Below are 113,357 nucleotides of genomic sequence, written 5' to 3' on the forward strand. Positions count from 1 at the left end.
ATGGCGGGAAGCTTCGTGCTGCCAACCCGGCGGACGAGACATTATCCGCGAGCGGTGAAAAAGAAGCCGAAACGCTATGCGTTCCGGCATGATTAAGTCTTAACTGACGAGCATTACGCCATTTATGGCGACCGTGTCAGACGCCGCACCTACCCGAACATCAATGCTTCGGCGTATCCAGTGCCTCGATCAACTCGGGGAAGAAATCCTGCAGCAGTTCTGGTGTCATCAGCTCGGGATAATTGATCAAATGCTCACGAATGCGCTCATTCACATCGGGCAGCAAACGCTGGGCGGCGTCTTGCGCGCTGAACTTCTTCTGCTTCATCAGGCGCAGCACGTCATCCGGCAGATTGTCTTCATCTTCGACTTCATCCACACCTTCGAGATCGTCCAGCTCATCCAGCAGATCCATCAAGGCTTCAATCTGTGGCGTGCGTGACTGGTATTCGGATGGCTGCTCGCTCTCCAGATAACGCAGCAGCGCGCGCACCGGTGAACCATCGGGTTCGGCAGGCGGTTCGTTGGCGAACCAGGTCAAGAGATCGTGCTGCGTGACCTGATGGACGTGATAACCGTTATCCACCAACTCATCGGCGAGGATATCGGCGGTATCGTGCTCAATCAGGCAAATGTGGGTGCGATTAGGTGTGAACTGCTCCAGCCACTGATAAATCTCTTCAATTACGCTGTCGTCGTAAATAAAGGTTTGGCTGAGATAGCTATCATCCTGCTGGTGAACACAGATGTGAATCTGGTCGGGATCGAAGTAAATCGCAATGTTGATGCCTTTCATGTGCGCTGTCCTGTGTGGTGCAAAATCTCACTATAGCCTCAGGCAGCGCAGTTGAACATGGTGGTGCCAGCAGCATGGGCTACTGGCGGTAAAAATTAACGTAAATCAGCACGATCCAACCCATAAGCGCTGTCCAGTGCGCCCGGCGTCATCTGCGACAGCACCATCAGGCGGTTCCAGGTGTTAATCACCGCGATGCAGAACGTCAGTTCGCTGGTCTCCACTTCAGAGAAGTGTGCGCGTACCTCGTTGTACAGCGCTTCGTCGATGCCGTGATCGCCCAGACGCGTCAGTGCTTCGGTCAGCGCCAGCGCCGCTTTCTCTTTGGCAGTGAACAGCGGCGATTCGCGCCAGATCGCCACGTGATGCAGACGCAGCTCGCGCTCGCCGTGCAGTTTGGCCTCTTTCACATGCATATCGACGCAGAACGCGCATTGGTTGAGCTGCGAGGCGCGCAGATCGACCAGATGCTTCAGTGAGGTTTCTAATGAAACATTACTGACGTTCATAGAGAGATCGGACATGGTTTTGACCAGTGTCGGAACGGTTTTGAAGTGGTTAACGCGTGCAGTCATGTTTTTATCCTCAGGTCAGTCGTTTTTCAATGCGAAGGTAATGCGGGCATCTTAAACTTCCATGTCTGAGTGAAAAGGGTCAAAAAACGTGAAAACAGATAGGACATGGCGTGGGATATAAAGAGATTTATGCGCGATATCGCCAGCAGATTCTTGCAGGGCAGCTGAAGCCGGGCGACCGCGTCCCGGCGATCCGTACGCTGGCGAGTGAGTTGCAAGTGGCGCGAAAAACGGTGGAAGCTGCTTATGAAATCCTGATCGGCGAAGGCTATTTTGTCAGTCAGGGCGCGAAAGGCACGCGTGTTAATCCCGAACTGATTCTGCCGGAAACAACCGGAAAAACGGCAGTGCCTGCGCCGTCAGTGAGCGCGTTAATCCAGCGCGAGAGCAAAGGCGAGCTGCGGCTTGGCATCCCGGCACTGGATGCGTTTCCACATAAAAAGTGGCTGCTGATTTCCGGCAAAGCAGCGCGAACCCTGCGTGCGGATGAGATGATTTTGCCGCCAATTATGGGTTATCAGCCGCTGCGTGAAGCCATCGCCAGCTATCTGAATATATCGCGTGGGCTCAACTGCCAGCCGGAACAGATCTTTATCACCAGTGGTTATCGCGCCAACCTGCGACTGATTCTGGCGGTGCTGGCGCAGCCGAGCGACAAAGTGATGTTTGAAGATCCCGGCTACTTCTTCGGACAAAAACTGCTGAAGCGCATCGCGCCGAATCTGCATTACGTGCCAGTCGATCGGCAAGGTATGGATGTGGATTATCTGCTGCGCTATCACGCCGATGCGCGTTTCGCCATCGTCACGCCCACGCATCACAGCCCACTGGCGGTAACCTTATCGCTGCCACGCAAGCATCAGCTGCTGGAGTGGGCGCAGAATAACGATAGCTGGATCATTGAAGATGATTACGACGGCGAGTTCCACTACACGCGCAAAGTGATTCCGGCGCTGAAAAGTCTCGATGTGCACGATCGAGTGATTTACACCGGCACCTTCAGCAAAACCATGATGCCGGCGATGCGCGTGGGTTATCTGGTGATGCCGAAAGAGACCATCGCGCGCTTTAGCGAGCTGGGCGAAATCCTCGAAACCGGCATGTCGCTGCTGCCGCAAAAGATTCTGGCGCAGTTCCTGAGCGAAGGGCATTTCTATCGCCACATTAAAAAGATGCGCACGCTTTATCAGCAGCGACGCCGCATGATGCTGGATGCCTTGCAGGCGTGTTTCCCGGATGTGTTTGATTTTGAACTGACCGATGGCGGCATGCACATTGTCGCATTCCTGCCACGCGGCACGCAGGACGCGGCGTTGGCGGCGATTTGGCAGCGGCATCAGCTGCGCGTCTTGCCGCTTTCCGGCTGGTATATGCAGACGCAGAAACGTTATGGCCTGGTGATTGGCTATACCAATATTCGATCGGTGGAGCAGGCGCGGGAGTTGTTGCAGAGAACGGTGCAGGAGACGCGAGCGTTATTGGGTTAAAGAAAAGGCGCGAGGGACAGCTCGCGCCTTGATACCGGCGCGTCCTTACATGCCGATATATTTTTTGCCTTGCTTCAGAACCACGTCGCAGGCTTTGGTTTTCAGCTTCTCACCCATCGGCGAGTTGCTCAGACTCTGCAAGTTCAGCTGCTGACCGTTGCCGGTGTTGAGCAAGCCTTGCAAACCCTGCTGATAATCGGTTTTCTGCTCTTGCGCGGTGGTGCTATTCAGGCCGAGTTTGCTCAATACCTGATCTTTCACCGACTTCACGTTGTTATCCACCACGTTGTGCTGCACGCAATACGACATCACGCCTGCAGCGTTGGTCATGCTGTTGGAACTCACCGCTTTATCGCCGCCGTTCAGCAGGCCGGTGAGCGATGAGAGCGACATGCCGCCGTTCTGCGTGGTGCTGGTGTTGCTGGTGCTGTTGTTCTGCTGCGACAGCTGCGATGCCGCGCTGCTCAGCTGATCCTGCCAACTTGCCGCGGATGCGCTCCCCGCAACCATGGCTGCCGCGATGCCCCATCCCCAAATCATGCCTTGTAATTTCATCTCAACCTCGTTGTCTTTTATGTTCTGACTGCGTCAGTTTTGGTTAAGAGAGGTTTGACTGCTGAAAGTTCCAGTTAAGCGGGCGGATTGGGGAAAATTGGGAACGTTCTGGGTTTTTGTTTTTGTAATTCGGTTAGTGGGATTGACGGTATAACAAGCAGTTATCTGCGAAACGCTGTTTTTTTCAACGCTTAGCGCACATCCCTAACGATTCCGGTTGCGCACTCTGCTCGTAACGGTATAATCCCCAACGTTTTCCGCATCCTCTTCAGTGCCGAAGTGGCGAAATCGGTAGACGCAGTTGATTCAAAATCAACCGTAGAGATACGTGCCGGTTCGAGTCCGGCCTTCGGCACCATTTAAAGATACGAGAACTTCCGTAACAGTCCGCAAGTTACTAAAATTAAAGCCGAAAGGCTTTTTTTTTGGTCCAAATCCGTCCGAGCACATCCGTTGCAATCCGGGGATCTGTGGGGGCATAATAAGGGGCACTTACTCTTCGATTGAAAATGTGCCCCCAAAATGAAGCTCAACGCCCGCCAGGTCGAAACCGCCAAGCCCAAAGACAAAACCTATAAAATCGCTGATGGCGGCGGGCTGTATCTCGAGATCACGCCTAAAGGCGCCAAATACTGGCGCATGAAATATCGCCGTCCCGCTGACAAAAAAGAAGACCGGCTTGCTTTTGGTGTTTGGCCTACAGTGAAGCTGGCCGATGCTAGGGCTAAGCGTGATGATGCAAAGAGGCTGTTAGGGCAGGGGATAGACCCCAAAGCTGAGCAAAAAGAGGCACAGGCGGAAATTTCTGGTGCTTACTCGTTTGAAACAGTCGCTCGCGAGTGGCATAACAGCAATAAGCGCTGGAGTGATGATCATCGCTCACGAGTTCTTCGCTATCTAGAACTTTATATATTCCCTCACATTGGAACCGCTGATATTCGTCAGCTGAAAACTAGTCATTTATTAGCGCCAATAAAAAAAATAGATGCATCTGGTAAGCATGACGTTGCTCAACGTCTACAGCAGCGCGTAACTGCAATCATGCGGTTTGCCGTTCAGAACGATTATATTGACTCTAATCCTGCTGTAGATATGGTCGGGGCATTATCCACAACTAAAGCACGTCACTATCCTGCTCTACCATTTAGCCGCTTCCCTGAGTTCCTAGAACGCCTCAGTGCTTATCGTGGGAGAATTATTACTCGCATCGCTGTTGAACTTTCATTACTTACCTTTGTGCGTTCAAGCGAACTTCGTTTTGCCCGATGGGATGAATTCGATTTTGAAAAGGCTAGCTGGCGTATTCCGGCTAAGCGTGAAGAAATTGAGGGCGTTCGATATTCACACCGCGGCATGAAGATGAAAGAAGAACATATCGTTCCGTTAAGCCGACAGGCATCAGCTATTCTTGATGAGCTTAAAAAACTGAGCGGTGACAACCCACGCTTGTTTCCTGGCGATCATGATCCTCAGAAGGTTATGAGCGAAAATACAATTAATACAGCTTTGCGTTCGATGGGCTATGACACCAAAACAGAGATTTGCGGGCATGGATTCAGAACAATGGCTCGCGGTGCTTTAGGTGAGTCAGGTTTATGGAGCGAGGATGCAATTGAACGCCAATTAAGCCATTCAGAAAGGAATAATGTTCGTGCAGCTTATATCCATACCTCGGAACACTTAGATGAAAGAAGAGTAATGATGCAATGGTGGGCCGATTATTTATATGAAAATGAAAGTCGATTCATTTCACCTTATGATTTTGCTAAAAGATTAAATCCATCTTATTAAATTTATGGCAGGCAAAATGCTTTGCCTGCCATAAATATTATATTCTGTTTCTGTTCTGAACTCGAGGCTGAATTCTTTGCTGAATGGTTTGATAAATATTAATGTTATCGGAGTGAGATAACTCCACAGTTAGTGCATATCTTTGGCTTTGGATAAAATCAGCCCAACCAGATTGGCACCTAACTACTAAGTAATATGTTTCTCCATATGATTGCATAGCTCTATCATATGTCACTGAGGCCGATTGAACGGTACAAAAATCCCTAGAATTAGGACCGGGAAGTAGGCCGCAATTATTTCTATTTGGCATTTCAGGTGACTGATTATCTTCATCTTTAACCTTAAAGAAATTAAAGACATCAAGGGCTGTTGCTCCTCTAATTAGTCTAAAATTCATTTCACATCCAAGATAATCTTTTCTTGTATGTCTAACTGGAGGGTCAAAAGCAAGGGTTACTTTTATTGTTTTCTTACCAGTAGTATTTTTAAATATATCTGTTATTGGTATTTCATAGACAGCAAAATAGTCTGGCTGCAATGCCTCCTCTGCATAGAGAACTACTCTATTATCTTCAGATGATATTAATTTTTTAATGTTTGCAATGCCTTTGCCGTAAATGTGGGTTTTGGTTTTATTTTCTAATAAATCAATTCTGTTTTGGTTATGCGAAGGATGATTACATGAGTTAACCAAAAGAGCTCGAAGCAAGTTAGCAGAACAACCGGGCAGTTGTTTTAACAGGATTGCTGCTTTATTAGCTACCATTGGAGCTGCTACTGAGGTTCCAGAGGACGTTTTAAGTAAGCTTGTTATGTGATTGTTATTTAAACTTATTATCCCTGCCTCTGGTATATTTCCGCCGTTCCTGACAGCGGGTATTGCTGAGTCGTATAAAGCGGTACCGCCATAATCAACAACATCAGGTTTGCACATCCCCATAACACCTGGACCAACACGAGTAAAAATGGAAGGCTCATCAAGTTTAGCTGTGGGTAAAACGCCAACGTAGGGGGCTAAGTTTCTTGGTATGCCTTCGCCGTGAGATAAGGAACCAACGGTTAACGCATTAACTGCACCTGCTGGCTCTAAAAAACGATTTTTCTCATCTAATAAAAAGTTTGGATAGTTATTGATAGAATCTTCTGGATTTCCTCCCCATGAATTACCATTTCCAGCTGATATGATGATTAAAATATCAAGTCTTCTAGCTAATTCATCAAGTATTGATGCCCATTGCCCATTTTTTTTTCCATCAAAGGGAGCTTTGGGATCTCCTAAAGAAATATTGAATATTCTGCAATTAAAGCGCTCGTGTAGACCGTTAATAGCATCAGTCATAAGCTTTGGAATGACAATTTCCTCTGGAAAATGACCTGTATTGTCGATTACTTTTGCATAACAGATTTTTGCATAACGAGTTAAGCTATTACCTTGACTAAGTTGATGTCTAAAGTCTCCAAATGCAGCCACTCCTGCTACAGAAGTTCCATGTCCCCATACATCCTCGCCATCATCATTAATAAGTGAAAAACCACCAACTAACGCACCATCTAAGAATGGATGATTATTAACGCCACTGTCGATAATTCCCACTATTGGCAAGTCATCATAAGCATCGTGAATTTCTGGTTTGTTTTCTATATCTAAATTTAGATATGTTCCAGTTGAGAGATCCGGTGACGGTGGTAGATCTACAGAATACACCTCAGGTATTTCCAAAATATCTCTTAAGCAAGATATTTTGCATTCTACTCTTAGTAATGATATAGAGGGGCCAACATACGAATCAAGATATTCCCCTTCACTCCTAACTACAAAATTTTTAATTGTTTCAAGCTTTGCTTCTCGGTCAACTCTTCCACCAAAGTCCCATAACTCTATATCAACAACATAAGATTCTTGTTCGTTAAAGTCATCAATAGAAGTAATTCCTTCTTCTCTGAGTCTTAATCCAATCCTATCTTTAGCACTGATTGTTTCGACAGAAATTAAGTTGCCAATGAAATTGTTATAGGATGGGTTTGCTTGATTGGGTGGGACCGGGCTGGAATAAGCATTTATTCTTTCTCTTAGCGATAAAAGTTCATCGCTAGAAGAAAATAGGACTAATGTTCTATCCTCGTCATGGGAAAGAACATGCAGGCCCAATCTTTCCCAATCTTCGTCTGCTGCTGAACCCATATACCTTACCTTCATAATCAATGAAGGATTTATGGATTCTGGTCGTCTTTTACTTCTTATGTAAGTGACGGTAGTATCGATCTGGTTTACTAATGATGTACCATGAGTAACTCTTTGCTGTGTCGTTCGGTGAGGAGCAGAACCAAAACCCTTTTTTTTTCTTCTTTCAAACTGCTCTGGGACCTTGATTAGACGTAAATGTTCATACTCAGCCATAAATTTCTCCTTGTAAATTATAGCATTTTTTCAACACCACCATTTCTGCGATACTCATCGTTTATCGCATCAACTAAATAATTTTCATGCAATATTCTTTGTTTTCTAATAATCATATACTTAATTGCTTGGTTTAATATTCTTTCTAAACTAGAAAAGCTCAAACCATTCAGAACATCGGCATATGAATTTGAATCAAAGTCATGATGAATGTTTTTAAGTCTGCTTTTTAAAAATTTTTTAATCATTCCTTTGTCAGGATGTTTAAACCATATGACTTCGTCAAAGCGCCTCCATACCGCCGGATCTATACTTTTATCAAGATTTGTTGCAGAAATCATGAACCCTTTTGGAGATAGTCTCTCTATAAATAGGAGTAAACTGTTTACTACACGTTTTAATTCATTGTGCTCATTTCCATCTTCTCTAGAACGAGCAATAGCATCAAACTCATCTAAAAAAAGAATGCACGGTTTATTATTAGCAAACTCAAAAATAGATCGAATATTTGTGGCGGTTTCACCTAGGTAAGATGAAATCAATTTATCCAATTTTACAACAAACATAGGGAGGCCAAGTGTAGATGAAAACACCTCAGCACTTAATGTTTTCCCACAACCTGGAGGCCCGCAAAAAAGAAGCTTTGTCCTTAGTGGTAAACCATTTTTCCGAATAGTTTCAGCATATCTATATTCTTCAATTAATCCTTTAAGAATTCTAACATTGTCAAACGAAAGGATAAGTTCTTTGTGGGCGTTACTAGGCTCGACTCTCTCCACAAAATCATTATTACCCTCGTACATCGGCGAGAATTTTTCCAGACCTTTTAGGGAGTGGTTCGGCTCTGTAGCACGACTATTCTCTAGTGTTCTTCTTAGGCTATTGGCTAGAACTTTGTTATTTTTTTTCTCTTCTTCGCTAATTATTCTCTCAGCAACTAAACGAAATTCATCATCGTTGCCATAACTAGCCAAAAGTTTTTTCATCAACTCGCCTCTGGCCATTTGTTCCCTCTCCAAAAAAATCTCAATTATCTTAATGAGCCTGAAACAGGCTTAGCTCAAGCACCTATGAATCTAAGTATACCATTTACATTGAGGCTTTAACGATACCCAGCCTACATGGTTGCATTGTCTCTTTTTATGGCAACTCCAATTCATTTACACCTGTTGCGCGCGCTCGTACCCCCGCCACGCCTGCCCGCTTTATGTAGCAGTTTTCATGCGGCTGCATGAGTCCCTTCAGGCCGTGCCACTGCTGGCCTGAATTGCATAAACTCAGCTGCATTTATTCATGCGTTTTCATGCAGCATAGGCATGCACTCATGCGAATCAGGCTTGCCAGAGAAAAGAGATGAAAAAAACCGGCACGATGGCCGGTCAGGTATTGCTGATAAAACTCAGCAGGGGGCGTTCTGGCGATTCGAAAGCCTGCTGGCTGATCCATAACGGTTTAGCGTCTGCCGTGGTGGCGGTGATTCTTTCTCAGGGATGTCTTCAGCTACCTTCTGAGGTTTCATGATGATGGTGTCCAGGCTCTCAAGCGTTGTGAACGTGCAGGAGCAGTCGATATTACGACACTGATACCACGTCTTTTTTAACGTACCTGTCTGATATTCGCTCGTACGCGTGTGTGCGGTCATGCTGCATTCAGGGCATTTCATTGCCATCACGTTTTATCCTTCTGTTTAACGCCAGTCACCGTACAGGCTGGAGTTAACGGTTTATAAAAGCCGTTATCGTTAGCTTTCTTCGAAGAGGGAGAGCCATTAGCGGCTCCGGTGAATGCATTGTGCCGTTGCTGGCACAGGCGAGCTATCGGATGGCGTTGTGTGATGGCCCAGACAAAATAACCTTCTTCTGGCTGGCGGCAAGGTGACATATTGGCTCCCTGTTCAACTTTTAAATTTATATATATCCTTCACCATTCTTCACCTTAATAAAAAAGAGAGTAAATACAGTATATTAAAGTGTGAATAATCAATATTTATCCCTTCACCCGGTGTTCACCATGCTTCACCTGCCTTTTATGCAGATAAACCTTTTTGAGTGTTTATTTCGATTGATTCAACAAGGATTAATCATTAAAAGCGACTTGCATAATTCATCTCGGCACTATTGGTCTATATTGCCCTATATTTACCTGCGCAAAAAACAGGCGGCTAATTTTTGCACATTTGTGCCAGCCGCAGCATCCTTTCGCCCTGTTGCTTTGGCAGTAGATATGCTGAGAATAAAGAGCTACCCGACTCCGGACGTATCTGTCCGTATCACCACGGACTCAATAAGAGGTAGCTCATGCACACCGTATTATCCGCAAACTCCTCCGCTCCTGCGGCCCCGGCTTTACCCGTGAACCCGGTGCTGAACGACCGCTTCCTGCGACTGCCGGAAGTCATGCACGTCTGCGGCCTGTCCCGCTCCACCATTTACGACCTTATCAGCCGCAACGCCTTCCCGCCGCAGGTGTCGCTTGGCGGCAAGAACGTGGCCTGGCTCGCCAGCGAAATCAGCGTCTGGATGAGCGATCGCATTGCAGCGCGTGGTCAGGAGCGTACCGTATGAGGTTTTTGAACCATGCCGGTAAATCACGCCACCCCTCTGTCGCGCATACAATGCCGCCTGTGCATGCGACTGGCGCCGGGAAGGGTAAACCGCTACAGCCGCAGCGCTTTTGCGCAACGAAGCCAGACTTCAGCCTGCAAAGCACAGGCATCCCGTCCTACGTTATCCGGACTGTTTCCCGTGGCGACATTTCTCCCGCCAGTTGCTGAGGTTGCCTGATGTCATTTTTAACTGCTACCTCCGGCTTGCGCGCCGGGGCCATTCCCTGGTACAGTAATTTCGCTGTCGCAAAATCGACAGCCGGGCGTAGGAACCCGCGTAATTCACAGGCGACACCAGACGCGCCATGCGTCTTTTTTTGTGTCCATGCCTCAGTGCACCCATTTCTCGGGCAACGGTTCTGTATCCGTTGCGCCGTCTGCGTAATGGTGGCCCGGGCGGGGCAGCCTTCGGGCTGGCCGGTATCCTGTGAAGCCGGTATTCCTACCCCCGTTCGGGCTACCACCCATGAGTGTAGGAACTCCGGTGGTGGCGTTAACCGCTATTCACAGGAGACTGTCATCATGGCTACGGTCCTTAATTCCCCATACCCTCAGTTTGTTTTCGTCTTTGCCGCCGTCCGCCGCTGCGAGCGTCAGCAGCATATTCATATGCTCCGCACCGTTGCCGCCGATGAGCGCGCCGCACGCCTTTCGCTGGCCCGCGACTACGTGCTGTCCTTTGCCGCCCGCCTGCCGGTTCGGGAGGTGCGCGCATGACTCACGCCACGATTTCTCACGCCGACCTGGTACGCCTTGAGCACCTGCGTAACGCCGGGCGCTTCGTCAGCGACATGACCGCCTTTCAGGAGTGTCACGAACTGCCGCAGCCCGCTCAGCGCGCGCAGCTGGCTTCGCTGGTCTTTCTCATCACCGAGCAGCTGGATGACGTGGTGACGCGCTGCCAGAACAACTGGATGAACGCGGAGGCTGAATCATGAAAGACCGCACCCTTTCGCCTGAACTGCGCGCCGCGCTTTCACGCCGCGCCGTCGCCTGCGCGTGGCTGACCGTCTGCCGTGAGCAGCAGCGCTACCCCGGCCTGACGCTGGCGCGCCTTGAGCACGTCATCGAAACCGAGCTGGAGGGCTTTTACCTGCGCCAGCATGGGCGGAAGCGCGGTCAGGAAATTGCCTGCGCGCTGCTGGATGACCTGCTGTCCTCCGGGCCGCTGAAGTCGGCCCCGCGCCTGAGCTTTCTCGGCCAGGTGATGATGGATGAACTCTGCGGGCGCATGACAGACGCGCCAGTGCTGCACTGAGGGAGAACAGAACGATGAAAATGACCGTATCAGAGGCGGCCACCGCAGCCCGGGGCCACTGGCCCCGCATACTCCCCGCGCTGGGCGTGAAGGTAATCAAAAACCGCCACATGCCGTGCCCGGTCTGTCAGGGAACGGACCGCTTTCGCTTCGACGATATAGACGGGCGCGGCACGTGGATTTGTAATCAGTGCGGAGCCGGTGACGGCATGGACCTGGTGAAAAAGGCGCTCAGCATTACGTTCATAGAGGCCGCCGCGCGCGTAAACGACCTGACCGGCAACCTGCCGCCGGTAGAGGTCGATATTATTACGGCTGCCGGTCCCGAAGCGGACGAGGCATCCCGCGCCGCAGCGTCTGCACTGGCGCAGCAATTGGTCAGCACGGCAAAGGAAACGGCGGGCAACGCCTACCTGTCCCGGAAGGGGCTGCCAGAGCAGGCGTGCCTTACGCTTTCGAAGGCGCATAAGGTGGCGTTAACGTCCTACCGCACCGGCGATTTAGTTGTGCCCCTGCACGACATGAGCGGCCAGCTGGTTAACGTGCAGCTTATCAACGCCAGCGGAGAGAAGCGCACGCTCAAGGGCGGCCAGGTGAAAGGCGCCTGCCACGTTCTCAGCAGCGCTAAGCCGGCAAAGCGCATCTGGCTTGCAGAGGGCTACGCAACCGGCCTGACGGTGCATAACCTGACCGGTGATGAGGTGTGGGTTGCGCTCTCATCGGGCAACCTCCTTTCTCTGGCTGGCCTTGCCCGTGAAAAGCACGCCACGCTGCAGCTGATGATTGCCGCCGACCGCGACCTTAACGGCAACGGTCAGGATAAGGCGAAGAAGGCCGCTGATGTCAGTAAGGCCGTCGTCGCGCTGCCGCCCGTGTTCGGCGACTGGAACGACGCCTTTGTGCAGCACGGCGACGTATCGACAAAGCAGGCGCTTGCTGAGGCCGCCGCGCCCGCCACCGCCAGCCCGTTTGACGTGATGAGTGAGGCGGAGTTTTCGGCGATGAGCGCCAGCGAAAAGGCGGAGCGCGTTGCTGAGCATTACCGCAACGCGCTGGCGGTGGATGCCAGCGGCGAAATTCTGTCACGCTACAGGGCGGGCGCGTGGAAAGTCATTTCGGGGAAGCAGTTTGAGCGCGACGTGGCGAAGCTGTTCCAGCGGCTGCGCGCGCCGTTCTCGGCGGGCAAGATTTCAGGCGTGGTGGACACGCTGAAGCTGATGCTGCCGCAGCAGTCCGACCCGGCGCGCCGCCTGATAGGTTTCCGCAACGGCGTGCTGGATACGCGCACCGGCAGCTTCAGCCCGCACAGCAAACGCTTCTGGCTGCGCACGGTCAGCGAGGTGGACTTTACCCCGCCGGTTAAGGGCGAGACGCTGGCAGCCCACGCGCCGCACTTCTGGCAGTGGCTGGACCGCGCCGCCGGACGCGACGCGGCAAAGCGCGATATTATTCTCGCCGCGCTGTTTATGGTGCTGGCGAACCGCTACGACTGGCAGCTGTTTCTGGAGGTGACGGGCCCCGGCGGCAGCGGTAAAAGTATCATGGCCGAAATCGCCACCATGCTGGCCGGAACGGACAACACCACCTCCGCGACCATCGAGACGCTGGAGTCTTCGCGCGAGCGCGCGGCGGTGATTGGCTTCTCGCTGATAATTCTGCCCGACCAGGAGAAGTGGAGCGGCGACGGTGCGGGCATTAAGGCGATTACCGGCGGCGACGCGGTATCCGTGGACCCGAAATACCGCGATGCCTACTCAACGCACATTCCGGCGGTGATTCTGGCGGTAAACAACAATCCGATGCGCTTTACCGACCGCAGCGGTGGCGTATCACGCCGCCGGGTTATCCTTCACTTCCCGGAAATCATCCCGGCAAACGAGCGCGACCCGCAGCTGAAGGAAAAAATCAGCGGCGAGCTGGCCGTTATCGTGCGCCAGCTGATGCAGCAGTTCAGCCAGCCGCAGGACGCAAGGGTGCTGCTTCAGTCGCAGCAGAACTCCGATGAGGCGATGCGCATCAAGCGCGACGCGGATCCGATGGTGGACTTCTGCGGCTACCTGTTCACCACGCCGGAGCCTAATTCGCTTTACATGGGGAACGCCAGCATCAGGCCGCTTCAGCCAAGGCGTTATCTTTACCATGCCTATCTGGCTTACATGGAGGCGAACGGCTACAGGAATCCACTCAGCATGAAGATGTTCAGTCTGTCGCTGGAAAGCATTATGCGCGAGTACGGGCACCATTATCTGAAGCGGCGCACGAAGCTGGGGATGCAGACCAATCTCGATCTGACGGAAGAAAGCAGCAGCGACTGGCTGCCTAAGTGTGATGCCACCTGAAATTTATAATATTTAGAACCGGCGAAAGCCGGTTTTTTTGCGCTAAAGGTGGCCGTTAGAATCTTACAGGCCGCCTGTGAAATTTATTCACTTCTTTATATGAGCGTTTTTTAATCAGATCCTACTAATAAGATTTAGGGCCGCATTGAGCGAAAACTGGACGTGGTGTTGCAGGAAGCAATTAGGTCTATGTTATTCAATAATCAGTATATTGGTGTTTATGAGCACTCAAAGTATCTGGCTGAGAGACAATCCAGTTGACTTATTATGTATCGATCACTAAAAATATAAACACATTACATAGTGACCGATACAAAAAGATTTGTGGTCGTAATCAAATTGAAGAGAGAATCATGGAAAGCACTGTCGCATCGCTGGTTATACCGCGCAATATTGAAGAAGTCTGGGAAATTATTGAAAAGTTTCACGCTCTGTCAGCATGGCATCCTGCCGTAGTCAGCAGTGAGTTCGAAGAGGGTTGCACAGAAGATGTGGTAGGAGCCATTCGCCGCGTAACCCTTGGAAACGGAGCCACAGGAACCGAAAAATTAATCCGTAAAGACAGCAAAGCATACCTGCTGACCTATTCCTTTGAAACAGCACCTCTGCCTGTTGAAAATTATCTCTCCACCATTCAGCTGCTGCCAACCTGCACTCCGGGACACACGCATGTTGTCTGGTCAGCCTCTTTTAACTGCAAACCGGACTTATGCAGCGAGATGCGCAGGGTGCTGGAAAATGATGTTTATCGGGCTGGAATTAAAGCCTTGCAGACCGCGTCGGTCTGACGTCGATAGGCTGACGTCTTTTATTTCAGAGATTCAGAGATGAAGTGGCAGCCAGCCGGCTGCCATTGTTGATTTACCAGTTCTGCTTAGTAGGGGACACGATGAGATCGTTAACGGTCACATTTCTGGGCTGGTTGAGTGCATAGACCACCGCATTTGCCACATCCTGCGGGCTGATAGCAATTTTTGTCAGCTCCTGCGCCACCTTACGCCCTTCCGGATCGCTCACTTTATCAGCCCATCCCGTGTTAATAACGCCAGGGCTGATGGTATTGACGCGGATGCCCTTATTCACGCCCAGATCTTTACGCATCGATTCCGTCATGGCGTGAACAAAGAATTTGGTCGAACTGTACACACCCGCGCCGGCGTCAACCTGGTGGCCTGCCACAGAAGCCATGTTCAGGATCTGGCCGTCACTTTTGCTGAGCATAACCGGGAGAACGGACGCAATAGCGTTCAGATAGCCCTTGATGTTGACGTCGACCATCTTGTTCCAGTCGTCCCACGCAATGTCACTCCAGGCTGAAAAGAGCATCAGCCCGGCGTTGTTAATCAGGATATCAACGGTACCGAAGGTATCGGTAGCATGCTTTACCAGCGCCTGTGTATCTTCAAGACGAGTCACATCCGTCACCAGACCGGAAGCATGGCCGCCGGCTGACTCAATATCCTTTACCAGCTTATTGAGGCCGGCCTGATCCAGTGCTGCGGCTACGATATTCACACCATGACGTGCAAGTTCCAGCGCGGTCGCGGCGCCAATGCCCGATGATGCACCAGTAATTACAGCGGTTTTGTTCTGCAGATGATTCATATTCTTATCCTTTGGGATGAGGTACAGGCGGCGGGCAGATCCCGCCGGTTGTATTTATCAGTAATTCGCTTCCGGCCAGTCGGTGTAACCTTTGGCGCCGCCGCCGTAGTAGGCTTCCTTAGGCGCGATGGTCAGCTCGGCGCTATAACGCAGACGCTTAACCAGATCCGGGTTGGAAATAAACAGGCGGCCAAAGGCAACGGCATCGATAATTCCTGCATTACGGCGGCTGATCGCCATTTCGAGGTCATAGTTGTTGTTACCGATGAACGGACCGCTGAACTGCGCGCTCAGCGCATCCATATCCACGTCGGCGGGTACGTCACGCGACGTTGCCGTGGCACCCTCAACGAAATGCAGGTATGCCAGATTAAAACGGTTAAGTTGCTGGATGAGATAGCCATACATCGCCATCACGTTGCTGTCCGGCGGCGTGTTGCCTGCGTCAGGCGTTACCGGTGACAGTCGGATACCTACGCGGTCATTGCCCCAGATGTTGACGATCGCTTCAGTGACTTCCAGCGTCAGGCGCGCGCGGTTTTCTATAGAGCCGCCGTAGGCGTCGGTACGATGATTGGTTGAGTCGCGCAGGAACTGATCGAGCAGATAGCTGTTTGCAGAGTGCACTTCCACGCCGTCAAAACCTGCGCGCAGGGCGTTTTCTGCGGCACGCTTATACTGCTCAATAATGCCCGCGATCTCGTCGGTTTCGAGCGCGCGTGGCGTCGATACCGGTACGAAGCCATTGACGGTATAGGTCTGGCCTTCGGCCTTGATTGCAGAGGGAGCGACAGGACGCTCGCCGTCAGGCTGCAGTTCAACGCTTGAAAAACGGCCCACGTGCCAGAGCTGACAGACGATTTTTCCGCCTTCTGCGTGAACGGCATCGGTGACTTTTTTCCAGCCGGCAACCTGATCCTCGCTCCAGATCCCCGGCGTAGCCGCATATCCACGGCCCTGAGCTGAGATATTGGTGGCTTCAGAAATAATCAGGCCGGCGCTGGCACGCTGGGCGTAGTAGGTTGCATGTAGCTCATCAGGTACGCCATCTTCGCCGTAACGGCTGCGGGTAACAGGCGCCATAACGATACGGTTGGCAAGCTGAAGGCTTCCCATTGCCACGGGGGAAAAGAGATCTGTACGGGTACTGTTATCAGTCATGGTTACTCCTAAATAGTTGACCGGTCGACTAGTAAATTGGTAGAAAAAAACGCGGCTACGCGAGCAGCCGCTTTGTTGCACTCATTGCTTTATCAAACGCTTGATCAGGCGTGTGAATTTTTGCCATCAGGGACGCGCCCAGCCAGAGCTGGTAAAGCTCTTCAGCAAGGGCCTCTGCGTCCACTTCGGACGGCAGTGAGCCATCACTCTGCCCCTGATGTATGCACGCCGTGATCCGAAGGATAATTTCACGGGTTCCGCTTGCCAGAACGCTTCGCATGCTGTCGTACTGATCGCAGACTTCTGCCCCGAGCTTAACGACCAGGCACTTGCTTTCAGGCAGATCGGCACCCTGTGTGACCTTCCAGAATGCAAAGTAGCGCAGCAGGCGCTCTCTGGCCGGTTCGCTGCCGCGCAGCTGCTCTTCAACCTGAATAAGGTAGTGGGTGAAGTAATTTTCCAGCAGGGCTTCAGCGAACTCTTCCTTGGACTGGAAGTAGTAATAGAACGAACCTTTAGGCACGCCAGCGGCTTTGACAATCTCAGCCAGGCCGACGGCGCTATAGCCTTTATGTGTAATAAGCGTCCGGGCAACATCAATGATGTGCTGACGCACGTTAGCCGCTTGTTTTTTCATAGTCCGGGTAGCATAACGATAAAACTGACCGGTCGTCTAGTTTCGCAGGTTGCATTTTGTGCGATCAGAATTTTTCACGTGGCAGCAATCGAGACGCAAACTGCCCGGTTGCGCTCAGGCTTTCCGGCGTGGCCCCGTCTTTGGCCTCGATAGACATACCCTCCAGAAGCGTATTCAGAACGGTAGCCAGTGCGGCGGTACCGGTATCAGACGGCAGTTGCTTCTCCGTGACAGCCCTGCGCAGACGCTTTTCAAACAGATCTTTTCCTTCCTGCCTGAGCACGCTGACCGCTTCAACGACGTCAGCGGACTCCTGAGAGACATTGATCGCCGCAAGCACCACCATGCAGCCGCAGGGTGCTGAAGGGGAAAGCAGAATGTCTGCCGCTTCACTGAAGAAGTTATCAATCGCCCGGGTAATATCGGGCTCTTCTTCAAGCCGCTCCCAGGTTGATTTCCAGTAGACCCTTTCGTAATAGCTCACGGCCTCCATGAAAAGTTTCGCCTTATTACCGAAGGCGGAGTACAGGCTCGGCGGATTAATTTCCATCGCAGCGCAGAGCTCGGCAACTGAGGCGGGCTCAAAGCCTTTACGCCAGAAGATATCCAGGGCCCTGATCAGGGCCCTGTCGCGATCAAAGCTGCGCGGCCGCCCTTTAGGCTTTTCACTGCTGACTTCTGAATTTTTCGTCTTCACGTCGGGCATAAAATCATTCTCTTGACACATTACATAGCGATCACTATACAATAATAACATTACATAGTGATTACTACATAAATACATGAGGCACATGTCAGATCTTGCGTTCTCGCTCAGCCACTATCTGCAGTCCGCCGGCGCGGCGGGGGTAGTGCTGTACTTCGTTATTTTTGTCGCCGTGACGCTGATTTTTTTTCCGGCTTCCCTGCTGACCGCGCTGTCAGGGTGGCTGTTTGGCGCGGCGGGCGGAACTGCGCTGGCTCTGCTGGCGGGTACCACCTCCGCACTGATCGCTTTCTGCATCAGCAAAAGCCAGTTATTTCCGGCAGCGTCGCGCGCCGCCAGCCGCCACCGCTACCTGAATAGCCTGCTTTCACTGTCGAAGAACAACGCCCTGCTGCTGATCCTGCTGCTGCGTCTGAGCTCCATTCTGCCCTTCGCGCCGCTGAACTACGCGCTGGGGATCAGCGGCGTATCGTTCAGAAAATATGCGACAGCGACGGTGGCTGGACTGATCCCCGGCACGTATGTTTATGCCGCTGCCGGAAGCGTTATTTCTGACTTACAGGTGCTTCTGCACGGCGGTTTCAGCGTCAGAGACGTTTTACAGCGCGCTGATGTGCTGACCGGCATGGCCGCCGTTGCGGCGGGACTGATGCTGCTGTTCGTCATAAACAAGATGTTCAAGCGAATTACGGGCATCCCTGCGGATACCCGCCACAACAAAACCGGAGACAGATGAAATGACCGACGTAACTTATGTTCAGGAATACAGCGCCATCGTGGAAGTGCTAAGCCAGTACAACGAAGGTGGAAAGCAGGCCAAAAGCGAAATAATGAAGCCCGCGTTCAGCGAGCAGGCCACCATCTTTGGCGTTGACGGTGATGCAAACCTCACCGGCGGTCCTATTCAGGGACTTTTCGACACCATCGATACCGCTTTCCGCCCATCCCCGGAAGCGAAGGCCGCCATCGTGCACGTTGATATCGCAGGCACCGCGGCAAGCGCGCGCGTCGATACCGATGATATTTCGGGCTTTCGCTTCACGGACTTTTTCAACCTGCTGAAGGTCAACGGGCGCTGGACCGTAGTGAGCAAAATTTACCATACCCACGCCGCTTCCTGACATCAGCCATTCCCCCTTCATCCGTCGCGTCTGACCGCCAGATGCGGCGAAACCCAGTGAGGAAAAACATGAGCCAGAATATCAAAACCGTCCCTGTTTCTGCCTATGAGGCCGTTCTCGACACGGCGCGTCGCTACGTTGACGGCCTGAAAAAAGGCTGCGCCGAAACGGTGGCAGAAGCGTTTCACAAGGACGCCGTCATGTACGGTTTTACTGACGGTGAGCTGCTGGGAGGGTCTGTCGACAACCTGTATAAATTCGTCCGTGAAAACGGCAGCGCGCCAGGGATTGAAACGCATCTGGATGTGCTGGCCATCACCCTGACCACGGCGGTGGTGCGCGTGGACATGGAAAAGGATGCTATCGGCGCCGACTATAACGACTACCTGACCCTCATTCGCATCGACGGTCGCTGGCAGGTGATTGCGAAAGTCTATCACCAGTTTACGGGCTGACTGGCGGCAGTTTTTTAGCAAAAAACAGGTCACGCAAAGGAGTTATCCATGAGTACAGTGTTTATTATCGGCGGCGCAGGCAAGGTGGGCCTGCGCCTGGCCAGAATTCTTACGGAGAAAGGGCACGCTGTTCATGCGCTGCACCGTCAGCCGGAGCAGGCGCAGTTAATTCGTCTGCAGGGAGCAAAGCCCGTCAGCGGGAGCCTGACGGAGCTGGATGCCGCCGCCCTGGCGACCATGATGAGAGGCTGCGATGTGGTGGTCTTCTCAGCCGGTGCCGGCGGCAAAGGTGGCCCGGAAATGACGAGCGCCATTGACGGAGAAGGGCTTAAGACGGCCGCAGAGGCAGCCGCGCTGGCTGGCATTTCGCGCTTCCTGCTGGTTTCGGCCTTTCCGGAGGCCTCAAGAAATGAATCCACCTCGGCGTCATTTGAAAACTATATGCGGGTGAAAAAGCAGGCAGAAGTCGTGCTGGCCGCAAGCTCGCTGGACTGGGTCATTCTGCGTCCCGGCCTGCTGCTGGATGACAAGGGTTCAGGATATGTCCGCGCCGGGCTGGCCATACCTTACGGGGAGGTCTCCCGGGATAACGTGGCGGCCACGCTGGCTGAAATTATCGCTCAGCCCCGCGTCAGCCGCGTCATCATTGAGCTGACCGACGGTGAGGTGCCGGTACGAAAGGCGGTTCAGCAGATGGCGGAACGCTGAGATGGGCAGGTCCGCTGATTCAGATCCGGATATGCGGCTGCTGCTGCTCGGCGCAACGGGGCTCGTGGGCAGTCATGTCCTGCAGCAGGCGATGTCCAGCCCGCACATCGGTACCGTCATTGCGCCGACGCGAAAACCTCTTGCATGGTGCGCCACAGCCCATCCCCGGCTTATTAATCCCCTGATCGACTTTGATGCCCCCGACGCTGACGCTGTGGAGTGGCGCGTTGACGCAGTTATCTGTGCGCTCGGCACCACCATTGCCAGAGCCGGCAGCCGGGAGGCATTCCGGCGGGTTGATTATGACTATCCTCTGAGGTTTGCCCGGCTGGCGCGTAATGGCGGCGCCTCTGCGTTCGCGCTGACCTCGGCGACCGGCGCAAATGCCCGCTCCCGATTCTTTTATAACCGGTTGAAGGGGGAGCTTGAACAGGCGCTGAGGCACGAAGGTTTTACCTCACTGACGCTGGTCCGCCCCGGCGTTATTGCCGGCGATCGGGCTGAATTCCGCCCGGGTGAAACGGCGCTGAAGCAGGTGCTCAGGCTCTTATCGCCGGTTCTGCCACGCAGCTGGCAGCTCAGCCCGGCTGAAGACATAGCCCGCCATCTCCTCAGAGCGGTGACTCCACCCAGGCCGGGCATTCACATTGTTTCTGCAGGTGAAATAAATTCTGCAGGATAATTTTCTGAAGATGAATGATAAGAAGGAACCGTAATGTCAGAAGTGAACTTTAATGCCGTGGTTAACGCCCGTGCGGACCGCGTATGGCAGACGCTCAGCCAGTTCGGACGCATCAGCGACTGGCATCCTGCTATCTGCAGCAGCGAAATCGAAGATAATCAGCCCGACGGGCGCCCGGGCTGCCGGCGCCGGCTGGTACTTGAAAATGGCGACGTCCTGCGCGAAGAGCTCCTCATGCTGGATGCAGGTAAGCGGGCCTTCTCGTATCGCTTTATTGAAGCGCCGCTGGCCGTTGATGACTATGTGGCTTCGGTCAGCCTTATTCCACTGAGCGATCGCGACGAAACGGTCATCGTATGGCAGGCAGTTTTTGAGTCCCGATCCCGTAGCGATGTGCAGGCAATGGAAGCGAGCGTGCTGGCGCTGATAAAGTCAGGCCACCTCAGCCTCGCTGCCTACCTTGAAAACCAGTAGCAGCACAATGGAGTCCGGAAATGAATGAACACATCGTGCCTGTCGAGCCGGCAAAAGCCTACAGGCTGATAAATCACGGGCCGGCGACGCTGGTCTCAGCGCGCTATAACGGAACGGACAACGTCATGGCGGCGTCATGGGTCTGCGCGCTGGATTACGATCCGGCGCGGCTGACCGTCGTGCTGGACAAAACCGCATACACACGAGAGCTGATTGAAAAAAGTCGTTCGTTTGTGATTCAGGTGCCGGTGGCAGCCCAGGCATCACTCGTGCATTTCCTCGGCTCACATTCGCTGGCCTGCGAAGCGGATAAGCTCACGCAGTCTGGCGTATCGCTGTTTGCGCTGCCCGGCGCGGATGTGCCGGGGGTTTCAGGATGTGCGGCGTGGCTGTATTGCGAACTCATTCCTGAAGAGCATAACCAGCAGACCTATGATTTATTCATCGGCGAGATCAAAGGGGCCTGGGCGGACAGTCGCGCTTTTAAGGACGGCCACTGGCAGTTTGAAAGGGGAGCCGCAGACTGGCGAAGCCTGCACTACATTGCGGGCGGACACTTTTACGCTACCGGAGAGGCTGTGGAGGTGCACGATGCGCCGCAGCTGACGCCAGGTGCGCCGCAGGGCTAAACCTCATGTGTGCGTCACCACGTCAGCATGAGGTTCCGGCTGTGGCCAGAGGCGTTTGCCGGCTTGCCAGCAGGATAATCTGCTCTGAAATCCGCCGGACGTCTTCGTCAAGGTTTTCAAGCGGGCGGTGAATAAGCCCCACGTCCCGGTAAAATACCTTATCTCCGAGGCCAATTGCCCTGACGGACGCCGGCCAGCGCCGCCAGGTGGCGGTCCGGGGCAACAGGGCAACGCCCATGCCGTTACTGACGAGCTTGAGGATGGCCTCAAGCTCGTCAACCTCACAGATTTCGTTGACCGAAAGACCCATTTCGCGAAGAAAACGGTCAACCTGGCGCCCGCCAAACGAGGAACGATCGTAGCGGATGAAGGGCTGGGCGCTCAGCAGCGCGGCTATGTCGTTACCGGCAACACCTTTTGGCACGATAAGATGGAAAGGTTCATGGGCCAGCGTGCTCCACTGCAGCCCCGCCGTCAGTGCAAAAGGGGGCTTCAGCACTGCGGCCATATCAATTTCGCCTGCGTCAACAAGGTTAATCAGGTCCATCGACAGGCCTGGTATAACGCGTATGCGGCAGCCGGCACTCTGTCTGCAGAACGTCGTCAGCGCATCCGGAAGCAGGGTTCGCTGTACCGAGGCAATGGCGCCTATCGTAATGGTTTTACCGGGGGTGTACCGGTTCAGTCGCTCACCCAGACCGTCATACAGCGAGAGAAGCTCCTGCGCCTGAGAGACCAGCTGCACGCCTTTCTGATTCAGGCGAGCGTTTCTTCCCGACCGGTCAAACAGCGGAAAGTTTAAATCGGCCTCCAGCCTTTGCATCTGGGCGCTGACGGCCGCCTGCGTCAGCCCGATTTTGTTGCCTGCCGCGGCAAAAGTCCCTTCCTTTGCCACCATCAGAAACGTTTTCAATTCACGGATCATCACGCCCACAACTCACAAATTTTATTTGTTATATATAAAGATATAAATTGATTTTAATCAAATTAAATTATTCATAAGCTCATTTGTGACGGTAATGTTAATGCATGCGAGCCTTTTGACTCTCAATCCGCATTTAACATTACGCCTCCCGAAACTATTCATCCTGCCGCAAACCGGCGGATACTCTTACTGAGGATGCATAAATGAGCCTTTCCCCCTTCCATCTGGCGATACCCGTATACGACCTGAAAGCAACACGTCATTTCTATGGCGAGGTCTTTGGCCTGAGTGAAGGCCGCTCAAGCGAGCAGTGGGTGGACTTTGACTTTTATGGTCATCAGCTGGTCATTCACGAACATCCTAAAACCGCCTCGCAGGAGAGCGTGCATTCCAACTCCGTCGATGGTCATGACGTACCTGTCCCGCACTTTGGCATCATCCTGAAGTGGGAGGAGTGGGAGGCCCTTGCCGAACGCCTCAGATCCTTTAACACTAAATTTGTCATCGAACCCTACATCCGCTTTAAGGGACAGGTTGGCGAGCAGGCCACCATGTTTTTATTCGATCCGTGTGGTAACGCCCTTGAGTTCAAGGCGTTCAAGGATATGAGTCAGCTTTTCGCGAAATAACTTTCCCGGCACGGCTCCAGGCCGTGCCACATCACACCTTCACCCGACTATTTTAGCGTGGCTTCTGTCTCATTCAGGCGGAGGTTGCTCCTGTTCAAACCGAGGGCGTAATGAAAAAAATAACACTGGTGTGGCAGATTGTTATTGGTCTTGCACTTGGAATCGTTGTGGGCTGGTATTTCAATACGCACCCCGAGTATCAGCAGTGGGTCAGCCAGGAAATCCTCAAGCCGCTTGGCGATATTTTTATCAAAATGATGAAAATGGTCGTGGTGCCGATTGTTTTCTGTTGCATGATTCTGGGCATAACCGGAAGTGGTGACAACAGGTCGTTCGGGCGAATGGGCGTGAAGGCGCTCGGCTATTTTTTTACCGTGACGGGAGTGGCTATCGTCTTTGGACTGGTGCTGGCTAACCTTATTTCCCCCGGCGAAGGCACCAGTATTCAGGGAATGACGCACGGCGACGGGCATATGAAGATGGAGCCGGCGCGCGGCGCTCTGGTTATTCTGCAGAATATCGTGCCTGATAACCTGTTTGTCGCGCTTTCTGAGGGCAAACTCCTGTCAGTTCTGTTCTTTGCCGTGTTGTTCGGCCTGGCACTTAATGGCCTTCCCCGGAACAAAACGGCACCTATCCTCGGCGTTCTCCAGAGCGTATCCGATGGCATGTTCAGGGTGGTGTCGATCGTCATGGCATACGCGCCGGTTGGCGTGTTCGGAATGATTGGTGCCACGGTGTCCACGTTTGGTTTTGCCTCCCTTTTGCCGCTGCTCAAGCTAATTGGCACCGTCTATCTGGGGCTGATTTTATTTGCCGTGATTGTGCTGGGCGAAATCTGTGCGCTGATCGGCGAAAACGTTTTTAAGCTGATAAAGCATTTTCGCCAGGAACTGGTGCTGGCATTTTCAAGCGCCGCTTCTGCAGCGGTGATGCCTCAGCTGATGTACAAGCTCGAGCGCTATGGCGTACCGGGGCGGATCGTCAGCTTCGTGGTGCCCGTGGGATATGCTTTTAACCTTGACGGCGCGTCGATATTTCTCGGTGTGGCAACCATATTTGTCGCTCAGCTTTACGGTATTGACCTGACGCTGATGCAGCAGGTCATTTTAGTGGTAACGATGGTGCTGACCTCGAAAGGGGCGGCCGGTGTACCGGGTTTCGCCATTCTGATCCTCTCCGCTACTCTGGCATCTGCGGGACTGCCGCTTGATGCCGTTGCCCTGATAGCCGGGATATTCCGTATCATCGACAGCGGTACTACGACCCTCAACGTGCTGGGGAACGTTGTTGCTCCACTGGTCATTAACAGATGGGAAAAAGAACCACGGGCCTTTGAAGGCTCTCAGCCGGACCTGAATAAACGCTGATACGAGAATTAATGGGGAACATTGTATGTTCCCTGTAACGCTACTTTACGTCTGCTTTGAGCGAAAAGCGGACGTAACGTCATCGTTCGGTATTAAGGTTGGTGAGCATATTCATTTCAGCAAGCAACCAGCGTTCAAAGCTTTCCAGCGCAGCCTCATTGATTCCCGTTTCCGTCGGTTTTACTAAACAAAATTTTTTGCTAACGCAGTTTGAGACTGGCCAGGGCGAAACAAGCATGCCGCAACTCAATTCATTCTCGACATACATACGTGGAACCAATGCTACCCCTTGTCCTGCGATGACGGCAGCGATGGCCATTTCATGAAGATCGTACCGCACACCCTGAGCCGGATTATCGAGGTGTATTCCACTTTCCCGGGCATAGCGATGCCATGCATCAGGATTCTGTCGACGGTGAATGCGCGGAAGTTCGTTTAGCTGTCGATTTACGTCATTATTTGTTAACAGTGCGGGATTGCAAACAGGTAGCAGATTTTCCTGAAACAGAAATCGCATACGCATGCCTGCCCATGCGGAATGTTCAAAATGAATGACCGCATCAAAGCCACTTCCTGGCAAAATGAACGGGTCCGTTCTCGCCGCAATATTTAACGTTATGTCCGGGAACAAAGAGTTAAAGCCGCTCAGGCGGGGAATAAGCCAACGGCTGGAAAAGGTCGGCAGGACGGCGATATCCAGACTCTTACTGCCCTCAGGCATTCCCATTATGTACTGCGTATCTCTTTCGAGCCGATCGAGCGTTTCACGCACGTGATGTGCATAGCGCGCGCCGACAGGGTTAAGCTTTACCCGGCTTCCCACACGGTCAAACAGTTTACAGTTCAGCAACGCTTCAAGACGCGCAATCTGACGGCTAATCGCCCCTTCGGTTAACGACAACTCCTCTGCGGCCCGGGCAAAATTACCGTGCCTTGCGGCGGCATCAAAAGCCTGCAAGGACGCACTACTGGGTATTTTTCTGCGCATAAAACCGGCTCCTTGCTCAGTGCTGACAACATGCTTTATTGACTTAATATCACTAATCCATGACATATTATCGTTTTTAAGCGACATAACCAGCCTGTAGCATGATGAAAAATCACTGAGCAATATATTTGCTGCGTTTAAAAGTCATGTAGAGAGGGACTGATGTTCTATACCGTGGAATGTTCGTATAACGCACCTGAAAGCGAGGCCGAATGGAATGCCTTTTACAGCCATCAAAAACTACCCGCATTGATATCTGTTGCTGGCTTCACTACCTCTCAACGCTTTCGCGCCGTCAAATCCGGATGCCCTGTTTATCTTGCCATTCATACGATTACTGATGCAGATATTCTCAGCAGCGAGGATTATCGTTTAAAAGGAGGCGGTAATTTCTCTCGTTGGCAGGTCTGCATTAAAGACTGGCATCGTAACCTTTATGAAGGAGAAGGCATTGCTCCAGCCATCTTTGCCGATGAAATTCTACTGTTGAGCGAAAAGCCGATAGATTTTTTAGAGACGGAATGGGGATATCGGGGTCTGGAAATGCACGTGGTGGGGCTGGATAAATTCCCTGGTTATCGCGTTGCATATGTCATACCTGTTGAGATGGCCTCGCTGTTTACAGATATGCCCGGTGTGTATCTCTACGAGCCACTGACACCGCAGTTGCAGTGTGCTGACAAAGGGATGCCATAACATCATGCCTAACCTGACTTTTTATATTTCTGAAAATCATTCTGACAAGTTTAAAAACCTTGGTGATTTTACCCATAAATGCAGCGCCCTCTGCTGTGACATCCTCGGTGCAGAACCCAAAAACGTTCATATCATTTTTGTCGATGTAAAGCCGGGATGTGGGCAACCGGTCTATGCCGAGCTCTTTTATCGTCTGACAACATTGCGATCCCCCGAGGTGATGAAGAACTTTATGCGTGAACTGGATTTTGCCACTCAACAGACCTCGGGTCTGATGACCCGTATTCGTTGTTTTGGCTCCCCAGCAGAACACCTATTCGCCCGCAACTGACCTCGAGGTAGTAATGAGCCATCCCCTTCCGTTCTGTCAGATTGGCGATTTTCATATAACTGCGCTGAGTGACGGCAATATGTTAGCCAGTCTGGATTTGCTCTCAGGCATCGAAAAAGCTGATGCGGACCTTCTTCAATGCCGTGCCGGAATCAGTGAGCCCGGCGATATCCATATAAACTGTTACCTTATCCGCGGTTTGGGTCGGATCATTTTGGTTGACGCTGGCACAGGCCCGCTGAACAACATGGCGGGACAACTCAACGCAAACCTTGCCGCAGCGGGTATCAGCCCTGACGACGTCGATACCGTTTTATTGACGCATTGCCACCCGGATCATATTGGAGGCCTGCTGGATTCTGAGAAACAGCCGGTTTTTAAACACGCTGAAATTATTCTTCATCCTCTCGAAGCGCAACACTGGCAGGATGATGAAAAACTCAACATAGCGAATGAGCGCGGGCAACGTAATTTTCGGCTGGTTCGGCAAACCTTAGACGCTTATGCCCGGAAGGTACGTTTTTTTAACGGCGACAAAATAGCAGAAGGCATTCTGCCGGTATGCTTACCGGGTCATACGCCTGGACATACCGGTTTTCGCATCGATGGCGATGATGAATGCTTATTAATATGGGGAGACATTGTCCATTATCCTCATATTCAATCAGCGCAGCCGGCTGTTTCTATTTTATTCGACACCGATCCCGCTCAGGCCGAGGAAACAAGAAAGAAAATTATGGAAAAAGCTGTCAGCGAAAAACTGATCATTGCCGGCATGCACTTAAGCCAGGCTGGGTTTGCCAGCGTACTCAGGGAGGGCAGTGGATACCGCATTTCCTACTCTGAAAAATGAATGGGCAAGCCTGACTAGTAGGTTGTTGTTGATTAGCACCGTTCAAGGTCATCAGTGTCCGTTTCTGGCACAAAACTGCTCATGGCAAAGACGTGGGACGGCTTTGAGCGAAAAGCGGAAGTTGCTTTTCGCTCATACATCAGCAAATGAAATGGTTTGAGCGAAAATATCGATAAAACAGAGCAGTCATTTGAGGAGGGAGTAACACGACTTTCAAATTACATGAAAAGCGCTCTGTGTAAACGAACAATATAATCGGCATCAGGGTTTGTGCTTTTATCACCCACACGCTCCTGTATTGCCTGAACTGCAATATCCCGGCGCACGGGTAATCGTACCTTTTCCGCTGCAGCCAGCGCAGATTTCATTTGCTCATATGTGAGGTCAGTACAGTAGCACGGAGCACCTGGCTGTTGCCGCCAGGACTCATCAAGGTTACCCGCATCAAAGGCATCAAATCCCGTATCATTGACAAAATCCTTGATCACCATCTTGTGCTCTTCGATATTCCCTGCCACCGGAATTGCAATACGCACTGGCGATCCTGCTGTTGAACCTTTCCTGGCGAGAGAATCTGAACCTATGGCATTCCATGCCTTGATAAGGGGACGGTTCAGGAGATGTGCCACCCACTGACTTTCAACCTCACCATCTGAGAAAGTGTCAATGATGCCATCACGATGTGGATAGTAGTTGGAGGTATCAGCAACGATAACATCCTGAGGCAGATTGCGTATCAGAGGCGCGATACCCTCAAGCTTCGCCATAGGTATGGACAGGATGACTACCTGCGCGTCCTGCACGGCACTGGCCGTATCAGATGCTTCAGCGCCCGTTTCAAGCACGTCGGGGTCTATCGTTTCTGGTCCGCGTGAATTTGCGACTTTTACGAAATGACCGGCAACTGCAAGACTGCGGGCAAGCGTTTTACCGATATGACCGGTTCCCAGGACAGCAATCCGGTACTTTTCTCTATGTGTCATAAGCTATCCTCTTCAACTCAGGCTGTTACTGCACGGTTGCGTTTGACTATCACATCATGTGTTAGATGATCGCCTGCAGACATGAATTCCCTGATCAACGCATCTCTGTTCAGTGGTGCGCGAGCTTTATCCGCTGCCTGAAGGGCCGCTCTAAGTTCTGCGGCGTTAAGCTCAGTGCAGTAGGCTGGAGTACCGGGCTGTTGCCGCCATGATTCGCTAAGCATACCGGCGTCAAATGCATCGAAACCACTCTGACTGACCAACTCCATCACAACAGACTTTGCTGCGGAGTCGTCGCCCGCAACAGGAATAGCAATACGGGACGGAGAACCTGCATCCTGCCCTTTCTCTTTAAGCGTCTCGGCCAGAACAGCATTCCAGGCTTTGATGAGATGGCGCTGAACTGTTTCACTGGCGTACACGCTTTCAGGCTTACCTTCACGGATCTCAATAATGTCCCCGTCACGGAAAGGATAATAATTAGACGTATCAATGACGATCACGCTTTCAGGGACGTCGCGCATTAACTCAGCAAGTTCGGTATGCTTATCAAAGGGTATAGAGAGGATGATGACGTCCACTTCTCGTACGGCCTCCTGGCGATCAACCGCCAGTGCACCCACTTTTCGCGCCAGCTCAGCAATGCTTTCCGGTCCTCTCGAGTTCGCCAGTTTGACTTCATGGCCCTGCACAGAGAGCTTGTTTGCCAGCGTCGCACCAATATTTCCGGCGCCAATAATGCCTATTTTCATAGCAGTACCTTTTGTATGAGTGGAGGATGATCAGTTATCAGCGGGATGGGCAAAGCCATTCAGGGTATCCCGTAACTCCTCGAGCTTTTCATCCGATAGCTGACAGGCTGATTTGATTCTTTCGGTTACGAGCCACAGCTCACTTTGCAAAGCGAGCCCATCAACTGTAAGGGTAATGAGAACTCGTCTTTCGTCTGCGCGGTCACGTGTGCGTATTATGCGTCCGGCAGCCTCAAGGCGTTTGAGAACGGGCGTGATGGTGCCGGTATCCATGCCAAGCTTATTCCCGATATCCCCCACGGTGCGCGGGGTGCCATTAAACAACTCCAGCATGACCAGATACTGTGGGAAGGTAAGTCCCAGCGGGTCCAGGAACGGCTTATGTAACCGGTTCATTCGGCTCGCCGCACCATATAACGCAAAAGAAAGTTGTGTCCCTATTTCTTGCCGTGACTGCTTGTTCATATGCTAACTCATTATCTAGCTGTTGATTGTCTAGTGCACTAGATAAAAGCATATAGTAAACTTTTCGTTGGCTAAAGAGTGATGAATAAGTAATTCGTGCGGTATGACGATAACAACCAATCATATCGAAACATTTACCGACGGAAGAATACAGGCATCCGGGCGATAAAAGGAGGTCCGCTTCTGACACAGGGCTGCTGTTGCAGCCCTCACAAATTAAACTTCAATAGACTCAGCTATCTCCAGAGCATCATCCACTTCAATACCGAGATAACGGACTGTACTTTCGAGGTTTTTGTGACCTAACAGTAGCTGGATCACTCGAAGATTCTTCGTTTTTTTATAGATCAGATATGGCTTGGTTCTTCGCATAGAATGCGTACTGTACAGAGTCTCGTCGAGACCCAGCTTATCAATCCATCCATGAAAAATACGGTTATATTGCCTGGTTGAGATATGTCTTGAAGAACCGACGCGGGACTGGAACAGATAGTCGCTACTACGTAGATGAGCCATTTTGATCCACGCTGCCACAGCCTCTCTGGTTCCCTTAGTCAGTTCAAACTGAACGGGGCTTCCCGTTTTTTGCTGCAGCACTGTCGCTCTGCCCGAAACAGAGTGCCCATAGGCCACATCAGAAACTTTTAGCTTAACCAGATCACAGCCCCGAAGTTTACTGTCCAGAGCCATGTTAAACAGAGCTAAATCGCGTACTTTTCCTTCCAGCTCAAGTCTGATACGGATTCCCCAGATATGAGAGATCTGAAGAGGCCGTTTCTGGCCAATAATACGGCCCTTGTTCCAGGGGGATGTTGTCATGCTCAATCTCCATAGGGTTAGGAGATGTGATTATGGTTGTCCCATATGAGCGAGGAGCGGACATTCCGTTTGCAACAGGGGTCAAGAGCGCATCGGAATGAAAGGGCCAATCAGATTCTTACCAATCAGAAGCGACGAAGATCTTTAATGGCTAATTCCTCAAATGACCTGCTAAAAAATTGTATTTATGGGTTGATTACTTACTGGCGTATAAGCATGCGTACCTGCTTGCCGCGATAGTTAACATAACCTTGAAACTGGAAACCAAAACGCTCAGCCAGATAATTTGAACGTTTATTTTCTTCGTCAATGATACAACATACTGGGGATGAAAATGTCTGGTCGGCCCATAGTAAAACTGCGGCCAGTGCTTCAGACGCATAACCTTTGCCACGAACCTCAGGAACCAACGTCCATCCAGCTTCAGGGTATTTTAACTCAGGTGTGATATCACGATGAGCATCCTGGAAACCAAACGAACCAGCATAACGACCTGTTGTTTTCTCAAACACTGCCCAATAGCCATACCCTAACGCATGCCAGTGCCCGATATAACGTAATAAGCGGGTCCAAACCATTTCTGCTGTTGGATTTTCACCGCCATTGATTTTAGCCATTTCAGGAGTGCTCCAGCACGCCATAAGCGTTGGAAACTCATCGAGCGTAAATTGTTTTAAAATCAGTCGTTCTGTTTCAAGTCGAGGCGCTTGCTGAACAGTCATCACTTCTCCTAGTTTTAGCATACTTGATGCGGCTGTTTTACCACCATGCACGTTTCTTCTTTCACGGGCAATGAAACTTTACCAGGGTCCGCTTCTGGCACTAAGCGGACCTAAGACCGGGAACGGTCCGCTATGAGCGAAAAGCGGACATAAGCTTAATGTCAGAATGATATTTTCTAACTCGCGATTTTGAACGCTGTAAAAGCAAGAAGAAAAACTCCACTGGCGATGAATCAAATTCGGGGAAAATCCCGAGGGCATAAAACGTTAACGCGACGCTATGAATGCAGACAGTGACCGAAGATGATTGCTGCATGATTGACTCGGATAAGGCGACAGGTTTTTAAAAAAAAACTGCCGTTTAAAAATTTACTGCGATCACTGCCAGCTATACTGCATGTGGCGTTTTTTCTCTAATATTGATCACAAATGATTAACTGTTCTTTATAACGGCATATTTTCCTGCCCCCAGAAATATGACAGCAATGGCTGAGAAAAAGTAAAACAGGAGACCTTCAATCATCAATCCGCCCTGAGCGTCAAGATGCAGGGTCTCAGGGGCATCCCCCAGGTACCACGCAAAAACCATGTTAATCATTATGAAAAGTGCAGCCGCCCTCGTCATAATCCCAGCTAGGAGCAGCACTGGGGCAACCAGTTCGCCGACATAAACACCGTAGCCTAAGAATGCAGGCAGGCCGGATGCCGCCAGCATCTCACGGACCTCATCAATACCGTAAATCAGTTTGTGGGCACCATGAAAAATTAAAATTCCACCCAGCATTATTCTTAACAGCAGCTTACCGGTATCGGGTTGATCAAACTTTTTATATACAGAACACAGAAGATGCATTTTTGACTTCATTCACTAAAAGATTTTGTAGTTTCAGCTGACTGTCCATACATGAGCAGTCAGTTCCAATCTGCCTCAGCGGCTGTAAGAGTCCAGACATAGCATGACGCAGCTTCGCATTCGCCGGGCTTACGTAAGATCGTGCAGCGCTCTGCCGAGGGGAGAACGTATCGAAAACTCACTGAATTCAACCTCAAGCCCCTCTCTTTCAGGCGTGCAGGCCATCACTCCCACAAACCGCCTTTCTGTCCCCGGCCAGTGACAGAGCCTGAGCAAAGGCCAGGTCAGCCCGTCGGCAGAATACTGTATTCTCAGCGACTGGTTGTGCAGCGTGGCCCGCATCCAGAAAATTTCTGGAGTACCTGGAAATATTCCCGTTGACCAGTCTGACAATGTTCTTGTCACCACGCAGCCGATGGCGGGCTGACTGTCATTAAACTCTATGCCGGCTTTAACCCAATTCTGATCGTCATATTTCAGAAATATTCCAGCCTGATCGTACAGATGCCTGAAGTCAGCCTGCACTTTCACCTGCAACGTAAAGTCACCGTCAATACTGTACCCAAAAGCATGCCCGGTATGACGGCGAAACCCATAGTATGTCTGCTCCCAGAAGTCAGTATGAGGTTCAGTGGTCAGTTGCAGTCGTCCTTCCGCTAGGCAGCTGATGCGCGGCTGATTTATCCAGGCAGCGCCTGCTGATTCGATCGATTCAATCATATTCAGGGTCTGTCTCCATTGATGCTTCCTGTACCCGATTGTCACTGCTGCAGGATTATGCAGTATCCGGAAAATTCGCTTTAAACCTGCCGGGTCATGCCTCACCGGCTGCAGGCTTTATCGGTCTGCCACACTCACGACTGACAGGAATGTTGTAGAACCCGGTCACCAATGTCTCCTCGGAAAAGCGATCCCACCCCGATGAAGCAATAAAGATGTCATGCTCATCCCGCCGGGCGAAGGCGGTGCTGGAAGAAAAGCACCATAAACGTCCATCTGCATTTTCAGAAGCTGCAAAGCATTTCCTCTGAAAGGAAAGCACAGAAATATTCCGCTCTCTAAACTTCCCGGTTTCCGTTCTGTATAGTTACGTTCCGCTGGCAGATCGCCTGAAAATATGAGGTTAACCCATCATGCCAAGATACATAGGCGGGTGAGATGTCAGCCCGGCGTGCACGCTTTCCGTCACTTTGTCTGCCAGAAGCTCTGATTCTCCGGCTTCCAGCGCGGACAGGGTCATGCGGGCAATCTCATCAGGAGACGCTTTCTCACCGGGAACGCCACGCGCCATATCCGTATCTATGAAAGCAACGTGCAGCGAAAGGACGTCCGTTCCCTGCGCTTTCAGTTCCTGTCGCATTGCATTACTCAGTGCCCATGCAGCGGCCTTGGAAGCACTGTAGGTACCCGTAATACCGGGCAATGTTGCCCAGCTTAACGCTGAAATAACGTTGATGATCGCGCTGCTGTCGTGCCTGGCCAGAAGCGGAGCAAAGGCCTGAGCCATGCGGAGTGGACCGACCGCATTGGTTTCGAACTGATTGTGAAGTAACGTCAGTGAGTCAGGGGAAAGAACGGAACCCGCCCCTCCAATCCCAGCATTGTTAATCAGCAGGTTTACGTCACCTATCTCCTGCGCCAGCGCGCTGATTTGTTCCGGGCGTGTGACATCCAGGCTGACCGGCACAACACCGGGTTCGGTAATGCCTTTGCAATCACGCGCGGCAGCGTAGACCTTACTCGCGCCGGCCGCGAGTAAAGCGCGCACAAATGCAGCCCCCAGTCCTCTGTTTGAGCCGGTCACCAGAGCAACGGAATTTTGGATTTTCAATGCTGATTCCTCATGAGATAGACTTAAAATCAAAATTTTGACGTTACGTGAAGCATGGTGAAATGCTCGTAATGTCCCACACCATTTTTGACAATGGGATCCTGCGAGGTGAAATCAGCAATCTCTTCCTGATCCGCAATTCTGTAAATTGACACTCCATATCCGCCGTTGTCGTCAATGACCGGTCCGTGCGCGATGATGACGCCCTCATCGAGAAGGTCATTCTGGAAGGCGCCATGCTGCCCCATCCACCTTTTTTCGTCGTCCGACATCGTTGCCAGAAAGTCCGGGCGCGGTGGGATCCATTTACACAGGTATGTTTTCATTTCATCTCCAGAACGGGTCTAAAAAGTGATAATCGCTCGCTTTTTTAATTCTCAGGGCAGGTGTGCGATGGCAAGATGCTGAGCCGCTTTTGCAGATAGATTGTGCACCACATCAGCCGGACGCATCATGACCATGAAATCGGTAATTTTCCCGCTCTGATCGAACTCAATCAGGTCAACACCAAATAGGTGCTCCTCGTCTACTTGCGCACTGAACTCCAGGACAAAGCCGGAGTTGCTGCTGAAGTGACGCAGGTAAGTGAAGTCCTGCATGACGCTGAAAACGGCTTCGAGTATCGAGACCATGGGCTGACTGCCACGGTAGATGTCAGCAGAGGCCGGATTACGGAATACGACATTCTCTGCCAGCAGTCCTGGGAGGCTTTTCCAGTCGCGGTGTTCAGCAATGCGGTGCCATTCTTGGAGCCCCGCCAGAGCGGCTTCATGTGGCTTGCCGGTTATAGTGCCTTCATCGGGGCTGATATCAGGTCGGGCCATGGTGTGCTCCTCTGTGAGAGAAAATAGGGCATTTATTCAGTCAGAATGAGACCGGGTTGTTTTCACTTTGCAGTCTTTACGCTTTTGAGAATTGAACCTTCAAACATTTTTGGCGCATAGCTCTGCAGGAAGAGGATCATCCCGGTCATTTTGCCCACCGGATTACTGAACTTTGGCTCCTTCGTCTGGATAAGGCGCATAATGGTCGACACCACCGCATCGGGCGATTCTGCTTCGTCGATGCCTTTCTGCGTCACGGCCCGGACCCGGCTTCGATACGCGTCATAATCGGGGATATGATGACCATCCGGTGACACGGCATTCTCACCAAGGTTTGTTTTGAACCAAACAGGTTCAACCATGTTGACCTTGATATTGAACTGGTCGAGTTCAAAACGCAGGGACTTGAAGTAGCCCTCAACCGCGTGTTTTGAAGCCGTGTAATAGGAAAGGTTTGGGGGCCCGATCAGGCCAACAATCGAACTGACGGTGATAATCTGTCCGCGTTTCTGCCGGCGGAAGTGTGGCAGCAGGGCGTTAGTTACCCGGACGGTACCCCAGAAATTCGTTTCAAACTGTCTGCGCCCCACCTCGACCGGAGTCTCTTCGGCAATGCCGGTTACCATATAGCCCGCGTTATTGATGAGCACATCCAGTTGCTTCGTGTATGCAAAAAGTTCGCGGGTGAACGATTCAACAGAGTTCTCATCATCAAGGTCGAGGCGCAGAAGCTTAAAGGGCACCTTTTCCAAATACTTTTCCGGACTGCGGCTGGTGCCAATGACGGTGAACCCCTCCCGGTGAAGTTTGTTCGCCAGCATCAGGCCAAAACCTGATGAGGCACCGGTAATCAGAATCGTTTTTTTCATTGTGTTTACCCTGGTGTTTTTGTCTGGTGTCTGAGAACCATTCTGCACCGGGCATCTCGATGGCACACTAGCGAAACACGCCATGTTGAAAGCGAAATGCGCCAATATTGACAAAGTTAAACTGGCGCATTTCGCTATTGAGGTGGCATGATCGGCACCCTAGACTGTGTACATGAACAGAGAGAACACAGATTTGCCTAAACAACGAAATATTAACGTGCAGGACTATTCCATCTGGCCGGGCTGGCGCCTTCTTATGCAGGATGCGGGAATGCAGGCCTCTCCCGTACTGCGCCGCGCACAGCTGCCAGGCGATCTCTTTGCACGCCAAAACGTTCGTCTGAATCCTGAGGATTTCTTTAAGCTGTGGAAAGCCATTGAGGCCGAGGGCCTTTCCCGGTATCCGGACGTGCCTGTCGCACTGCAGATTGCAAAGGTAATGTCATCCGACTGGTTTGATCCGGAGCTGTTTGCCGCGCTGTGCAGCGCGAACATGATCGGTGCCCTGGAAAGGATGGCTAAGTACGTGCGTCTGATAGCCCCCATGATCATCAGGGCAGAACAGCATGCTACCCAGACTTCAGTCACTCTGGACTTCATCGATAAAACCCGACGACCACCGGAAGTTTTCCTGATTTTTAAACTGGTCTTTTTTACCCAGCTGATACGTCTGGCGACGCGCACGCACGTGATGCCTGTCAGCGTCAGCCTGCCGTGGACGTCGGATAAAATAAATATCGATGATCCGGCCTACGGCCAATTTTTTGGTACGCCGGTTACAGCCAGTGAAATAACGACAATTGTTTTCCTGAATGAAGACATGCAGCGCCCCTTCCTGACAGAAAATCATAAGATGTGGCAGTTTTTTGAGCCCTCCCTGCGCCAGAGGCTGGCTGATCTGGACAAGATGGCTAGCACGTCAGAAAGAGTGCACTCCATTTTGCTGGAAATGCTACCCGCAGGGGAGGCATCCATGCAATCCGTTAGCCAGAAACTGGCGGTCAGCACGCGCACACTGCAACGCAGGCTGCAGGATGAAGGAACGTCTTTTCAGCAGGTTCTTGATAACGTCCGGGAATCTCTGGCCGTTCACTATCTCCGGAATACCAACATGTCAGGTGCGGAAATATCATTCCTGCTGGGGTTTGAGGATGCCAACTCCTTTTCCCGCGCATTCCTGATGTGGACGGGGAAAACACCGCAGTCAGTGCGTGAGACTCCAGAGCAGTCAGCCGGAAATCGAGACTGAAAACATGATGCGTATTGCGCACAACGGACGGAAGATAACCATGTATCTGCCCGATGTTGTCACCCTGGAAGAGCCGCGGATTTTAATTATTTTTGCCTGCAGGGCAGGCATTCAGAGTTTTCTCCTCTGTCGGGCTTGAACTGCCTAAAAGTGGCTGTTCTAGTGCCACTTTATAATCAGAGCTGTGGTGAAGTTGCGGAATGAGTGAAGAAGCCTGGACTAACAGTGTGGCTCACTCAGCCAGAAAGCTGAAGCATCCCATCTTCACGGCGAAGACAGGCTTTTAGAAAGGAAGGCGGCCATCAACGGGGGAATACCAATTCTGTTCATTTTACTGATGTGAGCACAGATAATGAGCAGTCACCGTGCCTGTTTTTGCATTAATTTTTTCTTATCCTGGCGCTATGCCCGAAATCATTACTTATGAGTAATGAATATCTGAAGATTGGAAATCAGTCAAAATTACGCTCAATGTTTACCGGGAGAGAGAATCGAACGATTTAAGCTCGCTCAGCCCTGAAACGTAATATTGACAGCAAACTGATTACACTACTGTCGGTCGAATACAGATTTTAGCTATAGTGTCTTTCATCTGCATCCGTTATTGCTCTTATGATTCTGGCGGGATTTCCGGCGACAAGCACACCTTCAGGCACATCTTTAAGCACCACTGCACCCGCACCAATTACGCTACCCTTTCCTATTCTGACACCTGGCAGGATATTGACCCCGGCACCGATCCATACATCATCCCCGATCGTTACAGGAAGAGCGTATTCAAGCCCCTGATTTCTGCGTCTGGAATCAAGAGTATGACCGGCTGTGTAGATTCCCACGTTCGGAGCAATAAACACGTTGTTACCAATTCGAACTTTCGCCCCGTCAAGAATTGTAAAATTCACATTAGCGTAGAAATTGTCACCGATTTCGATGTTATACCCATAGTCACAGTAGAAAGGCCCTTCAATGACAAAGTTTTCCCCGAGCTTCCCAAGCAGACTGATTAGGATCTCCTCTCTTTTTTCCTTTTCCGTAAATGCCGTATGGTTGAAAGTATAAATTTTCAGCTTGGCATCATCTCGTTGCTTAAGTAAATCAACATCATAGTTTGCATCGTACAGCAATCCTGCTGCTGCTTTTTCAGCTTCTTTCATTTAAATATTCTCTTTGGATACCCGATCAAAAGGTAAAAATTAACGCGTTTTCAATTGTTGTCATACTTTGTTTCTGACGCCATATACGCTGCATGCATAGCGCCACAACTTGATATCCCGTAGACGTTCTCTCTGTAAACTAACATACCGCAATTAAACTAACGTCCGCTTTTGGCACAAAGCGGACATTCGGTTAAATAAACGCGGGAGAAGGCGAGATGCTGCAAGCTCAGGTAACAACTTTCTAGCTGTTACTGGGCAGCATTGCCGCCGGACGCAAACTGGAGAAACTCAGCATCATCCTCTCTGGGCTGTTTATATTTATAGCGAATCGCTTTGGCTAGTAATACTTTCTGGAAGTAACCGGTGCCTGAGGCAGCGGAAAAGCATAATTGCGTAAATCGCTACCATGCTGGCCGGACTGAATAAGGTGATGTTTGCATCGGTCATTACTCTGGGATCTTTGCAAGCACTGCGGTAATTGGCTAATCGCTGACAAGTTCGCACGTCCAATAGTCATAGCGCGCCATCGGCTATCCTGCACTTTCTTGAAATCATTCCGGCAAACAAGCACGATTCGCAGGTGAAGTAAAATCAGCGATGAGCTTACCATTGTTATAGTGCGCCAGCTTATGCAGCATTTCAGCCATCCACAGGGCGTAAGAGCTAAGAGCACTCAATAGTAGAATGCGAGCATCCGGCCACTTCAGCCTCTAAGCGCTATTTGTATCATTCCTATCGCGCTTACATGGAGGCCAACAGCCATAAGATTACGCATATCATAAATATGTTTGGCCTGCTTCTTAAGAGCATCATTCGGTAGCACGGGGCATCACTGACTAAAGCCTCGTAAAAAGTCAGTGGTGCAATCCAATCTCGATCTCAAGGGATAGAGCATGAGCGATTAGCTGATAAGGTGCGATGATCCCACAGCAACATGACGATATTTAACGGCGAAAGCCGGTTTTTTACGTCCAGACTTCACCTGATATGAATGATAATCGTCACCCTGCACCAATCATTCACAGTATAAGGTTATGTTTCTAATCATAAAAATCAATAAGTGAACAATGTGAAGGATAATTATTAAAATCTTTTTTTTAGGTGGAGAATGATTATGTGGATTTCAACCTATAGAACGAATCCGCCACATTAAGTAGGCTTTTACTTGAAACGGGCATTACAAAAATTTAGTGAAAGGATATTTATGAAGATTTTGCCAAAAAAATAGGGGGCACATAAGGGGGCATTAGCAGTGCTGGATTTTTATTTTTTATTTAAAATCAAGTAGTTGAATTGATTGTCGAGTCCGGCCTTCGCACAATCGATTGATGCAAAATTAAGTCGCTTACGAGCGGCTTTTTTTGTGTCTGAAATTCGGCTTATTTCCTCAGTCTCGCATAATCACTTCTGCCTTAAGATCCTGTTAAGAACTCTTCGTATAATAGCGACCATCAACGTAAACCAAGAGTTCACCATGAAAAACACCCTGATTTCCCTTTCGATTCTTTTCTCTGCCTTGACTGTAACTTCTGTACAGGCTGCCAACCCAGCCACCGGCTGCGCCGCCAAAAAACAGGATATCCAGCAAGAGCTGGCGATGGCGCGTGAGCATGGCAATCCAGCACGCATCGCGGGTTTGGAGAAAGCGTTGCGTGAAGCTAGCGAACATTGCACCGACAGCGGCTTACTCAAAGCGCGCCAGGAAAAAGTGGCTGAGAAGCAGCTGAAAGTGCAGGAGCGTGAGCAGGATTTACAAGAAGCGCAGGCCAAAGGCCGCAGCGACAAAATTGCGAAGCAGCAGCGTAAACTGGCCGACGCGCGTGAAGAGTTGAAACAAGCACAGGACGCATTGACGCAATAAACCGGGCGTCCCGCCCAGAAAATTCGCGCTTTGTCTCAAAATTACCCCGCAGAGATTTTTTTCATCCAACTGTCGGGATTGCATGGCAGAATGGCGCTCCGGTGAAATCAGTGGAGTGCAGAAGCGATGACAGTTGAAATTGAGCAGCGTATCTACGAGCTGGTGAGACGTTACGACGGCGTTTACCTGTTCAAGCAGAAAACGCTGACGCCGCAAATTGATATCGATAGCGATCTCAACTTCGAACGTGAAGAAGCGGCTGCGCTGATGGATGAGTTCTTCGGCGAGTTCAGCGTTGATCGCGGCGGATTTGTCATCGAAACCTACTATCCCGATGAGCCCTCGCTGGCGCAGATTCTCAATCCTTTCAATAAGCGTGAAGTGCCGGTGGTGCCCGATTTCACGCTGGGAATGTTGATTGAATCGGCGAAAGCGGGGCGCTGGCTGTACGAGTAACCGCAGGCTCAGCGCCGAGCCTGCTACCTTTCACCGCTTTACATGCACGCCAAAGCCGCTCTCTTCGGCTACACACTCCGCTTTTAGCGTCAGCGCAGGAATTTCATAGTCGCCGCCGTTTTGCTGACGGTAGGCAATTGGCGCAGTTTCTGCCAACGTATCCAGCCTTGTGGCCAGCGCATCGCACCAGCCAGAAAATCGTTCTGCTGCCGACTTTTGTACCCGATAGAAAACCAGCGGCGGCAGCACGCTAAAGCCGGGATAAAACAGCATGCCGTGCTGAATCGGGAACAGCAGATCGTTCATCGGGCCGTTAATGCCGCGCGGACTGTAATGCGATTCCCATCCGCCTGTCGTCACCACCAGCATCGCGCGTTTGCCGCTGAGATTGCCTTCGCCGTAGCGATCGCCCCAATGCTGTTCGTTGTGCTCGCCTACGCCGTAGGCAAAACCGTTGGCGTAAACGCGGTCAAACCAGCCTTTCATGATGGCGGGCATCGAAAACCACCACAGCGGAAACTGGAAAATCACCGTATCGGCCCAGCGCAATTTTTCCTGCTCGGCGGCGATATCCGCAGCCTGAAGCTGATGATCGTAGGCGAAGCGTGAATCCACAGTCGCATCGTAATGGTCGCCCACTAACGGGGCGCGTGTGTCATCAGCATCGAGCTGCGCTTTCCACTGCATCGCATAGAGATCAGAAACCTGCACCTGATGTCCGGCCTTTTTTAAATGCTGCACGGCAAAGTCTTTGAGTGAACCGCTCAACGAACGCGGTTCCGGATGGGCATACACAATCAGTACATTCATGGGCTTAATCCTGTGAGATGAAAACCACTGCAGATTAAGTCGATGCTGGATATAGTAGAAATAAATTGCTGATATCTCAGGTATAGACAGAGTGAATATCAACTCACTGGATTTGAATCTGCTGCAGACGCTCAACGTGCTGCTAACCGAACTCAATGTCACGCGCGCGGCGCAGCGTCTTCATCTTTCGCAGCCGTCCGTTAGCGCTCAGTTGGCGCGATTGCGAAGGCATTTTGACGATCCGCTGTTGTTGCCCGGACCGCGCGGCATGTTGCCCACAGCGCGCGCAGAAGCGTTGCGTGAGCCGCTGCGGTTGGCGCTTGAGGCGGTGGAGCAAGCAGTCGCGCCGCCCGATACCTTTAATCCGGCCAATGCCGAAGTCACCTGGCGCATCGCTGCCACCGATTACACCTCGTCGGCGTTGGTGCTGCCCGCCCTCAACCTGATGCGCGCTGCTGCACCGCAGAGTCGTATGGCGATTCTGGCGCTTAATCCGCCGCTGGTGGCGCAGCAGTTGGAAAAAGGTGAGCTGGATGTGGTGTTTCACACCGGCGATAACGCGCCGCCGACGTTGCATCAACGCAAACTGTTCAGCGAGCGCTATGTGCTGGCGGGGCGATGCGAACACCCGCAATTACAACGTCCGCCGACGCTGGATCAATTCTGCCAGCTGGAATTTGTCATGGTGTCGCCGGATGGCGGCGGCTTCAGCGCCGCCACCGATCATGCGCTGGCGAAGCTGGGACGTTCACGCCGCGTGGTGTTGTCGGTGCCGCACTTCTTGTTTATGCAGGAGACGCTGGCGAACAGCGATTTGGTCGCGGTGCTGCCTGAGCGGTTGGTGCGTCATACTTCACACCTTGCGGTTGTCGATTTGCCGCTGGAGGTGCCGGGCTTTGATATTTTGCTGCTGTGGCATGAACGCCTGCACCGCGACCCGGCTCAGCAGTGGCTGCGACAGCAGATTGTGGCGGCGCTGATCCTTTCTTAATCAACGTGAACAACCGCGAGTTTTTCCGGCATTTCAGGCGGCTCTATTCTGCTTAGCATTTCGTTAGCGACATTAAAATAATCGCATCCTGCCCAAATGGCCTTACTACCGATGATATAAACTCGGTTCTGCGCACGCGTTACTGCAACGTTTAACAAATTGGGTTTTGAAGATGCCCATTTTTCTCCGCCAGAATTATTAGCCGATAAACCAAGCACAATAATGACATTTTTCTCTTCTTTTCCCTGAAAGGTATGAACGGTGCCCACCCTATCATCAATCCAACGGTTGATATCATTGATGCCTTTTAGTTCCTGACTCAATAAGGATTTAAGTTGGTTTTTAATCTGTTTAAAAGGCGAAATAATATAGACGTCCGGCAGCGCACCATGATGTTCAAACCAGTCATTAATCATCATGAGGACTTTTTTTCCCTGTGCGGGAACGTAATGTTTTCCTTTCACTTCACCACAAACATCTAACCAGCCGCTCTCTCCCCAAAGATTATTGTCAGTTGGCCAACGCTTGTCCCGACCATGTAGCATTTTATTGTTGTAAGCAATCTTGTTGGCGATACTGAACATGGGCTCATCACAGCGTCGATGGACGCGCAGCGGACTACCGAGCCAGTTCTCATTAGATATTTGTGCTGAACCATAGGGGTTCACTCTATCTGCAAGATTTTGTACTGACTGAGTTGTTGGAGACCACTCACGCCAATCATCGGCAAAGGCGCGTTGAGCAAGAGCTTCAACGAAGGCAGGAGGAATTGTAAAAACGGGCTCAATCTGTAAGGGGTCTCCCACCACAACAGCACGTTTCGCGCGCCATAATGCTCCAGCCGCTTGTTGAGGTGTTGCCTGCCCAGCTTCATCAATAAATAACCATCCAATATCACCGGCACCTAAATGCATAAACTGACGATGAACGGATGCAAATGTAGAAGAAACTACCGGCACAATCATAAAAAGAAGTTGCCACAAAGCGAGGCAGGCTTTGGTTTCTTGTACACCACCATTTATGGCGTCGCTGACGGAGAATATAACTTTAAGTAAGTTGCACTCTTTATAAGCCTCTTTCAGCCATGATTGATGTAAATCCAGGGCGCATGCTGAAAGCTGACTACGGGCTGCATTTAATATTGCGCCATGGCCGAAAGAGGTACGCTGAATGTCCTCAGCTTCGATATTGATTTCATCTGCGGCAAAAATGGTGTCTTGATACTTAATCTGCAATGCTAAACAATGTTTATGTTTAGCATCCAATTCATCTTGGATTTGACTTAAACGTTGCTCCGCCAGTTGTAACGCGGCAATGGTAGAATTTAATCTGTTTTTTAATCCAGTAATAATGGCTTTAACCCGGAAAATTTTTCTGAATTTTAAGGTTAACCAATGCGGTTCACGCTCTGCACATCGCGTAATTCGGGCGTTGAGCATAAACCTTCGTAAACGTAGTTTTTGTATTTTTATCTGCTGTTGATGGTAATAATTGGAAAGATCGTTAAGATCTTCAAGTTGCTGAAGTTCCTGAATGATAGAATGATGTTTTTGTTGAGCGTCAATGAAAGCTTTTTTAGCTGCTGCGAAGCTCGCTATGTCTTTATTTTTTAGTGATTCAAATAGGTGTCTATATTCATCAGCTGGTGGTGAAGTCACAGCTTTCGTATGATTATGTGTAAACACTCGCTCTTTAAAGCGATCGCGATTCTTTTTCTTTCCCAAAGCTACAGCAATCAATCCCCAACAATCATCATCTGGGGCAAGCGGTTTGATAAGAAAAGTTTTTTCTGGCTGTTTTTCGCTATTTTTTAGAGGTCGTGAAAATGCCGCGAGTTTTCGCGCAGCTGATTTAAAATAATCATGATGTTGCCACTCATCTCCAAGGCTTTTTAGCTGAGGTAGTTCGCGTGAGATATTTTCGACAGCAGCATTATTGCTTGAAGCTACCACCATTTCATAGCCACAAAGTTCAGGGCGAAGACAGGGTATCTTGCGCGTGTTGCCATTGACGCTAATGCTGATTGAGCCAGAAAAAACATCCTCAACCCGATTATAATTCGCAAGAATGGCAGCGCGCTTAACGATATTGTTTGCAATGATATCACGAAGTAGAGTTGTTTTACCCGTACCTGGTGGACCATTAACTGAATAAAGTCCTTGATGAGTAAGTTCTTGCTCAAGAGTATTAATAGCAAACTGCTGCATTAAACTCATGTTGTGTTTTCTATCTGAAAGCCAGCGTCCAGCAGGAAGTTGGGCTAGTCGTAATTTCTCAATCAATAGCGTCCTTCCTGCCGGTAGAAGTAAATCTACGTTTTTCTTACGACTGCCGGTCAGATAGCGTCCTAATGGTGAGTCAATATCAAGTTTATTTCGCTTGATATCTTCTATTATCCGCTCAATATCACGTATGTAGAAGCTATTTAATATACTGATCTCATTTGAATTATCTGAAGCGGAAGTCAGCGGAAAATCAGAATCGTTTGATAATGCCAGTTCAGTCTCGTCACTAAGTTTTGAAAGTAAAGATGGATCTAGCTGAGCTGAAATATTGAGTTTATTGGGTTTTGTTTCACTTAATTTAATGAATAGTGCAGGCGTAGGGGTTTGAGGAGAAAAAGTAGTCCACTGCGCCATTGATTTTAAAAATTCAATTATTTCAAATGTGGTTAAAATAGGTGGTAATTGATGTTTTGTTTTTATATTGTCAGCGGTGGTGACAATTTCATTAAAACGCTGCTGTAATTTTTTTGTATCGACTTCATAGGCATCAAAGTTCAGTCGTTCTAATCCACCTGTAGATATCTGACCTAATGCCCAGGTCACCGTTGAAAACTCAAAACTCTCGCTATCAATAACACCATTATGATCAAGCTTACATTTTATCGAGCATGTACGACCTTCATTGCCGAGCGCGTCATTCTCTATGTCACTTTGTTTATAAATAAAAGGCTTTGCTTGCTGAAATATTTCGTCACGTTCAAAGATGCCAAAAAAGAGCTCGTAACGATATTTTTTTTCAGGTGAATAATCACTTCCTGCACGCCTGATTTGCTGAGGTTCAATCCAGGGAAGTGATGTATTATGCTGTAATTCCTCCATGCTCAGTTGAATTACGCCATCCGCATTATTTTCAAGATCTTTAATGTCAGTTGATTCGAAAAACTCTATTTTGTGCCAATAATCCAGAATACGTATAGCTTGCTGGGTGGGCAACATTTTGCTTTGATCGTCCATGAAACTTTAATCCTCTGAATGTTTACCTGCTGATTCTTATACTACCGCTTTGAATGCTTGGCATTCAATGATTGGCTCATCGGTGGAATGGTAAAGATGAACGATCGAATAGCTGCCGATTCATTAGCCATCCACATGACCTCAAAAATTCACTTCTCCCGCGTCACAAAAATCATCACACTAGCCACCTTTACCATTATGGAGAGATGGCATGATTACCCGATTGCTGCTGGCGATGTCGCTATTTGCCAGCCTGAGTGCGCCGCTGTTGGCAGATCAAGACGGCGTCTCCTTTAGCCACAAAGACTGGGAATTGGCCTGCGATAACACGCTGACCTGTCGCGCCGCCGGTTACAGCGCCGAAGAGGGCGCGGGCGGCTCGGTGCTGCTGGTGCGTGCCGGAGGTCCCAATGCGGTGACGCACGGTCGCGTGGTGCTGGCCGATACCGGCGATGATGATTCTAAAGTGGTGAACAACTTAGCGTTGTGGATTGATGACCGTGCGCTGGGCGACGTGGCGAAAGCCGATAACGACGAATGGACGCTGACCGATGAACAAACTCAGGCGCTGATCAACGGTATCAAAGGCAACGGCAAAGTGGAGTTTCGGGGTGGTGAAGAGCCTTTTGATCTCTCCAGTAATGGCGCGTTTGCGGTGCTGCTGAAAATGGATGATGCGCAAGGTCGTCTTAGCACGCCTGGCGCGCTGGTGCGTAAGGGCAATAAACCGGAAAACAGCGTACCGGCAGCGGTGGCGATGCCGGTGATTCAGCAGGTGAAAGTGGTGAAGGCCGATGCGCGTCCGTTGACGGCCGATGAGCTGACGCTGTTGAAGCCGAAGCTGATTGCCTCGCTCACCGATGACGACAGCTGCGACAATCTGGCACCGTCCGACGATCAGCCGGAAGAGGGCGCGGAGCCGCTGACGTTAACGCCGGTTGATGATGCGCACGTCCTGATCGCCGCGCTGTGCTGGCGCGGGGCGTATAACGAAGGTTATGGCTATTGGCTGATCGATAAAGCGTTGCAGGGCACACCGCAGCTGGTGACGGATTCCGGCTCTGATTACAGCGAAGGTGTGATCTCTGAAGCACAGAAAGGGCGCGGCATCGGCGACTGCTGGAGCACAGCGGCGTGGGTGTGGGATGGCAAAGCGTTCGAGCAGAGTAGCGATGCGACCACCGGCATGTGCCGTGCGATTCGCGCGGGTGGCGCATGGCAGTTGCCAACCTGGGTGACCGAGGTGAAAGCGGCATCGCTGCCGTAAGGGGCGCAGTTATGCGCATCTCGTTGGCAGGTCGCCATGAATGGCGACCCTACAAATGGTGCTCCTACTTGCCGCAGCACTGCTTATATTTTTTACCGCTGCCGCATGGGCAAGGATCGTTGCGGCCGGTTTTCTCGCCGGCAAAGTGCGGCAGTTGAGGCTCTGGATCGGGCTGCGCCATGCGCTGTTCCTGCCAGTATTCATGCAGCTCCAGCGCCGCAGGGCGAATCGCCTCGATGCTGGCTTCAAACTCGTCCGGTGTGAAGGCTTCGCGCTTCGCCAGGTGATCTTCGCTGCCGTGCAAGGCAATCACCTCCATCATCGGCTGCAGTGATTCGGGCAGCAGCGACCAATCTGCATCCAGCGCCACGCCGCGCAAATAGCCGTAGCACCAATCTTCCACCACGGTGAATTCCTGGCCTTCCATCTCTTGCGTGCCAAACAGCGGATCGAACTGCTCCGGGAATTCGGCCAGGCGTTCGGCGATGTCGTTGAGATGCTGGAACGTCAGCGTCATAAAGCGATCCATCTCGCGCTCATTCGACCATTTTGGAATGTGCTTTTTGCCGCCCCACATCGCCACCAGCCACTCGCTCGGTTCGATGTCGTTCGGGCCGGAGAGTAGCGCTGTCAGCATGCCGTCCAGCTCAGCGGTATCCACCACCGAGTGCTCGTTGCCGTATTTCTCCAGCATATCTTCCAGCCAGTTCAGCTCTTTTTCAGTTAACGGACCCTGGTTCATACGGCATCTCCTGCTTTCATTGATGGGCAATGCCCAAAGTTAATTGGCGGCGATTATAGCGGGAAGCGGGCGCGATTTATCGCTTTTTGCATATCGATTGCTGAACCTCTCCTAAAAAGGATTCGCCATAACTTATCACGCAACAGTATTGGCTGCTGTTGCCGACAGATGGCAGCGTAAAGGCAGAGTTTTTCTGCATAAAGGATGCAAATTATGGCCAGCACATTGCCGGTACTGGATTTAGCCCTGCTGGAACTGCCGGATGCGGAGCAGGCGAAATACCTTGCCGAACTGCGCGAAACCGCGCGTGACGTCGGTTTCTTCTATCTGGTGAATCATGGCATCAATCCGCAGCTATTGCAGAACGTGCAAAGCATCACGCGCGCGTTCTTTGCCTTGCCGGATGAAGAGAAACAGCGTGTTTCGATGATTCATTCGCCGCATTTTCGCGGCTACAACCGTGCGGGCGTGGAATACACCCGTGAGCAGCGCGATCAGCGTGAGCAATTTGATATCGGTGCAGAGCGTGCCGCGCTGACGCTGCAGCCAGACGATCCGGCATGGAAGCAGCTGCAAGGGCCCAACTTGTGGTCGCAGGCGCTGCCGCAGCTGCGTCCGGTGATTCACGCGTGGCAGCAGGCGATGACTGACGTGGCGTTGCGTTTACTGCGCGCCTTCGCCAAATCCCTGGCGCTGCCGCCGGACGCTTTTGATGCGCTGTACGGCACGCATCCCAACGAACATGTGAAGCTGATTCGCTATCCGGGGCAGGATGCCGCTGCCAGCCAGCAAGGTGTTGGCGCGCATAAAGATTCCGGCTTTCTGACCTTTCTGTTGCAGGACGATCAGCCCGGATTGCAGGTTGAAGTCACGCCGGATCAGTGGGTTGATGCGCTGCCGAAAGCGGGCGCTTTTGTGGTGAACATCGGCGAACTGCTGGAAATCGCCACCAACGGTTATCTGCGCGCCACTGTGCATCGCGTGGTGTCGCCGCCGATAAACCAGCAGCGCATTTCCATCGCTTTTTTCCTCGGCGCACAGCTCGATGCCGAAGTGCCGCTGTATCAGCTACCGCCGCAGCTGGCGGCAGACGCGCGCGGCCCGACCAGCGATCCCAGCAATCCGCTGCTGCGTGAAGTGGGTTGGAACTATCTCAAAGGACGTTTGCGATCGCATCGCGACGTGGCGCAGCGTTATTACGCTGACACTCTCAATCGCGTTAAATCATAAGAAACTAAGGGAAGCAGATGAATAAAAAGGTGATAGCGGCGTTAGCGATGGTTTCGGTGTTCAGCAGTTACGCGTCGGCGGCCGCGCTGCGCGTAGCGGCAGATGCCGTGCCGCACAGCGAAATCCTCAACCACATTAAACAGACCGACAAGAAGCTCAATCTCAAGGTGATTGAACTCAACGGCAACCTCAACGCCAACGAACTGCTGGCACGCGGTGACGTCGATGCCAACTACTTCCAGCATGTGCCTTACCTGCGCGATCAGGAAAAAGCGCTGGGCGAGAAATTTTCTGTGGTCGCCACCGTGCATATTGAGCCGCTTGGCATCTACTCGCACAAAGTGAAATCACTGAAAGATCTGCCTGATGGCGCGCAAGTGGCCGTGCCGAATAATGTCACCAATCTCAGCCGCGCACTTTATCTGTTGCAGGCCAATGGGTTGATCAAATTGAAGAGCAATAGCGCCAATACGCTGGTGACTTCCGCAGACATTACTGACAATCCGCACCATCTGAAAATTATCGAAGTGGAAGCGCCGCAGCTGCCGCGCGCGCTGGATGATGCGCAGTTGGCGATCATCAATGGCAACTACGCGTTGCAGGCCGGTTTAGTGCCGTCGAAGGATGCGCTGGCGCTGGAACAAGCGAAGGATAATCCGTATGCCAACGTGCTGGTCACCACGCCGAAACTGGCGCACGATCCGCGTATTCTGGAACTAGCGAAAGATCTGGAGTCAAAGCAAACCGCTGAATTTATTAACCAGCACTATCAAGGATCGGTTATTCCCGTTAATCAATAATCCCCGCCGCCACCTGTTTTTGGCAGGTGGCGCTGACTTTCTTCTGTGTTATATTTCGCCACCAACACCCGTCGCACCCACTATAAAACATAAAAATTCGCTCAATCCATTGCCATGATTATCTTTGCCAGGAATAAACGGGTGCTGTGCCATCATTTAATAACATGCATCATTCTGTTGGGCATGAGCGTATTGCTCAGCGCCTGCGGCACCTTGTCGCAAACCTCCGCGCCCGTCAGCGATAAAGTCTATCTTTCGCACGCGACCTTTAATGAAAACGTCGATGACATCGTGCGCCATTACATGCAGCAAAAGCAGGTTTCCGGCATCAGCATCGCCATCATCCATCAAAGCAGCCAGCCTAAATTTTACAGTTTTGGCGTCACCGATGCGGTGCACCGTTATCCCATCACGCCAGATACCTTATTTGCGCTCGGTTCGCTGAGTAAAGGCATCACCGCTGAGGTGATTATTGAGCTGGTGGATCGCGGCGAACTGCACTGGAACGACACGCTCGCGACGCTGTTGCCGCCCAACGTGCCGCTGAGCGACGATGCCAAACGCATCACGCTGTTGCAGCTGGTGACGCACACCTCGGGCTTGCCGCGCCAGGATATGGATTTACCGATGTTCATGAAATTTATGGGCTATCTGCGTAGCGGCGAGAACTTTTACGGCAACCTCGACAGCGACGCAGTGCTGGATTATCTGGCCGACTTTGACGCGCCCGCGCATCCCAGCGCGCGCTATTCTAATCTCGGCTATGCGCTGTTGGGCTACATCCTCAAACATCGCTTCCATCAGGACATCGAAACGCTGGCGCAGCGCAATCTGTTTCAGCCGCTGGGCATGACCAGCAGCAGCTTCAAGCCGCAGCGTCTGCGCGGTTATCCGTGGCGTGCACTCGGCCATGCGGGCGATCAGCCTAAGCTGATTCCTCGCGGGCAAATTACGCCGGATTGGGCGTTTAACAACAATATGGTGGCGGCCGCCAGCCTCTACAGCAACGCGCGCGATTTGATTCGCTATCTGGATGCGCATCTGCATGACGGCGCGGGGGCTTCGCTCAACGCGGCCTTTGCGCAGGTTAATCACGGCTATGAGCAGCACGGCAATCAGGCACAAAATATCGCCTGGGTGACCGACAGTTACGGCGATCAGCAGATCACCTATCAGGTGGGTTATATCGGCGGCTACTCGAGTTTTATTGGCTTTGATAAGCAGAACGGCAATGCGATTGTGGTGCTGCAGAACGCGTTTAACTGGAGTAACTATCTGGGCATCGCGTTATTGATGGATCTGGCGCAGAAAGCGCACGACAAAAACTAACATGGTTGCTTGCAATTTTACTGCGCCAAAAAATGCCTGAGCTGAGGTATGCTGAGCAGCGAAATTTGACGCGCTAAGCGCGCCGGGGGAACCTTCTGCGTGCTTAACTTGTCAGTTAAATGGACAGTTAATAATTAACCAGAGTGGAAATCACCAATGCGCAGGACACACGTCAATCTTCTTTCTGCAGGAATTTTTCTGGGCGCTTTAAGCCTTGCTCCGGCCGCGCTGGCGGAAGGCGAGCAAACAGACGCCGTACCGATGCCGCCACAAGTGCAGCAAACCGCACCCGATGCCCAAACCCAGGCGCCAGCCGCAGACCCGCAAACGCAGGCTCCGGCAGCCGATGCGCCAGCCAGCAATGAACCGGCTGAATCCAGCGGCGATGTCGCGCCAATTCGCCCACCGCAAAGCGGTGATGCGGCTGCACCAAACAACTACGATCTGACTACCATCATCATCGACTACAAAGAGTATAAAGTGGGCGATGTGGTGCCAGATGAGTATCGTAAAAAGCAGTACACCATTGTTGAGTGGAAGCCACGTCATCTGCCAGCGCCGCAGCCAGGCACGCACTGGGCGTACATCAATGCCAACTACATCCTGATCACCGATGACAGCGGTAAGATCGTGATGGGCAAATCAGGCGAAATCTTCTTCCGCGGTTAATTCCCGCGCAGCAGACGCGCTAACTGCGCGACGCCTGCCGTAATCTGGCTGGTGCTGGTGTTACCGTAACCCAGCACCAGCCCTTGTTGCTTCTGCTCACCCGAATAAAATCCCGACAGCGCGCCCGGCGCGTAGCCGCTCTGGATCAGCCGATCCACCAACCGCATATCGTTTTGATCCGCTTCCAGTGATAACACCAGATGCATGCCGCATTCGCCGCCCAGCAATGGAACCTGATCGCCAAACGTATGCTGCAAAGCCTGCCGCAAAGTTGCCTGCCGTTGGCGGTACAGACGGCGCATTTTGCTCAGATGACGGCTAAAATCACCGCTGCGTAAAAACAGCGCCAGCGCCTGCTGCTCGGGACGATTGCCGCCGCGCAGCAGTTCATGTAGCGCAGGGCGCAGCGGCGTGACCAGCTGCGGCGGCAACACCATAAATCCAAGGCGCAACGCGGGAAACAACGTTTTGCTGAACGAGCCAACGTAGATCACCGGCGTTGGTTGCGTCATGCCCTGCATAGCGGCGATCGGCTCGCCGCTGTAGCGAAAATCGCTGTCGTAATCATCTTCGATAATCCACGTTTGCTGTTGCCGGGCGGCCGCCATCAGTGCCAGACGACGCGGTGCGCTCATGATCACGCCGGTGGGATATTGGTGCGTTGGCGTGGTGTAAATCAGGCGCGGCGCACGCTGTTGCCAGTCCTGTGGCTGCGGCGCCAGCCCTTGCGCATCAATCGCTACTGGTTCAATACGCATATCTCCCAACCGCATCGCCGCTTTCGCGCCGCGATACCCTGGCTCCTCCACCCAACCAATGTCGCCTGGGCTGCTGAGCAGCGCCACGCACAGCGTCAATGCCTGCTGCGCGCCTTCGGTAATCACGATTTGTTCGGGCGTACAGCGCACGCCGCGCGCCAATGCCAGATGCTGCGCCAGCGCTTCACGCAGTGTGCGTTCACCGAGCGGATCGCCGTAACCCAGCAGTTGCTGCGGCTGATGCAGCATCACGCGGTTCAGCGCCCGTCGCCACTGAGCTAGCGGGAAATGTGCCAGCGAAGGCACGCCGGGGCGCAGCGCCATCTCCTGACTGAAGCTGCGATGGCTGGATCGCAGCTGAGCGATGCGCGGCGACAAGGTGATTTCGCTGCTGGTGTGCGGCTGATTTTCCTGCGGTAGCTGCGCCATATTGCTGATGCGACTGCCCTGGCGATCGCTCAGCAAAAAGCCTTCCGCCTGCAGCTGCGCCCAGACGGCGATCACCGTATTGCGTGAAACCACGAGATCCAGCGCCAGCTGGCGCGTCGCGGGCAAACGCGTTCCGGCGGCGAGTTTGCCTGTCAGAATCGCCTGCCTGATACGTTGAAACAGTTGCTGTTGCAGCGTTAACTTGCCGTTGGTTTCCAGCGGGGCCAGCAATAATCGATGTAGCTCAATATCACTCATGTACGCAGTTCCGTGGATCCATCAATTTCATGCATTGTGGCGCTTTTTAACACGCCAGCAAAGTGGCACTCTGCATTTCTGGTCCTGACTGATTAAGGAATTGAGGAATGCCGCAACACACCAACGCTTACGGACAACCGGTAGGATTTCCGCTGCCAGATTGGCAACCCCGCGCCTGGCCGAGCTATGAAACCTTCACCGGTGACTATTGCCGCCTGGAACCTCTGAGTGCCGAGCGCCATGGCCGCGAACTGTATGCTGCCTATGCGCTGGCTGCAGATGGGCGTGACTGGACCTATATGTTCGCCGAACCTTTTGCCGATGAAGCAGCCTATGTTGCCTATGCGCGCAAGCTGGAAAATGGACGCGATCCCATGCATTTCGCGGTGATCGATCCGGTTAGCAATCGTGCGGTTGGCAGCCTGGCGTTGATGCGCATTGATGCGACAAACGGATCGGTGGAGATCGGCCACGTCGCCTTCTCGCCGCTGCTGAAGCAAACGCGCATGGCCACCGAAGCGCACTATCTGCTGATGCGCTACGCCTTAGAGCAGCTGGGCTATCGTCGCTACGAGTGGAAGTGCGACAGCTGCAATCAGCCATCACGCAACGCGGCGCTGCGTTTAGGGTTTCAGTTTGAAGGCACCTTTCGGCAGGCGATTGTCTATAAAGGCCGCAGCCGTGATACCTGCTGGTTCTCGATTATCGACAGCGACTGGCCGCAGGTGAAACAAGGCTTCGAACGCTGGCTGGCGGCAGAGAACTTTACGGTGGAAGGGGCGCAACGCGAAAAACTGGAGGCGCTGCGTTCGTAGGCTGCGCATCCATGCGCACCTGGTCGCCATAAATGGCGACCCTACGTTAGGTTTGCGGAATTATTTTTATATCCACCATGCCGATCCCCAGTTTGCGCGGATCCTGGCCGATGATATTGCCGACATTCGACTCCTGCGGCTCCGGCGGCGCAATGATCAAATTACGGCTGCCGGTTGGATTGGTGAAATGCAGCGTGGTGGTAGAGAACTCATCTCCCAAATTCAGTTGCTGCTCTTCATCGCCAACGCGCACGGGAATCGGTCGATGCGCATTCGGACCAAAAGCCCGCGCGGTGATTACCACATCAAAGCGTTCAGGCAGCGGATCGGTATACTCAATATTCACTTCCGGTGCCAGATTGGCATTCGACCAGCGTCCCCACGCTTCCGGACGTGATATCCCTTTAAAACTCTTCACGCTATTCGGCGCGCCGGGCACTGTTAACAGGAAGCTGTCGGCGTTGTAACGAATTGCATTGTCTTCGATGCGTATTTGCTGCTCGTTAAGCTGGAAGGTTGCTGCACTGACTTCTGCTTTCGGGAAGCTGACTTTACCTTTCCACTGCGGTTTATCGATGCGGGTTACGCTGGGTTTGGCGCCCATTTGTCCCATCGACACGCACAAATCGTTCGACAGCGCTAACTCTGGCTGCCACAGGCGCGCCATCTTAAAGCAGCGATCGACCCAAACGAACTTGTCGGCGGCAGCAAAACTCGCCAGCTGATAACGCAGCGGTTCGGAGTATTCCCCTTCCGGCAGCGGTTCGACATGTTTGTCGGAGACGCGGAACAGAATCGGTAATTTGAAGGTCGCGCCAGAGAAGCTGAAGGTGTTTTTCTGTTGATCGACGGTGAAGCTATCCATCTTGCTGGGGAAATTCCACAGCTGAATAATGTCCGCTTTCCACGATGTGACGCGCTTTGCCATGTCGTCGAACTCGGTGGACAGCGATTCCGAAGAGAGGCCGCTGCGACCGAGCCCAATCGCGTTATCCCCGCCGAGAATATCCAGTACCGTGGCGCCGTTATCCAGCGTACTGCGTTTGGCGTCGAGCACTTCCGCCTGTGGCTGATCGCCACGAATCACCATAAACAGGTCACGGCGCGGCTGCTTGATCAGATATTGATGCGCGGTGTTATTCATTGCCAGATGATCGGAGGTCACCACGATGATGGTGTTTTTAAACCACGGCGACGCTTTGATGCGTTCAATCAGACGCGCCACATGCTCCTGCGAGCAGGCGACCGCGCTAAAGGATTGGTTTGGTTTGCCATCATAGCTGTAGCTTTTGCGCTGGCAGCTGCGCGAGATAAAACCATCCGGGTGATGGGTGTCGACGGTAAGGGTGAACAATGCGAAGCGTTTCTGCGCGCGCGACAGCTCCTCGTATTTCTCAAACACCTCGTCCATTACGGTGTCATCGTAGTAGCCCCAGTTATTACGATAGCTGGGATCGGCAACGCGACTTTTCAGCTCCTGCGAGCCATACATATTGGCCGCATCAAAGCCATGCGACAGCAGAAAAGTGTCTTTACCGGCGAAGCGTAAATCGGCGCCCTGAATAAACCAGTTCTCATAGCCAGAGTTTTTCAGAATGTCGCCCAGACAAATATTCTGCGGATAGAAGCTGGAGAGCGAGGCCGAAGCATTGCCATCAAAAGGCGCAAACAGCGGGATGCCGCACTGTGAAGCTACCATGCCGGCAATGGTGTAATCGGTGCCGGGCAGCTGTTCGGTTTGGCTGAAATCGATGCTGTTCTCTTTTTCCCGGCTGAGTTCCGGGGCCAGGCCAGGAAATGCCTGCTGATCGAAATAGGTCCGTTCAAGACTTTCGCCATAAATGTAGACCAGATTGAGCTTGGGCTCGGCGATCACCTTATTGGGCGTTTTGAAGTAGGTTTCGAAATCCGAATCGGCGAGGCGTGAATGTGAGGCAATCAGCTCTTTTACCTGGCGGAACGCGGGCGTGGTTTGTACCGAACCCGCGGCACAGGCAATCGCCAGTAAACTCCAGCCGAGGTGATGCGGCCGCTTACGGCGGCGCAGTAACCACGAAAGCAGGCAAAATAGCGAGAACAGCGCGATGATCAGTCCGATGGCCGGCACCACATATTTGCTCACGCCCGCGCCGGTCAGGCTGTTGGTCAGCGTATACAGCACTGCGTCATTAATGCCATCGCCGGTAAAATAGTTGCTGGCGACCAGCGTGACGTTAAGCACGATAAACAGCGTGAGCAGCAGCAGGATCAGACTAAACCAAAATTTATTTCGCCCGGCTTTAGAGGAGTAGACCGCAATCGCGGCCAAAAAGAGTACAACCGAAACCAATTCGGACAACGTTAGATCCTCATGTTGAATGAATACGCATTCCTTGCGTCAACGACCCTCTGTGGGGATTTTGCGTCAATCTATATTGGGTGTCACAAGGCTGCAACACATCCAACCAGATTTGTGCGATGCATTCCGATTCGTTTAAGGCGGGTTAAGGCTAACTGTGGTTTCGCCTGGCAGCAACGGACGCGCTGCTGCCAGTGAGGGCAGAGAAGGGAGATTAGAGTTTTCCAGTGAGGTATTGCGCTTCGCCGTCGGCAAAGCTCCAGTCACCTTTACTGTTGGTGATAAAACTAATCATCAAATCTGTGCCCTGAACGCCGCAACTTTCCAGCAGTTCGCGCGCTAACTCTGCCATAAACAGGCACTTCTGTTCTTCACTTCTCGGGCTGGTATACACGCGCACCATCACCAGATTGTCGGTTCGCGCAAAGCCTAAGCCGGTATCCTGAAAGACCATCTGATAACCTTTGTTTTCATGAACAATCTGATAACGATCGCGGGCCGGGACTCTAAATGCGGTTACCACCGCGCGATGTGCGGCATCCAGCAATGTGCGGATTTCTGATTCTGAACGGCCCTGAATAACGTCGAATGTCAGTAACGGCATAAATAAACCCTCGTTTTTGCTCACATGAAAAGAGTAGGATGTGGCTCTATGCTGCCGCTTGCTGCCGGAAAGAAAAAGCGCGCTGGTTGAAATGATTATTTATTATTTTGAACAATCGATATGAAAGAAATTAAAACAGATAGCCTTTGGGTCCATTTGCACTGGTTAACCGTGCTGGCTGAGCTCGGCAGTTTTACGCGCGCGGCGGAACGATTAGACGTCAGCAAAGCGGCGATGAGTCAGAAGATTAAAGAGCTGGAAAAGATGGCGGGTGTGGCGTTAGTACAGCGCACCACGCGCAGCGTGCGGCTGACCTCCGCCGGTGAAAAGCTGGTGGATGAGCTGCGCGATCCCTTTGCGCGTATCGCGCAGAGCTTTTTCAGCGTTCGTGATGAAGCGGGGCCGGTGCGTGGCATGGTACGCGTGACTGCGCCAGTGGCGTTTGCGCGTCAGCAGCTGGTGCCGATCATCGGCGATTTCTTGCGCGACTATCCGCAGGTGCGCTTGCAGTTGGACGTCACCGATCGTCTGGTGTCGCTCGGCAGTGAAGGCTTTGATCTGGCGATTCGCCATAGCGATAGCCTGCCGGAAACGCATGTTGCGCTGCCGCTGTGTGAAACCCGCGCGCTGCTGGTGGCGTCGCCGGCGTATCTGGCGCAGAACGGTTTGCCGGATTCACCGCAGGCGTTGCAGCAGCACAATTGTCTTTATTACCCGCGCGGACTCGAGTCGCCGCAGTGGCGTTTTCGATTAGCGGACGGCGGCAGCGAAACCGTGCAGGTAAAGATTCAGGGTAATTTTGCCACCAACAACAGCGAGTCGATCCGGGATGCGGCATTGCAAGGTTTGGGCATTGCGATGCTGCCGGACTTCAGCGCCAGCGCGGCATTAGCCAGCGGTACGCTGCAGCAGGTGCTGACGCAGTGGCAAGCGGTGGATGCCTTCGCCGATCGGTTGTGGGTGGTACGCCCGTATGCCGCTCAGGTGCCACGGGCGGTGACCACCTTTATCCAATGGTTACGCGCGCGCTTTGTTGATGGGTGAAGCCAGCGCGATCGGCGCAGGCGTTTGCATCATCTGGCCCAACAAACTGCTGCGGTTGTAATGGCCGAGCCGCAGGTTGAAGTCGAGGTGCAGCTGCTCATTGCCGCTGAGTTTTATTACCGGTGGTGGCGTGAGTGGACGCTGATGAAACAGCACTGCATGGGCAAACGCCTCGCTCTTCCAGCCGCTTAAACGCTGATAGTAATAGGCGTTAGCCTCGCATTTGCGCAGGTAGAGATTCACCCGGCGATGTTCGCGCATGGCGATCTGCTGCGCCAGTGAACCTAATTGCTGCTCCGGCTGCGCAATCTTCTGCGTTAGCAGGGAATAATCATCGCGCTTGGTCAATTCACTGAAGTAATTCTGTTCGCCGAGATGTTTGATTGGCGCGTAATGTTTTTGCCATTCGCGGATAAAGGGATTATTGGCGGTCGCCGCCAGGAACCAGCTCTCAATCACCGGTGCGAGATAGTTGACGGTGGCATTTTCGTGATAATAACCAATCACATCCATACGGCGTTCCTGATGCGCGCGATGCACCCAAGAGAGATCTTCAAATAATAAGGTGCTGCAATCAATGGCAATACCGCCATAGCGCAGCAGTAATTCCAGGCGAATCACTTCGCTTCTTTGTTGGGCGGTTAATTGGGTCGAGGTGAAGATAAAATCCGGTAAAACTTCTTTTACCGTTAAACGATTTAATAAATGGATTTCATGGTCGGGATTATCCTGACGAATCTTTTTAATATTTAATGCCAGTGATTTCGGTAAATATTCATTATCCCAATACATCCAGACTTTCTTTGGAATCTCTGGCAGATCTTTTTCGCCAGAAAGTAACACGATATTGTCCTCTTCGCTGGGATCGTATTCCGGCGCACAGAGCGCAGTATGCTGTTTTTTCTGCAGGAAAGTCTGGCTGGTAAAAGCGAGTCTTTTCCAGTTATGCCAGAGGGTTAACGCTGGCTGAAGGCGTTTTTTATTCATGATGCACCTGATTATTGTGATTATGGTGGCAAGGCGTCCCTGATCGCGGCGCTGAGCGCTCTTGATTGTCCTTTAGGCTGTGTGTAAAAAAGTACTCTCCTATGCTTAATAAAACATTCTGTGCGATGCGGCTATCACTTTTTGATCCTTTCAGATAAACCGGAAAATCAAGGATCCGTTAAGCTTTAAATTAACGATAAATAATCGCGTGAATTGTTGGTGATTCTATTTTATCGCATTAAGACTATTCCTAATAAAATAAGCGTGGCATGGCGTAAGTCGCGGGTGAGATTAAAAAGTGCGCGTGAGATCACGTGTTAACCTGGCTGCATTTTTCGCTGGTCTGCCGGGAAAATCCCACCCTGAGTGAGGGTTAGCTACGCTTAAAGCAGGTGATCAACTAAAGGAGACACTATGCAGCGACACAACCGTGGATTATTGGCTGTCGATAAGCAGGGCAATCGCGTGCTGTTTCTCAATCCCGAAACCTATGCCGTTGAGCAAGCGTTAAATGCCTTTCCGCCGCGTCCATACGAGCTTCTGATGCTGCCGCAGCTGGAGAAAGCTTACGTGCCGATCTACGGCGACGGCATTCACGGCGACAATCCACATCCCGGCCACAAAGTGGCGATCATCGATCTGCGCCTGCGGCAGATCAGCGGTTTTATCGATCTGTCGCCGTTAAAAGCACCGCACAGCGGCCAGTTGGGTCGTGACGGTAAAGTCTATCTCTGCTGTGAAAACAGCGCGGTAGTGGCGGTGATTGATCCAGTTAGCGATCGCGTGGAGAAAACCATTCAACTGCCTTCGCACAATGCGCACCGGCTCACTTTATCGCCTAGCGGCCGCAAGCTGTTTACCGAAAATGAAGAGGACGCCAGCATTACCGTGGTGGATTTGTGTGAGGCGGAAGGGCGGATTATCGACAATATCCTGATGCCCGGCCCGATCTCGGGTATCGCTGCCTCGCCGAAACATCCTTATTTGGTGGCGAGCGCCGCCGATGCGCCGCTGCTGTATGTGGTGGATCGGCAAAGCCATCGCATCCGCCAACGCCTGACGTTGCCGGGCCATCAGCAACCGTGTCAGGTGGTGCGCTTCAGTGCCAACGGCGAGCGGCTGGTGGCGATTGGCGATCAGGAGCCGATGGTGACGCTGTTTGACGATCTGCTCAATCCGCTCGGCGATATTCATGTCGGCAATAAGCCGATGGATGTCTGCTTCAGTGAGGATAATCACAGCTTGCTGATTGCTAATGAGGGCGACGGTTCGCTCAGCCTGATCGATCTGCAGCAGATGAAGGTGATTGCCACGCCGCAGGCCGGTACCGGTTGTGAAGTGCTGAGCTACTTTCAGCTCAAACCTTAAATAAATGGGCGATGATAAATCGCACTGCTCCAGTGGCGGCTGCTGGCATGTTTTTCGGCCTGCCAGCCGCGCTTGCGTAACTCGCGCGCAATCAGCTTGTTCATGATGCCGTGACCAACTAACAACACCGTGCCTTGCTGCGACAGCGCCACCAGTTTATCTGCCGCCAGACGGGCGCGTTGACGTGCATGCTGCACCGATTCGACATGGCCGGCATAGCCGCACAGCCACAACAGGCGTAATAGCGCCAGCCAGACGTTGAGCGGCAGATGCAAACGCTCAAAAGGCAACGTCGGTATCGCCACTTCGCTAAAAACCTCATCCACCGCGTGCGGCTGTAAACCCAGACGCGTTAATGACGAACGGGCGCGCGGCAGCGGGCTGGTGGCGATCACACTCGCGAGGCGCGCAATGGTTTGACTGCGCGGCGGCGGGGAGTCGCAAATATCAGCCTGATCGTAACCTTCACACCAGTCGGCCAGCGCCCGAGCCGTGAAGCGCCCAGTGACCGGATGATCGGGTTTACCGTGTCGCATAAGAATAATGGTCATAGCGCTCCTGTAATATTGCTCCAGTGTAATGCAGAGGTTGAGCAACTCGCGCATCCATGACGGGATTTAAGAGTATTGCCTGCTTGTCATTAAACCTTAACTGAACTGTGCGAAAAACAGCGCGATGAAGCGTTAGCCTGCGCCGTTAAATGGTAAGCAATAATCGTCAATCAAGCTTCAATAAGACAATTCTTGCGCCATGCATTAGATGTAATGTCATGATTTGACGCCATTTTTGCCTTGTTTTCATGAGTTATAGTGAAGTTTATCTAATAAATTTCTCTATTATCACTTGATTTATCTACGCGCGTAGATAGACTGTATCCACAGTGATAACTCACGGTGCCAGAGACGAAGTTGGCCTTGAGATGACCCAGTTACATTTGCCTCACTAATGCGATCGATGAAAATTACATCGGCGGGAACAGGCGAAGAAGCGAATTCCAACACCAGGGAATTCATTACTGATTTTTCATCCAGGTTTGCCTACTGAACGTCGCCACCGGGGAGTTCCGCTTGTTGCAAGGGAACTGACCCACGGAAGGGCGTTTGCTGTTTTTACCTCATTCAGGGATTGGGTTATGACGGTTTCGCAACAAAGCTCACTGACATCTTCCTCAGCTGCCGATGCGCGGCTTGAAACATCCTCCGGCCGTAAAGATTTCTGGCGCGCCACGTTCTCCTGCTGGCTTGGCACCGCGATGGAATATGCGGATTTTGCGCTCTATGGCCTCGCCGCCGGCATTATTTTTGGTGACGTCTTCTTCCCGGAAGCTACGCCGGCTATCGCCTTACTCTCGAGTTTTGCCACCTGGTCGGTGGGCTTTATTGCCCGCCCGATTGGTGCCTTGCTGTTCGGCTGGATCGGCGATCGCAAGGGCCGCAAAACGGTGATGATCTCAACCATCATTCTGATGGGCGCCTCCACAACACTCATTGGTTTGATTCCTTCCTATGCCAGCATTGGCGTCTGGGCTCCCGCATGTTTGGTGCTGCTGCGGTTTACCCAAGGTTTGGGGGCGGGCGCTGAGTTGTCCGGCGGTACGGTGATGCTGGGCGAATATGCCCCGGTTGAACGTCGTGGATTGGTGTCGTCGGTGATTGCGCTGGGCTCAAACAGCGGCACGCTGATTGCGTCGCTGGTCTGGCTGGCAGTGATCCAGATGGACAAAGAGAGCTTGCTGTCGTGGGGCTGGCGTATTCCGTTCCTCAGCAGCGCGCTGATTGCGGTGGTGGCGTTGTGGATTCGTCGCAACCTACGTGAAACGCCGGTGTTTGAACGTCAGCAGGCGGAATTGCAGGCCGAACGTAACGCCACGCTGGCGCAGGCGAAAGAAGAAGTGGATACGCGCAGCTTCTGGCGCCGCACCCGCGCCTTCTGGACCATGGTCGGTTTACGTATCGGCGAAAACGGCCCTTCTTATCTGGCGCAGGGCTTCATTGTCGGTTACGTCGCCAAAGTGCTGATGCTCGACAAATCGGTGCCCACCACAGCGGTGTTCATCGCCTCTTTACTTGGTTTCCTGATCATTCCGTTTGCTGGCTGGCTGTCGGATCGCTTTGGTCGCCGCATTACCTATCGCTGCTTCTGCTTATTGCTGATGTTCTACGCCTGGCCTGCCTTTAGCCTGATGGACAGCCGCGATCCAGCGATTGTGATGGCGGTAATTGTGGTCGGTATGGCGCTGGCATCGCTGGGTATTTTCGGCGTGCAGGCGGCGTGGGGCGTCGAGATGTTTGGCGTGAAGCGTCGTTACACCAAGATGGCGGTAGCGAAAGAGCTGGGATCTATCCTTTCAGGAGGTACCGCGCCATTAGTGGCGGCGGCGCTGCTGTCGTTTACCGGACACTGGTGGCCGATTGCGGTTTACTTCACGGCGATGGCCAGCATCGGTTTTCTCACCACTTTCGTGGCGCCGGAAACGCGCGGACGCGATCTTAATCTGCCGGAAGATGCCATCTGACCAGCAGGATCGCGTAAATCAAAACCCCCATTGGCCGGCGATTCCGGCCAATGGCATTTACGCAGGGGCAAAGGAATGGCGAAATCTCCAACCGGAAACGTCACGCGCACCGACGTGGCAAAAATCGCCGGCACCTCGGTGGCGGTGGTCAGTTACGTGATCAATAACGGCCCGCGACCGGTGGCAGAAGCCACGCGTCAGCGCGTGCTGGAGGCGATCAAGCAGACCGGCTATCGCCCTAATGCGGTGGCGCGCGCGCTGGCTTCGGGCAGCACCAAAACCTTTGGTTTAGTGGTGCCGAACATCGGTAATCCCTTTGTTGCTTCGATGGCGCACATGCTGTTGCAGGAGTCGATGAATCACGGCCACGTCATGCTGCTGGGTGATGCCGGTGACGATCGCAAACGCGAGCTGGAGATTATTCAGGGCCTGTTAAATCGTCAGGTTGATGGCCTGTTTTACAACAGCGTCGATCGCCATCCCTATATTGATGTGATTCAGGCCAGTGGTACGCCGCTGGTGATGCTGGATCGCATTGAGCCACGTCCGGGCATCAACATGCTGCGCGTTAATGAACGCGAAGCGGCGTGTCAGGTCACCGCGCATCTACTCAGCCACGGTTATCAGCAGGTGGGCATGATCAGCGGTCCGCTGGACATGCTTAACGCGCAGGATCGTATTCAGGGCTGGCGCGATGCGCTGGCGCAGAAAGGAGTGCTGGCGGATGAGGCGATGATTTTTCCGGCCAGCTACACGCGGCAGGGCGGTTACGACGCCGCGCAGCGCATGGTGGCCAGCGGTCGTGTGCCGCGTGCACTGTTTACCAGTAACGAAGGCCAGGCGATTGGCTGCATTCGTGCGCTGTCAGAGCATGGACTGCGCGTGCCGCAGGATGTCGCGCTGGTGTGTTTTAACGGTACCGATCAGTCGGCGTTTCATGTGCCGACGCTCACCACCGTTCGTCAGCCGCTGCGTGATATGGCGCGCAGTGCGATTGCCATGCTCAAAAATTGGGATGGCGATGCGAAGCTGGCGGAATTCCCTCACCATTTAGAAATCGGTGAGTCCTGTGGCTGCCAGCTTACTCAACAACAATAAAACTATAACACTATGAAAAGATTGATTATCGATTGTGATCCGGGAAACGGTATAGCGGGCGCTAACACCGACGACGGCCTTGCGCTGGCGTTAGCATTGGCTTCAAAGTCGCTGTCGCTGGAACTGATTACCACCGTCACCGGCAACACGCCGAGCGCGGTGGGTGCGCAGGTCGCCAAAGATCTGCTACAGCGATTGGGACGCAACATTCCGGTGGTGCAGGGCGCTTTGCAGGCACTGCGCGAAGATCCTGCGCCGTGGCGTGCGCGTCTTGACCACGTTGCCGATGAAAAGCTCGGGGAACTGTGGCGCGGCGTGCGTCAGCCGCAGCGTATTCCGGCGGATGGGCATGATGCGGCTGGCGTAATGGGCCAACTGATTTGTGACAACCCCGGCGAGTTTACGCTGGTGGCGATCGGTCCGCTGACCAACGTGGCGCTGGCGCTGCAGCGTTATCCGCAAATGGCAGAATCGGTGGCAGAGATTGTGATTATGGGCGGCGTGTTTGCGCTGGATGATTACATCAAAGACACCAATTTTGGCCTCGATCCGGAAGCGGCGCATCAGGTACTGCACAGCGGCGCCACCATCACGCTGGTACCAATGGACGCCACCACGCAAACCTTGATGACGCAGCAGGATCTCACGCGACTTACCGCTAACGATCATCCATTGCCACAGTTTGTGCGCGAGACGTTACGCCCGTGGATCGATTATTCGGTTCGCACCCGTCATTTGCCAGGCTGCTGGATTCATGATGCGCTGGTGGTCGCCTGGTTGCTGAATCAGCGTGTCGCCGACGGCGTGGATTACTATGTGGATATTGAGCTGCGTCCCGGCGCCACGCGCGGCAAAAGCTGGCGTTATCGCACGCCGCTGCGTCTGGATATCGGCGTGCCACCGCAAACTGGCGCGTTGGTGCATGTAATTCAAACCGTCAATAACGCGCTGCTGCTGGAGATGATCGAAAAGGCGTTTAATCAGCTGAAACGCTGAAGCCGTTTTCCAGGTGCGCATAAATGCGCACCCTACAAAATCGTCGTAGGGTCGCCATTCATGGCGACCTATTTCTCTCTGACTCACATGAAACGCTTTTTTACACCGCGAATCACTCGCTGACAATTCCCGCCACAGCCCGCCTTTCTGACATGCTATATACAAACAGTTAACATAATAGTAACCCGTGAAATTATTCGCGCGGTAACTTCTACTATAAATCCGGCCATCGATCCGGAAGCTAATCAGACAGGATACCGACATGTTCAACTGGACTGCGACCCAGCGCAACGTGGCTTTTGCCAGTTTCGCGAGCTGGACGCTGGATGCGTTCGACTTCTTCATCTTAGTGTTTGTCCTCAGCGATCTTGCCCAGTATTTCCATACCAGCGTCTCCGATGTTTCCCTCGCCATCATGCTCACGCTCGCCGTACGCCCGATCGGCGCGCTGCTGTTTGGTCGGCTGGCGGAGAAATATGGCCGCCGACCGATTCTGATGCTCAATATCGTGATGTTCTCGGCGTTTGAACTGCTTTCGGCATGGTCGCCCACCTTCACGGCGTTCCTTGGTTTCCGCGTGATTTACGGCGTGGCGATGGGCGGCATTTGGGGCGTGGCGTCGTCGCTGGCGCTGGAAACCATTCCGGATCGCTCGCGCGGCTTGATGTCCGGCATCTTCCAGGCCGGTTATCCGTGCGGCTATCTGCTGGCGTCGGTGATTTTTGGTTTGTTCTTCGAAACGGTCGGCTGGCGCGGTATGTTCCTGATTGGCGCGTTGCCGATTCTGCTGCTGCCGTTTATCTACTTCAAAGTGCCGGAATCGCCGGTATGGCTGGCGGCGCGCGAGCGCAAAGAGAGCAATGCGCTGCTGCCGATTATCCGTCAGCACTGGAAAATCTGTATTTATATGGTGCTGCTGATGGCCTGCTTTAACTTCTTCAGCCACGGTACGCAGGATCTCTATCCCACCTTCCTGAAAGTGCAGCATCAGTTCGATCCGCACACCGTCAGCATCATTGCTATCAGCTACAACATCGCGGCGATGCTAGGCGGCATCACCTTTGGTGCATTGTCCGAGCGGATTGGTCGCAAGCGCGCAATTATTCTGGCGTCGTTCCTCGCGCTGCCGGTGCTGCCGCTGTGGGCCTTCTCCAGCGGTTCATGGATGATCGGTATCGGCGCGTTTCTGATGCAGTTTATGGTGCAGGGCGCTTGGGGCGTGGTGCCGACTTATCTCACCGAACTGGTACCCGCTAATGCGCGCGCGGTGCTGCCGGGCTTTGTTTATCAGCTGGGGAATTTGATCGCCTCAGTGAATGCGACGGTGCAGTCACGTATCGCCGAAGCACACGGCGGCAATTACGGTTTGGGGATGGCGATTGTCGCCGGAACGGTGGCGGTGCTGATTTGCGTGTTGGTGGCGTTTGGTCGGGAGACGCGCGGCATCGAAATCTCCGGTGCCCCCGCGCGCGAGTCGCATTAAAGCGCCTCGCAGACGTCAACCCATTTCGCCGCAGTGAGTTCTGCCATGCGCTGCGGCGAAATGCGCACCGCGCTATGAATCGATCCGGCTGCCGGCAGCACTTCGTCAAAGCTGCGCAGCGACACATCACAATAAATGGTCAGCGGATTTTCCAGCCCAAACGGGCAAACGCCGCCGACCGGATGTCCGGTCCAGTTCACCACTTCATCCACGCTTAACATGCGCGCCTTGGCGCCGAGTGCGGCTTTTAGCTTGCGATTATCGAGGCGCGCATCGCCGCGCGTGACGATCAGCACGATGGCATCTTTCACTTTCAGCGACAGGGTTTTGGCGATTTGCCCAGGCTGAACGCCATGAACGCGTGCGGCCAGCTCAACGGTGGCGGTGCTTTCCGGCATCTCGATGATGTCGATATCCGGTGCATGTTCGGCAAAGAAGTGCCGTACCGACTCCAGGCTCATTGTTATCTCCGGTAAAAACAGAGCCAAAAAAATGCCATAAGCCTGGAAAAGTGTAAACGGGAGAAAAGGAGAATCTGTAACAGAATGCGCGGGTGCTACACCGCTTTTAACGTGCAGTTACCACAACGTTCTACATCGGGGATGCGATAGCGCTGGCAGCAGCTGCGTCGCTCCATTTCGCCATTGCGCGGGATCATGGTGCGATACAGCGGGTTATCGCTGCCATCGAGCAGTGACTGAGTGAAAAATAGCGCCTGCTCTAACTGCAAAATCGTCTCTTCCGGCAACTGGTTTTTCAACTCGCCAAGGAACCAGTAAAACGAAAAGCCCATGTTGTTCCAAATGAGCTTTGCATTGATATCACCGTGCTGTGTCATGCCATTCACTGCCGGCATCAGGCATTGCTGAATCAGGCGATCGATACGCTGCTGGCCATTGAAGTAGCGCGCATCCTCATCTTCCTGCACATCCAGCCAGAACGCGCACGGATGGCCGTTTTCGTGGAACTCAACGTGAATCAGATGCGGCGAGCAGTTCAGCGCGCGTGGTTCCTGCAATAACGCCATCATCAGCGGTGGCAGCAGCAGACCAAAATACCATTGCGCCCACAGCGACTGCAGCGGCTTAGCTTCCTGCTGCACATCGGGGTGATCGCGATAGAGATAATCGCTGTAGCGCTGCGTCAGGCGGCGATAGTGAAGCGGACTTGACCACTCGGCCAGCGTTAAGGTCCCGGCGGGTGCCGACTGGCCGAGCTTGAGGTTGTCCAGCATGTAGCTGCGTTGTTCGCGCATCAGATCTTCCAGTGCGCTCGCTAAGCTGCGATCGCTCTGCATAAAGATCAACGGATGTTCGCTAAAGCGATGATCCTGACGCGTGATGATGGCCATGCCGGTCCTGAGTGATAACGGGAATCGAGAGACAAATGATAATCGTTCCCGTCGTTTTGAACAACATTTCTGCACACACGGCAAAGCTTGACGAGGTAAGCGTAGGGTCGTTATTCATGGCAACCAACAAAACCTTACGCCAGGTTGTCACTCGCCTGGGTCAATTTCGGCAAATCTTCCCACGCTAAAATGGTGTTACGTCCCTGATTTTTCGCCACATACAGTGCGCGATCGGCATTGGCCACCGCCTGATCAAAATCCTCATCGAAGATGGGCGCAATCCCCGCGCTGATGGTGACGTGTGTCGACACTTTCTCATTAAAGCGATGCGGAATTTCCAAATCCACCACGTACTGACGAATGCGCTCCGCCAGTTTCATCGCAATCGAGGCGTTCACGTTGGTCATCAGCACCAGAAACTCTTCGCCGCCGTAGCGCGTCACCACATCGCGCGATCGTACCGCGTCGCGGATTGCCACGGATACACGCGCTAGCGCCTGATCGCCCATCGCATGGCCGTAATTGTCGTTGTAAGCTTTGAAATGGTCGATATCCAGCAGCAGCACAAAGTGGCTGCCGGCGTGGTTTTCCATAATGGTATCAAGGCGGTTCTTTAATCCACGGCGGTTGTACAAGCCGGTAAGCGGATCGAGCATGCTCAAATCGCTAAAACTCTCTTTTTCCTCATACAGCTGGCTCACCAGCCGACGGGTAAAGGTATCAAAGCGACGACGCATTAAATGGTGCAGTGAAAAGCCGATTAACGGCAGCGTAATGGTGAATAAGATCATCATTAAATGCTGACCATCATCCAATAACAGCACGGTTAATACCGGCGGCGTGATGTGTAAACAAAATGCTATCAAATAATCACTCAGCGCAATGGCACTGATAAAGAAAACGCTTAACAGGCTGATAATTAAAAAGCTGCCATCAAAATAGTAAACCAGATGATATCTGTGGTTAATATGCCACGCCCACAGCGCACCCAATATAAAAGCGACAGGATTTAGTAGCGGTAATTTATGTTTTGACGCCATTAAACAAATAACCAGCAGCGTAGCGCTGAAGCCCGCCACAATGGCCACCGGCAGCGAGCGTATTGGGCTGTCGCTGCCTAAAATCGGCAGCAGGCAAAAAAGCGAAACGGCGACATTAAGAAACAGAAATAGCATCAGCGACAGCCGATATTTACTCTGTTTCAACTCATCATAAGATTGTAATTTCATTATTATTCTCGTGACAGCCCTGATATATCAAAGCGCTACCCGTAAGTAATAGTTTACCTACCCGGATAGAGAGCACGTTATTGTTGTGTTAGCGATATTGTTATCGGCGGCAATTTAGCATTTTCCAGTAATTCTGTCATCCGGCATGGCTTGCGACAAAAAATTCGCTGCAGGATGAGAAATATTATCATATGATAATGCGAATATTTATCATCTGAGGGTTGCGCAATGATCATGGCGATAATGGCCGCCTGCGGACTGTGGGGCGTGAGCTGGATAATGGGTAAACGTCTGGATAGCGGCTGGGGCGTGTTATTACCCTGCGCAGCGATGCCGGTTTTTGCGTTATGGGAACCGAGTTTCAGTCAATGGCGGATAGTGATGATTGTGGCGCTGCTGCTGACCGTGGCGATGCTGTTTCATCATCGTCTGCGTCACTATCTGTTGCTGCCGTCTTGCCTGGCATTGGCGGGTGGATTAGCAGCGGTGTCGGTCAATTTCCACGTCATCTGATCAAAACGCAGAAACGACAACATCACGCTGAGAGCGTGAAGTTCGTTAAAATCTTTTGGGAATTTACTGCTCGAAAGGAGTGACAACTGTTGGTGCGAAGGGAGGGACTTGAACCCTCACGTCCGTAAGAACACTAACACCTGAAGCTAGCGCGTCTACCAATTCCGCCACCATCGCATCTTAGTTGTCTGTTTATATCGTCGCATTGGTGCGAAGGGAGGGACTTGAACCCTCACGTCCGTAAGAACACTAACACCTGAAGCTAGCGCGTCTACCAATTCCGCCACCATCGCTCAGTGCGCAGATATAAACTGTGTGATTTTAGTTTGGTGCGAAGGGAGGGACTTGAACCCTCACGTCCGTAAGAACACTAACACCTGAAGCTAGCGCGTCTACCAATTCCGCCACCATCGCAAACTAACAACACCCTAAAGTATTGCTAACCACGGAGGCGCATTTTAGAGATTTTACTCATTGCGTCAACACATATTTCGCGACGGCAAAACGATCGCTGCAAAAAGCAACGTTTCTGCCGCCGCGCTTGAATTAACGCGTTTTGGCACCGCGACCGTAGACGGCGCGATAGACTTTAAAGCGTCCGGTTTGCGCCAGCACTTCGTGATTGCCGAAGGTTTCATCGAGAATTTGCGGATACGGCAGGAAGGCGTTAGCCACGATACGCAGTTCGCCGCCGCTGTTCAGATGCTTAAGCGCACCGCGAATCAGCGTGTTGGCCGCTTCAAGGCTGGTTTGCAGGCCATCGTGGAACGGCGGGTTGGAGATGATCATGTCAAAACGGCCGGTAACGTCAGAGAACACGTTACTGGCAAACACTTCACCTTCCAGTTCGTTGGCGGCCAGCGTGGCTTTACTCGCTTCAATCGCAGCAGCATGCACATCACACAGCCACAGACGCACGCGCGGCGACACTTTCGCCATCACGGTCGCCAACACGCCGCTGCCACAACCGATATCCAACACTTTGCCACGGAAGTGCGGCGTCAGCGTGGAGAGCAGCAGATCGCTGCCGATATCCAGACCATCGCGGCTGAACACGCCCGGCAAGGTATGGATGGTGAGATCCTCGAGCTGATAGGTATTGCCGTAGCTGCTGGCATCAAAAGTCGGCTGCTTATCGAGACGACCGTGATACAGGCCGCAACGACGCGCGCTGTCGACTTTCTCCAGCGTTGCCCACTCTTCCAGCATGCCTTCGGCGCTGCGCACGCCGCTGCGGTTTTCACCCACCACGAAGATATCGCAGCCAACCGGCAGCAGAGAGAGCAGGTTTTGCAGCTGGTACTGCGCTTCGGGTTTGTTTTTCGACCAGTAATAAACCAGCGTATCGCAGCCTTCAACATCGGCAGCGGTTGCGACCATGCTGTAAACCGCACGTTCACCAAGGCGGTGGCTGAGGTTCTGCCAGTGATGATATTGCTGGGTATGCACGCGGCTCGACGCGGTTTCTAGCTGGGCGGGCAGGTCATCCTGCAAGTCGCCAGCGAACAATACGTGGCGGGCGGTAAATTCATCACTGTGGCGCAGAATCACTTCGCTGGCCGGGGTAAAAGCAGACATGGAGCACTCCTGTTAAATCAGAGCGTGGATTATAGTGCTTTGTTGGCGCATGTTCGATGGGTTTGCTAGCATAGCGTCGCATTCTGGCAGCATAACGGGTAATAGCATGAGCACAAGGCGCGACTGGCTTCTACAGCAAATGGGGATTACGCAGTATCAGCTGCGGCGTCCGCGCGTGCTGCAAGGGGAAATTGCCGTCACGCTTTTGCCCGACACACGTTTGGTTCTGGTGGCCGAACAGGCACCGACGCTACAAGAACCGCTGATTCGCGACGTGCTGCGCGCGTTAAACCTTCAACCCGCGCAGGTGATGGCGTTAACGCCAGACCAGCTGCAAATGCTGCCGGAGCAGGTCGACTGCGCTGGCTGGCTGCTGGGCGTCGAGAGCGAACATCCCTTTAACGGCATTACCTTTAACACCGCCGTTTTCAATGAACTGATCAGCAGCGGCGCTGCAAAACGCGCCCTGTGGCAACAAATGTGTAACCATGACAGCCATCTCTTTAGTCACCCCTGAAGACCAGCCGCAGCTGCTGGCGATTGAGCGCCGCGCGCATGCCTTTCCGTGGAGCGAGCAGACGTTTAGCAGCAATCAAGGCGAACGTTTTGTTAATTTCCGTATTGATGTTGAAGGTAAGCTGGCCGGATTCGCCATCACCCAGGTGGTGCTGGATGAAGCCTCGCTGTTCAACATTGCGGTGGATCCCGATTTCCAGCGTCGCGGCCTGGCGCGCCAGCTGTTGCAGCATCTGATTGCTGAGCTCGAACAGCGCGACGTCATGACGCTATGGCTGGAAGTGCGCGCCTCAAATACGCCAGCGATTGCATTGTATGAGCAGCTGGATTTCCATCAGGTGAGCGTACGCCCCAACTATTATCCCACTGCCAGCGGACGAGAAGATGCCATCATTATGGCGCTAACCCTTTAAGGAGCACCATGCTAAACGATTGGGACTGCATCCTGTTTGATGCAGACGACACGCTTTTCCATTTCGATGCTTACGCCGGTTTGCAGCGCATGTTTGCCCGCTATGACGTGCAATTTTCGGCGCAGGATTACACCGATTATCAGGCGATCAACAAGCCGCTGTGGGTCGATTACCAGAACGGCACCATTTCCGCGTTGCAGCTGCAAACGCGCCGCTTCACCTTGTGGGGCGAAAAGCTTAGCGTCGCGCCGGAAGTGCTCAACAGTGATTTCCTCAGCGCGATGGCCGATATCTGCCTGCCGCTCGAGGGCGCAGCGCATCTGCTGGAGACGCTGAAAGGCAAGGTGAAGATCGCCATCATCACCAACGGTTTCACCGCGCTACAACAGGCGCGCCTTGAGCGCACCGGTTTCCGTGATGTGTTTGATGCGCTAGTGATTTCTGAAGAAGTTGGCGTACCGAAACCTGACGTGGCGATCTTCGACCATACGCTGGCCTTGTTGGGCAACCCGGATCGCAGCCGCGTGCTGATGGTCGGCGATACGCCGGAATCGGATATTCTCGGCGGCATGAATGCCGGCCTGAAGACTTGCTGGATCGATCACGGCACGCGTCCGTTACCCGATCACATCACGCCAACCTGGCAGGTGAAGACGCTGACCGAGCTGGAAGCGATTCTGACCAAAGATTAAAAGTATCTATTCACCGTTATCATTGTGATGATGCTAAGAAGCCCGCTGTGCGGGCTTTTTTGTGCAAAAAATCTATTCAAGTATCTATTCACGAATCTATTCACGAATCTATTCATGAAGGTGCTGAGGAGGAAACGGAGAGATCGTTAACGCTCTTTTTCTGTCTCTGATATTGCCGTCTGCGTCTCTTCTTCCTCTTTCTCTTTATCCTCTTTCACCGTGCGGCCCGCCGTCAGCAGGAACGGCGATTGCTGCCAGCGGGTGCGGCGGTCACGCAGCAGGGTGCGCGTCAGGATAATGCCGATGGCCAGCGCCAGTAACATCATCAGGCGCAGGATGTTGGTGGTGTTATCCACCTGACGTGATTCCGTCACCAGCACGTGGGTATCCAGCGTGACGCGCAGAAAACCTTGCGGGCCATCTTTGCCTTCCAGCGGCTGCACAATTTGGTGATTGAAGTAGCTGCCGGCACGTTTGCCATCCAGCGACAGGCGATCGCGCACATTAATGCTTTCGCCGCTGTGCGCCACCAGGCTGCCATCATCGGCGTAAACGGAGGCATCAAGAATACGGCTGTTATCGGTCATCTGATTGAGGATCGCGGCAATCTGCGTGCGGTTATCGTCGCTGTTATCCATCAAAGGTTTAAGGCTAAACGCCACCTGTTTAGTCAGCGTGCGCGCCAGTTCTTCCACTTGTTCAGAGCGTGCCATTTGATGGCCGAGGCTAAACCAGGATGCACCTTGCATCAGAACCACTAACAGAGCCAGCGAGATAAGAACAATCACCGTGCGATGCAGGCGAAATTTCAGTGCGGTTTTAACCATCAGAAACCCGTGTGATGTAACAGCAGAAAGGCTGGCAATTATGTTGCCAGAACCCGCGCAGACAAGGTAGCCTCTTGCGTGGTTTTGTTGTCCCTACAGGAGCTGTAATGCCAAATCGTCTTACCTGGTGCGATCTGCCCGCCGATGTTTCACTTTGGCCGGGTTTACCCCTTTCCCTCAGCGGTGATGAAGTGATGCCGCTGGATTACCGTGCCGGTCGGACTGGCTGGTTGCTGTATGGGCGCGGGCTCGATAAACAAAAACTCACCGATTATCAGCATAAGCTGGGTGCGGCGATGGTGATCGTCAGCGCCTGGAATGTCGATGAGTATCAGGTGATACGTCTGGCAGGCTCGCTGACGCCGCGCGCCAGCAAACTGGCGCATGAAGCCGGTTTTGATGTGGCGCCGCTCGGCAAAATCCCGCATCTGAAAACCCCTGGCTTGCTGGTGATGGACATGGATTCCACCGCGATCCAGATTGAGTGCATCGATGAGATCGCCAAGCTGGCGGGCTGCGGTGAGCAGGTGGCAGACGTCACCGAACGCGCCATGCGTGGCGAGCTGGATTTCAAAGCCAGCCTGCGCGAGCGCGTCGGCACTTTAGCGGGCGCGGATGCCAATATCCTGATGCAGGTGCGCGACGCGCTGCCGCTGATGCCAGGCTTAACCACGCTGGTGCAGAAACTGCAGGCGCTGGGCTGGCAGGTGGCGATCGCCTCGGGCGGCTTCACCTTCTACGCCGACTATTTGCGCCAGACGCTGCATTTAGCTGCGGCGGTGGCCAACGAGCTGGAAATTCGCGACGGCAAGCTGACCGGCCAGGTGCTGGGACAGATTGTCGATGCCCAATTTAAAGCCGATACCCTGAACGATCTTGCCGAGCGCTTTAATATTGCCCCGGAACAGACCGTGGCGATTGGCGATGGTGCCAACGATCTGCCGATGATTAAAACGGCGGCGCTGGGTATCGCCTATCATGCTAAACCTAAAGTGAATGAGCAGACGGAAATCATCATCCGCCATGCTGACCTGATGGGCGTGTTCTGCATCCTGACCGGCAGCCTGATTCACGAAGAGCGTTAACTGAGGATTTGATTTGGCCAAAGCGGCAAAACGCGCCTTCGTTTGTAACGAATGCGGCGCTGATTATCCGCGCTGGCAGGGGCAATGCAGCGCCTGCCATGCGTGGAACACCATCACCGAGGTGCGCATTGCCGCCTCGCCTGCGGCGGCGCGTAACGAGCGTCTGAGCGGTTATGCCGGCGGCAACGCGGGCGTGAGCCGCGTGCAGAAGCTTTCAGAGATCAGCCTCGAAGCCCTGCCGCGTTTCTCTACCAGTTTCAAAGAGTTCGATCGCGTATTGGGCGGCGGCGTGGTGCCGGGCAGCGCCATCTTGATTGGTGGTAATCCGGGCGCCGGTAAATCGACGCTGCTGCTGCAGGTCATGTGCAAGCTGGCGGAAGGGATGAAAACCCTGTATGTCACCGGCGAAGAATCACTGCAACAGGTGGCGATGCGCGCCCATCGTCTGGGATTACCCACCGAAAACCTCAACATGTTGTCGGAAACCAGCATCGAGCAGATCTGTCTGATCGCCGAGCAGGAGCAGCCGAAACTGATGGTGATCGACTCGATCCAGGTGATGCACATGGCGGAGATCCAATCCTCGCCCGGCAGCGTGGCGCAGGTGCGTGAAACGGCGGCGTACCTGACGCGCTTCGCCAAAACGCGCGGCGTGGCGATCATTATGGTCGGTCACGTCACCAAAGACGGTTCGCTGGCCGGTCCGAAGGTGCTGGAACACTGTATCGACTGTTCGGTGATGCTGGATGGCGATGCCGATTCCCGTTTCCGTACCTTGCGCAGCCATAAAAACCGCTTTGGCGCGGTGAATGAGCTGGGCGTGTTTGCCATGACCGAACAAGGCATGCGCGAAGTCAGCAATCCTTCGGCCATCTTCCTGTCACGCGGTGATGAGATCACCTCGGGCAGTTCGGTAATGGTGCTGTGGGAAGGCACGCGTCCGCTGCTGGTCGAGATTCAGGCGCTGGTGGACCATTCGATGATGGGCAATCCACGCCGCGTCGCGGTTGGGCTGGAGCAGAATCGCCTGGCGATCCTGTTAGCGGTGCTGCATCGCCACGGCGGCTTGCAGATGGCGGATCAGGATGTGTTTGTTAACGTGGTCGGCGGCGTAAAAGTCACCGAAACCAGCGTCGATTTGGCGCTGCTGATGGCGATGGTATCGAGCTTCCGCGATCGTCCGCTGCCGCAGGATCTGGTTATCTTTGGCGAAGTGGGCCTTGCCGGCGAAATTCGCCCGGTGCCGAGCGGTCAGGAGCGGATTTCCGAAGCGGCGAAGCACGGTTTCAAGCGCGCCATCGTTCCGGCCGGTAATGCACCGAAGAAACCGGTAGAAGGGATGAAGGTGTACAGCGCGAAGAAGCTGGCGGATGCGTTAGCGATTCTGGATGAGTTGTAAGTTTTCCCGGTCGGCATTCATGCCGACCCTACATTTGTAGGGTGCGCATTTATGCGCACCGTCTTAAAGGCCGCACCGCCCTTTATTCCACGCAGGAGGCACGCAATGTCATCATTTGACTACCTGAAAACAGCCATTCGCCAGCAAGGCCACACGCTGCAGCAGGTTGCCGACGCCAGCGGAATGACCAAAGGCTACTTAAGCCAGCTGCTCAACGCCAAAATCAAAAGCCCGAGCGCGCAGAAGCTGGAAGCGCTGCACCGTTTTCTTGGCCTGGAATTTCCGCGCCGTGATAAAACCGTTGGTGTGGTGTTCGGGAAATTTTATCCGCTGCATACCGGCCATATTTATCTGATCCAGCGCGCCTGCAGTCAGGTCGATGAACTGCATATCATCATGGGCCACGACGAGCCGCGCGATCGTGAACTGTTTGAAAACAGCGCCATGTCGCAGCAGCCGACCATCAGCGATCGACTACGCTGGTTGCTGCAAACCTTCAAATACCAGAAAAATATCCGCATCCATTCGTTCGACGAAGAGGGCATTGAACCTTATCCGCACGGCTGGGATGTGTGGAGCGGCGGCGTTAAAACCTTTCTGGCTGAGCAGGGCATCGAACCAAATTGTGTCTACACCAGTGAAGAACCCGATGCCGCAATGTATGAGCAGCACCTTGGCATTCCGGCGGTGGTGATCGATCCTAATCGATCCTTTATGAACATCAGCGGCGGCCAGATTCGTCAGGATCCGTTCCGCTACTGGGAATATATTCCGACCGAAGTGAAGCCGTTCTTCGTGCGCACCGTGGCGGTGCTGGGCGGCGAGTCGAGCGGCAAATCAACGCTGGTGAACAAGCTGGCGAATATCTTCAACACCACCAGCGCATGGGAATATGGCCGCGATTATGTTTTCTCGCACCTCGGTGGCGACGAGATGGCGCTGCAATATTCCGACTACGACAAAATCGCGCTGGGCCAGGCGCAGTACATCGACTTCGCCGTGAAGTACGCCAGCAAAGTCGCCTTTATCGATACCGATTTCATCACCACGCAGGCGTTTTGCCTCAAGTATGAAGGACGCGAGCACCCGTTTGTGCAGGCGTTGATTGATGAGTACCGTTTCGACCTGGTGATTTTGCTGGAAAATAACGTGCCCTGGGTGGCGGATGGATTGCGCAGCCTCGGCAGTTCCATGGATCGCCGCGAGTTCCAGACCATGCTGATCACCATGCTGCGTGAAAACAATATCGAGTTTGTTCACGTCAAAGAAGATGACTACGACACGCGCTTCCTGCGCTGCGTCGAGTTAGTGAAGGAGATGCTGGGCAGTTGATTCAGCCATAAAAAAAGGCGCCATGCGGCGCCTTTTTCACAGCAAAAGCCTTACTTCGCCATACGCTTGTACTTGATACGTTTCGGCTCCAGCGCGTCGGCGCCGAGGGTACGTTTCTTGTACTCTTCGTACTCGGTAAAGTTACCTTCGAAGAACTCCACCTTGCCTTCATCTTGATAATCGATGATGTGGGTGGCGATACGGTCGAGGAACCAACGGTCATGCGAGATCACCATGGCACAGCCTGGGAATTCCAGCAGGGCGTTTTCCAGCGCGCGCAGGGTTTCGATGTCGAGGTCGTTGGTTGGTTCATCGAGCAGCAACAGGTTGCCGCCGACTTGCAGCAGCTTGGCGAGGTGCAGACGACCGCGCTCACCACCTGACAATTCACCAACGCGTTTGCCCTGATCGGTGCCTTTGAAGTTGAAGCGACCAACGTAAGCACGGCTTGGCATCTCGGTGTTGCCCACGCGCATAATATCCTGACCGCCAGACACTTCTTCAAACACGGTTTTGGAGTTGTCCATCGCGTCACGGAACTGATCAACCGATGCCAGCTTGACGGTTTCGCCCAGCTCGATGGTGCCGGAATCCGGTTGCTCCTGACCTGACATCATGCGGAACAGCGTTGATTTACCCGCGCCGTTCGGACCGATGATGCCGACAATCGCACCTTTCGGTACCGAGAAGGTCAGATCGTCGATCAGCACGCGATCGCCATACGATTTCTTCAGGTTGGTCACTTCCAGCACTTTGTCGCCGAGGCGTGCGCCAGGTGGAATGAAGAGTTCGTTGGTTTCGTTACGCTTCTGGTAATCGGTGTTGTTCAGCTCTTCAAAGCGTGCCAGACGGGCTTTGCCCTTGGACTGACGGCCTTTCGCGCCTTGACGCACCCACTCCAACTCTTTCTCGATAGATTTGCGACGCGCCGCTTCAGAAGACGCTTCCTGCGCCAGACGCTGATCTTTCTGCTCCAGCCAGGAAGAGTAGTTACCTTCCCACGGAATACCTTCGCCGCGGTCCAGCTCCAGAATCCAGCCAGCCACGTTATCCAGGAAGTAACGGTCGTGCGTGATCGCCACAACGGTGCCTTCGAAGTCGTGCAGGAAGCGCTCGAGCCACGCCACGGATTCGGCATCCAGGTGGTTGGTTGGTTCGTCGAGCAGCAGCATGTCTGGCTTTTCCAGCAGCAGACGGCACAGCGCCACGCGACGGCGCTCACCACCGGAAAGGGTCGCGATTTTGGCATCCCAGTCTGGCAGACGCATCGCATCGGCCGCACGGTTCAGTTGCGTATCGAGGTTATGGCCATCGTGCGCCTGGATCACTTCTTCCAGACGACCCTGTTCAGCGGCCAGCTTATCGAAATCCGCATCGGGATCGGCATACAGCGCATACACTTCGTCGAGACGCTTCAGCGCGCCAACCACTTCGGAAACCGCTTCTTCAACGGATTCACGCACGGTGTGCTCCGGGTTCAGCTGCGGTTCCTGCGGCAGATAACCCACATTGATGCCCGGCTGCGGGCGAGCTTCCCCTTCGATATCGGTATCGATACCGGCCATGATGCGCAGCAGCGTCGATTTACCCGAGCCGTTGAGGCCGAGTACACCGATTTTTGCTCCAGGGAAGAAGCTAAGAGAAATATTCTTCAGGATGTGACGCTTCGGCGGAACGACCTTGCCGACGCGATGCATGCTATAGACGAATTGAGCCACGTTGGATTGAGCCTTTTGGTCTGTGAGTTATGGACTTCAGATGCAGAAGTTTAGCTGTTTTCACCCTTTATTCATACCCATCATACATCGGCTTGCCGCGGTCTTTATCGGTCACCATAAATGGCGACCCTACAACACATCTGCACGCTTTTGTAGGGTCGCCATTTATGGTGACCACATGCAATATCATCAACTTATGGCAAACGCAGCGGGATGTTTTGTTGTGCCAGCCAACTCTTCAGCGCCGGTTCGGGCGCGCTATCGCTGACCAGCAAATCAAAACGGCGCAGTTCACCAATGCGCGCCGGCAGCACTTTGCCAAATTTACTGCTGTCCGCCACCAGCACGCGCTGACGTGCGCGCAGCATCGCGTGGTGCTTCATCGCCAGCTCGTTAATGTTGTAGCAGGTTGCGCCCTGTTCCTGATCGATGCCTGCCGCTGAAATAAACGCCAGCGTCGGGCAGAGATCGTCGAGGATCGAATGCGCGCCAATCGGCGTGAACAGCGCGTTGTCGGCGTGGAACTCGCCGCCGCTGAGAATCACGTTGCAGGCCGGTTTCTCTTTCAGCGCCAGGAAAGTGTTCATCGCGCAACAGATGGCGGTGAACGGCAAGGTGTCAGGGATCGCATCCACGATGTAGGGCAGCGTGGTGCCGCAATCAAAAAACACCGTGTCATTTTCACTGATCAGATCCGCAGCAGCCTGCGCCAGGCGCTGCTTGCGTGCGGCGTTCTGACCGTGCTGATCGGAGATGAAGTAGTGCCCGGCGTGGCTTTTGGGATCGCTAACGATATAGCCGCCCAGCAGCACCACGGTTGAAGCCGGTTCGGTGAGATCGCGGCGGATAGTCATTTCCGACACGCCCAGCAGCTGCGCCGCGTCTTTCAGATGCAGTTTATCGGTGCGTTTCAGCGCCTGAGCCAACTTGTGAATACGTTCGTCGCGCCGGGTTTCCATGATCATCTCTGCGTAATTAATCCTGAAGTCGAAGTAGCCTGGTCAAAAATCACGATAAATCTCACATATTTTAATGATTTGCGACGTATCCGGCAGGCCAGTTTTCAATCTTACCTGTAATGAGATCGGCCCGCAAACCTCACGCAGTGCCGCCAATATGTTGCTCTCTAGCCGCTTCGCTCGCCGCCAGGTTGCCTGCTCAATGTTGTTGCATTGTTAGAATAATAACATTCATTTCCATGAATGAATGGCTGTTTATCGGCTTTTTGTCATGATGTTGAGGTGTGAAATTTATCACATAATTAACTTTATTAACCTGATATTGTGATTTTAATAACATTATAACGTTAAAAATTCACCGGGAGAAAACAATGGATATTGCGGTTATTGGGTCAAATATGGTGGACCTCATTACCTATACCAATCAGTTGCCTAAAGCGGGCGAAACGCTGGAAGCACCTGATTTTGCTATCGGCTGTGGCGGTAAAGGTGCTAATCAGGCGGTGGCAGCGGCGAAGATGGGCGCCAGCGTGATGATGGTGAGCAAAGTCGGCGACGATCTGTTTGCGCCGAATACCGTGGCCAATCTGCAACAGCAGGGCGTGGATACCCGTTTTGTCACCACCGCGCCAGGCACCTCCAGCGGCGTGGCACCGATCTTCGTTGACGATCAGTCGCAGAACCGCATTCTGATTATCAAAGGTGCCAACCAGCAGCTGAAACCGGCGGATATTGATGCCGCCGCCGACGCGCTGAAAAGCTGCCAGCTGATCATTCTGCAACTGGAGGTCCCGCTGGAAACCGTCTATTACGCCATTGATTTTGCCCGCCAGCACGACATCAAAGTGATCCTCAATCCGGCACCGGCGGTAGCCGATCTCAATATCGAATACGCCTGCAAATGCGACTTTTTCATGCCGAATGAAACCGAGCTGGAGATCCTCACCGGTATGCCGGTCACCACCGATGAAGAGGTGAAGCTGGCGGGGCAATCGCTGCTTAAACGTGGGCTGAAAAACCTGATCATCACGCTGGGCGGACGCGGTTCGCTGTGGATGTCTGGCGACAATGTGCATCAGGTTGCACCCACGGCGGTAAAAGCGGTGGACACCAGCGGCGCGGGCGATGCCTTTATCGGCTGCTTCGCCCACGAGCTGGTGAAAAGCGGCGATATCCCGGCCGCGATGGCGCAAGCCTCTGCTTATGCCGCCTGCAGCGTGACCGGTCGCGGCACGCAGCGCTCCTATCCCGACGCGGAAACCTTCCAGCGTTTTCTCAACGTTCACTGAGGTCGAGTTATGCAACCGAACATTGTTCAGCAATCTGATGGCTATCTGAATAAAACGCCGCTGTTCCAGTTCATTTTGCTCTCGTGCCTGTTCCCCTTGTGGGGCTGTGCGGCGAGTCTGAACGACATCCTGATCACCCAGTTCAAAAGCGTGTTCGCGTTAAGCGATTTCGCCAGCGCGCTGGTGCAGAGTGCGTTCTACGGCGGCTACTTCCTGATCGCCATTCCGGCCTCGCTGGTGATCCGCAGAGCCACCTATAAACTGGCGATTTTGCTGGGACTGGCGCTGTATATCGTGGGCTGCGTGTTGTTCTATCCCGCTTCGCACATGGCGACCTACACCATGTTCCTCGCGGCGATTTTCGCCATCGCTATCGGTTTGAGCTTCCTCGAAACCGCTGCCAATACCTATAGCTCGATGATTGGTCATCGCGATCACGCCACGCTGCGCCTCAATATCAGCCAGACGTTCTATCCGGTCGGTGCATTAATGGGGATCGTGCTGGGCAAATATCTGGTATTCCAGGAGGGCGACAGTCTGGAAAGTCAGCTGGCGGGCATGAACGCTGAACAGGCGCATGCGTTCCGTCTCACTATGCTCGAGCACACGCTGGAACCCTACAAATATCTGGTGATGGTTTTGGTGGTGGTGATGCTGCTGTTCCTGTTCACCCGCTATCCGCGCTGTAAGCCGGAAAGCAGTGAAAAATCCCTGCCGTCGCTCGGCGAGACCTTCCGCTATCTGGCGGCGAATCGTCACTTCAAACGCGGCATTGTGGCGCAGTTCCTGTATGTCGGCATGCAGGTGGCGGTGTGGTCGTTCACCATTCGTCTGGCGCTGACGCTTGGCGCGATCAATGAGCGTCATGCCTCTAACTTCATGATCTATAGCTTCATCGGTTTCTTTATCGGTAAATTTATCGCCAACTTCCTGATGACGCGCTTCCGTGCGGAGAAAGTGTTGATTGCCTACTCGCTGCTGGGTGTTCTCGCGCTGGCGTATGTGATGTTTGTGCCGAACTTTACTGCCGTGTATGCCGCGATCTTTGTCAGCGCGCTGTTTGGTCCATGCTGGGCGACGATCTATGCCGGTACGCTGGCGACTGTCGATAATAAATACACCGAAGTGGCGGGCGCGTTTATCGTGATGTCGATTGTCGGTGCCGCCTTTATTCCTGCGATTCAGGGCTTCGTCTCCGATCATCTGGGATCCATGCAGCTGGCGTTCGGCGTTTCGCTGTTGTGCTTCGCCTGGGTCGGTTACTTCTTCTGGGGCGAGCTGCGCCATAAAAAGCAGGCGGAAGCAGCGGGTCGTTTAGTCGAGGAGATGCCATGAAAACCCGTTTACCATTACGTCGTGAGCAGTTTCACGAGACGCCCGCCACGCTGCTGCGTAACGAAACGTTCCACGTCGAGCTGTTTCGCTATCCCGCCGGCGTGGAAGCGGTGCGCATCAGCAACCCACGCGGCACGGTGATCGTGCTGCCGTTTTACGGTCAGATGGTGTGGGACGCCAACTTTGACGGCCATTCGCTGACCATGGGCCACAGCTTTAAGCAGCCGCTGCCCGGCAGTTCGATCATTGATACCTACGGCTGTTTTGCTTTCCACTCCGGACTGCTGGCCAACGGTTGCCCGGCAGAGGATGACGATCATCCGTTGCACGGCGAAATGGCCTGCGCACGCATGGACAGTGCATGGATGGTGCTGGAGGAGGATCGCGTGTCGCTGGAGGGCGAAACCGAGTATGTGAAGGGCTTCGGCCATCACTATCTTGCCGCACCGGCGGTGCGGCTTGAGGCCAATGCAGCGCGCCTGCACATTGAGATGAACGTCACCAACCTGGCGGGTGCGCCGATGCCGCTGCAGTATATGTGTCATCTGAACAGCGCCTGGCTGGATCAAGGCCGTTTCCAGCAGTCGATCCCGACCGATGCTTTCCAGTTGCGCAGCTCGATCCCGGCACACGTGAAGCCTACACCGCAGTGGCGCGCGTATACCGATCGGCTGTCGCGCGATCCGCAGGCGTTTCAGCAGCTGGATCAACCTGAGATGTGCGATCCGGAGATCGTGTTCTTTGCGGACGATCTCCAGCAGTACGGCGATGAGATGCAGTTCGAACTGCACTCACCGCAGGGATTTGCCCTGATGACGCGCTTCTCCAGCCAGCAATTCCCGCACGCCACGCGCTGGATGCTGCACAACCGCGATCAGCAAGTCGCTGCCTATGTGCTGCCGTCGACCTGCCGCCCGGAAGGTTTCAAAGCTGCGCAGCGCGCCGGCACGCTGATTGAGCTGGCACCTGGCGAACAGCGCCATTTCAGCGTTGAAACCGGTATTTTGTAGGGGCGCCATTCATGGCGACCTGGTTTCCAGGTGCGCATGAATGCGCACCCTACGAAAATGATGCAACTAAATCGCCACCAACCCGCGCACGCCGTCAGCTTCCATTGCGGAGCCAGCACCCCGCTGCACGATCTCGCCGCGCGACATCACCAGATAACTGTCGGCCAGTTCGGCGGCGAAATCGTAAAACTGCTCGACGAGCAGAATCGCCATATCGCCGCGCTGCGCCAGCTGGCGGATCACCGCACCGATCTCCTTGATCACCGACGGCTGGATCCCTTCGGTCGGTTCATCGAGGATCAACAGCTTTGGTGAACAGGCGAGGGCGCGGCCAATCGCCAATTGCTGCTGCTGTCCGCCCGACAGATCGCCGCCGCGGCGTGCTTTCATCTCACGTAGCACCGGGAACAGTTGATAGATCTCCTCCGGCACCGCTTTGGCCTGTGCGCCAGAAAAACGCGCCAGCCCCATCAGCAGATTCTCTTCCACCGTCAGGCGCGGGAAAATTTCGCGCCCCTGCGGCACATAAGCGATACCCGCCTGCACGCGCTGGTGTGGCTTGCGGCTGTTGATCACGTTATCCTGCCAGCGAATCTCGCCGGACTTGGCCGGAATTAGCCCCATCAAACATTTCAGCAGCGTGGTTTTGCCCACGCCGTTGCGTCCCAGCAGGCAGGTAATTTCACCCTGTTTCGCCTCAAACGACAGCCCGCGTAGAATGTGGCTGCCGCCGTAATATTGATTCAGTTCCGCGACTTGCAGCATGTTAGCGCCCCAGATAAACGTCGATAACCCGATCGTCCGCCTGCACTTCGCGTAACGATCCCTCGGCCAAAACCTGGCCCTGATGCAGCACGGTGACGTGATCGGCAATGGTTTCAACAAAGCCCATGTCGTGCTCGACCACCATTAGCGAATGCTTCCCGGCGAGGCTGCGAAACAGCTCGGCGGTGTACTCGGTTTCGGCATCGGTCATGCCGGCCGCCGGTTCATCCAGCAGCAGCAGATGCGGGTCCTGCACCAGCAACATGCCGATCTCCAGAAACTGCTTCTGACCGTGCGACAGCAAACCGGCTTTGCGCTGGCGTTCGCCGCCCAACCGCAGCAGTTTCAGCACCTCATCAATGCGATCCTGCTGCTCGCCGTTCAGCCGCGCACGCAGGCTGGCCCACACCGATTTGTCATTTTTCAGCGCGATTTCCAGATTCTCAAACACCGTCAGCGCTTCGAAAACCGTGGGTTTCTGGAACTTGCGTCCAATACCGGCACGCGCGATCTCCACCGGCGACATTTTGCTGAGATCGGTATCCTGGTCGTAGATCACCTGGCCATTATCCGGCCGGGTTTTACCGGTGATCACATCCATCAGCGTGGTTTTTCCCGCGCCGTTGGGGCCGATCACGCAGCGCAATTCGCCGACGCCGATCTTCAGTGAGAGATCGGTTAGCGCGCGGAAACCGTCGAATGACACGTTGATCTTCTCCAGCTGCAATACTGGATCGGTTTGTTCACGATGACGATCCGAGGGATGAGGTTGGGTAAACAGTTGTTCAGTCATCACGCCTCCGGCGCAGCAGGCCAATCACGCCACGCGGCAGGAACAGCGTGACCAGGATAAACATCAGGCCAAGGAAGAACAGCCAATATTCCGGGAAGGCGACGGTAAACCAGCTTTTGGCCCCGTTGACGATGGCGGCACCGAGCAGCGGACCAATCAAGGTGCCGCGTCCGCCCAGCGCCACCCAAATCGCCGCCTCAATCGAGTTGGTCGGCGACATCTCGCTGGGATTGATAATGCCGACCTGCGGCACATAGAGCGCGCCCGCCAGCCCGCACAGCACCGCCGAAAGCGTCCAGACAAACAGCTTGAAGCCTTTGGGATCGTAACCGACGAACATCAGGCGGTTCTCCGCATCGCGCACGGCGGTCAGCACGCGGCCAAACTTGCTGCGTGCCAGCGCGAAGCCAATGCCGAGGCTCACCAGCAACAGCAGCACCGTGGCGACAAACAGCCCGATGCGCGTGCCGGGCGCTGTGACGTTAAAGCCAAGCAGCGTGGTAAAGCCGGTAAAACCGTTGTTGCCGCCGAAGCCGGTTTCGTTGCGGAAAAACAGCAGCATGCCGGCGTAAGTCAGCGCCTGCGTCATGATCGAGAAGTAGACGCCTTTGATTTTCGAGCGGAAGGCGAAGAAGCCAAACACCAGCGCCAGCAAACCCGGCACCAGCATGATCAGGCACAGCGCCCAGGCAAAATGTTGCGTGCCTGCCCAGAACCACGGCAACTCACTCCACGAAAGGAACGACATAAACGCGGGTAAGCCGTCGCCGGAGGCCTGACGCATTAAGTACATGCCCATCGCATAACCACCGAGCGCGAAGAACAGGCCGTGACCCAGCGACAGCAGCCCGGCGTATCCCCACACCAAATCGAGCGCCACCGCGACCACGGCGTAACAGAGAATCTTGCCGACCAGCGTCAGCGTGTAGGTGGAGATCGCCAGCGGATGCGTGGCGGGCAGCAGGGCGCAGAACGGCAGCATCAGCAGCAGCGCAGTGATCACCACGCCAAGGCTGATGGTCAGGCGCGGCGCTTTGCGCGCGATGGTTAACGTCATTGGCTGGCTCATCAGTCAATCACCCTCCCTTTGAAGGCAAACAGGCCCTGCGGACGTTTCTGGATAAACAGCACGATCAGCACGAGGATGAGGATTTTGCCGAGCACTGCGCCAATCTGCGGCTCCAGCACTTTGTTAAGAATGCCGAGGCCAAAGGCCGCCACCACGGTGCCCGCCAACTGGCCGACGCCGCCCAACACCACCACGAGGAAGGAGTCGATGATGTAGCCTTGACCGAGCTCCGGCCCGACGTTGCCAAGCTGCGACAGCGCCACGCCGCCGAGTCCGGCAATGCCAGAGCCGAGGCCAAACGCCAGCATATCGATGCGTCCGGTCGGCACGCCGCAGCAGTCGGCCATCGCGCGGTTCTGCGTCACGGCTCGCACGCTTAGGCCGAGGCGGGTTTTATTCAGCAGCAGCCAGGTGAGGCCCAGCACGGCAAACACAAACAGGATCACCGCGATACGGTTGTACGGCAGCACCAGATTGGGCAGCAGCTGCAGCCCGCCGGAGAGCCAGCCTGGGTTCGCCACCTCCAGGTTCTGCGCGCCAAACAGCATACGCACCAGCTGAATCAGCATCAGGCTGATGCCCCAGGTTGCGAGCAGCGTTTCCAGCGGACGTCCGTACAGATGGCGGATGATGGTGCGCTCCAGCAACATGCCCATGCAGGCGGTAACCAGAAACGCCACCGGCAGCGCCAGCAGCGGATACCACGCCAGCCACTGCGGTGCGAACTGCTGGAACAGGCTTTGCACAAACCAGGTCGCGTAGGCGCCCAGCATCAGCATTTCGCCATGCGCCATGTTGATCACGCCGAGCAGGCCGTAGGTGATGGCCAGGCCCAGCGCCGCTAATAACAAGATCGATCCCAGCGATAAGCCGGTAAACGCCTGGCCAAGCAGATCGCCCCACATCAGGCGCTGTTTAATCTGCTTCAGGCTGGCTGCGGCGGCGTCACGCACGCGGGCATCGGATTCATTGCTGGCTTGGATTAAGCGCGTGAGGCTGGCCTGAATATTGGGATCGCTGGATTCGCCGAGCAGTTTGACGGCTTTGAGGCGCAGCGCCGCATCCGGGCTGGCGAGTTGCAGATTGGCCGCTGCCATGAGTAGCACGTCGTGCACTTTCGCGTCTTTTTCCTGCGCGAGACGCTGTTCAATCAGCGGCAGCATATCGGCGACGCCATCGTTTTGCAGTTGTTGTGCGGCACGTAAACGGATCGCGGCATCGTCACTCACCAGCTGGTGGGCGGCGAGGGCGCTGGCGATCAGCACGCGCAGGCGGTTATTCATAAACAGCTTTTTGGTGTCGCCGCTGGGTTGTTGCGCGCTGTCGAGCGGCTGCAGCGTCTCGCCCTGTTTGCTGAACGGCTGCTGCTTTTGGTCGATGACCACGGTTTCATTGCGCAGCGCCTGCAGCAGCGGCAGGCGATTAGCCTGCGGTGCAGCGGCCCACTGCTGGAGCAGCGTGGCTTGTTGCGTGCGGCTGGCGGCCGCGAAGTCTGCGCCATCGCCCGCCTGGGCGAGCCAGGGCAGCAGTAACAGCAGACAGCAGAGATAACGGCGGATTGTCATGGTTCTGGCCCTATTTGAAAGGTGCGGGCTGATGCCCTCACCCTAGCCCTCTCCCACGGGGAGAGGGGACTGATCGAGCGAGCTTACATATTGCAGCGTCTCCCTCTCCCTGTGGGAGAGGGCCGGGGTGAGGGCATCAAACCGCACCTCACCCAAAAAATTACTGCGTTGATTTCACCGGATGATCAGGCTTCTTATCGTTACCCGCGATGTACGGGCTCCACGGCTGGGCGCGCACCGGTTGCTGGGTCTGCCACACCACGTTGAACTGACCGTTCTCTTCCACTTCGCCAATCATCACTGGCTTGTGCAGGTGATGGTTGGTTTTATCCATGGTCAGGGTGAAACCGTCTGGCGCTTTGAAGGTTTGTCCCGCCATCGCCGCGCGCACTTTATCCACATCGGTGGTGCCCGCTTTCTCTACCGCCTGCGCCCACATATGCAGGCCAACGTAGGTCGCTTCCATCGGATCGTTGGTCACCACGGTGTTAGCGTTCGGCAAGTTGTGCGCCTTGGCGTATGCGCGGTAATCCGCGACAAATTTGGCGTTGGTTGGGTTATCCACCGACTCGAAGTAGTTCCACGCCGCTAACTGCCCGACCAGCGGTTTGGTATCGATACCGCGCAATTCTTCCTCGCCGACCGAGAAGGCGATCACTGGAATATCCGTGGCTTTGATGCCCTGGTTGGCCAGCTCTTTGTAGAACGGCACGTTGGAGTCGCCGTTGATGGTGGAGATCACCGCCGTTTTGCCACCGGCAGAGAACTTCTTAATGTTGGAGACGATGGTCTGATAATCGCTGTAACCAAACGGCGTATAGACCTCTTCGATGTCTTTATCCTGTACGCCTTTGGTGTGCAGGAAGGCGCGCAGAATCTTGTTGGTGGTGCGCGGATAGACGTAGTCGGTGCCCAGCAGGAAGAAGCGTTTTGCGCTGCCGCCATCTTCACTCATCAGGTATTCCACCGCCGGAATCGCCTGCTGGTTCGGCGCGGCACCGGTATAGAACACGTTCGGCGACATCTCTTCGCCTTCGTACTGCACCGGATAGAACAGCAGGCCGTTCAGCTCCTCAAACACCGGCAGCACCGATTTACGCGATACCGAGGTCCAGCAGCCGAACACCGCCGCCACTTTGTCCTGGGTCAGCAGCTGGCGCGCTTTCTCAGCAAACAGTGGCCAGTTAGAAGCCGGATCGACCACCACCGGTTCCAGCTTTTTGCCCAGCACGCCGCCTTTGGCGTTGATCTCATCGATAGTCATCAGCGCCACATCCTTCAGCGGCGTTTCGGAGATCGCCATGGTGCCGGAGAGCGAGGACATAATGCCCACCTTAATGGTGTCAGCAGCCTGTGCCGCGAAGGCAAAGCCCATGCTGGCAACAGAGGCAGAGAGCGCGAAAGCCTTGAGCAACGAACGTCTTTTCATCAGTAAACCCCTCACGATGTTTATATTGTTATTCAATGGGTTGAAGTCGAGCCTGCTGTAACATATGCAATGTGATCTTTCTGACCTCTGCCTTACTGACGGCGATGTGGTCGGTTAAAATGCGCTGCGCCTCCTCGGTTTGTTGCTGGAAAATCGCCCGTAAAATCTGGGCGTGCTCGCGGTATGTCGCCTCCATTCGGTCGTCACGGGTAAAATCGAGACGGCGAATGATGCGGATTTTTTCGGTCAGTTCGGCGTGGATGCGCGCCATCTCCTGATTGCCAGCGGCGGCCACCAGCGCCATGTGAAAAGCTTCATCCTGCGCCGAAACCGCTTTGCCATCGGCCAGCGGCGGCGCATCGATCCAGAAGCTTTTCAGCGCGGTCAGCATGTCGCTGCACTGCGGTGCGGGCAGCGCACACAGGCGGCGCACCGCTTCGCACTCCAGCACGGTGCGAAAGTCGTACAGCTCTTCGAAATATTCGAAGTCGAACGGCTTCACCTGCCAGCCGCTGCGGAACCACACTTCGACATACCCCTCGCGCTCAAGCCAGAACAGCGCCTGACGCACCGGCGTGCGGCTGACTTCCAGCCGATCGGCGATTTCGTTTTCGCTGAAGCGGTCGCCCGGCATCAGTCGGAACTCAAAAATGTCCTGCTTCAGCGCCTGATAAACCTTCTCGGCCAGCGCTTCCGGGCGACCTTTGCTACGAGGGATTGTGTTCATGCCAACTCCTTATTCCAGCCACAGCAGGGCATCGCCCGGACTCACCGGACGTCCTGCCTGGCAGGCAATGCGTTTCACCGTGCCCGCCTGCGGCGCGACAATCGCCAGTTCCATTTTCATCGCTTCCACGATGATCAGCGTTTGACCGGCTTCCACCGCGTCGCCCGGCTGCACCAGCACTTTCCAGATGTTGCCGTTCATATCGGCGCACACCGCCAGCGCATCGTCATCGGCCTCAACCACTTCGAGATTTTCCTCGCTGGTGAGCGGCGCGTTCTGCTCTTCCTGCGCCCACAGCGTCACTTCCTGTTCGAAGGCGGCAGACTGGCGCTGGCGGAAATCGCTGATCGACGCGGCGTTTTCCGCGAGGAATTGGTGATGGGCGGCAAAGTCGAACACCGTTTCTTCGATGCGCACGCTGGCGCGGCCTTCGCGGAAGTCATCGCGCAGCTGCGTCAGCTCATCTTCCGTTACCGGGTAGAAGCGCACCTGATCGAAGAAGTGCAGCAGCCACGGCTCGTCGGCCGCGAACTGATCGTTCTTGAGGAATTTGTTCCAGATTGGCAGCGTGCGGCCCACCAGTTGATAACCGCCAGGTGAATCCATGCCATAGATGCACATGTACATGCCGCCAATGCCGACCGTGCCTTCGGCGGTAAAGGTGCGCGCCGGGCTGTATTTGGAGCTCAGCAGGCGATGGCGTGGATCGATCGGTACCGCGCACGGCGCGCCGAGATAGACATCGCCAAGGCCGAGAATCAGATAGCTGGCATCAAAAATGGTGTCGCGCACCGCTTCACGACTCGCTAAACCATTAATACGCTGGATAAAATCGACGTTATTTGGCAGCCACGGTGCGCTGGCACGTACGGTTTCTTGATAGCGTTCGACCGCGCCGAGCGTAGCGCTGTCTTCGAAGGCCATCGGCATCCAGACAATGCGTGACGGTACTTTCAGCTGGCTGACATCGCCGAGCCCGGCTTCCAGTTCCAGCAGCAGCTGCATCAGCTGTTTCTGGCTGAGAATCAGGCTGTCGTAGCGCACCTGCAAAGAGCGCACGCCCGGCGACAACTCTTCCACGCCCGGCACTGCGCGTTCACGCAGCGCATTCATCAGCAGATGCACGCGCAGACGCAGCGCCAGATCCAGCACGTTGTCGCCGTACTCAATCAGCACATATTTGTCGCCCGCCTGGCGATAAACCGCCGCTGGCGTGGTTGCCGTGGCGGGCAGCGCCGCCAGCAAGGTAGCGGAACCGATAGCGCTGGCCGCTAAAGAGGGCACTTCGAAGGCTGGTGCGTGGCTGCTGCGCAGGGTTGCCAGGCTGTGCGCCTGGGCTTTTTCCAGCGCCACCGCTTCGTCGGCGCTGATCGGATGGAAGCGGATTTTATCGCCCGGTTTCACCTGGCCAACTTTCCACAGTTCAGCTTTGGCGATGGTTACCGGGCAGACGAAGCCGCCGAGACTTGGGCCGTCGTGCGTCAGGATCACCGGGAAGTCGCCGGTGAAGTTCACCGCGCCGATGGCGTATTCGCAGTCATGCACGTTTGAGGGATGCAGACCGGCTTCGCCACCGTTGGCGCGCGTCCACGTTGGTTTCGGGCCTACCAAACGCACGCCGAGGCGGTTGGAGTTGTAGTGCACCTGCCAGTCGCTGGCAAAGAACTCATCAATCGCCGCCTGGGTGAAGAAATCCGGTGCGCCGTGCGGTCCATACAGCACGCCGATGCGCCATTCGGTGCCGTAATGCGGCACCAGCGCATGATCGAGCGCCTGCGGGGCGCTGACCGGCGCGGGCGTGGTGCAGGCGGCAAGCTGCGGCTGGGAGATTGGCAGCATGTCGGCGACGCGCAGAGTGCGTCCGGCGTGGCCGCCAAACTGGCCGAGCGAGAAGGTGGATCGGCTGCCGAGATATTCCGGCACATCGAACCCGTTGCGCACCGCTAAGTAGGTGCGGCAGCCGCTCTGCGCGCGGCCCAGCGTCAGGGTTTGTCCTGCTTTGACGCTGACGGGCTGCCAGTAGGCGATGTTTTCGCCATCGACGTCGGCTGGGCAATCAGCGCCGGTCAGGGCGATGACGGCATCGCTGTGGAAGCGCAGCGTGGGGCCTTGCAGCGTGAATTCCAGACCGGCGGCGCTGTCGTGGTTGCCGACAATGCGGTTGGCGAGGCGGAAGGCGAAATCGTCCATTGGACCGGATGGCGGCACGCCGATATCCCAGTAGCCGAGGCGGCCAGGGAAATCCTGAATGCTGCTGAAGGTGCCGGGTTGCAGCACTTCAATCACGCTGGCGGCTGGTGTGAAGCTATCGAGGAAGCGCGTCCACACGTTGCCGCTGCGGAAGGCGTCGGTGGCGACGATCTGGCGCAGATAATCGAGATTGCTGGCGATGCCGTGCAGCTGCGTGGCGTCGAGCGCCTGCTGCATCTTCGCCAGCGCCGCTGCGCGCGTGTCGGCATGCACGATCAGTTTGGCGACCATCGGATCGTAAAACGCCGAGACTTCGGTGCCGGTAGCGATCCAGCCATCAACGCGCACGTCATCCGGGAAACAGACGCCGGTCAACACGCCCGGACTTGGCTGGAAGTTTTTCAGCGGATCTTCGGCGTAGATACGTACTTCAATCGATGCGCCTTGCGGAGCCTGTTGCAGGCGCGCCCAGTCGATGGCATCACCAGCGGCCACTTTCAACATGCACTCAACGAGGTCGAGGCCGGTGACGCATTCGGTGACCGGATGCTCAACCTGCAGGCGAGTATTCACTTCGAGGAAGTAGAAGGCATCCTGTTCGGCGTCGTAGATATATTCCACCGTTCCGGCGCTGCGATAGTTCACCAGTTCGCCGAGGCGAACGGCGGAAGAGAGCAGCGCTTCACGCGTTGCCTGCGGCAGATTCGGTGCCGGCGTTTCTTCCACCACTTTCTGGTTGCGGCGCTGCAGCGAGCAGTCGCGTTCTCCGAGCGCGATGACTTTGCCGCTGCCGTCGCCAAAAATCTGCACTTCAACGTGGCGCGCGCGGTCGATGCAGCGTTCTAAAAACACGCCCGCATCGCTGAAGAACTGCTCGCCCAGACGGCGCACGCTTTCCCACACATTGCCCAGCGCATCGGCGTCGGCGCAGCGCGTCAGGCCAATGCCGCCGCCGCCCGCGGTGCTTTTCAGCATCACCGGATAACCGATGGTGTCGGCGGCGCTCAAGGCTTCATCCAGCGAACTCAGCAGCGGCGTGCCCGGCGTCATCGGCACGCCCGCGCTGGCGGCTAACTCACGCGCGCGGTGTTTCAGGCCAAATTCGCCAATCTGCTGCGCGGTCGGGCCGACAAAGGCGATGCCGGCTTTTTCACAGGCATCGGCAAACGGCAGGCTTTCTGACAGGAAACCGTAGCCCGGCCAGATGGCTTCCGCGCCGGTTTCCTGTGCGGCGGCGAGGATTTTATCGATGCGTAAATAGCTGTCGCTGGCTTTGTCGCCGCCGAGGGCGATGGCGACATCAGCGTCTTTGACGTGGCGCGCGTTGCGATCGGCATCGGAATAGACGGCAACGCTTTTCACGCCGAGGCGTTTTAAGGTGCGGATGGCGCGGCAGGCGATTTCGCCACGGTTAGCAATCAGAACGGTGCTGAACATGCTTATTTACTCCCCTGAGAAGCCAGCCAGTTGCGCCAGCCGCCAAATTCGGTAATTTCCAGCGCCTGCGACAGCACGGCCGGTTCACAGATAAAGCCTTTGACGATGCGTCCGTCGGCCAGCGTCAACGAGCCAATGCCGAGCGGCGCCGGGATTTCCGCCACGAACTCGCCAAAGCGCGCCAGCGGGATATCCCACAGTTCCACGGTGATCGCCGCACCGCTTTCACCACGCAGCAGGCCCGGCTTCTTAATCGGGCCATCGAGCAGGGCGAACAGGCGGTAATTGCTGGCGGTTTGCGTCTCTTCGACTAACACCGCCTGGCGTGTAGTGAGCTGGAAGTTGAGCGGCATGCCGGTGAGGTGCGCGCCCACCACCGCCACGCGGACGTGATCGGCGGACACTGGCAATGCGCTTTGCTGAGCAGGCTGCGCTTTACCGGTGGCGCCGAGCGGCAGCGCCATCTGCTGTTGCCAGCGCACACCAAAACCGGCCAGCGCGCGATCCTGCCAGGCAGGCGCAATCAGCGTGATGCCGGCAGGCAAACCATCGGCGCGGAAGGGCGCAGGCAGCGCCAGCGCGCTGAGATCGGCGAGGTTGGTGAAGTTGGTGTAGGTGCCGAACTGCGAGTTGTAATGCACCGGCTCCTGCTGCATTTCGGCCAGCGTATGGATGGTTGGCGAGGTAGGCACCACCAGCGCATCGAACTGCGCCAGCGTTTGCTGAATCTGGCGCGTCAGTTCGGCGCGCAGGTATTCCGCCTGATAGGCTTCGACCGCAGTGTATTTCAGGCCGCTGCTGACGATGCCGTACACCACCGGATCCATCTCTTCCGGACGATTGATCATTTCGCCCACCGCCACGGTGCGTTCGGCAACCCACGGACCGTAATAGAGCTGTTCAGCTAATTGATGGAACAGGGAAAAGTCGATCGGATGTAGCGTTGCGCCGCCAGCCTGCAATTGCTCCAGCGCCGCCAGCCACGCCGCTTCGGCCTGTTTGTCGCCGAAGAACTCGGGCGTGGCGGGAATGGCGAAATCGGGCTGCGCTTTGAAGCTGGCTGGCGCGGTGTGCGGATTGCTGCGCGAATAGGCATCACCCGCGTCATAGCCGCCCGCTGCGGTTGCCACCGCAAAGGCATCTTCGACCGTTAACGCGAACACGGAAATGGTGTCATTGAGGCGGCAAGCCGGCACCACGCCGCTGGCAGAGAACCAGCCTTTGGTCGGTTTGAGGCCAACAATGTTGTTGAAACCGGCGGGCACGCGGCCCGAACCGGCGGTGTCGGTGCCGAGCGAGAAGCCCACCAAACCGCGCGCCAGCACCGAAGCCGAACCTGAGCTGGAGCCGCCGCTGACGTAATCAGGATTGAAGGTGTTGCTCACCGCACCAAACGGCGAACGCGTGCCGACTAAACCGGTGGCGTATTGATCGAGGTTGGTTTTACCAATCACCACCGCGCCCGCTGCTTTGAGCTGCGCGACGACAAAGGCATCGGCTTCGGCGGTGTAAGTGAAGGCCGGGCAGGCAGCGCTGGTCGGCCAGCCAGCGACATCGATATTATCTTTTACCGCAAACGGCACGCCAAACAGCGGCAGTGCGGCTGGGTTACGCTGATAACTCGCCAGCAGCGGTTCAATTTGTGCCTGCAGCTGCGCGGGCGTGGCGAGATAGAGCCAGGCGTTATCCTGCGCGTCGATGGCGTCGAGATGGGCCGCCAGCAAGGCGGTAATTTGTTGTGGATCCTGTTGGTAACTGCGTTGCCAATCCTGGAGCGTAAAGCCAAAGGTCGATGCCATGAGTGAATTCCAACTGGTATACAAGATGGAATTCAACAGAGCAAAGCGCGTGCCATTTTTGTAAGCGAATGAATGTGTTTAATTTATTGATGTGTAATACGTTTTTCTGATGATAAATTGCACAATGGCGGCGCAAAGGCTGCGCAATGGCGGTGCGCGAGCGTAAATTTTGTGAAGAACATGGCAAGAGACGGTTGGCCTGGTTAGCATGAAGGATGTCTGGCATGAGCTGGATCGCAGCACTGAGAGGAGAGCGTAATGGAGAAGTGGCGTTACTGGATGCTAGGGATCTGTCTGGTCAGCACGGCCAGCAGCGTATGGGCCGATTCGCTGGATCAGCAGCGACAGCGCTATGCGCAAATCAAGCAAGCCTGGGATAACAAACAGATGGACCAGGTGACGCAGCTGATGCCGACGCTGCAGGATTATCCGCTCTACCCGTATCTGCAATATCGCCTGCTGGCGCAGGACCTCGATCAAGAGACGCCGCTGGCGGTGAAGAACTTTATTCAACAGTATCCCACGCTGCCACCGGCGCGCTCGCTCTCCACGCGCTTTGTGAATGTGCTGGCGAACCGTCAGGATTGGCAGGGCGTGCTCAGCTTCAGCCCGGATGAACCCAAGCCGGTGCAGGCGCGCTGTAACTGGTATTACGCCAAGTGGGCCACTGGCCAGCAGCAGGCGGCATTTGCCGGTGCGAAAGAGATTTGGCTGCGCGGCACCGCATTGCCGAACGACTGCGACAAACTGTTCTCGGTATGGCAGGCCAGCGGGCAACTCTCGCCGATTACCATCCTCGAGCGCATTCGTCTGGCGATGAAAGCCGGTAATGACAGTCTGGTGAATTACCTGGCGAAAATGCTGCCGGCGGATTATCAAACCACCGCCAGCGCGCTGATTGCGCTGCAGCAGAATCCGCAAACCGTTACCACCTTTGCCAGCACCATGGGGCCAACCGATTTCACCCGCATGGCGACCAGCTACGCCTTCGCCCGCGTGGCGCGTGAGGATATGGATAACGCGCGCATGATGATCCCGCAGCTGGTGCAGGCGCAGAAGATGAGCCAGGCCGATGAGCAGGATCTGAAAGAGACTGTGGTGTGGCGCATGATGGGCGCGGATCTCACCAGCGAGCAGGCACGCTGGCGTGATGCGGTGGTGATGAACAGCGAATCCACCGCGCTGGTGGAGCGCCGCGTACGGCTGGCGCTGAGCCAGAACGATCGTCGTGGTCTCAATACCTGGATCGCACGTTTGCCGGTGGAAGCCAAAGAGAAGGATGAGTGGCAATACTGGCAGGCAGATTTGCTGATTTCGCAGGGCCGCAAAGAGGAAGCCAACGATATTCTGCGTAAGCTGATGCAGGCGCGCGGCTTCTATCCGATGGTCGCGGCGCAGCGCTTGGGCGTGGAGTATCCGTTGCAGGTCGATAAGGCCCCAGCAGCCGACAGCAGCGTGACGCAAGGCGCGGAAATGGCACGCGTGCGCGAGCTGATGTATTGGGGATTGGATAACCTGGCGCGCAGTGAATGGGCTAATCTGATCTCCAGCAAAACCCGTTCGCAGCAGCAGATGCTGGCGCGTTACGCCAACGAGCAGGATTGGTGGGATCTCAGCGTGCAGGCCACCATCACCGCGAAAATGTGGGATAGCCTAAAAGAGCGCTTCCCGCTGGCGTGGCAAAACCTGTATCAGCAATACACCAGCGACAAAGGCATTCCGCAGAGTTATGCGATGGCGATTTCGCGTCAGGAGAGCGCGTGGAACCCAAAAGCGCGTTCACCGGTGGGCGCCAGCGGATTGATGCAGGTGATGCCTGGCACAGCGACGCATACCGTGAAGATGTATAACATTCCCGGCTATGTGAACAGCAGCCAGCTGCTGGATCCGCAGACCAATATTCAGATCGGGACGCAGTATCTGGAGTACGTCTATCAGCAGTTTGGTCAGAATCGCATCTTCTCCACGGCCGCCTATAACGCCGGTCCGGGACGCGTGCGCAGCTGGCAGAAAACCAGCGGCGGTAATCTGGATGCGGTGGCGTTTATCGAAACCATTCCGTTCTCAGAAACGCGTGGCTACGTGAAAAACGTGCTGGCCTACGATGCCTATTACCGCTACTTCATGGGCAAGCCGGACAAGATTCTCGCCGACAGTGAGTGGAATCGCCAGTATTGACTGTGCTATGCTTCCGTACTCGTTAATGAGTACGGAAGCCCTTCATGAGCCAACCCCTTTCTTCCCAGCCGGAATCGGCTCAGCCTGTTGAAGATAACTGGCTGCGTTTTATCGAACTGATGCAAAACGCGTTTGCCGATGGCGTAGCGCTGCCGTTATTACAACTGATGATGACGCCGGATGAACGTGAATCCTACGGGACGCGTTTGCGCATTATTGAAGAGTTGATGAGCGGCGAGATGAGCCAGCGTGAACTGAAGAATGAGTTGGGCGTGGGCATTGCCACCATTACACGTGGCTCTAACAGCCTGAAAGAGGCGCCGCCAGAGCTAAAACGCTGGCTGGAAGCGCGTCTTGGCCGCGATTAACGCTGGCTGTACAGCGGATGCGTGAACGGACATAGCGCCAGAATCAACGCCTGATGGTAGACGCTGGAGCGGCTCAGCAGGCCGTGGGTTAAGGCTCCAATCGCGCCGCCTTTGTGTTTGATATTCTCCACGCCGGTTAAGCGTGCCATCTCATCACCCAATTCATGCCCGGCAGCTAAGCCTGTCACGACAATCGGCGGCAGCGTAAAGCTGGCCGAACGTGATTCCCCGCGCTGCTGCGCGTTTTCAATCACCATCCACGCAAAGGCGCAATCGCCTTCAATGCCCGCTTCAATCGCCACCCAGTAATCGGCCTGTGGACGCGCCTGACGCGCGTTCTCTACCCGCTGGCGTGCGCCAGTTCGCGTTTCAACATCACTAAGTGGCTGGGCTGCGACGCCGCTCTCGACCTCAACCCCTTCGATGTGGCAGGATCCTTCGCCGAAAACGTCGTTGAACGCCTGAGCAATCGCGCGAATTTTTGCCGGGTTGATGGTGGCTGCGACAACATGGTACATAATTGTTTGAACCCTCGAGGCAAATTTGTCGCAGTATAACGGAAATTAAGCATGCTACAGGTCTATCTTGTTCGTCACGGTGAAACGGTATGGAATGCGGCCCGACGCATTCAGGGGCAGTCTGACAGCCCGTTAACGGAAAAAGGTGAGCAGCAGGCGCATCAGGTGGGCGAGCGGGTGAAATCGCTGGGCATTACTCACGTGATAGCCAGCGATTTGGGACGTACGCGGCGTACGGCAGAGATTATCGCCGACGCGTGTGGCTGCACCGTTACGCTCGATGCGCGTCTGCGTGAGCTGAATATGGGCTGCCTGGAACAACGTCCACTCGACGGCTTAACCGAAGAAGAGGAAAACTGGCGTAAAACGCTGGTGGATGGCACTACGGCTGGGCGTATTCCGGGTGGCGAATCGATGGCGGAAATGGCAGCGCGTATGCACGAAGCGCTGAATGCGCTGCTTGAGCTGCCTGCGGGTAGCCGTCCGCTGATTGTCAGCCACGGCATGGCGCTGGGCGTGCTGGTCAGCACCATTCTCGGTTTGCCTGCGCATGCGGAGCGTCGTTTACGTCTGCGTAACTGCTCGATTTCACGCGTGGATCATCAGCAGAGCGCGTGGCTGGCGGCCGGTTGGGTGGTTGAGACGGCGGGGGATGTGTCGCATCTGGATGCGCCTGCGCTGGATGAGTTGCAGCGCTGATCGGATGTGATGAATAAAGAGGTCGCCATGAATGGCGACCCTACGAACGGATTAATGGTTCTGTGGGCGAATCGGAATCAGGTATTCACAGCGGATTTCCGTTGGCGGCTCGCTCCGCTTCTTACCACCGTGCGTGAAGAAACGCTCGATGTCCTGTCCCTGACGACGCACTAACCCCAGCGTCGGCATGCAGGTGCCGTACAGCAGCAGGATGAATTCACCCAGCGCGCTGCGCGCACCGTTGTAGGTGAACTGAACATAATCGCCCGCTTCCAACACCACGCTCTGATTCGACTGCATGCTTTTTGCCAGCTGATCGGCAGGCACCGCAGTGGTGTAGAGAATCTCCTGCTCATCATCCTTTTCCTGGCTGGCACGCACCTGATGCAGGCCGTACAGCACCGGCGGCACCGTGTCGGTTTCCAGCAGGAACTGTTTCCAGAAATGCATGCGCATCTCATCGCGGTAGCTGGAAATCTGCTCCAGCGTGCAGGAGTAACTCTGCGTTTGGCCGACCAGCACTGTTTCAGGCAGCGTAACAAACTGCGCTTCCGGAATGCTGTTATCGTCGAGGCGAATCGGTGGGCGAATGCCAAACGAGTTCCACTCCGACGAGCGACGATACCAGGCAGGCGTTTGATTGAACTGCTTTTTAAACGCACGGGTAAAGGTCTGCTGCGAGTCGAAGCGATATTGTAAAGCGATGTCGAGGATGGGGCGGCTGGTCAGGCGTAATGCCACCGCGGCTTTCGACAGCCGACGCGCGCGAATATACGCACCAATCGCGTGGCTGGTTACTTCCTTGAACATCCGCTGCAGATGCCACTTGGAATAGCCTGCTTTCTGCGCAACGTGATCTAATGAAAGCGGTTGATCCAGATGGCTCTCCAGCCAGACAAGCAAATCGCGAATGATACCGGCTTGGTCCATAAAACATCCTCATAACTCTCTGGTGGCGCAACTATGAAGTCGTCGAATAATAGCACGAAATGCACAAAAGCGTGGGGGCGGTTTGCTAATCGAGTGTGCTAAGTCAATGCGGGTTGAAACCCGTTTAGATTTGGTTCTGTATTCGATTGACAGTACATTACATTCTCATCTATTCGATTGGCAATGGTAACTCAATGACAATAGCTCGTATTCTTATAATCACGTTGGCAACATATGCATTCAGTGCTGGCGTTCAGGCCGAAGAGATCGGCTCAGTTGACACGGTGTTCAAGATATTCGGCCCAGATCATAAGATCGTGGTGGAAGCCTTCGATGACCCGGACGTAAAAAATGTAACCTGTTATATCAGCCGGGCAAAAACCGGCGGTATCAAAGGGGGATTAGGTTTGGCGGAAGACACGTCCGACGCGGCCATCTCCTGTCAACAGGTGGGACCGGTAGAGCTTAGCGAGAAAATCGCACAAGGCAAGGCACAAGGTGAAGTGGTATTCAAAAAGCGCACATCGCTGGTGTTTAAGAAGCTGCAGGTGGTGCGCTTCTTTGACCAGAAACGTCATGCGCTGGTGTACCTAAGCTATTCTGACAAAGTGGTGGATGGATCGCCGAAAAATGCGCTGAGCGCCGTGCCGATTATGCCATGGCATTAATGCAGACATAAAAAAACGCCCTGACGGGCGTTTTTTCTTTCAACTCTTAATCCTGCAATTCGCCGCAGAAGCGGTAACCTTCGCCGTGAATAGTGGCAATGATTTCTGGCGTATCTGGGGTGGATTCGAAATGCTTACGGATGCGGCGGATGGTGACATCCACGGTACGGTCATGCGGCTTCAGCTCGCGGCCGGTCATCTTCTTCAGTAAGTCACCACGCGTCTGGATTTTGCCTGGGTTCTCACAGAAGTGCAGCATGGCGCGGAATTCACTGCGCGGCAGCTTGTACTGGTCGCCGTTCGGGCTGATCAGTGAGCGGCTGTTGATATCCAGCTCCCAACCATTAAAGCGATAACTTTCAACCGTACGGCGCTCTTCGCTTGGCATCGCCAGATTCATGGTACGCGACAGCAAATTGCGTGCACGAATCGTCAACTCGCGCGGGTTGAACGGTTTGGTGATGTAATCATCGGCACCGATTTCCAGACCGAGGATTTTATCCACTTCATTATCACGGCCGGTCAGGAACATCAGCGCGACGTTTGCTTGTTCACGCAGTTCGCGTGCCAGCAGTAAACCGTTTTTACCTGGCAGATTGATATCCATAATCACCAGGTTGACGTCATTTTCCGTCAAAACCTGATGCATCTCGGCGCCGTCGGTGGCTTCATAGACCACGTAACCTTCTGCCTCAAAGATACTTTTGAGGGTGTTACGCGTGACCAGTTCGTCTTCAACGATAAGAATGTGCGGGGTCTGCATGTTTCGCTACCTAAAATTTGCCAACAAATCGAAAACAGGGCGTACGTCGGTTACGCTATTTTGCTGCAACCGGTATACGAAATAATCTTCGGAATACACCATCCATCTACGTCAACTTCAGTGTTAGCTCAGCCAGTCAGGATGGATATTTGCACGCCCCGAGGATATCGGACAGGCGCTCATCCTAACCGTATTAACAGCAACCTAACAGCACCAACAACAACCGATAAGCATAAAAACAACGCTTCGTTGACTTATATCAAATGCAAGTGTAGCACGTTAACACTTTTATGAAAAACTTCTCCAGGATTGCTAGTTTAGCTCACAAAATGCAGCATTTTTGCTACATTTATCCCCTATACAACCAAAACTAAAACACGCAGGAAATTATATTTCAATGATATGAAAGAAAAGGGTTTTATATTAAATAGGCCATATAATTTTGCTTATGCCTGCTAATTCCCACTACAGCTGGATTTATCCCGCTTTTAACATCGTTAACATCTTATTTTCTCTGTTAGCCGCAGTTGGTATTTTCTCTCCTGCATGCCAACATAATGCGAGTTGTTAACAGTTCGATGGAAAAATCATGCATTTCCCCTTAATCCTTGTCTCTCCCGCCCGTCCGGAAAATATCGGAGCGGCTGCCCGCGCCATGAAAACCATGGGTTTTACCGAACTGCGCATTGTGGCCAGCGATGCCTGGCAAGATCCGGCAGCACGCCGCGTGGCGCACGGCGCCGGTGAGATTCTCGATAACGTCAAAACCTACGCCACGCTGAGCGAGGCGCTAAAGGATGTTGATTTTTCCGTGGCAACTACCGCGCGCAGCCGTGCGAAATTCCGCTATTACGCCACGCCTGCGCAGGTTGAAAACATCCTGCAGGAGAAGCGCCAATGGCTGAGCCGCATCGCGCTGGTGTTTGGCCGTGAAGACAGTGGCTTAACCAATGAAGAGCTGGAGCAGGTTGATCTGTTGACCGGCATCCCGATGGCCAATGATTATCCGTCGTTGAATCTCGGTCAGGCGGTGATGGTGTATTGCTATCAACTGTCAGCGCTCAATCAGATAGCGGCTGAGACTGCGGAAGTGGCGAACGAGCACCAACTGCAGGCATTGCGCCAGCGCTTCCACCAGTTGCTGGTTAAGCTGGATGTGAGTGATGACGTCAAAATGGCGGACTGGATCGATCAGCGTATCGGCCTGCTGGAACAGCGTGACAGCGCCATGCTGCATCGTTTGTTACATGACGTAGAAAAAAAACTTATAGATAATTGCTCGGATAAATCCTGAGTTGCTAGTGACTGATGCGGGAATCCGCCGCATCTCCTGAACAATCGCAATAATTTTTGCTTTATTAAGCGCAGCACTGCGCAGCGCCAGGGATGGCGCGGCTAAGACAAATTCGTTGACTTAACGTGCGCTTTGCTTTACTTCTGGAAGGCAGACGGACAAGACAAAGACAGACAGAAAAAAATCTAAATGCGTAAACTCAGCCTGAACACCACAATTATTATTACCACCACCATTACCACAGGTAACGGTGCGGGCTGACGCATACAGGAAAAACAAAGAAAAAAGCCCGCACCTAAACAGTGCGGGCTTTTTTTTCGGCAAAAATTCAGGAGAGCTTTAACTATGCGAGTGCTGAAATTCGGCGGAACCTCAGTAGCCAATGCGGAACGTTTTCTCCGTGTGGCGGATATTCTGGAAAGCAATGCACAACAGGGACAGGTTGCGACCGTTCTCTCTGCACCAGCAAAAATTACCAATCATCTGGTGGCGATGATTGAGAAAACCATCAGCGGCCTCGACACCTTGCCGAATATCAGTGATGCCGAACGTATTTTTGCCGACCTGCTGCAAGGCTTGCGTGACGCGCAGCCGGGCTTTGATTACGACGGACTGAAAACCCGCGTTGAGCTGGAGTTTGCGCAGCTGAAACAGGTGCTGCACGGCATCAGCCTTCTGGGCCAATGCCCGGACGCCGTTAATGCCGCCATCATCTGCCGTGGCGAAAAGTTATCGATCGCCATTATGGAAGCGCTGCTGCAGGCGCGCGGCCACAAAGTCACCGTGATCGATCCGGTGGAGAAGTTGCTGGCGATTGGTCATTACCTTGAATCCACCGTTGATATCGCCGAATCCACACGTCGCATTGCCGCCAGCCAGATCCCGGCCGATCACTTTATCCTGATGGCCGGTTTCACCGCCGGGAACGAGAAAGGCGAACTGGTGGTGCTGGGCCGTAACGGCTCTGATTACTCCGCCGCGGTGTTGGCTGCGTGTTTGCGCGCTGACTGTTGTGAAATCTGGACCGATGTTGACGGCGTTTATACCTGCGACCCGCGGCAGGTACCTGACGCGCGCTTACTGAAATCGATGTCGTATCAGGAGGCGATGGAGCTCTCTTATTTTGGCGCCAAAGTGCTGCATCCGCGTACCATCGCACCTATCGCCCAGTTCCAGATTCCTTGCCTGATCAAAAACACCGCTAACCCGCAAGCGCCGGGCACCTTAATTGGTGGCGAAGGCGAGTTGGATGAAAATCCGGTGAAAGGCATTACTAACCTGAATAACATGGCGATGTTCAACGTGTCAGGTCCGGGCATGAAAGGCATGGTCGGCATGGCGGCGCGCGTTTTCGCGGCGATGTCACGCACCGGTATTTCAGTGGTGCTGATCACCCAATCCTCTTCGGAATACAGCATCAGCTTCTGCGTACCGCAAAGCGAGCAGGCGCGTGCGCGTCGCGTGCTGGAGGAGGAGTTCTATCTGGAGTTGAAAGATGGCTTACTCGATCCGCTGGACGTGCTGGAACAGCTGGCGGTGATCTCGGTGGTCGGTGATGGCATGCGCACGCTGCGCGGCATCTCGGCCAAATTCTTCTCGGCGCTGGCGCGTGCCAATATCAATATCGTGGCGATTGCGCAGGGCTCGTCTGAGCGTTCCATCTCGGTGGTAGTGAGCAACGATGAAGTCACCACCGGCGTGCGTGTGGTGCATCAGATGCTGTTCGCTACCGATCAGGTGATTGAAGTGTTCGTGGTGGGCGTTGGCGGTGTGGGCGCAGCGTTGCTGGATCAGCTGCATCGTCAGCAGACTTGGCTGAAACAGAAGCATATCGATCTGCGCGTGTGCGGCATCGCTAACTCGCGGGCGCTGTTGACCAACGTACACGGTATCGATCTCAGCAACTGGAAGGCAGAACTGAACGAAGCCAAAGAGCCGTTCAATCTCGGTCGCCTGATGCGTTTGGTGAAAGAGTATCATCTGCTAAACCCGGTGATCGTCGATTGTACCTCCAGCCAGGCGGTTGCCGATCAATATGCCGATTTCCTCGCCGAAGGTTTCCACGTGGTGACGCCGAACAAAAAGGCCAACACCTCGTCGTGGAACTACTACCAGCAGATGCGGGCAGCGGCAGCGAAATCGCGCCGTAAATTCCTGTACGACACCAACGTTGGCGCCGGTTTGCCGGTGATCGAAAACCTGCAAAACCTGATGAACGCCGGTGATGAACTGATCAAGTTCTCCGGTATTCTGTCAGGTTCGCTCTCCTTTATCTTCGGCAAGCTTGATGAAGGCGTTTCGCTGTCGGAAGCAACCAAAATGGCGCGCGAGATGGGCTTTACCGAGCCGGATCCGCGTGACGATCTTTCTGGCACCGATGTGGCGCGTAAACTACTGATTCTTGCACGTGAAGCGGGACATCAGCTGGAGCTCAGTGATATCGAAATCGAACCGCTGCTGCCCGCCAGTCTGACCGAGATCGCTGACGTTGAGCAGTTTATGGAGCGTCTGCCGGAACTGGATAACGCCTTTGCCGCGCGCGTTGCCAAAGCGCGTGACGAAGGTAAAGTATTACGCTTCGTCGGCGCGATTGAAGAAGGCGGCGTTTGCAAAGTGAAGATTGATGCGGTGGACGGCAACGATCCACTGTACAAAGTGAAAAATGGTGAGAATGCGCTGGCATTCTACAGCCGCTACTATCAGCCCATCCCGCTGGTTCTGCGTGGATATGGCGCGGGAAATGATGTCACAGCAGCAGGCGTGTTTGCGGACCTGCTGCGTACGCTGTCGTGGAAGTTGGGAGTTTGATGATGGTAAAAATTTATGCACCGGCCTCGATAGGTAACGTCAGCGTCGGCTTTGATGTGCTGGGCGCGGCGGTTTCGCCGGTGGATGGTACCTTGTTGGGTGACTGCGTTTCCGTCGAAGCCGCCGACAGCTTCAGCCTGGTAAACTCCGGGCGCTTTGTCAGCAAACTGCCGACCAATCCGCAGGAGAACATCGTTTATCAGTGCTGGGAGCGTTTTTGCCAGGCGATTGGTAAACACGTTCCGGTGGCGATGACGCTTGAAAAAAATATGCCGATCGGTTCCGGGCTCGGATCGAGCGCCTGTTCGGTGGTTGCTGGCTTGATGGCGATGAACGAATTCTGCGGCAAACCGCTCAACGATACCGAACTGCTGGCGTTGATGGGCGAGCTGGAAGGGCGTATTTCCGGCAGCGTACACTTTGATAATGTTGCACCGTGCTTCCTTGGCGGCGTGCAGCTGATGATTGAAGAGAACGGCATTATCAGTCAGGACGTGCCGTGCTTTGACGAATGGCTGTGGGTGATGGCGTATCCGGGGATTAAAGTCTCCACCGCCGAAGCGCGCGCCATTCTGCCGGCACAATATCGCAAAGAGGATGCCATCAAGCATGGTCGCCTGCTGGCGGGCTTTATTCATGCCTGTCATACGCGTCAGTCAGGGCTTGCGGCTAAACTTATGCAGGATGTTATCGCTGAGCCGTATCGCACCAAACTGCTGCCAGGCTTCGCCGATGCGCGTAAAGCGGCGCAGGATATTGGCGCGCTGGCCTGCGGTATTTCGGGTTCCGGCCCGACACTTTTCGCTGTTTGCAACGAGATGGCAACGGCACAGCGGATGGCGGACTGGCTAAGCCAGCACTATCTGCAGAATGAAGAAGGTTTCGTCCACATCTGCCGTCTTGATACGGCTGGCGCACGTAAATTGGGATAACGCATGAAACTCTACAACCTTAAGGATCACAACGAGCAGGTTAGTTTTGCTCAGGCCGTGAAACAGGGCCTTGGCTCGCAGCAAGGGCTGTTTTTCCCGCTCGAACTGCCGGAATTCGAACTGACCGATATCGATGCCATGCTGGAGATGGATTTCGTCAGCCGCAGCAGCAAAATTCTCTCTGCCTATATTGGTGATGAAATTGCCGCGCATCAGCTGGCCGAGCGAGTGAAAAACGCCTTTGCTTTCCCGGCACCAGTGGCGAAGGTCAGCGATGATGTGGCTTGCCTCGAGCTATTCCACGGTCCAACGCTGGCGTTCAAAGACTTCGGCGGCCGCTTTATGGCGCAGATGCTCTCCTATGTGAGCGGTGCGGATGAGCAGATCACCATTCTGACCGCCACGTCCGGCGATACCGGCGCAGCGGTGGCGCATGCCTTCTACGGCATGGAAAACGTGCGCGTGGTGATTCTCTATCCACAGGGCAAAATCAGCCCGCTGCAGGAGAAACTGTTCTGTACGCTGGGCGGCAACATCGAAACCATCGCGGTTGAAGGCGATTTCGATGCGTGTCAGGCGTTGGTGAAACAGGCGTTTGATGATGAAGAACTGAAGAAGGCGATTGGCCTGAACTCGGCGAACTCGATCAACATCAGCCGTCTGCTGGCGCAGATTTGCTACTACTTTGAAGCGGTAGCGCAGCTGCCACAAGAGAAGCGCAATCAGCTGGTGGTCTCGGTGCCGAGCGGCAACTTTGGTGACTTAACGGCGGGTTTGCTGGCGAAATCATTGGGTCTGCCGATCAAGCGCTTTATCGCGGCGACCAATGCGAACGATACCGTACCACGCTTCCTCGGCAACGGCGCATGGCAGCCAAACGCCACGGTAGCAACGCTGTCGAACGCCATGGATGTCAGCCAGCCAAACAACTGGCCGCGCGTGGAAGAGCTGTTCCGCCGCAAAACCTGGCGTTTGACCGATCTGGCGTACGGCGCGGTGTCTGATGAAACCACCAAATCCACCATGCGCGAGCTGGCTGAGATTGGCTACATCTCTGAACCGCATGCAGCGATTGCTTATCGTCTGCTGCGCGACAACCTGCAGGAGGGCGAATATGGCCTGTTCCTCGGCACTGCGCATCCGGCGAAGTTCAAAGAGAGCGTGGACGAGATTTTAGGTCAGGATCTGCCGCTGCCGAAAGAGCTGGCCGAGCGCGCCGACTTGCCGCTGCTGTCGCACAATCTGAAAGGCGATTTCGCTGAACTGCGCGCGTTTTTGCTGAAGTAAGTGCTCGTTGTCCCCCATCCCGGCCTTCCCCCGCAAGCGGGGGAAGGAGATGCTGCCACATGCAGCTTCCCAACTATCATATTGCAGCATCTTCCTCCCCCATTTATGGGGGAGGACCAAGGAGGGGGACAGCAAGCACAGACCGAGGAGGGGGACAGCGCTCGCTGAACTATTTCTGCTCGCGGCGCTTGAACACCAATTCGTTCTCGCTGCTTTCCGCCCCATCAAGAAAATACCCATCCACATCGAATTTCTTCAGCTGCGCTGGCTTGGTCAGGCGGTTCTGAATCACATAGCGGCTCATCAAACCGCGCGCTTTCTTGGCGTAGAAGCTGATGACTTTGAACTTGCCGTTCTTCTCATCCAGGAACACCGGCTTGATCAACTCGGCGTTGAGTTTCTTCGGCTTGATGGCTTTGAAATATTCATCGGATGCCAGATTGATCAGCACGTCATCACCTTGCTCAGCAATCGCCTCGTTTAACTTCTCGGTCAGCAAATCGCCCCAGAAACCATAAAGATCTTTGCCAGCCGGATTGGCCAGCTTGATGCCCATTTCAAGGCGATAAGGTTGCATCAAATCAAGCGGACGCAGCAGACCGTATAATCCGGACAACATGCGCAGGTGCTGCTGGGCAAAATCGAAATCGTTGTCACTAAAGGTTTCGGCCTGCAAACCGGTATACACATCGCCTTTAAACGCCAGAATCGCCTGACGCGCATTCTCCAGCGAGAAGGGCGGCTGCCATTGGTTAAAACGATCGGCATTCAGGTGCGCCAGCTTGTCGCTGATACCCATCAGTGAACTGATCTGCGACGGTGAAAGATCGCGCGCAACGTCAATTAATTGGTGTGATTTTTCTAACAGCGCCGGTTGGGTAAAACGTTGTGTCGCCAGCGGGCTTTCATAGTCCAGTGTCTTCGCTGGCGAGATAACCATCAGCATCGTGTACGTCCTCTTTGACCCGCAGGTTAATCAGGGAATTGAAGGGAAAAATGTCGCAAAGAGTGTAGCAAAAAAGCGGCATGGATCGGCTAATCGCTCCCATTTGTTAGCGCTATCGTAAAGGGCACTTCGTGGTGTTGCGCCGTCACTTGTGCGTGATATTATCGCAACAGCCTTTTACACCCTGACAGTCAACCTAAGAGAAAGAGAACCATGACGGACAAACTTACTTCCTTGCGTCAGCTGACTACTGTGGTCGCCGACACCGGTGATATCGCGGCAATGAAGCTTTACCAGCCGCAAGATGCGACCACCAACCCTTCTTTGATTCTCAACGCCGCTCAAATCCCTGAATACCGCAAACTGATCGACGAAGCCATTACCTGGGCGCGTCAGCAGAGCAGCAACAAAGAAGAACAACTGGCGCTGGTATCAGACAAGCTGGCCGTCAACATTGGTCTGGAAATTCTCAAACTGATTCCAGGTCGCATCTCGACAGAAGTGGATGCGCGCCTCTCTTACGACACTGAAGCGAGCATCGCTAAAGCGCGTAGCCTGATCAAACTGTACAACGATGCGGGCATTAGCAATGACCGTATCCTGATCAAACTGGCGTCAACCTGGCAGGGTATCCGTGCTGCTGAGCAGCTGGAAAAAGAAGGCATCAACTGTAACCTGACGCTGCTGTTCTCCTTCGCGCAGGCGCGTGCGTGTGCCGAAGCCGGCGTGTTCCTGATCTCTCCATTCGTTGGCCGTATCCTCGACTGGTACAAGCAGAACACCGATAAGAAAGAGTACGCAGCACACGAAGATCCAGGCGTGGTATCTGTGGCTGAAATCTACAACTACTACAAGCAACACGGCTATGAAACCGTGGTGATGGGCGCGAGCTTCCGTAACGTTGGCGAAATCATTGAGCTGGCGGGCTGCGACCGTCTGACCATCTCTCCGGGCCTGCTGAAAGAGCTGGCTGAGAGCGAAGGTACCGTTGAGCGTAAACTGAGCTACACCGGCGAAGTGAAAGCGCGTCCAGCGAAGATGACTGAAGCTGAGTTCTTCTGGCAGCATAACCAGGATCCAATGGCGGTGACCAAACTGGCTGAAGGTATCCGCAACTTTGCCATCGATCAGGGCAAACTTGAGAAGATGATCGCCGAACTGCTGTAAGGTGATTGGCCGTGGCGGCGACAGGCTGCCACGGTTTTACGTTTTTCCCGCACTTCCTGTATTATCCTTTTACTTCCCACGTCATTTGCTGCCTTGCAGCCAACCACAGCGATAACTCTATGGATACTTTACGAATTGGATTAATTTCCGTTTCCGATCGTGCTGCTAACGGCATCTATCAGGATCAGGGCATTCCGGCGTTAGAGAGCTGGCTCGCCGCCGCGCTGGCGACGCCGTTTGAAATCGAAACGCGTCTGGTGCCGGATGAGCAACCCATGATTGAGCAGGCGATCTGCGAGCTGGTCGATGAGCTGTTCTGCAATTTGGTGCTCACCACCGGCGGTACCGGGCCTGCGCGACGTGATGTAACGCCAGATGCCACGCTGGCGGTCGCCGACCGTGAAATGCCAGGCTTCGGCGAGCAGATGCGTCAAATCAGCCTGCAATTTGTGCCGACCGCCATTTTGTCGCGTCAGGTTGGCGTGATTCGCAAGCAGTCGCTAATCCTCAATCTGCCGGGTCAGCCGAAATCCATTAAAGAGACGCTGGAAGGACTAAAAGCGGAAGATGGAACGGTGAAGGTGCCGGGAATTTTTGCTGCTGTACCTTATTGTTTACAGCTGCTGGAAGGGCCCTATGTGGAAACACATGCCGATGTGGTAGCAGCTTTTCGCCCCAAAAGCGCCCGTCGTGAGACAAATGACTAAAAATCGGCATTTTCAGGCATAAAATCCAGCGGCACTGGTGTGGCAAAATATTGACGGTATAGTAATCCAATCTTTACATAAGTTGTTTTGCCTCTGGATACCGCTGGATTATGGATACGCACGCAACGCGTCGACTCAATGGACAGGATTACAAAACCCTGTCGCTGGCCGCCCTTGGTGGGGCGCTGGAATTCTACGACTTCATTATCTTCGTCTTCTTTGCCGCCGTGATCGGCGAGCTGTTCTTCCCGCCTGATATCCCCGAATGGCTGCGTCAGGTGCAGACCTTCGCCATCTTTGCTGCCGGTTATCTGGCGCGTCCGTTAGGCGGCATCATCATGGCGCACTTTGGTGACAAGGTTGGGCGTAAGAAGATGTTCAGCCTCAGCATTCTGTTGATGGCGCTGCCGACGTTAGCAATGGGTGCATTGCCCACTTATGCCAGCATCGGCATCGCTGCGCCGCTGTTGATGTTGCTGATGCGCGTGCTGCAAGGCGCGGCTATTGGCGGTGAAGTGCCAGGCGCGTGGGTGTTTGTCGCCGAACATGTGCCCGAAAAACGCATCGGTTTTGCCTGCGGCACGCTGACGGCGGGCTTAACCGCCGGCATTCTGCTCGGTTCGCTGGTGGCAACGGTTTTGAATACCACGCTGTCGCCTGCTGCGATTCGCGATCACGGCTGGCGCATTCCCTTCTTCCTCGGCGGGGTGTTTGGCCTGCTGGCGATGTATCTGCGTCGCTGGCTGCATGAAACGCCGGTGTTCCAGCAGATGCAGCAGCGCAAAGCGCTGGCAGAAAAAATGCCGCTGCAAACCATCCTAGCCAGTCATAAGCGCGGCATTGTGATTTCGATGCTGCTGACCTGGCTGCTGTCGGCCTGCATTGTTGTGGTGATTTTGATGGCGCCAACGCTGATGCAGAAACAGCACGGCATTCCTGCCGCGCTCAGTCTGCAAGCCAACAGCTTCGCCACCATTATGCTGCTGCTGGGTTGCGTTATCGCCGGATGGCTGGTGGATCGTTTTGGTGCGGCGCGATCGCTGATGGTTGGTTCATTACTGCTGGCGATCGGCAGCTGGAACTTCTTCCATCAACTGGGCAGCACGCCGGAAATGCTGTTTATCTGGTATGGCTTAGCGGGCCTGAGCGTTGGCGTGGTAGGCGTGGTGCCGTTTGTTATGGTGCGCGCGTTTCCGGCGGCAGTGCGCTTTACCGGCATCTCGTTCTCTTACAATGTTGCTTACGCGATTTTTGGTGGCCTGACGCCAATTAGCGTGACGCTGATGATGAGCCTGACGCCAATGGCACCGGCCTGGTATGTGCTGGCGCTGGCGGTGATTGGCTTTATGGTGGGCATCTGGCTGTGGCGCGATAGCCGTCAGCAGCATGCGCAGTTGGATATGTCGCTGCACTCGTCATAATGCAAAAAGCGGAGCCAAGCAGCTCCGCTTTTTCATTTGTTACTCGCCAATCGGCAATACCGTACGACCAAACTTCTCATTCAATACTTCGCCCATCGCCAGATAGAACGCGCTCGATCCGCAAATGATGCCAACCCAGCCAGCAAAGCGCAGCAGCCCCGCGTTATCGGTCAGGTGGCCGATAGCCAGCAGCGCAAACAACAGCGTCAGGCTGGCGAAGATGAACTGCAACATTTTCGGTGAGTTGAGCGTGCCGAGGAACAGGAACACGGTGAACACGCCCCACAGCGCGAGATAGGCGCCAAGGAAGTGGCCGTCGGCTGCCTCTGCCAGCCCCAGTTTCGGCAGCAGCAGAATCGCCACTAACGTTAACCAGAAGCTGCCGTAAGAGGTAAAGGCGGTCAGCCCGAAGGTGTTGCCTTTCTTATACTCCAGCAGCCCGGCAAAAATTTGCGCGATGCCGCCGTAGAAAATACCCATCGCCAGGATGATCACATCCATCGCAAACAGGCCAGTGTTGTGTAAGTTGAGCAGGATGGTGGTCATACCGAATCCCATCAGGCCCAACGGGGCGGGATTCGCCAGCGTGATATTGCTCATAATTCCTCAGAAGCAGCGTTGAAGATGTTGTCAATGTTTTACCCCCGCACAAACCGCTGGTGGCGCGAGGCGCTGCATAATAAGCGGCCTCTTTTTGGCCAACTTTGATCTGAATCGACCAGAGAATGAAATTTTTTTTAGTTTTAACCCTTGATGCGCATCGAACCGGCCCCATTTACTTGTCATCGAGCGTTGTGAGGCAGCAAAAAAAGCCTGCTTCAGCAGTTGAAAGTGGTCAGTTTGACCGCATCTCTGTTTCACAACCCTAATTGGCAAAGAATTTAAGTGGGAGATGTTTAGATGGGTAAGATTATTGGTATTGACTTGGGTACAACCAACTCATGTGTTGCAGTTATGGATGGTGGTAAAGCACGCGTGCTGGAAAACGCCGAAGGCGACCGCACCACGCCGTCGATCATTGCGTATGCACAGGATGGCGAAACTCTGGTTGGTTCACCGGCTAAACGTCAGTCTGTGACCAACCCGCAGAATACCCTGTTTGCGATTAAGCGCCTGATTGGCCGTCGCTTCCAGGACGAAGAAGTACAGCGTGATATCAAAATCATGCCTTACAAAATCATCGGCGCGGATAATGGCGACGCATGGCTGGACGTGAAAGGCCAGAAAATGGCACCGCCGCAGATCTCTGCTGAAGTGCTGAAAAAG

110 protein-coding genes, 4 tRNA genes, 1 pseudogene and 1 other annotated feature (1 of these 116 running past the window's edge) are annotated in these 113,357 nt (G+C 54.0%); of the genes and pseudogenes, 60 read left to right on the top strand and 55 right to left on the bottom strand.

The features are described 5' to 3' along the window. Positions 1-160: 160 nt before the first annotated feature. Together PanJK_RS15575 and PanJK_RS15580 are read right to left on the bottom strand one after the other, a co-directional pair. Positions 161-796 carry a hypothetical protein gene (locus PanJK_RS15575; RefSeq protein ID WP_265300935.1) on the bottom strand — a complete coding sequence of 212 codons (636 nt, stop codon included), beginning with the start codon at positions 794-796 and terminating at the stop codon, positions 161-163. Between the two features lie 95 nt (positions 797-891). Beyond that, positions 892-1,371, bottom strand: a complete 480-nt coding sequence (locus PanJK_RS15580; RefSeq protein ID WP_265300937.1) for a carboxymuconolactone decarboxylase family protein — start codon at positions 1,369-1,371, stop codon at positions 892-894. Between the two features lie 110 nt (positions 1,372-1,481). Between PanJK_RS15580 and PanJK_RS15585 the strand changes: the two genes are divergently transcribed. Beyond that, positions 1,482-2,858: a PLP-dependent aminotransferase family protein gene (locus PanJK_RS15585; RefSeq protein ID WP_256698314.1), complete on the top strand. Its 1,377-nt coding sequence runs from the start codon at positions 1,482-1,484 to the stop codon at positions 2,856-2,858. Between the two features lie 45 nt (positions 2,859-2,903). Here PanJK_RS15585 and PanJK_RS15590 read toward each other — a convergent pair whose 3' ends face one another. Further along, on the bottom strand, positions 2,904-3,413 hold the full coding sequence (locus PanJK_RS15590) for a DUF2501 domain-containing protein (RefSeq protein WP_265300939.1): 510 nt from the start codon (positions 3,411-3,413) through the stop codon (positions 2,904-2,906). A 273-nt stretch (positions 3,414-3,686) separates the two neighbouring features. Here PanJK_RS15590 and PanJK_RS15595 point away from each other — a divergent pair. Both PanJK_RS15595 and PanJK_RS15600 read left to right on the top strand, forming a co-directional pair. After that, positions 3,687-3,771, top strand: a tRNA-Leu gene (locus PanJK_RS15595). 164 nt (positions 3,772-3,935) lie between these two features. Next, the gene (locus tag PanJK_RS15600) at positions 3,936-5,204 is read left to right on the top strand and encodes a tyrosine-type recombinase/integrase (protein WP_265300941.1); all 1,269 of its coding nucleotides are present in this window, start codon (positions 3,936-3,938) and stop codon (positions 5,202-5,204) included. A gap of 37 nt (positions 5,205-5,241) precedes the next feature. On the opposite strand, the gene PanJK_RS15605 is transcribed toward PanJK_RS15600, so the two are convergent. The 3 genes from PanJK_RS15605 to PanJK_RS15615 all read right to left on the bottom strand — a co-directional run bounded on the left by PanJK_RS15605 (position 5,242) and on the right by PanJK_RS15615 (position 9,271). Continuing rightward, positions 5,242-7,602: a S8 family peptidase gene (locus PanJK_RS15605; RefSeq protein WP_265300943.1), complete on the bottom strand. Its 2,361-nt coding sequence runs from the start codon at positions 7,600-7,602 to the stop codon at positions 5,242-5,244. Positions 7,603-7,619: 17 nt separating this feature from the next. Beyond that, a complete protein-coding gene (locus PanJK_RS15610; RefSeq protein WP_265300945.1) occupies positions 7,620-8,588 on the bottom strand; it encodes an AAA family ATPase in 969 nt (322 codons plus the stop codon). A gap of 413 nt (positions 8,589-9,001) precedes the next feature. Continuing rightward, positions 9,002-9,271: an ogr/Delta-like zinc finger family protein gene (locus PanJK_RS15615; protein ID WP_265301328.1), complete on the bottom strand. Its 270-nt coding sequence runs from the start codon at positions 9,269-9,271 to the stop codon at positions 9,002-9,004. A 628-nt stretch (positions 9,272-9,899) separates the two neighbouring features. Here PanJK_RS15615 and PanJK_RS15620 point away from each other — a divergent pair. The 6 genes from PanJK_RS15620 to PanJK_RS15645 all read left to right on the top strand — a co-directional run bounded on the left by PanJK_RS15620 (position 9,900) and on the right by PanJK_RS15645 (position 14,592). Continuing rightward, on the top strand, positions 9,900-10,166 hold the full coding sequence (locus PanJK_RS15620; protein ID WP_265300947.1) for a helix-turn-helix transcriptional regulator: 267 nt from the start codon (positions 9,900-9,902) through the stop codon (positions 10,164-10,166). Between the two features lie 218 nt (positions 10,167-10,384). Continuing rightward, positions 10,385-10,924, top strand: a complete 540-nt coding sequence (locus tag PanJK_RS15625) for a host cell division inhibitor Icd-like protein (protein ID WP_265300949.1) — start codon at positions 10,385-10,387, stop codon at positions 10,922-10,924. Next, the gene (locus PanJK_RS15630) at positions 10,921-11,145 is read left to right on the top strand and encodes a hypothetical protein (RefSeq protein ID WP_110867847.1); all 225 of its coding nucleotides are present in this window, start codon (positions 10,921-10,923) and stop codon (positions 11,143-11,145) included. Before PanJK_RS15625 ends, PanJK_RS15630 begins: the two co-directional genes overlap by 4 nt. Then, positions 11,142-11,465, top strand: a complete 324-nt coding sequence (locus PanJK_RS15635; RefSeq protein ID WP_265300953.1) for a DUF5375 domain-containing protein — start codon at positions 11,142-11,144, stop codon at positions 11,463-11,465. Before PanJK_RS15630 ends, PanJK_RS15635 begins: the two co-directional genes overlap by 4 nt. A gap of 14 nt (positions 11,466-11,479) precedes the next feature. Beyond that, the gene (locus tag PanJK_RS15640) at positions 11,480-13,804 is read left to right on the top strand and encodes a phage/plasmid primase, P4 family (RefSeq protein WP_265300955.1); all 2,325 of its coding nucleotides are present in this window, start codon (positions 11,480-11,482) and stop codon (positions 13,802-13,804) included. Between the two features lie 353 nt (positions 13,805-14,157). After that, positions 14,158-14,592 (top strand): SRPBCC family protein, encoded by a 435-nt coding sequence (locus PanJK_RS15645; RefSeq protein WP_265300957.1) that lies wholly within the window; start codon positions 14,158-14,160, stop codon positions 14,590-14,592. 73 nt (positions 14,593-14,665) lie between these two features. Here PanJK_RS15645 and PanJK_RS15650 read toward each other — a convergent pair whose 3' ends face one another. The 4 genes from PanJK_RS15650 to PanJK_RS15665 form a co-directional block, all read right to left on the bottom strand. Continuing rightward, positions 14,666-15,409, bottom strand: a complete 744-nt coding sequence (locus PanJK_RS15650) for an SDR family oxidoreductase (RefSeq protein ID WP_265300959.1) — start codon at positions 15,407-15,409, stop codon at positions 14,666-14,668. Between the two features lie 57 nt (positions 15,410-15,466). Next, a complete protein-coding gene (locus PanJK_RS15655; protein WP_265300961.1) occupies positions 15,467-16,570 on the bottom strand; it encodes an alkene reductase in 1,104 nt (367 codons plus the stop codon). Positions 16,571-16,625: 55 nt separating this feature from the next. Beyond that, positions 16,626-17,207, bottom strand: a complete 582-nt coding sequence (locus tag PanJK_RS15660) for a TetR/AcrR family transcriptional regulator (RefSeq protein WP_265300963.1) — start codon at positions 17,205-17,207, stop codon at positions 16,626-16,628. 64 nt (positions 17,208-17,271) lie between these two features. Further along, positions 17,272-17,913: a TetR/AcrR family transcriptional regulator gene (locus tag PanJK_RS15665; protein ID WP_265300965.1), complete on the bottom strand. Its 642-nt coding sequence runs from the start codon at positions 17,911-17,913 to the stop codon at positions 17,272-17,274. 85 nt (positions 17,914-17,998) lie between these two features. Between PanJK_RS15665 and PanJK_RS15670 the strand changes: the two genes are divergently transcribed. From PanJK_RS15670 to PanJK_RS15700, 7 genes are all read left to right on the top strand, one after another. Next, a complete protein-coding gene (locus PanJK_RS15670) occupies positions 17,999-18,649 on the top strand; it encodes a TVP38/TMEM64 family protein (protein WP_265300967.1) in 651 nt (216 codons plus the stop codon). Between the two features lies 1 nt (position 18,650). After that, positions 18,651-19,034 (top strand): nuclear transport factor 2 family protein, encoded by a 384-nt coding sequence (locus PanJK_RS15675; RefSeq protein WP_265300970.1) that lies wholly within the window; start codon positions 18,651-18,653, stop codon positions 19,032-19,034. 68 nt (positions 19,035-19,102) lie between these two features. Beyond that, positions 19,103-19,489, top strand: coding sequence for a nuclear transport factor 2 family protein (locus PanJK_RS15680; RefSeq protein WP_265300972.1), 387 nt, complete (start codon positions 19,103-19,105; stop codon positions 19,487-19,489). Between the two features lie 48 nt (positions 19,490-19,537). Beyond that, entirely contained in the window at positions 19,538-20,197 is a 660-nt protein-coding gene (locus tag PanJK_RS15685) for an NAD(P)H-binding protein (protein ID WP_265300974.1), read from the top strand. A gap of 1 nt (position 20,198) precedes the next feature. Further along, positions 20,199-20,879 carry an NAD-dependent epimerase/dehydratase family protein gene (locus PanJK_RS15690; RefSeq protein WP_265300976.1) on the top strand — a complete coding sequence of 227 codons (681 nt, stop codon included), beginning with the start codon at positions 20,199-20,201 and terminating at the stop codon, positions 20,877-20,879. Between the two features lie 33 nt (positions 20,880-20,912). Beyond that, positions 20,913-21,353 (top strand): SRPBCC family protein, encoded by a 441-nt coding sequence (locus PanJK_RS15695; RefSeq protein ID WP_265300979.1) that lies wholly within the window; start codon positions 20,913-20,915, stop codon positions 21,351-21,353. Positions 21,354-21,373: 20 nt separating this feature from the next. Then, positions 21,374-21,982, top strand: coding sequence for a flavin reductase family protein (locus PanJK_RS15700; RefSeq protein ID WP_265300980.1), 609 nt, complete (start codon positions 21,374-21,376; stop codon positions 21,980-21,982). Positions 21,983-22,004: 22 nt separating this feature from the next. On the opposite strand, the gene PanJK_RS15705 is transcribed toward PanJK_RS15700, so the two are convergent. Beyond that, complete coding sequence (locus PanJK_RS15705) at positions 22,005-22,907, bottom strand: LysR substrate-binding domain-containing protein (RefSeq protein ID WP_265301329.1); 903 nt, start codon at positions 22,905-22,907, stop codon at positions 22,005-22,007. Positions 22,908-23,110: 203 nt separating this feature from the next. Here PanJK_RS15705 and PanJK_RS15710 point away from each other — a divergent pair, with 203 nt between their 5' ends. Together PanJK_RS15710 and PanJK_RS15715 are read left to right on the top strand one after the other, a co-directional pair. Beyond that, a complete protein-coding gene (locus PanJK_RS15710; RefSeq protein WP_222185866.1) occupies positions 23,111-23,536 on the top strand; it encodes a VOC family protein in 426 nt (141 codons plus the stop codon). A gap of 110 nt (positions 23,537-23,646) precedes the next feature. After that, positions 23,647-24,906, top strand: coding sequence for a cation:dicarboxylate symporter family transporter (locus PanJK_RS15715; protein ID WP_265300986.1), 1,260 nt, complete (start codon positions 23,647-23,649; stop codon positions 24,904-24,906). Positions 24,907-24,985: 79 nt separating this feature from the next. Here the strand turns inward: PanJK_RS15715 and PanJK_RS15720 are convergent, their stop codons facing one another. Then, complete coding sequence (locus tag PanJK_RS15720; protein WP_265301331.1) at positions 24,986-25,894, bottom strand: LysR substrate-binding domain-containing protein; 909 nt, start codon at positions 25,892-25,894, stop codon at positions 24,986-24,988. 162 nt (positions 25,895-26,056) lie between these two features. Between PanJK_RS15720 and PanJK_RS15725 the strand changes: the two genes are divergently transcribed. Genes PanJK_RS15725 through PanJK_RS15735 form a run of 3 tightly spaced genes read left to right on the top strand, consistent with a single transcriptional unit; the run spans position 26,057 to position 27,774 of the window. Continuing rightward, the gene (locus PanJK_RS15725) at positions 26,057-26,590 is read left to right on the top strand and encodes a sugar ABC transporter (protein ID WP_265300988.1); all 534 of its coding nucleotides are present in this window, start codon (positions 26,057-26,059) and stop codon (positions 26,588-26,590) included. Positions 26,591-26,594: 4 nt separating this feature from the next. After that, entirely contained in the window at positions 26,595-26,921 is a 327-nt protein-coding gene (locus tag PanJK_RS15730) for a hypothetical protein (RefSeq protein WP_265300990.1), read from the top strand. 13 nt (positions 26,922-26,934) lie between these two features. Beyond that, complete coding sequence (locus tag PanJK_RS15735; protein ID WP_265300993.1) at positions 26,935-27,774, top strand: MBL fold metallo-hydrolase; 840 nt, start codon at positions 26,935-26,937, stop codon at positions 27,772-27,774. Positions 27,775-27,992: 218 nt separating this feature from the next. Here the strand turns inward: PanJK_RS15735 and PanJK_RS15740 are convergent, their stop codons facing one another. The 11 genes and pseudogenes from PanJK_RS15740 to PanJK_RS15790 all read right to left on the bottom strand — a co-directional run bounded on the left by PanJK_RS15740 (position 27,993) and on the right by PanJK_RS15790 (position 35,892). After that, complete coding sequence (locus tag PanJK_RS15740) at positions 27,993-28,757, bottom strand: NADPH-dependent F420 reductase (protein WP_265300995.1); 765 nt, start codon at positions 28,755-28,757, stop codon at positions 27,993-27,995. Positions 28,758-28,774: 17 nt separating this feature from the next. After that, positions 28,775-29,515: pseudogene (locus PanJK_RS15745) on the bottom strand (NADPH-dependent F420 reductase); the annotation flags it as partial. Positions 29,516-29,539: 24 nt separating this feature from the next. Further along, positions 29,540-29,974: a MarR family winged helix-turn-helix transcriptional regulator gene (locus tag PanJK_RS15750; protein ID WP_265300997.1), complete on the bottom strand. Its 435-nt coding sequence runs from the start codon at positions 29,972-29,974 to the stop codon at positions 29,540-29,542. 216 nt (positions 29,975-30,190) lie between these two features. Continuing rightward, positions 30,191-30,793 carry a site-specific integrase gene (locus PanJK_RS15755; protein WP_265301000.1) on the bottom strand — a complete coding sequence of 201 codons (603 nt, stop codon included), beginning with the start codon at positions 30,791-30,793 and terminating at the stop codon, positions 30,191-30,193. Positions 30,794-30,993: 200 nt separating this feature from the next. Further along, the gene (locus tag PanJK_RS15760) at positions 30,994-31,515 is read right to left on the bottom strand and encodes a GNAT family N-acetyltransferase (RefSeq protein WP_033769088.1); all 522 of its coding nucleotides are present in this window, start codon (positions 31,513-31,515) and stop codon (positions 30,994-30,996) included. 433 nt (positions 31,516-31,948) lie between these two features. Then, the gene (locus PanJK_RS15765; protein WP_265301005.1) at positions 31,949-32,368 is read right to left on the bottom strand and encodes a DoxX family protein; all 420 of its coding nucleotides are present in this window, start codon (positions 32,366-32,368) and stop codon (positions 31,949-31,951) included. 129 nt (positions 32,369-32,497) lie between these two features. Beyond that, positions 32,498-33,094, bottom strand: coding sequence for a DUF1349 domain-containing protein (locus PanJK_RS15770; RefSeq protein WP_414858947.1), 597 nt, complete (start codon positions 33,092-33,094; stop codon positions 32,498-32,500). 397 nt (positions 33,095-33,491) lie between these two features. Next, the gene (locus PanJK_RS15775; protein WP_265301006.1) at positions 33,492-34,199 is read right to left on the bottom strand and encodes an SDR family oxidoreductase; all 708 of its coding nucleotides are present in this window, start codon (positions 34,197-34,199) and stop codon (positions 33,492-33,494) included. Positions 34,200-34,228: 29 nt separating this feature from the next. Continuing rightward, entirely contained in the window at positions 34,229-34,525 is a 297-nt protein-coding gene (locus PanJK_RS15780) for a YciI family protein (protein ID WP_265301008.1), read from the bottom strand. Positions 34,526-34,576: 51 nt separating this feature from the next. Beyond that, positions 34,577-35,023, bottom strand: a complete 447-nt coding sequence (locus tag PanJK_RS15785; protein ID WP_265301010.1) for a nuclear transport factor 2 family protein — start codon at positions 35,021-35,023, stop codon at positions 34,577-34,579. A gap of 62 nt (positions 35,024-35,085) precedes the next feature. Beyond that, on the bottom strand, positions 35,086-35,892 hold the full coding sequence (locus PanJK_RS15790; protein ID WP_265301012.1) for an SDR family NAD(P)-dependent oxidoreductase: 807 nt from the start codon (positions 35,890-35,892) through the stop codon (positions 35,086-35,088). A 172-nt stretch (positions 35,893-36,064) separates the two neighbouring features. On the opposite strand from PanJK_RS15790, the gene PanJK_RS15795 reads away from it, so the two are divergent. Then, entirely contained in the window at positions 36,065-37,141 is a 1,077-nt protein-coding gene (locus PanJK_RS15795; protein ID WP_265301014.1) for an AraC family transcriptional regulator, read from the top strand. 572 nt (positions 37,142-37,713) lie between these two features. Here PanJK_RS15795 and PanJK_RS15800 read toward each other — a convergent pair. Continuing rightward, on the bottom strand, positions 37,714-38,295 hold the full coding sequence (locus tag PanJK_RS15800; RefSeq protein ID WP_222185843.1) for a sugar O-acetyltransferase: 582 nt from the start codon (positions 38,293-38,295) through the stop codon (positions 37,714-37,716). A gap of 1,477 nt (positions 38,296-39,772) precedes the next feature. On the opposite strand from PanJK_RS15800, the gene PanJK_RS15805 reads away from it, so the two are divergent. Together PanJK_RS15805 and PanJK_RS15810 are read left to right on the top strand one after the other, a co-directional pair. Next, positions 39,773-40,159 carry a DUF1090 domain-containing protein gene (locus PanJK_RS15805; protein WP_265301017.1) on the top strand — a complete coding sequence of 129 codons (387 nt, stop codon included), beginning with the start codon at positions 39,773-39,775 and terminating at the stop codon, positions 40,157-40,159. A gap of 126 nt (positions 40,160-40,285) precedes the next feature. After that, the gene (locus PanJK_RS15810; protein ID WP_008107769.1) at positions 40,286-40,615 is read left to right on the top strand and encodes a DUF1493 family protein; all 330 of its coding nucleotides are present in this window, start codon (positions 40,286-40,288) and stop codon (positions 40,613-40,615) included. A gap of 30 nt (positions 40,616-40,645) precedes the next feature. On the opposite strand, the gene PanJK_RS15815 is transcribed toward PanJK_RS15810, so the two are convergent. Further along, positions 40,646-41,425 (bottom strand): NAD(P)H-dependent oxidoreductase, encoded by a 780-nt coding sequence (locus tag PanJK_RS15815; RefSeq protein WP_256698327.1) that lies wholly within the window; start codon positions 41,423-41,425, stop codon positions 40,646-40,648. Between the two features lie 91 nt (positions 41,426-41,516). On the opposite strand from PanJK_RS15815, the gene PanJK_RS15820 reads away from it, so the two are divergent. Next, entirely contained in the window at positions 41,517-42,416 is a 900-nt protein-coding gene (locus tag PanJK_RS15820) for a LysR family transcriptional regulator (protein ID WP_256698328.1), read from the top strand. On the opposite strand, the gene PanJK_RS15825 is transcribed toward PanJK_RS15820, so the two are convergent. Next, complete coding sequence (locus tag PanJK_RS15825; protein WP_265301021.1) at positions 42,413-45,655, bottom strand: DEAD/DEAH box helicase; 3,243 nt, start codon at positions 45,653-45,655, stop codon at positions 42,413-42,415. The two genes, PanJK_RS15820 and PanJK_RS15825, sit on opposite strands and share 4 nt — an antisense overlap. Before the next feature lie 211 nt (positions 45,656-45,866). On the opposite strand from PanJK_RS15825, the gene PanJK_RS15830 reads away from it, so the two are divergent. Beyond that, complete coding sequence (locus PanJK_RS15830; protein WP_265301023.1) at positions 45,867-46,922, top strand: DUF1176 domain-containing protein; 1,056 nt, start codon at positions 45,867-45,869, stop codon at positions 46,920-46,922. Between the two features lie 64 nt (positions 46,923-46,986). On the opposite strand, the gene PanJK_RS15835 is transcribed toward PanJK_RS15830, so the two are convergent. Then, positions 46,987-47,664, bottom strand: coding sequence for a YecA family protein (locus PanJK_RS15835; RefSeq protein ID WP_265301026.1), 678 nt, complete (start codon positions 47,662-47,664; stop codon positions 46,987-46,989). A 210-nt stretch (positions 47,665-47,874) separates the two neighbouring features. Between PanJK_RS15835 and PanJK_RS15840 the strand changes: the two genes are divergently transcribed. The 4 genes from PanJK_RS15840 to PanJK_RS15855 all read left to right on the top strand — a co-directional run bounded on the left by PanJK_RS15840 (position 47,875) and on the right by PanJK_RS15855 (position 51,692). Continuing rightward, a complete protein-coding gene (locus PanJK_RS15840) occupies positions 47,875-48,894 on the top strand; it encodes an isopenicillin N synthase family dioxygenase (protein WP_265301335.1) in 1,020 nt (339 codons plus the stop codon). Positions 48,895-48,911: 17 nt separating this feature from the next. Beyond that, positions 48,912-49,694 carry a MetQ/NlpA family ABC transporter substrate-binding protein gene (locus PanJK_RS15845; RefSeq protein WP_265301028.1) on the top strand — a complete coding sequence of 261 codons (783 nt, stop codon included), beginning with the start codon at positions 48,912-48,914 and terminating at the stop codon, positions 49,692-49,694. 183 nt (positions 49,695-49,877) lie between these two features. Next, positions 49,878-51,023, top strand: a complete 1,146-nt coding sequence (locus tag PanJK_RS15850; protein ID WP_265301030.1) for a serine hydrolase domain-containing protein — start codon at positions 49,878-49,880, stop codon at positions 51,021-51,023. Positions 51,024-51,179: 156 nt separating this feature from the next. Next, positions 51,180-51,692, top strand: a complete 513-nt coding sequence (locus tag PanJK_RS15855) for an RcnB family protein (protein WP_154193090.1) — start codon at positions 51,180-51,182, stop codon at positions 51,690-51,692. On the opposite strand, the gene PanJK_RS15860 is transcribed toward PanJK_RS15855, so the two are convergent. After that, the gene (locus tag PanJK_RS15860) at positions 51,689-53,137 is read right to left on the bottom strand and encodes a PLP-dependent aminotransferase family protein (protein WP_265301034.1); all 1,449 of its coding nucleotides are present in this window, start codon (positions 53,135-53,137) and stop codon (positions 51,689-51,691) included. The two genes, PanJK_RS15855 and PanJK_RS15860, sit on opposite strands and share 4 nt — an antisense overlap. 107 nt (positions 53,138-53,244) lie before the next feature. Between PanJK_RS15860 and PanJK_RS15865 the strand changes: the two genes are divergently transcribed. Then, positions 53,245-53,952, top strand: a complete 708-nt coding sequence (locus PanJK_RS15865; RefSeq protein ID WP_265301036.1) for a GNAT family N-acetyltransferase — start codon at positions 53,245-53,247, stop codon at positions 53,950-53,952. Between the two features lie 46 nt (positions 53,953-53,998). Here the strand turns inward: PanJK_RS15865 and opgB are convergent, their stop codons facing one another. Both opgB and PanJK_RS15875 read right to left on the bottom strand, forming a co-directional pair. Beyond that, the gene (gene opgB / locus PanJK_RS15870) at positions 53,999-56,290 is read right to left on the bottom strand and encodes a phosphatidylglycerol--membrane-oligosaccharide glycerophosphotransferase (RefSeq protein WP_265301038.1); all 2,292 of its coding nucleotides are present in this window, start codon (positions 56,288-56,290) and stop codon (positions 53,999-54,001) included. A 214-nt stretch (positions 56,291-56,504) separates the two neighbouring features. After that, the gene (locus PanJK_RS15875) at positions 56,505-56,894 is read right to left on the bottom strand and encodes a tautomerase family protein (RefSeq protein ID WP_256698336.1); all 390 of its coding nucleotides are present in this window, start codon (positions 56,892-56,894) and stop codon (positions 56,505-56,507) included. 120 nt (positions 56,895-57,014) lie between these two features. Here PanJK_RS15875 and PanJK_RS15880 point away from each other — a divergent pair, with 120 nt between their 5' ends. Beyond that, complete coding sequence (locus PanJK_RS15880) at positions 57,015-57,938, top strand: LysR family transcriptional regulator (protein WP_265301040.1); 924 nt, start codon at positions 57,015-57,017, stop codon at positions 57,936-57,938. Here PanJK_RS15880 and PanJK_RS15885 read toward each other — a convergent pair. Next, positions 57,912-58,925, bottom strand: a complete 1,014-nt coding sequence (locus tag PanJK_RS15885; RefSeq protein ID WP_265301042.1) for a glycosyltransferase family 32 protein — start codon at positions 58,923-58,925, stop codon at positions 57,912-57,914. The genes PanJK_RS15880 and PanJK_RS15885 overlap by 27 nt on opposite strands. Positions 58,926-59,339: 414 nt before the next feature. On the opposite strand from PanJK_RS15885, the gene PanJK_RS15890 reads away from it, so the two are divergent. Next, complete coding sequence (locus PanJK_RS15890; RefSeq protein WP_265301045.1) at positions 59,340-60,293, top strand: YncE family protein; 954 nt, start codon at positions 59,340-59,342, stop codon at positions 60,291-60,293. Here PanJK_RS15890 and PanJK_RS15895 read toward each other — a convergent pair. Then, positions 60,290-60,844 (bottom strand): histidine phosphatase family protein, encoded by a 555-nt coding sequence (locus PanJK_RS15895; protein WP_265301046.1) that lies wholly within the window; start codon positions 60,842-60,844, stop codon positions 60,290-60,292. The two genes, PanJK_RS15890 and PanJK_RS15895, sit on opposite strands and share 4 nt — an antisense overlap. Before the next feature lie 581 nt (positions 60,845-61,425). Here PanJK_RS15895 and PanJK_RS15900 point away from each other — a divergent pair. The 4 genes from PanJK_RS15900 (at position 61,426) to PanJK_RS15915 (ending at position 66,385) form a co-directional block, all read left to right on the top strand. Then, positions 61,426-62,808: an MFS transporter gene (locus tag PanJK_RS15900; protein ID WP_265301047.1), complete on the top strand. Its 1,383-nt coding sequence runs from the start codon at positions 61,426-61,428 to the stop codon at positions 62,806-62,808. Between the two features lie 75 nt (positions 62,809-62,883). After that, positions 62,884-63,906: a LacI family DNA-binding transcriptional regulator gene (locus PanJK_RS15905; protein WP_265301049.1), complete on the top strand. Its 1,023-nt coding sequence runs from the start codon at positions 62,884-62,886 to the stop codon at positions 63,904-63,906. A gap of 12 nt (positions 63,907-63,918) precedes the next feature. Further along, on the top strand, positions 63,919-64,902 hold the full coding sequence (locus PanJK_RS15910) for a nucleoside hydrolase (RefSeq protein ID WP_265301051.1): 984 nt from the start codon (positions 63,919-63,921) through the stop codon (positions 64,900-64,902). Between the two features lie 262 nt (positions 64,903-65,164). Continuing rightward, the gene (locus PanJK_RS15915) at positions 65,165-66,385 is read left to right on the top strand and encodes an MFS transporter (protein ID WP_265301053.1); all 1,221 of its coding nucleotides are present in this window, start codon (positions 65,165-65,167) and stop codon (positions 66,383-66,385) included. Here the strand turns inward: PanJK_RS15915 and PanJK_RS15920 are convergent. The 3 genes from PanJK_RS15920 to PanJK_RS15930 form a co-directional block, all read right to left on the bottom strand. Beyond that, a complete protein-coding gene (locus tag PanJK_RS15920; protein WP_061718187.1) occupies positions 66,382-66,846 on the bottom strand; it encodes a YbaK/EbsC family protein in 465 nt (154 codons plus the stop codon). The genes PanJK_RS15915 and PanJK_RS15920 overlap by 4 nt on opposite strands. 95 nt (positions 66,847-66,941) lie before the next feature. Further along, positions 66,942-67,736, bottom strand: coding sequence for a siderophore-iron reductase FhuF (gene fhuF, locus PanJK_RS15925; RefSeq protein ID WP_265301056.1), 795 nt, complete (start codon positions 67,734-67,736; stop codon positions 66,942-66,944). A 134-nt stretch (positions 67,737-67,870) separates the two neighbouring features. Beyond that, on the bottom strand, positions 67,871-68,965 hold the full coding sequence (locus PanJK_RS15930) for a GGDEF domain-containing protein (RefSeq protein ID WP_256698344.1): 1,095 nt from the start codon (positions 68,963-68,965) through the stop codon (positions 67,871-67,873). 228 nt (positions 68,966-69,193) lie between these two features. On the opposite strand from PanJK_RS15930, the gene PanJK_RS15935 reads away from it, so the two are divergent. Further along, the gene (locus tag PanJK_RS15935) at positions 69,194-69,478 is read left to right on the top strand and encodes a DUF1435 domain-containing protein (RefSeq protein ID WP_265301058.1); all 285 of its coding nucleotides are present in this window, start codon (positions 69,194-69,196) and stop codon (positions 69,476-69,478) included. A 90-nt stretch (positions 69,479-69,568) separates the two neighbouring features. Here the strand turns inward: PanJK_RS15935 and PanJK_RS15940 are convergent. The 4 genes from PanJK_RS15940 to rsmC all read right to left on the bottom strand — a co-directional run bounded on the left by PanJK_RS15940 (position 69,569) and on the right by rsmC (position 71,056). Then, positions 69,569-69,655, bottom strand: a tRNA-Leu gene (locus PanJK_RS15940). Between the two features lie 29 nt (positions 69,656-69,684). Next, positions 69,685-69,771: transfer RNA gene (locus PanJK_RS15945), tRNA-Leu, on the bottom strand. 34 nt (positions 69,772-69,805) lie between these two features. Then, positions 69,806-69,892: transfer RNA gene (locus PanJK_RS15950), tRNA-Leu, on the bottom strand. A 132-nt stretch (positions 69,893-70,024) separates the two neighbouring features. Further along, positions 70,025-71,056 carry a 16S rRNA (guanine(1207)-N(2))-methyltransferase RsmC gene (gene rsmC / locus PanJK_RS15955; protein ID WP_008101784.1) on the bottom strand — a complete coding sequence of 344 codons (1,032 nt, stop codon included), beginning with the start codon at positions 71,054-71,056 and terminating at the stop codon, positions 70,025-70,027. 106 nt (positions 71,057-71,162) lie between these two features. Here rsmC and PanJK_RS15960 point away from each other — a divergent pair, with 106 nt between their 5' ends. The 3 genes from PanJK_RS15960 to yjjG are packed head-to-tail and all read left to right on the top strand — an operon-like array spanning position 71,163 to position 72,677. Then, positions 71,163-71,573: a DNA polymerase III subunit psi gene (locus tag PanJK_RS15960; RefSeq protein ID WP_036647611.1), complete on the top strand. Its 411-nt coding sequence runs from the start codon at positions 71,163-71,165 to the stop codon at positions 71,571-71,573. Next, positions 71,545-71,985 (top strand): ribosomal protein S18-alanine N-acetyltransferase, encoded by a 441-nt coding sequence (rimI, locus tag PanJK_RS15965; RefSeq protein WP_008101780.1) that lies wholly within the window; start codon positions 71,545-71,547, stop codon positions 71,983-71,985. Before PanJK_RS15960 ends, rimI begins: the two co-directional genes overlap by 29 nt. 8 nt (positions 71,986-71,993) lie before the next feature. Continuing rightward, the gene (yjjG, locus tag PanJK_RS15970) at positions 71,994-72,677 is read left to right on the top strand and encodes a pyrimidine 5'-nucleotidase (protein WP_265301066.1); all 684 of its coding nucleotides are present in this window, start codon (positions 71,994-71,996) and stop codon (positions 72,675-72,677) included. Between the two features lie 146 nt (positions 72,678-72,823). On the opposite strand, the gene PanJK_RS15975 is transcribed toward yjjG, so the two are convergent. Further along, positions 72,824-73,504 (bottom strand): YtjB family periplasmic protein, encoded by a 681-nt coding sequence (locus PanJK_RS15975; RefSeq protein ID WP_265301068.1) that lies wholly within the window; start codon positions 73,502-73,504, stop codon positions 72,824-72,826. Between the two features lie 107 nt (positions 73,505-73,611). Here PanJK_RS15975 and serB point away from each other — a divergent pair, with 107 nt between their 5' ends. The 3 genes from serB (at position 73,612) to nadR (ending at position 77,320) form a co-directional block, all read left to right on the top strand. After that, on the top strand, positions 73,612-74,589 hold the full coding sequence (gene serB / locus PanJK_RS15980) for a phosphoserine phosphatase (protein ID WP_256698349.1): 978 nt from the start codon (positions 73,612-73,614) through the stop codon (positions 74,587-74,589). 13 nt (positions 74,590-74,602) lie between these two features. Continuing rightward, positions 74,603-75,988, top strand: coding sequence for a DNA repair protein RadA (gene radA / locus PanJK_RS15985; RefSeq protein WP_007886867.1), 1,386 nt, complete (start codon positions 74,603-74,605; stop codon positions 75,986-75,988). Positions 75,989-76,093: 105 nt separating this feature from the next. Next, complete coding sequence (nadR, locus tag PanJK_RS15990) at positions 76,094-77,320, top strand: multifunctional transcriptional regulator/nicotinamide-nucleotide adenylyltransferase/ribosylnicotinamide kinase NadR (RefSeq protein ID WP_265301075.1); 1,227 nt, start codon at positions 76,094-76,096, stop codon at positions 77,318-77,320. Positions 77,321-77,370: 50 nt separating this feature from the next. Here the strand turns inward: nadR and ettA are convergent, their stop codons facing one another. Both ettA and deoR read right to left on the bottom strand, forming a co-directional pair. Next, entirely contained in the window at positions 77,371-79,038 is a 1,668-nt protein-coding gene (ettA, locus tag PanJK_RS15995) for an energy-dependent translational throttle protein EttA (RefSeq protein WP_097095007.1), read from the bottom strand. A gap of 194 nt (positions 79,039-79,232) precedes the next feature. After that, positions 79,233-79,997, bottom strand: coding sequence for a DNA-binding transcriptional repressor DeoR (gene deoR, locus PanJK_RS16000; RefSeq protein WP_256698476.1), 765 nt, complete (start codon positions 79,995-79,997; stop codon positions 79,233-79,235). 371 nt (positions 79,998-80,368) lie between these two features. On the opposite strand from deoR, the gene rbsK reads away from it, so the two are divergent. From rbsK to PanJK_RS16015, 3 genes are read left to right on the top strand one after another with little or no spacing between them, the layout of a single operon-like run. Beyond that, positions 80,369-81,286 carry a ribokinase gene (gene rbsK, locus PanJK_RS16005; RefSeq protein WP_256698351.1) on the top strand — a complete coding sequence of 306 codons (918 nt, stop codon included), beginning with the start codon at positions 80,369-80,371 and terminating at the stop codon, positions 81,284-81,286. Positions 81,287-81,295: 9 nt separating this feature from the next. Then, on the top strand, positions 81,296-82,621 hold the full coding sequence (gene fucP / locus PanJK_RS16010) for an L-fucose:H+ symporter permease (protein ID WP_265301083.1): 1,326 nt from the start codon (positions 81,296-81,298) through the stop codon (positions 82,619-82,621). Then, the gene (locus tag PanJK_RS16015) at positions 82,618-83,631 is read left to right on the top strand and encodes an aldose 1-epimerase family protein (RefSeq protein ID WP_265301086.1); all 1,014 of its coding nucleotides are present in this window, start codon (positions 82,618-82,620) and stop codon (positions 83,629-83,631) included. The genes fucP and PanJK_RS16015 overlap by 4 nt, the downstream gene beginning before the upstream one ends. A 66-nt stretch (positions 83,632-83,697) precedes the next feature. On the opposite strand, the gene urtE is transcribed toward PanJK_RS16015, so the two are convergent. From urtE to atzF, 8 genes are all read right to left on the bottom strand, one after another. Beyond that, positions 83,698-84,396 (bottom strand): urea ABC transporter ATP-binding subunit UrtE, encoded by a 699-nt coding sequence (urtE, locus tag PanJK_RS16020; RefSeq protein WP_265301088.1) that lies wholly within the window; start codon positions 84,394-84,396, stop codon positions 83,698-83,700. A 1-nt stretch (position 84,397) separates the two neighbouring features. Then, positions 84,398-85,189: an urea ABC transporter ATP-binding protein UrtD gene (gene urtD, locus PanJK_RS16025; RefSeq protein WP_061718176.1), complete on the bottom strand. Its 792-nt coding sequence runs from the start codon at positions 85,187-85,189 to the stop codon at positions 84,398-84,400. Further along, positions 85,182-86,258 carry an urea ABC transporter permease subunit UrtC gene (gene urtC, locus PanJK_RS16030; protein WP_265301091.1) on the bottom strand — a complete coding sequence of 359 codons (1,077 nt, stop codon included), beginning with the start codon at positions 86,256-86,258 and terminating at the stop codon, positions 85,182-85,184. Before urtC ends, urtD begins: the two co-directional genes overlap by 8 nt. Next, entirely contained in the window at positions 86,258-87,823 is a 1,566-nt protein-coding gene (gene urtB, locus PanJK_RS16035) for an urea ABC transporter permease subunit UrtB (protein ID WP_265301093.1), read from the bottom strand. The genes urtC and urtB overlap by 1 nt, the downstream gene beginning before the upstream one ends. A gap of 160 nt (positions 87,824-87,983) precedes the next feature. Continuing rightward, the gene (gene urtA, locus PanJK_RS16040; protein WP_008108706.1) at positions 87,984-89,252 is read right to left on the bottom strand and encodes an urea ABC transporter substrate-binding protein; all 1,269 of its coding nucleotides are present in this window, start codon (positions 89,250-89,252) and stop codon (positions 87,984-87,986) included. A gap of 28 nt (positions 89,253-89,280) precedes the next feature. Then, a complete protein-coding gene (locus tag PanJK_RS16045; protein ID WP_265301096.1) occupies positions 89,281-89,979 on the bottom strand; it encodes a GntR family transcriptional regulator in 699 nt (232 codons plus the stop codon). Positions 89,980-89,988: 9 nt separating this feature from the next. Beyond that, positions 89,989-93,606: an urea carboxylase gene (gene uca, locus PanJK_RS16050; RefSeq protein ID WP_265301098.1), complete on the bottom strand. Its 3,618-nt coding sequence runs from the start codon at positions 93,604-93,606 to the stop codon at positions 89,989-89,991. 2 nt (positions 93,607-93,608) lie between these two features. Further along, positions 93,609-95,405: an allophanate hydrolase gene (gene atzF, locus PanJK_RS16055; protein WP_265301100.1), complete on the bottom strand. Its 1,797-nt coding sequence runs from the start codon at positions 95,403-95,405 to the stop codon at positions 93,609-93,611. Between the two features lie 258 nt (positions 95,406-95,663). On the opposite strand from atzF, the gene sltY reads away from it, so the two are divergent. Together sltY and trpR are read left to right on the top strand one after the other, a co-directional pair. Next, positions 95,664-97,583 carry a murein transglycosylase gene (sltY, locus tag PanJK_RS16060; RefSeq protein ID WP_154193039.1) on the top strand — a complete coding sequence of 640 codons (1,920 nt, stop codon included), beginning with the start codon at positions 95,664-95,666 and terminating at the stop codon, positions 97,581-97,583. Positions 97,584-97,627: 44 nt separating this feature from the next. Further along, entirely contained in the window at positions 97,628-97,951 is a 324-nt protein-coding gene (trpR, locus tag PanJK_RS16065; RefSeq protein ID WP_008108696.1) for a trp operon repressor, read from the top strand. On the opposite strand, the gene yjjX is transcribed toward trpR, so the two are convergent. After that, positions 97,948-98,469 (bottom strand): inosine/xanthosine triphosphatase, encoded by a 522-nt coding sequence (yjjX, locus tag PanJK_RS16070; RefSeq protein WP_265301104.1) that lies wholly within the window; start codon positions 98,467-98,469, stop codon positions 97,948-97,950. The genes trpR and yjjX overlap by 4 nt on opposite strands. 51 nt (positions 98,470-98,520) lie before the next feature. Here yjjX and gpmB point away from each other — a divergent pair, with 51 nt between their 5' ends. Further along, positions 98,521-99,168, top strand: coding sequence for a 2,3-diphosphoglycerate-dependent phosphoglycerate mutase GpmB (gpmB, locus tag PanJK_RS16075; protein ID WP_061718168.1), 648 nt, complete (start codon positions 98,521-98,523; stop codon positions 99,166-99,168). 51 nt (positions 99,169-99,219) lie between these two features. Here the strand turns inward: gpmB and robA are convergent, their stop codons facing one another. Next, complete coding sequence (gene robA, locus PanJK_RS16080; protein ID WP_256698362.1) at positions 99,220-100,098, bottom strand: MDR efflux pump AcrAB transcriptional activator RobA; 879 nt, start codon at positions 100,096-100,098, stop codon at positions 99,220-99,222. Between the two features lie 194 nt (positions 100,099-100,292). On the opposite strand from robA, the gene creA reads away from it, so the two are divergent. Next, on the top strand, positions 100,293-100,766 hold the full coding sequence (gene creA, locus PanJK_RS16085) for a protein CreA (protein ID WP_256698363.1): 474 nt from the start codon (positions 100,293-100,295) through the stop codon (positions 100,764-100,766). A 46-nt stretch (positions 100,767-100,812) separates the two neighbouring features. On the opposite strand, the gene arcA is transcribed toward creA, so the two are convergent. After that, the gene (gene arcA / locus PanJK_RS16090; RefSeq protein ID WP_008108686.1) at positions 100,813-101,529 is read right to left on the bottom strand and encodes a two-component system response regulator ArcA; all 717 of its coding nucleotides are present in this window, start codon (positions 101,527-101,529) and stop codon (positions 100,813-100,815) included. Positions 101,530-102,118: 589 nt separating this feature from the next. Here arcA and PanJK_RS16095 point away from each other — a divergent pair. From PanJK_RS16095 to thrC, 5 genes are all read left to right on the top strand, one after another. Next, positions 102,119-102,823, top strand: a complete 705-nt coding sequence (locus PanJK_RS16095) for a tRNA/rRNA methyltransferase (protein ID WP_265301111.1) — start codon at positions 102,119-102,121, stop codon at positions 102,821-102,823. A 189-nt stretch (positions 102,824-103,012) separates the two neighbouring features. Beyond that, positions 103,013-103,084: a thr operon leader peptide gene (thrL, locus tag PanJK_RS24010; RefSeq protein WP_071531027.1), complete on the top strand. Its 72-nt coding sequence runs from the start codon at positions 103,013-103,015 to the stop codon at positions 103,082-103,084. Beyond that, positions 103,020-103,142, top strand: a sequence feature (Thr leader region). (Overlaps the previous gene by 65 nt.) A 26-nt stretch (positions 103,143-103,168) precedes the next feature. After that, complete coding sequence (gene thrA / locus PanJK_RS16100) at positions 103,169-105,631, top strand: bifunctional aspartate kinase/homoserine dehydrogenase I (RefSeq protein ID WP_179451946.1); 2,463 nt, start codon at positions 103,169-103,171, stop codon at positions 105,629-105,631. Positions 105,632-105,633: 2 nt separating this feature from the next. Next, positions 105,634-106,563, top strand: coding sequence for a homoserine kinase (gene thrB, locus PanJK_RS16105; protein ID WP_265301338.1), 930 nt, complete (start codon positions 105,634-105,636; stop codon positions 106,561-106,563). A gap of 3 nt (positions 106,564-106,566) precedes the next feature. After that, positions 106,567-107,850, top strand: coding sequence for a threonine synthase (gene thrC / locus PanJK_RS16110; protein WP_154154288.1), 1,284 nt, complete (start codon positions 106,567-106,569; stop codon positions 107,848-107,850). Positions 107,851-108,019: 169 nt separating this feature from the next. On the opposite strand, the gene yaaA is transcribed toward thrC, so the two are convergent. Next, the gene (yaaA, locus tag PanJK_RS16115; protein WP_256698365.1) at positions 108,020-108,796 is read right to left on the bottom strand and encodes a peroxide stress protein YaaA; all 777 of its coding nucleotides are present in this window, start codon (positions 108,794-108,796) and stop codon (positions 108,020-108,022) included. A 213-nt stretch (positions 108,797-109,009) separates the two neighbouring features. Between yaaA and tal the strand changes: the two genes are divergently transcribed. From tal to PanJK_RS16130, 3 genes are all read left to right on the top strand, one after another. After that, the gene (tal, locus tag PanJK_RS16120; RefSeq protein WP_061718163.1) at positions 109,010-109,963 is read left to right on the top strand and encodes a transaldolase; all 954 of its coding nucleotides are present in this window, start codon (positions 109,010-109,012) and stop codon (positions 109,961-109,963) included. Positions 109,964-110,082: 119 nt separating this feature from the next. Continuing rightward, positions 110,083-110,670 carry a molybdopterin adenylyltransferase gene (gene mog, locus PanJK_RS16125; protein WP_154154282.1) on the top strand — a complete coding sequence of 196 codons (588 nt, stop codon included), beginning with the start codon at positions 110,083-110,085 and terminating at the stop codon, positions 110,668-110,670. A 110-nt stretch (positions 110,671-110,780) separates the two neighbouring features. Next, entirely contained in the window at positions 110,781-112,091 is a 1,311-nt protein-coding gene (locus PanJK_RS16130; RefSeq protein WP_265301119.1) for an MFS transporter, read from the top strand. Positions 112,092-112,130: 39 nt separating this feature from the next. Here the strand turns inward: PanJK_RS16130 and satP are convergent, their stop codons facing one another. Continuing rightward, positions 112,131-112,691: an acetate uptake transporter gene (satP, locus tag PanJK_RS16135; RefSeq protein WP_265301121.1), complete on the bottom strand. Its 561-nt coding sequence runs from the start codon at positions 112,689-112,691 to the stop codon at positions 112,131-112,133. Between the two features lie 300 nt (positions 112,692-112,991). On the opposite strand from satP, the gene dnaK reads away from it, so the two are divergent. After that, positions 112,992-113,357, top strand: partial view of a molecular chaperone DnaK gene (gene dnaK, locus PanJK_RS16140; protein WP_256695562.1) — the 5' portion only. It continues 1,539 nt past the right edge of the window; only the first 366 of its 1,905 coding nucleotides appear in the window; it begins with the start codon at positions 112,992-112,994; its stop codon lies off the right edge, out of view.

This window comes from Pantoea sp. JK (assembly GCF_026130245.1).
In the GTDB taxonomy this organism is placed as follows: Bacteria; Pseudomonadota; Gammaproteobacteria; order Enterobacterales; family Enterobacteriaceae; genus Pantoea; species Pantoea trifolii.

Bases quoted from the DNA above. Each gene is read 5' to 3' on its own strand.
- PanJK_RS15805 (WP_265301017.1), top strand. From the start codon at position 39,773: ATGAAAAACACCCTGATTTCCCTTTCGATTCTTTTCTCTGCCTTGACT.
- PanJK_RS15880 (WP_265301040.1), top strand. From the start codon at position 57,015: ATGAAAGAAATTAAAACAGATAGCCTTTGGGTCCATTTGCACTGGTTA.
- PanJK_RS15875 (WP_256698336.1), bottom strand. From the start codon at position 56,894: ATGCCGTTACTGACATTCGACGTTATTCAGGGCCGTTCAGAATCAGAA.
- yaaA (WP_256698365.1), bottom strand. From the start codon at position 108,796: ATGCTGATGGTTATCTCGCCAGCGAAGACACTGGACTATGAAAGCCCG.
- PanJK_RS15580 (WP_265300937.1), bottom strand. From the start codon at position 1,371: ATGACTGCACGCGTTAACCACTTCAAAACCGTTCCGACACTGGTCAAA.
- thrB (WP_265301338.1), top strand. From the start codon at position 105,634: ATGGTAAAAATTTATGCACCGGCCTCGATAGGTAACGTCAGCGTCGGC.
- atzF (WP_265301100.1), bottom strand. From the start codon at position 95,405: ATGGCATCGACCTTTGGCTTTACGCTCCAGGATTGGCAACGCAGTTAC.
- fhuF (WP_265301056.1), bottom strand. From the start codon at position 67,736: ATGGCCATCATCACGCGTCAGGATCATCGCTTTAGCGAACATCCGTTG.
- PanJK_RS15705 (WP_265301329.1), bottom strand. From the start codon at position 22,907: ATGATCCGTGAATTGAAAACGTTTCTGATGGTGGCAAAGGAAGGGACT.
- PanJK_RS15645 (WP_265300957.1), top strand. From the start codon at position 14,158: ATGGAAAGCACTGTCGCATCGCTGGTTATACCGCGCAATATTGAAGAA.
- trpR (WP_008108696.1), top strand. From the start codon at position 97,628: ATGAGCCAACCCCTTTCTTCCCAGCCGGAATCGGCTCAGCCTGTTGAA.
- PanJK_RS15620 (WP_265300947.1), top strand. From the start codon at position 9,900: ATGCACACCGTATTATCCGCAAACTCCTCCGCTCCTGCGGCCCCGGCT.
- mog (WP_154154282.1), top strand. From the start codon at position 110,083: ATGGATACTTTACGAATTGGATTAATTTCCGTTTCCGATCGTGCTGCT.
- PanJK_RS15795 (WP_265301014.1), top strand. From the start codon at position 36,065: ATGAACAGAGAGAACACAGATTTGCCTAAACAACGAAATATTAACGTG.
- PanJK_RS15780 (WP_265301008.1), bottom strand. From the start codon at position 34,525: ATGAAAACATACCTGTGTAAATGGATCCCACCGCGCCCGGACTTTCTG.
- PanJK_RS15670 (WP_265300967.1), top strand. From the start codon at position 17,999: ATGTCAGATCTTGCGTTCTCGCTCAGCCACTATCTGCAGTCCGCCGGC.
- PanJK_RS15760 (WP_033769088.1), bottom strand. From the start codon at position 31,515: ATGACTGTTCAGCAAGCGCCTCGACTTGAAACAGAACGACTGATTTTA.
- PanJK_RS15845 (WP_265301028.1), top strand. From the start codon at position 48,912: ATGAATAAAAAGGTGATAGCGGCGTTAGCGATGGTTTCGGTGTTCAGC.
- PanJK_RS15750 (WP_265300997.1), bottom strand. From the start codon at position 29,974: ATGAACAAGCAGTCACGGCAAGAAATAGGGACACAACTTTCTTTTGCG.
- PanJK_RS15890 (WP_265301045.1), top strand. From the start codon at position 59,340: ATGCAGCGACACAACCGTGGATTATTGGCTGTCGATAAGCAGGGCAAT.
- PanJK_RS15640 (WP_265300955.1), top strand. From the start codon at position 11,480: ATGAAAATGACCGTATCAGAGGCGGCCACCGCAGCCCGGGGCCACTGG.
- PanJK_RS15660 (WP_265300963.1), bottom strand. From the start codon at position 17,207: ATGAAAAAACAAGCGGCTAACGTGCGTCAGCACATCATTGATGTTGCC.
- PanJK_RS15605 (WP_265300943.1), bottom strand. From the start codon at position 7,602: ATGGCTGAGTATGAACATTTACGTCTAATCAAGGTCCCAGAGCAGTTT.
- PanJK_RS15905 (WP_265301049.1), top strand. From the start codon at position 62,884: ATGGCGAAATCTCCAACCGGAAACGTCACGCGCACCGACGTGGCAAAA.
- PanJK_RS15725 (WP_265300988.1), top strand. From the start codon at position 26,057: ATGTTCTATACCGTGGAATGTTCGTATAACGCACCTGAAAGCGAGGCC.
- PanJK_RS15625 (WP_265300949.1), top strand. From the start codon at position 10,385: ATGTCATTTTTAACTGCTACCTCCGGCTTGCGCGCCGGGGCCATTCCC.
- PanJK_RS15755 (WP_265301000.1), bottom strand. From the start codon at position 30,793: ATGACAACATCCCCCTGGAACAAGGGCCGTATTATTGGCCAGAAACGG.
- PanJK_RS16130 (WP_265301119.1), top strand. From the start codon at position 110,781: ATGGATACGCACGCAACGCGTCGACTCAATGGACAGGATTACAAAACC.
- PanJK_RS15865 (WP_265301036.1), top strand. From the start codon at position 53,245: ATGCCGCAACACACCAACGCTTACGGACAACCGGTAGGATTTCCGCTG.
- rbsK (WP_256698351.1), top strand. From the start codon at position 80,369: ATGGATATTGCGGTTATTGGGTCAAATATGGTGGACCTCATTACCTAT.
- PanJK_RS15610 (WP_265300945.1), bottom strand. From the start codon at position 8,588: ATGAAAAAACTTTTGGCTAGTTATGGCAACGATGATGAATTTCGTTTA.
- PanJK_RS15655 (WP_265300961.1), bottom strand. From the start codon at position 16,570: ATGACTGATAACAGTACCCGTACAGATCTCTTTTCCCCCGTGGCAATG.
- PanJK_RS16015 (WP_265301086.1), top strand. From the start codon at position 82,618: ATGAAAACCCGTTTACCATTACGTCGTGAGCAGTTTCACGAGACGCCC.
- rimI (WP_008101780.1), top strand. From the start codon at position 71,545: ATGACAGCCATCTCTTTAGTCACCCCTGAAGACCAGCCGCAGCTGCTG.
- PanJK_RS16095 (WP_265301111.1), top strand. From the start codon at position 102,119: ATGCATTTCCCCTTAATCCTTGTCTCTCCCGCCCGTCCGGAAAATATC.
- PanJK_RS15720 (WP_265301331.1), bottom strand. From the start codon at position 25,894: ATGCGCAGAAAAATACCCAGTAGTGCGTCCTTGCAGGCTTTTGATGCC.
- PanJK_RS15930 (WP_256698344.1), bottom strand. From the start codon at position 68,965: ATGAAATTACAATCTTATGATGAGTTGAAACAGAGTAAATATCGGCTG.
- PanJK_RS15615 (WP_265301328.1), bottom strand. From the start codon at position 9,271: ATGGCAATGAAATGCCCTGAATGCAGCATGACCGCACACACGCGTACG.
- tal (WP_061718163.1), top strand. From the start codon at position 109,010: ATGACGGACAAACTTACTTCCTTGCGTCAGCTGACTACTGTGGTCGCC.
- nadR (WP_265301075.1), top strand. From the start codon at position 76,094: ATGTCATCATTTGACTACCTGAAAACAGCCATTCGCCAGCAAGGCCAC.
- thrA (WP_179451946.1), top strand. From the start codon at position 103,169: ATGCGAGTGCTGAAATTCGGCGGAACCTCAGTAGCCAATGCGGAACGT.
- PanJK_RS15895 (WP_265301046.1), bottom strand. From the start codon at position 60,844: ATGACCATTATTCTTATGCGACACGGTAAACCCGATCATCCGGTCACT.
- PanJK_RS15675 (WP_265300970.1), top strand. From the start codon at position 18,651: ATGACCGACGTAACTTATGTTCAGGAATACAGCGCCATCGTGGAAGTG.
- PanJK_RS15690 (WP_265300976.1), top strand. From the start codon at position 20,199: ATGGGCAGGTCCGCTGATTCAGATCCGGATATGCGGCTGCTGCTGCTC.
- urtA (WP_008108706.1), bottom strand. From the start codon at position 89,252: ATGAAAAGACGTTCGTTGCTCAAGGCTTTCGCGCTCTCTGCCTCTGTT.
- PanJK_RS15575 (WP_265300935.1), bottom strand. From the start codon at position 796: ATGAAAGGCATCAACATTGCGATTTACTTCGATCCCGACCAGATTCAC.
- urtD (WP_061718176.1), bottom strand. From the start codon at position 85,189: ATGACTGAACAACTGTTTACCCAACCTCATCCCTCGGATCGTCATCGT.
- creA (WP_256698363.1), top strand. From the start codon at position 100,293: ATGACAATAGCTCGTATTCTTATAATCACGTTGGCAACATATGCATTC.
- PanJK_RS15835 (WP_265301026.1), bottom strand. From the start codon at position 47,664: ATGAACCAGGGTCCGTTAACTGAAAAAGAGCTGAACTGGCTGGAAGAT.
- PanJK_RS15860 (WP_265301034.1), bottom strand. From the start codon at position 53,137: ATGAGTGATATTGAGCTACATCGATTATTGCTGGCCCCGCTGGAAACC.
- PanJK_RS15855 (WP_154193090.1), top strand. From the start codon at position 51,180: ATGCGCAGGACACACGTCAATCTTCTTTCTGCAGGAATTTTTCTGGGC.
- PanJK_RS15695 (WP_265300979.1), top strand. From the start codon at position 20,913: ATGTCAGAAGTGAACTTTAATGCCGTGGTTAACGCCCGTGCGGACCGC.
- urtE (WP_265301088.1), bottom strand. From the start codon at position 84,396: ATGCTGCAAGTCGCGGAACTGAATCAATATTACGGCGGCAGCCACATT.
- satP (WP_265301121.1), bottom strand. From the start codon at position 112,691: ATGAGCAATATCACGCTGGCGAATCCCGCCCCGTTGGGCCTGATGGGA.
- sltY (WP_154193039.1), top strand. From the start codon at position 95,664: ATGGAGAAGTGGCGTTACTGGATGCTAGGGATCTGTCTGGTCAGCACG.
- yjjG (WP_265301066.1), top strand. From the start codon at position 71,994: ATGCTAAACGATTGGGACTGCATCCTGTTTGATGCAGACGACACGCTT.
- robA (WP_256698362.1), bottom strand. From the start codon at position 100,098: ATGGACCAAGCCGGTATCATTCGCGATTTGCTTGTCTGGCTGGAGAGC.
- PanJK_RS15785 (WP_265301010.1), bottom strand. From the start codon at position 35,023: ATGGCCCGACCTGATATCAGCCCCGATGAAGGCACTATAACCGGCAAG.
- PanJK_RS15730 (WP_265300990.1), top strand. From the start codon at position 26,595: ATGCCTAACCTGACTTTTTATATTTCTGAAAATCATTCTGACAAGTTT.
- PanJK_RS15900 (WP_265301047.1), top strand. From the start codon at position 61,426: ATGACGGTTTCGCAACAAAGCTCACTGACATCTTCCTCAGCTGCCGAT.
- PanJK_RS15635 (WP_265300953.1), top strand. From the start codon at position 11,142: ATGAAAGACCGCACCCTTTCGCCTGAACTGCGCGCCGCGCTTTCACGC.
- PanJK_RS15710 (WP_222185866.1), top strand. From the start codon at position 23,111: ATGAGCCTTTCCCCCTTCCATCTGGCGATACCCGTATACGACCTGAAA.
- uca (WP_265301098.1), bottom strand. From the start codon at position 93,606: ATGTTCAGCACCGTTCTGATTGCTAACCGTGGCGAAATCGCCTGCCGC.
- fucP (WP_265301083.1), top strand. From the start codon at position 81,296: ATGCAACCGAACATTGTTCAGCAATCTGATGGCTATCTGAATAAAACG.
- PanJK_RS15910 (WP_265301051.1), top strand. From the start codon at position 63,919: ATGAAAAGATTGATTATCGATTGTGATCCGGGAAACGGTATAGCGGGC.
- PanJK_RS15830 (WP_265301023.1), top strand. From the start codon at position 45,867: ATGATTACCCGATTGCTGCTGGCGATGTCGCTATTTGCCAGCCTGAGT.
- PanJK_RS15920 (WP_061718187.1), bottom strand. From the start codon at position 66,846: ATGAGCCTGGAGTCGGTACGGCACTTCTTTGCCGAACATGCACCGGAT.
- thrC (WP_154154288.1), top strand. From the start codon at position 106,567: ATGAAACTCTACAACCTTAAGGATCACAACGAGCAGGTTAGTTTTGCT.
- PanJK_RS15800 (WP_222185843.1), bottom strand. From the start codon at position 38,295: ATGAAAGAAGCTGAAAAAGCAGCAGCAGGATTGCTGTACGATGCAAAC.
- PanJK_RS15740 (WP_265300995.1), bottom strand. From the start codon at position 28,757: ATGACACATAGAGAAAAGTACCGGATTGCTGTCCTGGGAACCGGTCAT.
- gpmB (WP_061718168.1), top strand. From the start codon at position 98,521: ATGCTACAGGTCTATCTTGTTCGTCACGGTGAAACGGTATGGAATGCG.
- PanJK_RS15765 (WP_265301005.1), bottom strand. From the start codon at position 32,368: ATGCATCTTCTGTGTTCTGTATATAAAAAGTTTGATCAACCCGATACC.
- PanJK_RS15665 (WP_265300965.1), bottom strand. From the start codon at position 17,913: ATGCCCGACGTGAAGACGAAAAATTCAGAAGTCAGCAGTGAAAAGCCT.
- PanJK_RS15975 (WP_265301068.1), bottom strand. From the start codon at position 73,504: ATGGTTAAAACCGCACTGAAATTTCGCCTGCATCGCACGGTGATTGTT.
- PanJK_RS15630 (WP_110867847.1), top strand. From the start codon at position 10,921: ATGACTCACGCCACGATTTCTCACGCCGACCTGGTACGCCTTGAGCAC.
- PanJK_RS15680 (WP_265300972.1), top strand. From the start codon at position 19,103: ATGAGCCAGAATATCAAAACCGTCCCTGTTTCTGCCTATGAGGCCGTT.
- urtC (WP_265301091.1), bottom strand. From the start codon at position 86,258: ATGAGCCAGCCAATGACGTTAACCATCGCGCGCAAAGCGCCGCGCCTG.
- PanJK_RS15815 (WP_256698327.1), bottom strand. From the start codon at position 41,425: ATGAATGTACTGATTGTGTATGCCCATCCGGAACCGCGTTCGTTGAGC.
- PanJK_RS15790 (WP_265301012.1), bottom strand. From the start codon at position 35,892: ATGAAAAAAACGATTCTGATTACCGGTGCCTCATCAGGTTTTGGCCTG.
- PanJK_RS15810 (WP_008107769.1), top strand. From the start codon at position 40,286: ATGACAGTTGAAATTGAGCAGCGTATCTACGAGCTGGTGAGACGTTAC.
- PanJK_RS15600 (WP_265300941.1), top strand. From the start codon at position 3,936: ATGAAGCTCAACGCCCGCCAGGTCGAAACCGCCAAGCCCAAAGACAAA.
- serB (WP_256698349.1), top strand. From the start codon at position 73,612: ATGCCAAATCGTCTTACCTGGTGCGATCTGCCCGCCGATGTTTCACTT.
- PanJK_RS15850 (WP_265301030.1), top strand. From the start codon at position 49,878: ATGAGCGTATTGCTCAGCGCCTGCGGCACCTTGTCGCAAACCTCCGCG.
- rsmC (WP_008101784.1), bottom strand. From the start codon at position 71,056: ATGTCTGCTTTTACCCCGGCCAGCGAAGTGATTCTGCGCCACAGTGAT.
- yjjX (WP_265301104.1), bottom strand. From the start codon at position 98,469: ATGTACCATGTTGTCGCAGCCACCATCAACCCGGCAAAAATTCGCGCG.
- PanJK_RS15685 (WP_265300974.1), top strand. From the start codon at position 19,538: ATGAGTACAGTGTTTATTATCGGCGGCGCAGGCAAGGTGGGCCTGCGC.
- PanJK_RS15700 (WP_265300980.1), top strand. From the start codon at position 21,374: ATGAATGAACACATCGTGCCTGTCGAGCCGGCAAAAGCCTACAGGCTG.
- arcA (WP_008108686.1), bottom strand. From the start codon at position 101,529: ATGCAGACCCCGCACATTCTTATCGTTGAAGACGAACTGGTCACGCGT.
- PanJK_RS15590 (WP_265300939.1), bottom strand. From the start codon at position 3,413: ATGAAATTACAAGGCATGATTTGGGGATGGGGCATCGCGGCAGCCATG.
- PanJK_RS15885 (WP_265301042.1), bottom strand. From the start codon at position 58,925: ATGAATAAAAAACGCCTTCAGCCAGCGTTAACCCTCTGGCATAACTGG.
- PanJK_RS15825 (WP_265301021.1), bottom strand. From the start codon at position 45,655: ATGGACGATCAAAGCAAAATGTTGCCCACCCAGCAAGCTATACGTATT.
- PanJK_RS15960 (WP_036647611.1), top strand. From the start codon at position 71,163: ATGAGCACAAGGCGCGACTGGCTTCTACAGCAAATGGGGATTACGCAG.
- PanJK_RS16045 (WP_265301096.1), bottom strand. From the start codon at position 89,979: ATGAACACAATCCCTCGTAGCAAAGGTCGCCCGGAAGCGCTGGCCGAG.
- PanJK_RS15735 (WP_265300993.1), top strand. From the start codon at position 26,935: ATGAGCCATCCCCTTCCGTTCTGTCAGATTGGCGATTTTCATATAACT.
- urtB (WP_265301093.1), bottom strand. From the start codon at position 87,823: ATGACAATCCGCCGTTATCTCTGCTGTCTGCTGTTACTGCTGCCCTGG.
- PanJK_RS15915 (WP_265301053.1), top strand. From the start codon at position 65,165: ATGTTCAACTGGACTGCGACCCAGCGCAACGTGGCTTTTGCCAGTTTC.
- PanJK_RS15650 (WP_265300959.1), bottom strand. From the start codon at position 15,409: ATGAATCATCTGCAGAACAAAACCGCTGTAATTACTGGTGCATCATCG.
- deoR (WP_256698476.1), bottom strand. From the start codon at position 79,997: ATGGAAACCCGGCGCGACGAACGTATTCACAAGTTGGCTCAGGCGCTG.
- PanJK_RS15715 (WP_265300986.1), top strand. From the start codon at position 23,647: ATGAAAAAAATAACACTGGTGTGGCAGATTGTTATTGGTCTTGCACTT.
- PanJK_RS15935 (WP_265301058.1), top strand. From the start codon at position 69,194: ATGATCATGGCGATAATGGCCGCCTGCGGACTGTGGGGCGTGAGCTGG.